The organism is Caulobacter sp. (assembly GCF_017744445.1).
GTDB lineage: Bacteria > Pseudomonadota > Alphaproteobacteria > Caulobacterales > Caulobacteraceae > Caulobacter.
On the sequence record NZ_JAGIBH010000006.1, the window covers coordinates 308,207 to 420,939 of the forward strand.

107 protein-coding genes, 1 tRNA gene, 1 pseudogene and 1 riboswitch (2 of these 110 running past the window's edge) are annotated in these 112,733 nt (G+C 67.5%); of the genes and pseudogenes, 53 read left to right on the forward strand and 56 right to left on the reverse strand.

Annotation, left to right across the window (positions count from 1 at the left end; genetic code table 11):
• The 3 genes in view from J7528_RS11315 to J7528_RS11325 are tightly spaced (at most 47 nt apart) and all read left to right on the forward strand, a layout consistent with a single transcriptional unit that may run on beyond the window.
• Positions 1-621: the final stretch of a hydroxymethylglutaryl-CoA synthase family protein gene (locus J7528_RS11315; protein ID WP_291874113.1), read on the forward strand. The gene continues 846 nt to the left of window position 1, outside the view; 621 of the gene's 1,467 nt are visible here — the last part of the coding sequence; its start codon lies beyond the left edge, outside the window; it ends in the stop codon at positions 619-621.
• Between the two features lie 11 nt (positions 622-632).
• Complete coding sequence (locus J7528_RS11320) at positions 633-1,835, forward strand: acetyl-CoA acetyltransferase (RefSeq protein WP_291874115.1); 1,203 nt, start codon at positions 633-635, stop codon at positions 1,833-1,835.
• A 47-nt stretch (positions 1,836-1,882) separates the two neighbouring features.
• Positions 1,883-3,019 carry a DUF3089 domain-containing protein gene (locus J7528_RS11325; protein WP_291874117.1) on the forward strand — a complete coding sequence of 379 codons (1,137 nt, stop codon included), beginning with the start codon at positions 1,883-1,885 and terminating at the stop codon, positions 3,017-3,019.
• On the opposite strand, the gene J7528_RS11330 is transcribed toward J7528_RS11325, so the two are convergent.
• Positions 2,996-3,364, reverse strand: coding sequence for a DUF6285 domain-containing protein (locus J7528_RS11330; protein ID WP_291874120.1), 369 nt, complete (start codon positions 3,362-3,364; stop codon positions 2,996-2,998). The genes J7528_RS11325 and J7528_RS11330 overlap by 24 nt on opposite strands.
• Entirely contained in the window at positions 3,361-4,326 is a 966-nt protein-coding gene (locus J7528_RS11335) for a phosphotransferase family protein (RefSeq protein ID WP_363269710.1), read from the reverse strand. The genes J7528_RS11330 and J7528_RS11335 overlap by 4 nt, the downstream gene beginning before the upstream one ends.
• Positions 4,327-4,432: 106 nt before the next feature.
• Here J7528_RS11335 and J7528_RS11340 point away from each other — a divergent pair, with 106 nt between their 5' ends.
• Positions 4,433-5,377, forward strand: a complete 945-nt coding sequence (locus J7528_RS11340; RefSeq protein WP_291874122.1) for a DUF808 domain-containing protein — start codon at positions 4,433-4,435, stop codon at positions 5,375-5,377.
• Here the strand turns inward: J7528_RS11340 and J7528_RS11345 are convergent.
• The 6 genes from J7528_RS11345 to tcyJ all read right to left on the reverse strand — a co-directional run bounded on the left by J7528_RS11345 (position 5,374) and on the right by tcyJ (position 10,849).
• The gene (locus J7528_RS11345; RefSeq protein ID WP_291874124.1) at positions 5,374-6,093 is read right to left on the reverse strand and encodes a class I SAM-dependent methyltransferase; all 720 of its coding nucleotides are present in this window, start codon (positions 6,091-6,093) and stop codon (positions 5,374-5,376) included. The genes J7528_RS11340 and J7528_RS11345 overlap by 4 nt on opposite strands.
• Positions 6,094-6,107: 14 nt before the next feature.
• On the reverse strand, positions 6,108-8,189 hold the full coding sequence (gene recG, locus J7528_RS11350) for an ATP-dependent DNA helicase RecG (protein WP_291874125.1): 2,082 nt from the start codon (positions 8,187-8,189) through the stop codon (positions 6,108-6,110).
• A gap of 41 nt (positions 8,190-8,230) precedes the next feature.
• Positions 8,231-8,533: a hypothetical protein gene (locus J7528_RS11355; RefSeq protein WP_291874127.1), complete on the reverse strand. Its 303-nt coding sequence runs from the start codon at positions 8,531-8,533 to the stop codon at positions 8,231-8,233.
• Positions 8,534-8,663: 130 nt separating this feature from the next.
• On the reverse strand, positions 8,664-9,404 hold the full coding sequence (locus J7528_RS11360) for an amino acid ABC transporter ATP-binding protein (protein ID WP_291874130.1): 741 nt from the start codon (positions 9,402-9,404) through the stop codon (positions 8,664-8,666).
• On the reverse strand, positions 9,401-10,060 hold the full coding sequence (gene tcyL, locus J7528_RS11365; protein ID WP_291874132.1) for a cystine ABC transporter permease: 660 nt from the start codon (positions 10,058-10,060) through the stop codon (positions 9,401-9,403). The genes J7528_RS11360 and tcyL overlap by 4 nt, the downstream gene beginning before the upstream one ends.
• 6 nt (positions 10,061-10,066) lie before the next feature.
• Complete coding sequence (tcyJ, locus tag J7528_RS11370) at positions 10,067-10,849, reverse strand: cystine ABC transporter substrate-binding protein (RefSeq protein WP_291874134.1); 783 nt, start codon at positions 10,847-10,849, stop codon at positions 10,067-10,069.
• A gap of 170 nt (positions 10,850-11,019) precedes the next feature.
• On the opposite strand from tcyJ, the gene J7528_RS11375 reads away from it, so the two are divergent.
• Positions 11,020-12,207 (forward strand): M48 family metallopeptidase, encoded by a 1,188-nt coding sequence (locus J7528_RS11375; protein WP_291874136.1) that lies wholly within the window; start codon positions 11,020-11,022, stop codon positions 12,205-12,207.
• A gap of 45 nt (positions 12,208-12,252) precedes the next feature.
• Here the strand turns inward: J7528_RS11375 and J7528_RS11380 are convergent, their stop codons facing one another.
• Positions 12,253-13,368 carry a beta-ketoacyl-ACP synthase III gene (locus J7528_RS11380; RefSeq protein WP_291874139.1) on the reverse strand — a complete coding sequence of 372 codons (1,116 nt, stop codon included), beginning with the start codon at positions 13,366-13,368 and terminating at the stop codon, positions 12,253-12,255.
• 239 nt (positions 13,369-13,607) lie between these two features.
• Between J7528_RS11380 and J7528_RS11385 the strand changes: the two genes are divergently transcribed.
• Entirely contained in the window at positions 13,608-14,141 is a 534-nt protein-coding gene (locus J7528_RS11385) for a porin family protein (RefSeq protein WP_291874142.1), read from the forward strand.
• Positions 14,142-14,195: 54 nt separating this feature from the next.
• Here the strand turns inward: J7528_RS11385 and J7528_RS11390 are convergent, their stop codons facing one another.
• The gene (locus J7528_RS11390; RefSeq protein WP_291874144.1) at positions 14,196-14,606 is read right to left on the reverse strand and encodes a DUF805 domain-containing protein; all 411 of its coding nucleotides are present in this window, start codon (positions 14,604-14,606) and stop codon (positions 14,196-14,198) included.
• Positions 14,607-14,737: 131 nt separating this feature from the next.
• Between J7528_RS11390 and J7528_RS11395 the strand changes: the two genes are divergently transcribed.
• On the forward strand, positions 14,738-15,121 hold the full coding sequence (locus J7528_RS11395) for a hypothetical protein (protein ID WP_291874147.1): 384 nt from the start codon (positions 14,738-14,740) through the stop codon (positions 15,119-15,121).
• Entirely contained in the window at positions 15,121-16,047 is a 927-nt protein-coding gene (locus J7528_RS11400) for a sterol desaturase family protein (protein WP_291874150.1), read from the forward strand. Before J7528_RS11395 ends, J7528_RS11400 begins: the two co-directional genes overlap by 1 nt.
• Here J7528_RS11400 and J7528_RS11405 read toward each other — a convergent pair.
• The 5 genes from J7528_RS11405 to J7528_RS11425 form a co-directional block, all read right to left on the reverse strand.
• A complete protein-coding gene (locus J7528_RS11405; RefSeq protein ID WP_291874153.1) occupies positions 16,023-16,442 on the reverse strand; it encodes a DUF805 domain-containing protein in 420 nt (139 codons plus the stop codon). The genes J7528_RS11400 and J7528_RS11405 overlap by 25 nt on opposite strands.
• Positions 16,443-16,576: 134 nt before the next feature.
• Positions 16,577-17,032, reverse strand: coding sequence for a hypothetical protein (locus J7528_RS11410; RefSeq protein WP_291874155.1), 456 nt, complete (start codon positions 17,030-17,032; stop codon positions 16,577-16,579).
• A 68-nt stretch (positions 17,033-17,100) separates the two neighbouring features.
• Positions 17,101-17,481 (reverse strand): hypothetical protein, encoded by a 381-nt coding sequence (locus J7528_RS11415; RefSeq protein ID WP_291874156.1) that lies wholly within the window; start codon positions 17,479-17,481, stop codon positions 17,101-17,103.
• A gap of 35 nt (positions 17,482-17,516) precedes the next feature.
• Positions 17,517-18,497 (reverse strand): NAD regulator, encoded by a 981-nt coding sequence (locus J7528_RS11420; RefSeq protein ID WP_291874158.1) that lies wholly within the window; start codon positions 18,495-18,497, stop codon positions 17,517-17,519.
• Entirely contained in the window at positions 18,494-19,138 is a 645-nt protein-coding gene (locus J7528_RS11425) for an HD family hydrolase (protein ID WP_291874161.1), read from the reverse strand. Before J7528_RS11425 ends, J7528_RS11420 begins: the two co-directional genes overlap by 4 nt.
• Before the next feature lie 105 nt (positions 19,139-19,243).
• Between J7528_RS11425 and J7528_RS11430 the strand changes: the two genes are divergently transcribed.
• Together J7528_RS11430 and J7528_RS11435 are read left to right on the forward strand one after the other, a co-directional pair.
• Positions 19,244-20,056 (forward strand): universal stress protein, encoded by an 813-nt coding sequence (locus J7528_RS11430; RefSeq protein WP_291874163.1) that lies wholly within the window; start codon positions 19,244-19,246, stop codon positions 20,054-20,056.
• Between the two features lie 33 nt (positions 20,057-20,089).
• Entirely contained in the window at positions 20,090-20,467 is a 378-nt protein-coding gene (locus J7528_RS11435; protein ID WP_291874166.1) for a hypothetical protein, read from the forward strand.
• Positions 20,468-20,473: 6 nt separating this feature from the next.
• On the opposite strand, the gene J7528_RS11440 is transcribed toward J7528_RS11435, so the two are convergent.
• The 4 genes from J7528_RS11440 to J7528_RS11455 all read right to left on the reverse strand — a co-directional run bounded on the left by J7528_RS11440 (position 20,474) and on the right by J7528_RS11455 (position 24,851).
• Positions 20,474-21,289, reverse strand: a complete 816-nt coding sequence (locus J7528_RS11440) for a hypothetical protein (RefSeq protein WP_291874168.1) — start codon at positions 21,287-21,289, stop codon at positions 20,474-20,476.
• A 98-nt stretch (positions 21,290-21,387) separates the two neighbouring features.
• Entirely contained in the window at positions 21,388-22,257 is an 870-nt protein-coding gene (locus J7528_RS11445; RefSeq protein WP_291874171.1) for a MoxR family ATPase, read from the reverse strand.
• 94 nt (positions 22,258-22,351) lie between these two features.
• On the reverse strand, positions 22,352-22,939 hold the full coding sequence (pseH, locus tag J7528_RS11450) for a UDP-4-amino-4,6-dideoxy-N-acetyl-beta-L-altrosamine N-acetyltransferase (RefSeq protein WP_291874174.1): 588 nt from the start codon (positions 22,937-22,939) through the stop codon (positions 22,352-22,354).
• 118 nt (positions 22,940-23,057) lie between these two features.
• Positions 23,058-24,851, reverse strand: a complete 1,794-nt coding sequence (locus tag J7528_RS11455) for a tetratricopeptide repeat protein (protein ID WP_291874177.1) — start codon at positions 24,849-24,851, stop codon at positions 23,058-23,060.
• A gap of 196 nt (positions 24,852-25,047) precedes the next feature.
• Between J7528_RS11455 and flbT the strand changes: the two genes are divergently transcribed.
• The 11 genes from flbT to J7528_RS11510 all read left to right on the forward strand — a co-directional run bounded on the left by flbT (position 25,048) and on the right by J7528_RS11510 (position 34,860).
• Positions 25,048-25,473 (forward strand): flagellar biosynthesis repressor FlbT, encoded by a 426-nt coding sequence (flbT, locus tag J7528_RS11460; protein WP_291874178.1) that lies wholly within the window; start codon positions 25,048-25,050, stop codon positions 25,471-25,473.
• A complete protein-coding gene (gene flaF / locus J7528_RS11465; protein ID WP_291874180.1) occupies positions 25,433-25,795 on the forward strand; it encodes a flagellar biosynthesis regulator FlaF in 363 nt (120 codons plus the stop codon). Before flbT ends, flaF begins: the two co-directional genes overlap by 41 nt.
• 248 nt (positions 25,796-26,043) lie before the next feature.
• A complete protein-coding gene (locus J7528_RS11470; protein WP_291874183.1) occupies positions 26,044-26,868 on the forward strand; it encodes a flagellin in 825 nt (274 codons plus the stop codon).
• Positions 26,869-27,144: 276 nt separating this feature from the next.
• A complete protein-coding gene (locus J7528_RS11475; protein WP_291874185.1) occupies positions 27,145-27,969 on the forward strand; it encodes a flagellin in 825 nt (274 codons plus the stop codon).
• A gap of 113 nt (positions 27,970-28,082) precedes the next feature.
• Positions 28,083-28,439 (forward strand): flagellar protein FlaG, encoded by a 357-nt coding sequence (locus J7528_RS11480; protein WP_291874188.1) that lies wholly within the window; start codon positions 28,083-28,085, stop codon positions 28,437-28,439.
• A 191-nt stretch (positions 28,440-28,630) separates the two neighbouring features.
• Positions 28,631-29,467, forward strand: coding sequence for a flagellin (locus J7528_RS11485; protein ID WP_291874189.1), 837 nt, complete (start codon positions 28,631-28,633; stop codon positions 29,465-29,467).
• Positions 29,468-29,532: 65 nt separating this feature from the next.
• Positions 29,533-30,087 (forward strand): UDP-4-amino-4,6-dideoxy-N-acetyl-beta-L-altrosamine N-acetyltransferase, encoded by a 555-nt coding sequence (gene pseH / locus J7528_RS11490; protein WP_291874192.1) that lies wholly within the window; start codon positions 29,533-29,535, stop codon positions 30,085-30,087.
• Between the two features lie 79 nt (positions 30,088-30,166).
• Positions 30,167-33,028, forward strand: coding sequence for a hypothetical protein (locus tag J7528_RS11495; RefSeq protein ID WP_291874195.1), 2,862 nt, complete (start codon positions 30,167-30,169; stop codon positions 33,026-33,028).
• Positions 33,029-33,085: 57 nt separating this feature from the next.
• A complete protein-coding gene (locus J7528_RS11500) occupies positions 33,086-33,769 on the forward strand; it encodes a hypothetical protein (protein ID WP_291874198.1) in 684 nt (227 codons plus the stop codon).
• Positions 33,770-33,789: 20 nt separating this feature from the next.
• Complete coding sequence (locus tag J7528_RS11505; protein WP_291874201.1) at positions 33,790-34,191, forward strand: hypothetical protein; 402 nt, start codon at positions 33,790-33,792, stop codon at positions 34,189-34,191.
• A gap of 159 nt (positions 34,192-34,350) precedes the next feature.
• Positions 34,351-34,860 carry a single-stranded DNA-binding protein gene (locus tag J7528_RS11510; protein ID WP_291874203.1) on the forward strand — a complete coding sequence of 170 codons (510 nt, stop codon included), beginning with the start codon at positions 34,351-34,353 and terminating at the stop codon, positions 34,858-34,860.
• A gap of 209 nt (positions 34,861-35,069) precedes the next feature.
• Here the strand turns inward: J7528_RS11510 and J7528_RS11515 are convergent, their stop codons facing one another.
• On the reverse strand, positions 35,070-35,618 hold the full coding sequence (locus tag J7528_RS11515) for a GNAT family N-acetyltransferase (protein ID WP_291874206.1): 549 nt from the start codon (positions 35,616-35,618) through the stop codon (positions 35,070-35,072).
• Between the two features lie 319 nt (positions 35,619-35,937).
• Here J7528_RS11515 and ppdK point away from each other — a divergent pair, with 319 nt between their 5' ends.
• From ppdK to J7528_RS11535, 4 genes are all read left to right on the forward strand, one after another.
• Positions 35,938-38,625, forward strand: a complete 2,688-nt coding sequence (ppdK, locus tag J7528_RS11520) for a pyruvate, phosphate dikinase (protein WP_291874208.1) — start codon at positions 35,938-35,940, stop codon at positions 38,623-38,625.
• Between the two features lie 76 nt (positions 38,626-38,701).
• Entirely contained in the window at positions 38,702-39,361 is a 660-nt protein-coding gene (locus J7528_RS11525; protein WP_291874210.1) for a class I SAM-dependent methyltransferase, read from the forward strand.
• An 88-nt stretch (positions 39,362-39,449) separates the two neighbouring features.
• Positions 39,450-39,896, forward strand: a complete 447-nt coding sequence (locus J7528_RS11530; RefSeq protein WP_291874212.1) for a heme-binding protein — start codon at positions 39,450-39,452, stop codon at positions 39,894-39,896.
• Between the two features lie 10 nt (positions 39,897-39,906).
• Positions 39,907-40,821, forward strand: coding sequence for a DUF4861 family protein (locus J7528_RS11535; protein ID WP_291874213.1), 915 nt, complete (start codon positions 39,907-39,909; stop codon positions 40,819-40,821).
• A gap of 250 nt (positions 40,822-41,071) precedes the next feature.
• Here the strand turns inward: J7528_RS11535 and wrbA are convergent, their stop codons facing one another.
• A complete protein-coding gene (gene wrbA / locus J7528_RS11540; protein WP_291874217.1) occupies positions 41,072-41,671 on the reverse strand; it encodes an NAD(P)H:quinone oxidoreductase in 600 nt (199 codons plus the stop codon).
• Between the two features lie 73 nt (positions 41,672-41,744).
• Entirely contained in the window at positions 41,745-42,449 is a 705-nt protein-coding gene (locus J7528_RS11545; RefSeq protein WP_291874218.1) for a pirin family protein, read from the reverse strand.
• Positions 42,450-42,591: 142 nt separating this feature from the next.
• Here J7528_RS11545 and J7528_RS11550 point away from each other — a divergent pair, with 142 nt between their 5' ends.
• The gene (locus J7528_RS11550) at positions 42,592-43,485 is read left to right on the forward strand and encodes a LysR family transcriptional regulator (protein ID WP_291874220.1); all 894 of its coding nucleotides are present in this window, start codon (positions 42,592-42,594) and stop codon (positions 43,483-43,485) included.
• Here the strand turns inward: J7528_RS11550 and J7528_RS11555 are convergent, their stop codons facing one another.
• From J7528_RS11555 to J7528_RS11565, 3 genes are all read right to left on the reverse strand, one after another.
• Positions 43,486-43,971, reverse strand: a complete 486-nt coding sequence (locus tag J7528_RS11555; protein ID WP_291874222.1) for a hypothetical protein — start codon at positions 43,969-43,971, stop codon at positions 43,486-43,488.
• A 62-nt stretch (positions 43,972-44,033) separates the two neighbouring features.
• Entirely contained in the window at positions 44,034-46,637 is a 2,604-nt protein-coding gene (locus J7528_RS11560) for a hypothetical protein (RefSeq protein WP_291874224.1), read from the reverse strand.
• 87 nt (positions 46,638-46,724) lie between these two features.
• The gene (locus J7528_RS11565) at positions 46,725-48,047 is read right to left on the reverse strand and encodes an Hsp70 family protein (protein WP_291874226.1); all 1,323 of its coding nucleotides are present in this window, start codon (positions 48,045-48,047) and stop codon (positions 46,725-46,727) included.
• Between the two features lie 223 nt (positions 48,048-48,270).
• Here J7528_RS11565 and J7528_RS11570 point away from each other — a divergent pair, with 223 nt between their 5' ends.
• Positions 48,271-50,109 (forward strand): methyl-accepting chemotaxis protein, encoded by a 1,839-nt coding sequence (locus tag J7528_RS11570; RefSeq protein ID WP_291874228.1) that lies wholly within the window; start codon positions 48,271-48,273, stop codon positions 50,107-50,109.
• Between the two features lie 55 nt (positions 50,110-50,164).
• Entirely contained in the window at positions 50,165-51,346 is a 1,182-nt protein-coding gene (locus tag J7528_RS11575) for an NAD(P)/FAD-dependent oxidoreductase (protein ID WP_291874230.1), read from the forward strand.
• A gap of 39 nt (positions 51,347-51,385) precedes the next feature.
• On the opposite strand, the gene J7528_RS11580 is transcribed toward J7528_RS11575, so the two are convergent.
• The 3 genes from J7528_RS11580 to J7528_RS11590 all read right to left on the reverse strand — a co-directional run bounded on the left by J7528_RS11580 (position 51,386) and on the right by J7528_RS11590 (position 55,843).
• Entirely contained in the window at positions 51,386-53,593 is a 2,208-nt protein-coding gene (locus J7528_RS11580; RefSeq protein ID WP_291874232.1) for a DEAD/DEAH box helicase, read from the reverse strand.
• A 207-nt stretch (positions 53,594-53,800) separates the two neighbouring features.
• Entirely contained in the window at positions 53,801-54,439 is a 639-nt protein-coding gene (locus J7528_RS11585; protein WP_291874234.1) for a DsbA family protein, read from the reverse strand.
• 78 nt (positions 54,440-54,517) lie between these two features.
• On the reverse strand, positions 54,518-55,843 hold the full coding sequence (locus J7528_RS11590) for a PleD family two-component system response regulator (RefSeq protein WP_291874236.1): 1,326 nt from the start codon (positions 55,841-55,843) through the stop codon (positions 54,518-54,520).
• A gap of 205 nt (positions 55,844-56,048) precedes the next feature.
• On the opposite strand from J7528_RS11590, the gene J7528_RS11595 reads away from it, so the two are divergent.
• Both J7528_RS11595 and J7528_RS11600 read left to right on the forward strand, forming a co-directional pair.
• A complete protein-coding gene (locus J7528_RS11595) occupies positions 56,049-57,176 on the forward strand; it encodes a CaiB/BaiF CoA-transferase family protein (RefSeq protein WP_291874238.1) in 1,128 nt (375 codons plus the stop codon).
• A 173-nt stretch (positions 57,177-57,349) separates the two neighbouring features.
• Positions 57,350-58,315, forward strand: coding sequence for a YihY/virulence factor BrkB family protein (locus tag J7528_RS11600; protein ID WP_291874433.1), 966 nt, complete (start codon positions 57,350-57,352; stop codon positions 58,313-58,315).
• Here the strand turns inward: J7528_RS11600 and J7528_RS11605 are convergent.
• The 4 genes from J7528_RS11605 to J7528_RS11620 form a co-directional block, all read right to left on the reverse strand.
• Entirely contained in the window at positions 58,284-58,517 is a 234-nt protein-coding gene (locus tag J7528_RS11605; RefSeq protein ID WP_291874240.1) for a sulfurtransferase TusA family protein, read from the reverse strand. The genes J7528_RS11600 and J7528_RS11605 overlap by 32 nt on opposite strands.
• Entirely contained in the window at positions 58,510-59,247 is a 738-nt protein-coding gene (locus J7528_RS11610) for a pseudouridine synthase (RefSeq protein ID WP_291874242.1), read from the reverse strand. The genes J7528_RS11605 and J7528_RS11610 overlap by 8 nt, the downstream gene beginning before the upstream one ends.
• Positions 59,247-60,161, reverse strand: a complete 915-nt coding sequence (locus J7528_RS11615) for a class I SAM-dependent methyltransferase (protein ID WP_291874245.1) — start codon at positions 60,159-60,161, stop codon at positions 59,247-59,249. Before J7528_RS11615 ends, J7528_RS11610 begins: the two co-directional genes overlap by 1 nt.
• A gap of 37 nt (positions 60,162-60,198) precedes the next feature.
• Positions 60,199-60,288: transfer RNA gene (locus J7528_RS11620), tRNA-Ser, on the reverse strand.
• A gap of 108 nt (positions 60,289-60,396) precedes the next feature.
• On the opposite strand from J7528_RS11620, the gene J7528_RS11625 reads away from it, so the two are divergent.
• From J7528_RS11625 to J7528_RS11680, 12 genes are all read left to right on the forward strand, one after another.
• Positions 60,397-61,407, forward strand: coding sequence for a septal ring lytic transglycosylase RlpA family protein (locus J7528_RS11625; protein ID WP_291874248.1), 1,011 nt, complete (start codon positions 60,397-60,399; stop codon positions 61,405-61,407).
• A gap of 32 nt (positions 61,408-61,439) precedes the next feature.
• Entirely contained in the window at positions 61,440-62,066 is a 627-nt protein-coding gene (tmk, locus tag J7528_RS11630) for a dTMP kinase (protein WP_291874251.1), read from the forward strand.
• Between the two features lie 3 nt (positions 62,067-62,069).
• Entirely contained in the window at positions 62,070-63,071 is a 1,002-nt protein-coding gene (locus J7528_RS11635) for a DNA polymerase III subunit delta' (RefSeq protein ID WP_291874252.1), read from the forward strand.
• Positions 63,068-63,856: a TatD family hydrolase gene (locus J7528_RS11640; protein WP_291874255.1), complete on the forward strand. Its 789-nt coding sequence runs from the start codon at positions 63,068-63,070 to the stop codon at positions 63,854-63,856. Before J7528_RS11635 ends, J7528_RS11640 begins: the two co-directional genes overlap by 4 nt.
• Entirely contained in the window at positions 63,853-64,656 is an 804-nt protein-coding gene (locus J7528_RS11645; protein ID WP_291874257.1) for an MBL fold metallo-hydrolase, read from the forward strand. Before J7528_RS11640 ends, J7528_RS11645 begins: the two co-directional genes overlap by 4 nt.
• Positions 64,657-64,859: 203 nt before the next feature.
• Entirely contained in the window at positions 64,860-65,066 is a 207-nt protein-coding gene (locus J7528_RS11650) for a hypothetical protein (protein ID WP_291874259.1), read from the forward strand.
• A 287-nt stretch (positions 65,067-65,353) separates the two neighbouring features.
• A complete protein-coding gene (gene kdpA / locus J7528_RS11655; RefSeq protein WP_291874261.1) occupies positions 65,354-67,066 on the forward strand; it encodes a potassium-transporting ATPase subunit KdpA in 1,713 nt (570 codons plus the stop codon).
• An 11-nt stretch (positions 67,067-67,077) separates the two neighbouring features.
• A complete protein-coding gene (kdpB, locus tag J7528_RS11660; RefSeq protein WP_291874262.1) occupies positions 67,078-69,114 on the forward strand; it encodes a potassium-transporting ATPase subunit KdpB in 2,037 nt (678 codons plus the stop codon).
• A 102-nt stretch (positions 69,115-69,216) separates the two neighbouring features.
• Positions 69,217-69,897 carry a TorF family putative porin gene (locus tag J7528_RS11665; RefSeq protein ID WP_291874264.1) on the forward strand — a complete coding sequence of 227 codons (681 nt, stop codon included), beginning with the start codon at positions 69,217-69,219 and terminating at the stop codon, positions 69,895-69,897.
• 18 nt (positions 69,898-69,915) lie between these two features.
• Positions 69,916-70,494 carry a potassium-transporting ATPase subunit KdpC gene (gene kdpC, locus J7528_RS11670; RefSeq protein ID WP_291874266.1) on the forward strand — a complete coding sequence of 193 codons (579 nt, stop codon included), beginning with the start codon at positions 69,916-69,918 and terminating at the stop codon, positions 70,492-70,494.
• Positions 70,495-73,173: a sensor histidine kinase KdpD gene (locus J7528_RS11675; RefSeq protein WP_291874268.1), complete on the forward strand. Its 2,679-nt coding sequence runs from the start codon at positions 70,495-70,497 to the stop codon at positions 73,171-73,173.
• A gap of 8 nt (positions 73,174-73,181) precedes the next feature.
• A complete protein-coding gene (locus tag J7528_RS11680; protein ID WP_291874270.1) occupies positions 73,182-73,883 on the forward strand; it encodes a winged helix-turn-helix domain-containing protein in 702 nt (233 codons plus the stop codon).
• On the opposite strand, the gene J7528_RS11685 is transcribed toward J7528_RS11680, so the two are convergent.
• A complete protein-coding gene (locus J7528_RS11685) occupies positions 73,880-74,611 on the reverse strand; it encodes an IclR family transcriptional regulator (RefSeq protein ID WP_291874272.1) in 732 nt (243 codons plus the stop codon). The two genes, J7528_RS11680 and J7528_RS11685, sit on opposite strands and share 4 nt — an antisense overlap.
• 66 nt (positions 74,612-74,677) lie before the next feature.
• A complete protein-coding gene (locus J7528_RS11690) occupies positions 74,678-77,479 on the reverse strand; it encodes a TonB-dependent receptor (RefSeq protein WP_291874274.1) in 2,802 nt (933 codons plus the stop codon).
• Between the two features lie 273 nt (positions 77,480-77,752).
• Here J7528_RS11690 and J7528_RS11695 point away from each other — a divergent pair, with 273 nt between their 5' ends.
• On the forward strand, positions 77,753-78,097 hold the full coding sequence (locus tag J7528_RS11695) for a hypothetical protein (RefSeq protein ID WP_291874277.1): 345 nt from the start codon (positions 77,753-77,755) through the stop codon (positions 78,095-78,097).
• 341 nt (positions 78,098-78,438) lie between these two features.
• Positions 78,439-79,164, forward strand: a complete 726-nt coding sequence (locus tag J7528_RS11700) for a DUF6683 family protein (protein ID WP_291874279.1) — start codon at positions 78,439-78,441, stop codon at positions 79,162-79,164.
• Here J7528_RS11700 and J7528_RS11705 read toward each other — a convergent pair.
• Complete coding sequence (locus J7528_RS11705; RefSeq protein ID WP_291874281.1) at positions 79,153-80,181, reverse strand: LacI family DNA-binding transcriptional regulator; 1,029 nt, start codon at positions 80,179-80,181, stop codon at positions 79,153-79,155. The two genes, J7528_RS11700 and J7528_RS11705, sit on opposite strands and share 12 nt — an antisense overlap.
• 130 nt (positions 80,182-80,311) lie before the next feature.
• Between J7528_RS11705 and J7528_RS11710 the strand changes: the two genes are divergently transcribed.
• On the forward strand, positions 80,312-81,046 hold the full coding sequence (locus J7528_RS11710) for an IclR family transcriptional regulator (protein ID WP_291874284.1): 735 nt from the start codon (positions 80,312-80,314) through the stop codon (positions 81,044-81,046).
• Between the two features lie 18 nt (positions 81,047-81,064).
• Here the strand turns inward: J7528_RS11710 and J7528_RS11715 are convergent, their stop codons facing one another.
• The 5 genes from J7528_RS11715 to J7528_RS11735 all read right to left on the reverse strand — a co-directional run bounded on the left by J7528_RS11715 (position 81,065) and on the right by J7528_RS11735 (position 90,482).
• Complete coding sequence (locus J7528_RS11715; RefSeq protein WP_291874286.1) at positions 81,065-82,471, reverse strand: glycoside hydrolase family 30 beta sandwich domain-containing protein; 1,407 nt, start codon at positions 82,469-82,471, stop codon at positions 81,065-81,067.
• The gene (locus J7528_RS11720; protein ID WP_291874289.1) at positions 82,468-84,756 is read right to left on the reverse strand and encodes a beta-glucosidase; all 2,289 of its coding nucleotides are present in this window, start codon (positions 84,754-84,756) and stop codon (positions 82,468-82,470) included. The genes J7528_RS11715 and J7528_RS11720 overlap by 4 nt, the downstream gene beginning before the upstream one ends.
• A gap of 23 nt (positions 84,757-84,779) precedes the next feature.
• Positions 84,780-86,315: a tryptophan halogenase family protein gene (locus J7528_RS11725; protein ID WP_291874292.1), complete on the reverse strand. Its 1,536-nt coding sequence runs from the start codon at positions 86,313-86,315 to the stop codon at positions 84,780-84,782.
• 115 nt (positions 86,316-86,430) lie between these two features.
• Complete coding sequence (locus tag J7528_RS11730; RefSeq protein WP_291874294.1) at positions 86,431-89,286, reverse strand: TonB-dependent receptor; 2,856 nt, start codon at positions 89,284-89,286, stop codon at positions 86,431-86,433.
• A 155-nt stretch (positions 89,287-89,441) separates the two neighbouring features.
• Complete coding sequence (locus tag J7528_RS11735; protein WP_291874297.1) at positions 89,442-90,482, reverse strand: LacI family DNA-binding transcriptional regulator; 1,041 nt, start codon at positions 90,480-90,482, stop codon at positions 89,442-89,444.
• A 184-nt stretch (positions 90,483-90,666) separates the two neighbouring features.
• On the opposite strand from J7528_RS11735, the gene J7528_RS11740 reads away from it, so the two are divergent.
• Both J7528_RS11740 and J7528_RS11745 read left to right on the forward strand, forming a co-directional pair.
• Positions 90,667-91,734 carry an alginate lyase family protein gene (locus J7528_RS11740; RefSeq protein WP_291874300.1) on the forward strand — a complete coding sequence of 356 codons (1,068 nt, stop codon included), beginning with the start codon at positions 90,667-90,669 and terminating at the stop codon, positions 91,732-91,734.
• Between the two features lie 54 nt (positions 91,735-91,788).
• Positions 91,789-92,361 carry a DUF2939 domain-containing protein gene (locus tag J7528_RS11745; protein ID WP_291874303.1) on the forward strand — a complete coding sequence of 191 codons (573 nt, stop codon included), beginning with the start codon at positions 91,789-91,791 and terminating at the stop codon, positions 92,359-92,361.
• On the opposite strand, the gene J7528_RS11750 is transcribed toward J7528_RS11745, so the two are convergent.
• The 10 genes from J7528_RS11750 to J7528_RS11795 are packed head-to-tail and all read right to left on the reverse strand — an operon-like array spanning position 92,358 to position 102,518.
• A complete protein-coding gene (locus J7528_RS11750) occupies positions 92,358-92,828 on the reverse strand; it encodes a protein tyrosine phosphatase (protein WP_291874305.1) in 471 nt (156 codons plus the stop codon). The genes J7528_RS11745 and J7528_RS11750 overlap by 4 nt on opposite strands.
• Complete coding sequence (cobS, locus tag J7528_RS11755; protein WP_291874307.1) at positions 92,825-93,580, reverse strand: adenosylcobinamide-GDP ribazoletransferase; 756 nt, start codon at positions 93,578-93,580, stop codon at positions 92,825-92,827. The genes J7528_RS11750 and cobS overlap by 4 nt, the downstream gene beginning before the upstream one ends.
• A gap of 2 nt (positions 93,581-93,582) precedes the next feature.
• Positions 93,583-94,611, reverse strand: a complete 1,029-nt coding sequence (gene cobT, locus J7528_RS11760) for a nicotinate-nucleotide--dimethylbenzimidazole phosphoribosyltransferase (protein WP_291874309.1) — start codon at positions 94,609-94,611, stop codon at positions 93,583-93,585.
• Positions 94,608-96,068, reverse strand: a complete 1,461-nt coding sequence (locus J7528_RS11765; RefSeq protein ID WP_291874311.1) for a cobyric acid synthase — start codon at positions 96,066-96,068, stop codon at positions 94,608-94,610. The genes cobT and J7528_RS11765 overlap by 4 nt, the downstream gene beginning before the upstream one ends.
• Positions 96,056-96,982, reverse strand: a complete 927-nt coding sequence (gene cbiB, locus J7528_RS11770) for an adenosylcobinamide-phosphate synthase CbiB (RefSeq protein ID WP_291874314.1) — start codon at positions 96,980-96,982, stop codon at positions 96,056-96,058. The genes J7528_RS11765 and cbiB overlap by 13 nt, the downstream gene beginning before the upstream one ends.
• Complete coding sequence (locus J7528_RS11775) at positions 96,972-97,745, reverse strand: ABC transporter ATP-binding protein (RefSeq protein WP_291874317.1); 774 nt, start codon at positions 97,743-97,745, stop codon at positions 96,972-96,974. The genes cbiB and J7528_RS11775 overlap by 11 nt, the downstream gene beginning before the upstream one ends.
• Positions 97,742-98,731: an iron ABC transporter permease gene (locus tag J7528_RS11780; protein ID WP_291874319.1), complete on the reverse strand. Its 990-nt coding sequence runs from the start codon at positions 98,729-98,731 to the stop codon at positions 97,742-97,744. Before J7528_RS11780 ends, J7528_RS11775 begins: the two co-directional genes overlap by 4 nt.
• On the reverse strand, positions 98,728-99,561 hold the full coding sequence (locus J7528_RS11785; RefSeq protein WP_291874322.1) for an ABC transporter substrate-binding protein: 834 nt from the start codon (positions 99,559-99,561) through the stop codon (positions 98,728-98,730). The genes J7528_RS11780 and J7528_RS11785 overlap by 4 nt, the downstream gene beginning before the upstream one ends.
• A complete protein-coding gene (locus tag J7528_RS11790) occupies positions 99,558-100,559 on the reverse strand; it encodes a threonine-phosphate decarboxylase (RefSeq protein ID WP_291874324.1) in 1,002 nt (333 codons plus the stop codon). Before J7528_RS11790 ends, J7528_RS11785 begins: the two co-directional genes overlap by 4 nt.
• 9 nt (positions 100,560-100,568) lie before the next feature.
• Positions 100,569-102,518 (reverse strand): TonB-dependent receptor, encoded by a 1,950-nt coding sequence (locus J7528_RS11795; protein WP_291874327.1) that lies wholly within the window; start codon positions 102,516-102,518, stop codon positions 100,569-100,571.
• A 133-nt stretch (positions 102,519-102,651) separates the two neighbouring features.
• Positions 102,652-102,841: riboswitch (cobalamin riboswitch) on the reverse strand.
• A 36-nt stretch (positions 102,842-102,877) separates the two neighbouring features.
• Here J7528_RS11795 and cobU point away from each other — a divergent pair.
• Genes cobU through J7528_RS11810 form a run of 3 tightly spaced genes read left to right on the forward strand, consistent with a single transcriptional unit; the run spans position 102,878 to position 104,037 of the window.
• Positions 102,878-103,396, forward strand: a complete 519-nt coding sequence (gene cobU / locus J7528_RS11800; protein WP_291874330.1) for a bifunctional adenosylcobinamide kinase/adenosylcobinamide-phosphate guanylyltransferase — start codon at positions 102,878-102,880, stop codon at positions 103,394-103,396.
• Between the two features lie 18 nt (positions 103,397-103,414).
• Entirely contained in the window at positions 103,415-103,630 is a 216-nt protein-coding gene (locus J7528_RS11805; RefSeq protein WP_291874332.1) for a DUF4287 domain-containing protein, read from the forward strand.
• Positions 103,631-103,641: 11 nt separating this feature from the next.
• The gene (locus J7528_RS11810; protein WP_291874334.1) at positions 103,642-104,037 is read left to right on the forward strand and encodes a Dabb family protein; all 396 of its coding nucleotides are present in this window, start codon (positions 103,642-103,644) and stop codon (positions 104,035-104,037) included.
• 156 nt (positions 104,038-104,193) lie between these two features.
• On the opposite strand, the pseudogene J7528_RS11815 reads toward J7528_RS11810, so the two are convergent.
• A pseudogene (locus tag J7528_RS11815) lies at positions 104,194-104,348 on the reverse strand (hypothetical protein); the annotation flags it as partial.
• Between the two features lie 345 nt (positions 104,349-104,693).
• On the opposite strand from J7528_RS11815, the gene J7528_RS11820 reads away from it, so the two are divergent.
• The 3 genes from J7528_RS11820 to J7528_RS11830 are packed head-to-tail and all read left to right on the forward strand — an operon-like array spanning position 104,694 to position 107,714.
• Positions 104,694-106,094 carry an MFS transporter gene (locus tag J7528_RS11820; RefSeq protein ID WP_291874337.1) on the forward strand — a complete coding sequence of 467 codons (1,401 nt, stop codon included), beginning with the start codon at positions 104,694-104,696 and terminating at the stop codon, positions 106,092-106,094.
• Positions 106,051-106,902 (forward strand): nucleoside triphosphate pyrophosphohydrolase, encoded by an 852-nt coding sequence (gene mazG, locus J7528_RS11825; RefSeq protein WP_291874340.1) that lies wholly within the window; start codon positions 106,051-106,053, stop codon positions 106,900-106,902. Before J7528_RS11820 ends, mazG begins: the two co-directional genes overlap by 44 nt.
• Positions 106,863-107,714 (forward strand): alpha/beta hydrolase, encoded by an 852-nt coding sequence (locus tag J7528_RS11830; RefSeq protein ID WP_291874342.1) that lies wholly within the window; start codon positions 106,863-106,865, stop codon positions 107,712-107,714. The genes mazG and J7528_RS11830 overlap by 40 nt, the downstream gene beginning before the upstream one ends.
• Here J7528_RS11830 and hflX read toward each other — a convergent pair.
• From hflX to J7528_RS11855, 5 genes are all read right to left on the reverse strand, one after another.
• Positions 107,711-109,048 (reverse strand): GTPase HflX, encoded by a 1,338-nt coding sequence (gene hflX / locus J7528_RS11835; RefSeq protein WP_291874344.1) that lies wholly within the window; start codon positions 109,046-109,048, stop codon positions 107,711-107,713. The genes J7528_RS11830 and hflX overlap by 4 nt on opposite strands.
• 12 nt (positions 109,049-109,060) lie before the next feature.
• Entirely contained in the window at positions 109,061-109,309 is a 249-nt protein-coding gene (gene hfq / locus J7528_RS11840; RefSeq protein WP_013079113.1) for an RNA chaperone Hfq, read from the reverse strand.
• Between the two features lie 158 nt (positions 109,310-109,467).
• Complete coding sequence (locus J7528_RS11845; protein WP_291874362.1) at positions 109,468-110,331, reverse strand: D-amino-acid transaminase; 864 nt, start codon at positions 110,329-110,331, stop codon at positions 109,468-109,470.
• Entirely contained in the window at positions 110,332-111,720 is a 1,389-nt protein-coding gene (ntrX, locus tag J7528_RS11850) for a nitrogen assimilation response regulator NtrX (protein ID WP_291874365.1), read from the reverse strand.
• On the reverse strand, positions 111,717-112,733 hold the end of the coding sequence (locus J7528_RS11855; RefSeq protein WP_291874367.1) for a PAS domain-containing sensor histidine kinase. The gene runs 1,242 nt beyond the window's last position; 1,017 of the gene's 2,259 nt are visible here — the last part of the coding sequence; its start codon lies beyond the right edge, outside the window; its stop codon occupies positions 111,717-111,719. The genes ntrX and J7528_RS11855 overlap by 4 nt, the downstream gene beginning before the upstream one ends.

Sequence of the window (112,733 nt, forward strand, 5' to 3'; positions counted from 1 at the left end):
CTGGTCGCTCAGTTCGGCCAGGGCGCCGAGGCCTTGGTGTTCCGTGCAACGGGCGTCGGCCGGCGTCCCGCGCGGGGCGTCACCGGCAGCTTGGCCGACCGCCAGGAAGAGACCAACTACCTGAAGTTCTTGACCTTCAACGGCCTGGTCGAGTGGGACAAGGGCATGCGGGCCGAGAAGGACAACAAGACGGCCCTGACCACCCTCTATCGCAACGAGGACATGATCCTGGGTCTGGTCGGCGGCCGCTGCCGCGAGACTGGAGTCGTGCAGTTCCCGCGTACTCGCATCTCAGTCGCGCCCAACAACCCCGCCGTCGACACCCAGGAGCCTTACCGCTTCGCCGAGCGCCGGGCCTCGGTGCTGAGCTACTCGGCCGACTACCTGACCTTCTCGATGGCCCCGCCCAACCACTACGGCATGATCGTCTTCGAGGGTGGCGGGCGGATCATGATGGACATCACCGACGTCGCGCCGGGTGACGTGGAGACCGGCCTGCCGGTGCGGATGGTGTTCCGCATCAAGGAGGTCGACGAGAAGCGCGGCTTTGTCCGCTACTTCTGGAAGGCGACGCCGGACCGGGCCGCGATCGCAAGTCAAACAGCTCAAGCCGCCGAATAAGGGAGACCGTCATGCCTCAGGGTATCCGCGACAAGGTCGCCATCCTCGGGATGGGCTGTTCGAAGTTCGGCGAGCGCTGGGACGCCGGGCCCGACGACCTGATGGTCGAGGCCTATCTGGAGGCCATGCAGGACGCCGGCATCGCGCCGACCCAGCTGGACGCGGCCTGGTTCTCCACGCACATCGACGAGATCGGCACGGGCAAGGGCGGCACGCCGTTGTCGATCGCTCTGCGCCTGCCCAACATCGCCGTGACCCGGGTCGAGAACTTTTGCGCCTCGGGCTCGGAAGCTTTCCGGGGAGCGGTCTATGCCGTAGCGGCCGGCGCGGCCGACATCGCGCTAGCTGTCGGCGTCGAGAAGCTGAAGGACACCGGCTATGGCGGCCTGGCGGTCGCCAATCCCGGCACGCTGAACCCTCAGGTCATGCCCAACGGCTCTGCGCCGGGAAACTTCGCCCAGCTGGCCAGCGCCTATCGCGCCAAGCACGGGGTCTCCAAGGACGACCTCAAACGGGCCATCGCCCATGTCTCGGTCAAGAGCCACGCCAACGGCGCCAAGAACCCCAAGGCGCATCTGCGCAAACCCATCACCGCCGAGCAGGCCCTGGCCGCGCCGATGATCGCCGAGCCGCTGGGCCTTTTTGACTGCTGCGGCGTCTCTGATGGCGCGGCGGCCGCGATCGTCACCACGCCGGAGATCGCCCGCAGCCTGGGCAAGCACGACCTCGTCACCATCAAGGCCCTGCAGCTCTCGGTCTCGAACGGCTACGAGAGCCAATACAACGGCTGGGACGGCAGCCACTTCCACACCGCCCGCATCGCCGCCGGCAAGGCCTACAAGGAGGCGGGCATCGAGCGACCGCGCGAGCAGATCTCGATGATGGAGGTCCACGACTGCTTCTCGATCACCGAGCTGGTGACGATGGAGGATCTGTTCATCTCGCCCGAGGGGCAGGGCTGGCGCGACGTGCTGGATGGCTTCTACGACGCCGACGGCGGGGTGCCGTGCCAGATCGACGGCGGCCTGAAATGCTTCGGCCACCCGATCGGCGCCTCGGGCCTGCGGATGTTGTACGAGATGTACCTGCAGCTTCAGGGGCGGGCTGGGGAGCGGCAGCTGGCCAATCCCGTCTTCGGCATGACCCACAATCTGGGCGGTGCGCCCGCCAGCAATGTCTGTTCGGTGGCGATCATCGGCCAGGAGGGCGCGTAACGGAAAATGGGCTTAAAGCCGTTCAAGGCTTGGTGTAACCCAGAGCCATGGGCGGTACGGTCAAAGGCTTCAAGCGCTGGATCTTCGGGGGGCTGGCGCTGTTCGTCGCGCTGTTCGTCGCGGCCGCCTTCATCTTCCGCTACGACATCCTCAGCAACGCCCTGGACCCCAAGGTCCCGTTCCTGACCTACCATCCGCCGCCGGCCCCGGACTACGGCAAGCGCGACTCGTGGGCGCTGCTGCCGCGCGAGGTCGCCGCGCCGGCCGACCAGCCCGTCGATGTGTTCTTCGTCCACCCGACCACCTTCGACGGCGGCCGCGACTGGAACGGCGGCATCGACCAGCCCAAGGCCCAGCGGTTCCTGTCGCGGGTGGTGCTTCCCAACTATGCCGGGCCGTTCCATCGCGTCGGGCGGGTCTTCGCGCCGCGCTACCGCCAGGCCAGCCTCTACACCTACCTGACCCTGCGCGACGACGCCCGTGAGGCGCGGCGCTTTGCCTATGGCGACGTACTGCAGGCCTTCCGCGCCTATCGGGTTCGCTACGGCCAGGACCGGCCGTTCATCATCGTCGGGGTAGAGCAGGGCGGATCCCTGGCCGCGCGCCTGCTGCGCGAGGAGATCGCCGCCAAGCCCGAGCTGCGCAGCCGCCTGGTCGCGGCCTATCTGATCGAGACCGCCGTCCCTGCCGACGAATACGCGCCCGACGCCCCGCTGCCCGCCTGTGAGCGTAAGGGCGAGACCGACTGCGTCGCCGCCTGGATCTCGGCGCCGGAAGGCGACTTCCAGCGCGTGCAGGAGCTGATGGGCCGTTCGCTGATTTGGGATCGCTCGGATCAGCTGGTGAACCTCGAAGGTCGTGCGCCGCTGTGCTTCAACCCGCTGCTGGGCGGCGTTTCGCTGGAGAAGGCCCCGGCGCGGCTGAACCTGGGCGCGACCAACGCCACGGGTCTGGAGTGGGGCGCCCGGCCGGCTTTCCTGCAACGCCAGGTCTCGGCCCGCTGCGAGAACGGCGTGCTGCGCACCAGCAAACCCAAGTCCAGCTCGCTGCGCGACAGCGGCTCGTGGGCTGATCGCCGCAAAGTCGACGCCTACAATTTGTTCTATGCCGATCTCGAAGCCGACGCATTGGCGCGGGCCACCTCGATGATCGGCAAGCCGCTAGCCGTCGAGCAGGGCCGCTAGGCCGCCATAGCCGGGTTGGTCGATGGCGATCTGGCCGATCGCCGTGGCGCGCAGATGGGCCAGCAAGGCCGGATCCTGGGGATCGATGGCGCCATCGCGCAGGGCTTCGCACAGCTCGGCATTCAGTGTCGCATAGTCGCCGGTCTCGCCCATCAGCTTGGTGAGCCGCTCGACGGCCTCCGCCTCCAGCCGCGCGCCGTGTTCGGCCTCGCGGGCCAGGGTGGCGCGGGCATTGTCGGTCACGCGGGCTAGGAAGGTCTGGCGGGCGTCGCCGGGGATGGCGTGCTCGGCCTCGAACGCGGCGATGGCTTCGGACAGTTCGGCGGCGGTCGGGTGGGAGATCATGTGGTCTCCATCAGCTTGACCAAGTCGATCTCGGTCTCGCTAGTCCGTCGGCCGATCATGGCGCGCTCGATTGAGCGATCCTGACCCGTGGCGAAGCTCTGGTACATCATCAGGCACATGACGCCCCACTTCAGTGAGCCGAGGGACTGCCAGAAGCGCACGCGGTCCAGGCTGATGCCGCCGCCATAACCGTCAAGCAGCTCGTCATAGTCGCCAAAGCCGCCGGCGGGCCTTCGCCATTCGCCAAAGCGCCAGGAGTTGACGCAGATCCAGCCCAGGTCCTCGGCCGGGTCGCCCAGATGGGCCAGCTCCCAGTCCAGCACGCCGACCAGGCCGCCTTCGGGGTGGATCATCAGATTGCCGTTCCGAAAGTCGCCATGAACCAGCACCGGCCGCTCGGGCGGTGGCGGGGCAATGGCCTCCAGCCAGCGGAAGGCGGCCTCCAGGATCGGCCGGCGGGCGTCCAGCTGGCGATAGATGGCTTCGTAGCGCTCCAGCTCGCCGCGCGCGTCGGAGATCGCCAGGTCCGGCAGGTCTTCGGTCGGCGCCGCATGGATCCGGGCCAGCACCTCGCCGCAGCGCCGCGCCAGGCCGGGTCGCACGCCGGCGAAGGTCTCGTCGCGGACGATGCGGCGGCCCAGGGTCTCTCCCTCCAGCCGGCGCATGACATAGGCTTCGCCCAGGCTGTCCTCGGGTGTGCAGACATGAACCACGCTAGGCGCCGGCGAGCCGGCGGCGGCGGCCGCGCGGATCAGGGCGGCTTCGGAAGCCAGGGGCAAGGCGGTCTCGCGCATCGCCGCGCCTTCCGGCCGGCGGCGCAGGATCAGCGGCGTCCTGTCGGTGAGGTCGAAGGCCCAGGTTTCCAGGCTGGCGCCGCCTGACAAGCGGCGGACGTTCACGGCCCCGGTCGCAGTCGGCGACAGGCGCGGAGCGAGGCGGTCCAGAGCAGCTGCGACGTCCATGGAACGAGCTTCCAGCTTTCACCTTACGTCAGGCAAGGGCCTGACGACTTTACGGCGAGCCCGGCGCGCCTTACGCACTGGGGCTCAACTCTGCTTAGGACTTCCCATGCCCTCCGGCCTTGCCGCGCTGCTCGATGACGTCGCGGCCATCACCAAGATCGCCGCCGCTTCTCTGGACGACGTGGCCGGGGCCGCCGGCAAGGCGGGGACCAAGGCCGTGGGCGTGGTGGTCGACGATGCGGCGGTGACGCCCGGCTACGCCATGGGCTTCACGCCCGATCGCGAGCTGCCGATCGTCTGGAAGATCGCGATGGGCAGCCTGCGCAACAAGCTGCTGTTCCTGCTGCCGGGCGCCCTGCTGCTCAGCGCCTTCGCGCCGTGGGCCGTGACCCCGATCCTGATGGTCGGCGGCGCCTATCTGGCCTTCGAGGCTACCGAGAAGGTGCTGGAAGCCTTCACCGCCGAATCCGAGGGCGAGGCTGTCGAGGAGCTGGCGCTGAGCGGTCCCGAGCTGGAGAAGGAAAAGGTCAATGGCGCCATCCGCACCGACCTGATCCTATCAGGCGAGATCATGGCTATCGCCTTGGCCGAGGTCGCGCATCTGAACCTCGGCATGCAGGCGGCCGCCCTGGCCATCGTCGGCATCCTGCTGACCGTCGTGGTCTATGGCGCGGTGGCGCTGATCGTGAAGATGGACGACATCGGCCTGCACATGTCGCGCCGCGAGAACAAGGGCGCCCAGGCCTTCGGTCGCGGCCTGGTCAAGGCCATGCCGATCACGATGGAAGCCCTGACCGTGATCGGCACCGCGGCCATGCTGTGGGTCGGCGGCGGCATCATCGTCCACGGCCTGGAGCACTTCCACCTGACCCCGATCCCGCACTGGGTCGAGGGCTTTTCGCACTGGGCGCACGGCGTTCCGGGCATCGGCGCGGTGACCAGCTGGCTGGCCTTCGCGCTGGGTTCGGCCGTGGTGGGTCTGGTCGTGGGCGGCGTCCTGGCGGGCCTGATGCACCTCTGGCATCACCGCAAGGGCGCGGCGGCGCACTAGGCCGGCTTGCGGCCCGCCACCAGCGTCGCGCAGCCGAAGAAGCAGCGCTTGAACTCCACCTCCAGGCCTTCGGCCCGCAGCATGTCGCCGAAGGCCGAGGCGTCGCCGAAATTGGTGCTGTAGGTCCCGATCATCGTGAAGTCCTGGGCCCCGGCCAAGAAGAGGCGCTCGACCAGCGGCAGTACGACCTTGAGGTGGAAAAGGTAGAGCGGCCGCAGGAGCCAGCCCTTGGGATCTGACGCGTCGATTAGCGAGAACACGCCGCCCGGCCGCAGGCTCTGAGCGATCAGCTCTGCCAGTTTGGCGTGCTGCTCGGCGTTGAAGGTTTTGAGGCCGAAGGTCGAGACCACGAAGTCTGCGCTCTGCGCCGGCAGGTTGCTGGCCAGGACATCGTCTTCGATGAAGGCGATCCGATGGGCGCGATGACGGTGCAGGCGCTCAAGCGCGCGCTGATGCATGCCCGATGAGATGTCGACAGCGGTGATCGAGGCCAGATCCGGAAAGCGTTGCAACAGATGCGGCCAGATCTCGCCTGTCCCGGCCATCAGGTCATAGCCGACGGGGTTTGGCGTCGTCGGTTCGGGCAGGTCCGCGACGCACTGTTTGCGCCAGCGCTCGGTGAAGCCGAAGGAGCAGATCAGGCTGAAAGCGATGTATTTGCCTGAGCAGCGGTCGAAAACGCCTTTGACGAAGGCCGGGTCATAGATGTCCGCCATTCGTCGCTCCTTGATCAGCCCGCTTCGTTCAGCGGCGAGGCCGGTTTCCAGTCGAACAGTTCTTGCAGCATGCGCAGGGCCTGGCCGCGGGGCGAGGTCAGCTGCGGATCGCGGGCCAGGATCAGGCGGGCGTCGTCGGCGGCCACGGCGATCAGGTCGCGATGCGCGACAGGATCGGCGAGGCGGTAGGCGGGGAAGCCGCTCTGCTTGAGGCCTAGCGGGTCGCCGCCGCCACGCAGTTCCAGGTCCTTCTCGGCGATTTCGAAGCCGTCGTCGCTGCGGCGCAGGATGTCGAGGCGCTGTTGGGCGACCTCCGAGAGCGGCGGGTCGTAGAGCAGGACGCAGGAGCTTTCCCGCGCGCCCCGGCCGACGCGGCCGCGCAGCTGGTGCAGCTGGGCCAGGCCGAAGCGGTCGGCGTGCTCGATCACCATGATGCTGGCGTTGGGGACGTTCACGCCCACCTCGACCACCGTGGTGGCGACCAGCAAGCTGACCTCGCCGTCGACGAAGCGCTGCATGACCGCGTCCTTCTCGGCCGGTGGCATCTGGCCGTGGACCAGGCCGACGCCGGGCAGGTGTCGGGCCAGATCGGCGGCGCGGTCCTCGGCGGCGCGCAGGTCGACCTTGTCGGACTCCGACACCAGCGGGCAGATCCAGAAGGCCTGGGCGCCGCTGGCGATGGCGCTGCGCAGGCGGTCGACGATCTCGGGCACGCGCGGCGTGGGCGCGGCGCGGGTGGCCACTGGCGTGCGGCCCGGCGGCTTCTCGTCGATGCGCGAGACGTCCAGGTCGCCAAAGACGGTCAGCTCCAAGGTGCGCGGGATCGGCGTGGCGGACATGGCCAGCAGGTGCACCCCTTCGCCCTTGTCCTGTAGTCGGCGGCGCTCGTTGACGCCGAAACGGTGCTGTTCGTCGATGATCGTCAGGGCCAGCTTGTCGTAGACGACATCGTCCTGGAACAGGGCGTGGGTGCCCACGGCGACATGATGGCGTCCATCCGCCAGGGCCAGCAGCTTGGCCGAGCGGCCAGCGCCCTTGTCGCGACCCGTCAGCAGCACCGGCGACAGGCCCAGCGCCTGCAGCGGCGCGGCGATGGTCTCGAAGTGCTGGCGGGCCAGGATCTCGGTCGGGGCCATCAGCGCCGACTGGAAGCCGGCGCTGGCCGCATCGGCTATGGCCAGCATGGCGACCACGGTCTTGCCCGAGCCGACATCGCCTTGCAGCAGTCGGCTCATGCGCTCGCCGGAGGCCATGTCGCCGCGAATCTCGGAGAGGCTGCGGATCTGGGCGCCGGTCAGCTTGAAGGGCAGGGCCTTCTCGGCCTGGTCCGACAGCGGTCCGGACGGGATGCGCGGACCCGGCGTCGAGCGCCGCGAGGCCTTGCGTTGGGCCAGGGCCAGCTGGTGGGCCAGCAACTCGTCGTAGGCCAAGCGGCGGCGAGGCCGCGCCAGGGGCGAGATGTCGGCCTCGCTGGCCGGGGCGTGCATCGCCGCCAGGGCCTCGCGCCAGCCCGGCAGTTTCTCGCGCTCGCGCCAGGCGGGATCCTGCCATTCGGGCAGCTCGGGCGCACGGGCCAGGGCCTCGAGGGCGAACTTGCGGAAGGTGCGCGAAGGCAGGCCGTGGGTGGCGGGATAGACGGTCTCGATCTCGGGGATCTCGCCGGCCCGCTCCTCGTCGACGATGTAGTCGGGGTGGGCTATCTGGAGTTCGGAAGCGTAGCCGTTGGGCCGTTCGACCTTGCCGCTGACCGCGCGGCGGGCCCCTTTGGGATGCTGGCGCTCCAGGTGCGGACCGTGCCCCTTGAACCAGATCAGCGTCAGGAAGCCCGTGCCGTCCCAGGCGCGGATCTTCCAGGGCTGGCTGGGGCGTTGCGAGGGGTAATGGGCGTCGATGGTGACGACGAAGGTCTGGACCTGGTCCTCGACGGCCTGGTCGACCGTGGTCACCGACCGCCGGATCAAGCCGGTCGGCGCGGTGAACAGCACGTCTCGCGTGATCGGCCCCGCCAGCTTTTCGAGCAGCGGCGCGACACGAGGGCCCACGCCCTTGAGCGTGGACACCGAGGTGAAGAGAGGAAAGAGAATCTCCGGGCGCATCTGACGGGACCTTAGCCGCGTCCGCGCCCGGACAGCAGACCCTAGTCCGCCTTATTCATGATCGGCTGCAGGGCGATCACGATGTCGGAATATTCGTCGGCCCGCGAGGCGCCGGACACGTTCAGGCGCGTGTACAGCCAGGTCGCGCCATGACGCGAATAAGCCTCGGACCAGCGACCCTTGGAGTCGATCAGGTTGTTGGCCTCGCCCGCGTAGATCACGGTCCCCTTGGAATCCACATAGACGTAGTTGCCGGCGATCGTGGTGTTGGGGTCACCATTCTCAGCCAGCTTGTAGCGGTAGACCGCGCCAGAGGCGCCCTTGAGTTCGATATAAGGCTTCACGCTGTCCTCGCCATAAAAGCCACCCGGCGTAGGGCTTTGGATTCAAATATTTAGAGCGCGTGTGAGCAGCGAGGCTACCTACGCATTCGCCTTACGCGCTAGCAGGAGGTGCAGCGCGCCGTGGGCCAAATTATGGCTGGAGCACACCCGACCTGGCTAGGAACCGACGGGTCCGTTCCTCGCGCGGAGCGGCGAGAAGCTGACGTGATGGTCCTTGCTCCACGATGACGCCGCCGTCCATGAAAATCGTGCGGTCGGCCACATCTCGCGCGAAATCCATCTGGTGAGTGACGATCACCAGGGTGCGTTTTTCGGCCGCCAGGTCGCGGATCACGGCCAGCACCTCGCCGACCAGTTCGGGGTCGAGGGCCGAGGTCGGCTCGTCGAACAGGATGACTTCCGGATCCATGGCGAGCGCCCGGGCGATGGCGCAGCGCTGCTGCTGGCCGCCCGACAGCGCGGCGGGATAGGCGTCGGCGCGGCCGCCAAGGCCGACCTTTTCCAGCAGAGCCAGGCCCTTGGCGCGCGCCTGGGCGGGATCGGCCTTGCGGACGACGATCGGTCCCTCGATCACGTTCTCCAGCGCCGTCTTGTGCGGGAAGAGATTGAAGTTCTGAAAGACGAAGCCGACTCTGCCGTTCAACGCCTTGGCCAGTGGGACCTTGCCGCCCGCCGTGACACCCGCGATCGTCACTTCGCCGGCATTGATGGCTTCCAGCCCGGCCAGGCAGCGCAGCAAGGTGCTCTTGCCCGAGCCGCTGGGGCCGATGATCGCCACGACCTCGCCCGGCGAAACGGTCAGGTCGACGCCGGCCAGGACAGGGGTGTCCCCATAGCTCTTCTTCAGGCCCTTGGCGTCGATCGCGCTCATCGGCGGCCCTCCGAGGCGCGGCGTTCGAGGCGCGCCTGAACGGCGGCCAGGGCGGTGGACATGACCCAGTAGATGGCCGCCGCGGCCAGATACATGGTGAAGATCTCGTAGGTCCGCGCGGTGATCAGCTGGGCCTGGCGGAACAGCTCGGGCACCTGGATCGTGGCGGCCAGGGAGGTGTCCTTGACCAGGCCGATGAAGCTGTTCGACAGCGGGGCCACGGCGGTGCGGGCGGCTTGGGGCAGGATCACGCGGCGCAGGGTCTGGCCGCGGCTCATGCCCAGCACGCTCGCGGCTTCCCACTGACCCTTGTCGACGGCGGCGATGGCGCTGCGCAGGATTTCGCAGCTATAGGCGGCGACGTTGAGCGAGAAGCCGATGCCGGCGGCGACCAGCGGCGGCATCTCCAGCCCGAATTGCGGCAGGCCATAGTAGATCAGGAACAGCTGCACCAGCAGCGGCGTGCCCCGGAAGGCAGAGACATAGACGCTGGCCGGCCAGCGCAGCAGCGGCGAGCGCGAGAGCCGCATCAGCGCCAGGCCAAAGCCCAGCACGACGCCGACGCCCATGCCGATGACGCTGAGCAGCACCGTATAGCCAGCGCCCTTGGCCAGCAGCGGCGCCGATTGGCGCAGAAGATCCAGGCCGGTCTCCATGGGAACCTAGTGCGTCACGTCCTGGCCGAACCACTGCTGCGAGATGGCGGCCAGCTTGCCGTCGGCGCGCAGGGCGTTGATGGCCTGGTCGATCACGACCTTGAGGCCCGGATCCTTCTTCATCGCCACGCCCGCGCCCTGGGCCGCGAACGGCGGGCCCGAGGCGACGAATTCCGGCGAGGTCTTGACGAAGTCGGCGGCGACCAGGCGATCGTTCAGCACGACGTCGGTGCGGCCGGCCTTCAGGTCCTGGTACTTGGTGGGATCGTCATCATAGGTGCGCACGTCGGCGGTCGGGACGTTGGCGCGAATCCACTGCTCGTAGTTGGTGCCCAGGCCGACGCCGACCTTTTTGCCGGCCAGGTCCTCGGGCTTGTCCAGGCCCGGCTTGTCCTTGAGCTTGATGATCTGGATGCCCGAGACGGTATAGGGCTCGGAGAAGTCGTACTTGGCCTGGCGGTCGGGGGTGATGGTGATCTGGTTGATCACCACGTCGACGCGGCCCGACTCCAGGGCGCCCAGCAGGCCGGCGAACGGCGCGGGGCTGAACTCGACCTTCAAGCCCATCTGGGCGGCCAAGGCCTTGGCGAAGTCGACCTCGAAACCAGTCAGCTGGCCGGCCTTGTCCTGGAAGTTGAACGGCGGATAGGTGCCTTCCAGGCCCACGCGCAAGGTCCCGGACGCCTTGATCCGGTCCCAGCCGCTGCCGGCTTCCGGCTTCTTGCCGCAGGCGGCCAGCAGGGCAAGGCCAAGACCGGCGACGACGGCGCGGCGGGCAGGGAATCGCATCGGACGACCTTCAGACGAAACAATCCTGCGCAGTTCTATACGCGCGTGCGCGGTTCGCCAGCCCTGAACGTCGCCCGGTCAGCCGGCCACGGAGCATGAGCACGATTTAAGCTGCGCGGATCGCGGACTCGGGGCTAGCTCGTCGGCGCAATCTCCGGGGGAGGAGACCCATGGCTCAATCGTTCGATCCCGCGGCCGCGACGGCTGCCTATCTGGCGCAACTGCCGCCGGAGGCCCACGCTAAGGCCCAGCACTACACGCAAGGCGGCCACTGGCTGCTGCTGTGGGGTTTCATCGTCTCGGTGCTGGTCGCCTGGATCGTCATCCGCACGGGCGTGCTGACTAGGCTTCAGAATGGCGTCGAGAAGACCAAGCCGCGGCCGTTCCTAGCCAGCCTGGTCGTGGCGTCGGTCTATGTCGGCTTCAGCTGGGCGCTGGAGCTGCCCTGGTCGGTCTACGCCAACTGGTGGCGGGAAAAGCAATACGGCCTGACCAGCCAGGCCTTTGGGGGCTGGCTGGGCCAGAACGTGATGGCGACGACGATCTCGGTCGTGTTCACGGCGCTGTTCCTGGCCCTGCTGTACCTGCTGATCCGCAAGGCCCGCCGCCTGTGGTGGCTGTGGGCGGGCGGTCTGACGGCCGGCTTCATCATCTTCGGCATGCTGATCGCGCCGATCTATATCGAGCCGCTGTTCAACAAATATACGCCCGCGCCGCCTGGGCCGGTCCGCGACGAGGTCGTGGCCATGGCCAAGCAGGTCGGCATCCCGCACGACAAGATCTTCGTCTATGACGGCTCGCGGCAGTCCAACGCCTATACCGCCAACGTCTCGGGCCTGGGCGGCTCGGCGCGGGTGGCGATGAGCGACGTGATGTTCAAGAAGGGGGCGGACATCGCCGAGGTGCGCGGTGTCGTGGGCCACGAGATGGGCCACTACGCTCACCAGCACAGCCTGTGGATCACCAGCATCTTCTCCGTGCTGGCGGTCGTGGCGTTCTTCATCGCCGACCGCGTGTTCCCGTGGTTCGCCACGGCCCTGAACGCCAAGGGCGTGACGGGCATCGCTGATCCGGCCGGCCTGCCGGTGCTGGCGGTGATCATGGCGGTGCTGGGCCTAGTCGGCGGTCCGATCACCAACACCCTGATCCGCGAGGTCGAGAGCGACGCCGATCGCTACAGCCTTGTCCATTTCAACGAGCCCGATGGCCTGGCCAAGGCCTTGGTCAAGACCATCGAGTACCGCGCCGCCACGCCGTCCAAGTTGGAGGAGGTGCTGTTCTACGACCACCCGGCCGTGAGCGTCCGCGTGCGTCGGGCCATGGACTGGAAGGCGACGCATCCCAAAGCGCCCGACTAGTCCGATCTCCCCGGCTTTCGCCGGGAAGATCGGGAGTAGGGTGTTCTACCGCTTGCGCACGAACACCGTACCCGCCGAATAGCCCGCGCCGAAGCTGCAGATCAGGCCCGTCTCGCCGGCGGCGAAGTCGTCATTGGCGGTGTGGAAAGCGATGATCGAGCCGGCCGAGCTGGTGTTGGCGTACTCGTCCAGGATGATGACGTTCTCGCCCGGCGCCGGATCGCGACCCAGCACCTTGCGGCCGATCATCTCGTTCATGTTGATGTTGGCCTGGTGGAGCCACAGGCGCTTCAGGCCGGTCGGGTCCAGGCCCAGGTCGCCGGCATGCTCGACGATCATCTCGCTGACCATCGGCACGACCTCGCGGAACACCTTGCGGCCTTCCTGGACGAACAGCTTGTCCTTGGCGCCTTCGCCTTCCGGCGCGGCGCGGTTCAGGAAGCCGAAGTTGTTGCGGATGTTGTTCGAGAACTGGGTCTTGAGGCGTGTGCCCAGGATCTCCCAGCCACCGGTCGCCTGATCGGCGTCCTCGACGATCACGGCCGTGGCCACGTCGCCGAAGATGAAGTGGCTGTCGCGGTCCTTGAAGTTCAGGTGGCCCGAGCAGATCTCGGGATTGACCATCAGCACGGCCTTGGCGCTGCCGGTCGTGACGAAGTCGGCGGCGGTCTTGATGCCGAAGGTGGCCGACGAGCATGCCACGTTCATGTCGAAGGCGAAGCCTTCGATGCCCAGAGCCTGCTGGATCTCGATGGCCATGGCCGGGTAGGGGCGCTGCATGTTCGACGCGGCGCAGATCACCGCGCCGATCTCGCTGACCGGCTTGCCCCAGCGTTCGATGGCCTGCTTGGCGGCCTCGACGGCCATCTCGGCCAGGATCGACAGCTCGTCGTTCGACCGCTCGGGGATGATCGGGCGCATCAGGTCGGGATCGATGATGCCGTCCTTGTTCATCACGAAGCGCGACTTGATGCCTGAGGCCTTCTCGATGAATTCGGGCGAGGACGGGGCCAGGGCGACCACGTCGCCGGCCGCGATGGCCTCGGCGTTGGCGGCGTTGAACCGCTCGACGAAGCTATTGAAGGCCTCGACCAGCTCGGCGTTGGAAATGCTGTGGGGCGGGGTGAACAGCCCCGTGGCGGCGATGACGGCTTGCGGCAAGACGGCGGTCCCGATGATACGCGCGGGCTTCGTGAGTCCGCGTTCTGACGCTTGTTTGAACCCGTAGATAACACGGAAGGCGGCGCCGTCATCCCCGAGGCTTTTGGGCGTGGCTTTTCGGCAACGACACGCAACGGCCTCAAACAGGGCCGTGAACCGCCCCATGCCCGCCGCGTTATCCGCCTAGCCCTAGGCTGGCTGAGGGAGCTGAAGACTACGAGTAGAATTGGAGTACAACAATGAAGACTCTCATCGCCACTACCCTGATCGCCGGTTCGGTTCTCGCGGTCCCGTTCGTTGCACAGGCTCAGAATTCGACCGAGGTCTATGGTTCGGTGAACTATGGCCAAACTCGGACCCGTGGCGCTGACACCGGCGCCATTCAAGGGCGCGTGGGCGCCAAGTTTACGCCTAATTTCGGCGTCGAGGCCGAGGTGGCCGGCGGCGTCGACGGCGACAAGACCTACACGCCCGGCGGTCCGGCCAATGTGAAGATGGAACATCAGGCCGCCGCCTATGCCGTCGGTTTCCTGCCGGTGACGCCCAATCTCGATCTGATCGGTCGCGTCGGCTACGGCACGACCAAGTTCGAGACCAAGAACCCGGCCGCCACGGGGTTCGATGGCAGTCGCGACAGCTGGAACTACGGCGTCGGCGCCGAGTACAAGTTCGACGACAAGAACGGCATCCGCGCCGACTACACCAAGTCGGAATATACCAAGAGCGATCTGAGCTCGAACACGATGTCGGTGGGCTACGTCCGCCGGTTCTAGGCTCGGCTCAACGAGCAAAAACGCGGCGCGCTCCGATCCGGGGCGCGCCGTTTTTTAATAGGCGAAGGTCGCCGGCGCCTTGGGATCGTCGCCATAGCGATTTGGGCCAGTTGAACCGGGGACCAGCGCCAAGCCATACAGGGCCAGATCAACCAGCGGCGCGAAGTGCAGCAGCGTCAGCCAGCCTGTCATGCCGATATCGTGCAGCCGGCGCGCGGTGACGGACATCAGCGCGATGGACACCCACAGCATGTAGACGCCCCCGCCCACGATCATCGCGCCGCCAGCCGGAATGGCGGTCTCATCGCCCATGTTCCCAGCGTAGCTCAGCATGCCAAAACCGCCGAAGAAGGCGACGAGGCCGATCCAGCGGGTCGCCCACGCGAAGATAGCGAACGGCCAGAACTCTTCCCGCCGAGAGCGGCCGTGGAAATCGGCGAAGTGACGCATGGAATAGAAAAACATGAGCGGCTTCTGTCTCGAAAGGCGCGGAAGCTCATGCCTACAATCTAAAGTTTTCCAAGATTTGAACGGCTTGACGGCGGCCCCGCGCCCGGCAATCTAAACGGCAATAAGTTACGGGGGATGCGTCGGTCTTGGACAAGGCGCTGTTGATTCAGTTGGGCGGCTCGATCACGGCCGTCGCTTTGCTGGTGGCGTTCGCGGCGTGGCTGGGGGTGGCGAGGGCGACCCCGCCGCTCGATGCCGAGTCGGCCCGAGCGCTACTGAGCCTGGAATTTCCCGATCACAAGCCGGACGCCGTCTGGATCGCCGCCGACGGCGCCGCTCTGATCGCCCGCGACGGCGCGCTGGCCCTGGTGCTGTACCGACGCGGCGACGGCTATGTGGCCCGCGACCTGCCGTGGAGCACGGTCGCCGCCCTGAAACCGACCAATGGCCGGCTGACCCTGCGCCTGTCCGACGCCCGTCCCGTCTTCGCCGTCAATGACGACGCCTGGCCGCCGAAAGAGCTCGCCTGATGCTGAAAGCCGCCTTCGATCCCGTCCAGCTGGCCATCCCGTTCTTCGTGCTGGCCATTATCCTGGAGATCCTGCTGGGGCGCTTTGGCAAGGCCAAGGCCAACTACGAGACGCGCGATACGGCCATGTCGCTGAGCATGGGTTTCGGCAGCACGGTCGCTGGGCTGCTGTTAGGCAGCGTGATCTTCGCCACGACGGTCTGGATCTGGAATCACCGGATCTTCACGATCCCGATGACGGCGATCTGGGCCTGGGTCGTGCTCTTCCTGCTGGAGGACCTGACCTACTACTGGTTCCACCGGCTGGCGCACGAGCGCCGGATTTGGTGGGCCAGCCATGTCAACCACCACACCTCGACCCACTACAACCTGTCGACCGCCCTGCGTCAGACCTGGACCGGCGGCGTCGCCGGCACCTGGCTGCTGTGGCTGCCGCTGACCTTCTTAGGGTTTCCGCCGGCCATGGTGGCGATCCAGAAAGGCGTCAGCCTCGTCTATCAGTTCTGGATCCACACCGAGGCCATCAAGCGCATGCCGCTCTGGTTCGAGGCGGTGTTCAACACGCCGTCGCATCACCGGGTGCACCACGCCCGCAACGCCCGCTACCTGGACGCCAACTACGCCGGCATCCTGATCATCTGGGACAAGATGTTCGGCACCTTCATCCCCGAGGTCGACGAGGAGCCTTGCAGCTATGGCACGGTCAAGAACCTGGGAAATTTCAACATCCTGCACAACGTCTTCCACGAGTGGGTCGGCATCGCCAAGGACGTCGCCGCCTCGCCGCGCCATGCCCTGGGCTACATCTTCGGCCCGCCTGGGTGGAGCCATGACGGCTCGCGCGACACCTCGCACACGCTGAAGGCCAAGTGGCGGGCGCGAGTCGAGGCGGAAAGCGGTGATCAGGCCGGCGTCGGCGCTCCGTAGCGGTTGTGGCTGGGATGGCCGTCCATCAATCCCATCTCAACGCAGCCCCAGCTCTTTAAAGCCGCAGCCGTTATGCAGAGCGCCTGACCCCACGGCTGAGCATCGTATATCGATACGCCGGCATAGCCGATAGGAAATGGCCCCAACGTCACCAGTAGAAACCAGAGGATGCCTCGGTTGCGATCATGGGCGCGGCGAATGCCGTTACAAAGCGCCGCGAAATAGGTAAGCCCGAGAACGAGCACCAAGGGATATCCATAGTATCCGGCCGCCATCATGACGAAGAACGACACGAAATACAGAACGATACACAATCCGATCAAACGCTTCTGGATGTTCCAGTAGTTGTTCCGGGGGGCGCGCCGGTTGATATCGAAATAGTCGAGTAAGTGCATCCGCGGGGCTCACCATGGTGTTCGGTGATGCTAACCGTCTTCAACTTAAGATTTTATTGGTCGCTCGTAGGTGTGGGACTCTTTCTGGTCAACGCCACCATGCTGCCGTTCTTCTCCCGGACCCCGGCGATCGACTAGCGAACCGTCAGGTCGACCGTGATCCGTCGAACGCCGCCGTCAGGCGAGGAGCCTTGCAGCACCATCCGGTCATGGCCCGTATAGCCGGCGGCGGCGGTGTAGTAGGCCTGATGGCCCGGCACCTTGCGGGTGTTGCAGGCCGAGCGTGGATTGGCGGCCGGGAAGGCGGCGTAATAGGGCTCGTCCTTGATGCTCGCCACGCCGTGGGCCGGCTGTTCCAGCACGGTCAGCGTCGCGCCGGGCTGATGCTCGGAGCAGTCGGGATCGATGGCGGTATTGGCCCAGACCCGGATCGGCGTGGCGCCGATGGCGGCCTTCTCGACACGGACCTTCTGGTAGCCCGAGGCCTTGGCGGCGGGTGACACTGTCACCTCGTAGCGCCGGGTTTGAGCGACGGCGGCTGTCGCCACGGCGACGCCCAGGCATGTCAGGATAAGGAGTTTGGATCGCACGACCAGTCTCCGACGGTGAGGACTACCGGAGGCTGCGCCGCCTTTGTTGCGGGTCTATTGCGACGCTGTCATTCGCAGACGTCCGACCACTTCTGTTCGAGGGCGTCGGTGCCATCGACCTCCTCGATCGTCAGGCCGCCCTCCGAGAAGACGTAGCGCTCCTCGCCGTCGAACGAGTCTTCCTTCTCGACGATGTCGACCCGGCCGCAGACCGACGGAACCTCGCCGTCCCAGTGCACGAAGGTCTGGCCGAAGGTCAGCTGGGCCTCGGGGAAGCGGTTCTCGATCGCGATCTTGGCGCCGGCGATCTGCAGCGGATCGTCCTTGTTGTCGGCCGTTTCCTCGCTGTCGGCGTCGCGCAGGACATAGACGCTAAGGCCCACGCCGATCCCGCCCAGCACGACGGCCGCCATGGCGCCCGCGATGATCATGATCTTCTTGCTTGCCATCTTGGGGCGAGCTTAGGGCGAACCTCGTCCCTCTATCAATCCCGCAGCAGCGGCAGTGACAGGCCGGTCGCCTGGCGGGTCGCCAGCATCTCGCGGCGGAAGCGGAACAGCTCGGCCGGGCGGCCGCCGGTCTCGGCGTCCAGGCGGCCCAGGCCCTCGACCAACTCCTCGCGCTCGACCACGCGACGGAAGTTCTGCTTGTGCAACTGCACGCCGGCGATGGCCTCGACCGTGCGCTGCAGGGTCGAGAGGGTGAACTCTTCGGGGGTCAGTTCGAACACGACGGGGCGGTACTTGATCTTGCCGCGCAGGCGCGACAGGCCGGTGGCCAGGATCCGCCGGTGATCCGAGATCATCGGCTCGCCCAGCGCCGCCGACAGGGCGGCGGGCTCGGCCGGGTCGTAGCCGTCGGCGCGGGCCCGGTCGCGGGCCGCCTCGGGCGCCAGGCCGGCCTCGTAGAGCAGTTCGTAGCGCTCCAGCACCCGTTCCTCGTTCCACGGCGCGCTGTCCAGGGCGAAGGCCAGGCGCGCGCGCGACCACTTGGCGGCGTCGTCGCCGGCCCAGCGCTTGAGGGCAGGGGCGATGGCCTCGTCCAGCAACGCGGGGCGGCCGGCCCGCCAGTCCTCCCATGGGAAGAACCGGGTCCACGGCGCCCAGGCGGTGTCGGGGGCGTCGGTGTCGATGGCCTTGGGCGTCAGGCCCAGATAGCCGACCGAGACCACGCGCGCCGCGCCGGCCCCGACCTCGGCGCGCGGGGCGTCGCGGCCCTTGTCGCCGAAGGTGTAGAGCTGCTCGACATAGCCCGGCTGGAACCGGGTCTGGGCGGTCACGAAGGCGCGCAGGCCCAGCTCGAAGGTGCGGTGCGCCTCGGGATCGAAAGGGCCGAACGGCAGGCCCGATAGCGAGGAGGCGACATCGGTGATCGCATCGTGCGGCCGCACGGTCAGCACGACGGCCTCGCCATCGCGGATCGCGACGACCACCGCCGACAGGCCGATGACGACCGAACTGGTCATTCGGTCTCGAACGCCGCGCCCGGGGCGCTCTCGAAGCCGGCCGCGCGCGACAGGACGTGGAAGCGCTGGACGTAGCGCGCCTGGGCCTCGAACGGCGGCTGCGGCGTGATCTTCAGGTCGTAGCCAGCCGGCGGCGCGCCGAAGATCGACAGCGACTCCGCGTGCTCGAAGCCCGCCAGTTGGGTGGCCTCGAAGAAAGCGCAGGCGCGATCGGCCTGCTTGATCAGCTTCTTGATCGGGGCGGGAGTCTTCACCGGCAGTCCGAAGCGGATGTGGATGGCGTCTTCCAGCCTAGCCTCGAAATCCTTGTAGCTCACCCCCAGCGCCGCCTTGAACGGGCTGATCATGTCGCCGATCACGTATTCGCTGGCGTCGTGCAGCAGGGCGGCCAGGCGCCACTTGGGCTCCAGGTCGGGCTTGATGTGCGCGGCGATCTCCTCGACCACCAGGCTGTGCTGGGCCACCGAGAAACCGTGATCGCCGACCGTCTGGCCGTTCCAGCGCGCGACGCGGGCCAGGCCGTGGGCGATGTCCTCGATCTCGATGTCCATCGGCGACGGATCGAGCAGGTCGAGCCGACGTCCGGAGAGCATTCTTTGCCACGCGCGGGGCGGTGCGCCCCTATGCAGCCCTTTGGCCACGAGATCGTTCCTTACGGTGAAGGTGGTTGACTGGCCCATGGATTGAGAAAGATCAATGTGGCCGTCGCCGTCATCTGTGGAAATGCCCTTGAAGGGAGTTCGATCATGAGTTGGGCGAGAATTATGGTTCCGCTGGCCGGAACCCCGAACGACAAGGGTGTTCTGACCTCCGCCGCGGCGCTTGCCGGGGCCTTCCAGGCCGAACTGGCCTGTGTCCACGCTCCCGCTGACATGGCCGACCTGATGCCCTGGATGGGCGAGGGGTTCATGGGCGGCGTGCAGGTCACCGCGCTGGAAAGCCTGAAGGAAGCCGCCCAGGAAGGCGCGCGGGCCTGCGGCAAGCTGGCGGCCGAGACCGGCTATTCGCGCACCCGCGTAATCAGTCTGGATTCGCCCGTTTGGGCGGGCTTGGCGATGGAAGGCCGCCTGTCCGACGTCATCGTCTTCGACGACGCCTCGGCGCGCGGGAAGGGGCCTCTGGCCGAGTCCTTCCAGCAGCTGGTCGCCGACGAGCAGCGGCCGACCCTGGTGGCCCGCCCGGGTTTCCAGGTTGACGGTGTGGCCCTGGTGGCCTGGGACGGCGGCAAGGAGGCCAGCCGCGCCATGCGTACGGCCCTGCCGCTGTTGCAGAAGGCCGGCTCGGTGATCATCGCCGGCGCCCCCGGCGCCTCGTCGCGGGCCTTCGAGCTGGACCGCCTGGTCGAGTTCCTGGCCGCGCGCGGCGTGAAAGCTACGGTGAAGACGCTGGAGGGCAACGGCGACGCCGCCGGCCTACTGCTGGGCGCGGCGAAGGACACGGGGGCGAACCTCCTGGTCGCGGGCGCGTTCGGTCATCCCAGGCTGCAGGAATTCATCTTCGGGGGCACGACCCGCACGCTGCTCAACAGCGACGGTCCTTCCCTGTTCCTGTCGCACTAACAGGCTGAAGTTTCATTAGAAGGGAGACACTGGATGTCCCTGTCCCGCATCGTGATGCGCCTTGCGCGCAATCCGGGCACCGAGTTCGCTGGCGGCGACGACCATCGCGGCTACGCCCTGACCGCCCCGCTGACCGAGGACGGCCATATCGACGAGGGCGCCTACGCCAAGGTCAAAGGCGCGTGCAGCGTGCGTCGCTTCGCGCCCGACGAGGATGCGGTGGATGGCCGCCTGAACAAGCGCGGGACGCGTTGGTTCTTCGACTATGACGACGAGGATGTCGCCGACGACGAACCGCTGCATCGCCTGGGCGAGCACCGCTTCGCCCTGGGCGAATACGTGACCGTCACCGACGAGGATGGTCGGCCGTTGACCTACAAGGTGATGCAGGTCGAACCGGTCCCGCAGTAGGGCTCGCTAGCCGCCCACGTTGTGGCGGACCAGGGCCTTCATGTCGCGGAAGATGTCGTGGTCGTCGGTGTCGCGGGTCTTGGCCTTGACGACGGCGACGGCCAGCGGGCCGCCCTTGGGACCACGGGCCTCGTAGCCGGCCAGGCGATAGCCTTTCGGGGCTTTGTCGTTCGCCAGGATCAGGGTCGAGCGGACGATGTCGCCCTTCTTCTGGGTGCGGATCTCGGCGCCATGATCGTCGGCCTTGATGGTGACGTCGCCCTCATGCTCGTCATTGGCCGAGACATTGACCGCGCCGTGCGCGTCGTCGCCGCGGATGTTGACGTTCTTGTTGACCTTCACCTCGGCCGCGCCGCCGTCGCTGTTGATGGTCAGGTGGCCGATGCGGATGTCGGCGCCGCCGTCGCTGGCGTTGATCTTCACGCCGGGCAGGTTGATGGAGGTCTGGTTCTTGCCGGACTTGCCCTTGCCCTCGACAGGCTTGGGCGAGGCGGGTGGCGTCGGCATGATCTGCTTCAGCTCGCCCTCGATCGGGGCCAGGGCCGCTTCGGCATCGCCGCCATTCAGCCGCACCAGCCGCAGGTCGACCGTGGCCTCGCCGGATTGGTAGCTGCACGACTGGCCATCGGCGGCGACGCTGATGCGCTTCAGCTCACCCTGGCGTTCGGGGCAGTCCAGCTTGTCGATGACGTGGATCGGCTCGCGGCGGCCAGGTCGGCGCTCGGATTGGCCTTGGTCGGACTGGGTGCGGTGGCAGGCGGTGAGCGCGCTCGCGCCGACGCCGATCATCAGCGCCGCGGCCAGCCATTTCGAATGACGCATGGGTATCCTTGGGGCCTTCCCTCGATGCGCGGGAAGGTGGGCGCACGCCTAGCGCGCGTCCAGTGAAATCAAGTTAACGGCCAAATCGTCGCAGGCGCTTACTGGCCCGGACGCGCCCCAGAGCCCTCGCGACGGGCCAGGAAGGCCAGGCGCTCGAACAGGTGCACGTCCTGCTCGTTCTTTAGCAGGGCGCCGTGCAGGGGCGGAATCAGCTTGGTCGGGTCCTTCTCGCGCAGAACCTGATCGTCGATGTCCTCGACCAGCAGCAGCTTCAGCCAGTCCAGCAGCTCGGACGTCGAGGGCTTCTTCTTCAGGCCCGGGACCTTGCGCATGTCGTAGAAGATGCGCAGCGCCTCGGCGACCAGCTTCTGCTTGATGCCGGGGAAGTGGACGTCGACGATGGCCTGCATCGTCGCTTCCTCGGGGAAGCGGATGTAGTGGAAGAAACAGCGGCGCAGGAAGGCGTCTGGCAGTTCCTTCTCGTTGTTCGAGGTGATTATGATGATCGGCCGAACCTTGGCCTTGATCGTCTCGTTGGTCTCGTAGACGTAGAACTCGTTGCGATCGAGCTCCTGCAGCAGGTCGTTCGGAAACTCGATGTCGGCCTTGTCGATCTCGTCGATCAGCAGCACCGGGCGCTGCTCGCTCTCGAACGCCTCCCAGAGCTTGCCCTTCTTGATGTAGTTCTTGACGTCCTTGACGCGCTCGTCGCCCAGCTGGCTGTCGCGCAGGCGGGTGACGGCGTCGTATTCGTACAGACCCTGCTGGGCCTTGGTCGTCGACTTGATGTGCCAGGTGATCAGCGGCGCGCCCATCGCCTTGGCGACTTCGTAGGCCAGCACGGTCTTGCCGGTGCCGGGCTCGCCCTTGATCAGCAGGGGACGCTCCAGGGCCACAGCGGCGTTCACCGCGACCTTCAGGTCGTCGGTCGCCACGTAGTCGGAAGTGCCTTCGAAGCGCTGGCTCATGAGTCGGATCCGGTTCGAACAGTTGTTCAAATTGAGCGGATCACACTATCGGCGCCGACGCGCTTGGCAAGCCTAACGATGGGGGAGGGCGCCTTCAGGCGGCCCGGGATGGGGCCGGCGGGATGTCGAAGCCCTTATCGCGCAGGCGCTGGGCCATGGCCTCGCGCTGCGTGGCCCAGTCGGAGGCGAGCAAGCCCAGGCCGACCACGTCGACCTCATGGCCATTCTTCATCACGTGCTCACGCAGCAGGGCCTCGCGCTTGAAGCCGTACAGCTCATGCAGGCGCCACACGCTTTCGTTGGAGATCAGCACCTCGCACCACAGCTTGTTCAGCGCCAGCTCGCCGAACACGTGCTCGATGACGGCGAACTCGACGAAAGAGCCGACGCCCAGGCCGCGAACGTTCGGGCTGGCGAGGTAGTAGGCCCAGGCGCAACGGCGATGGGTCATGTCGATGTCGGCCAGGTTGGCCAGGCCCGCCGGCTCACCGTCGGCCTCGATGATCCAGTAGCGGCGGCGTTTATCGTGGCGCACGACATCGAACCAGTGATCGTGCTCATCGGGACCGATCTTATGGTCGGAATACATGTAGGCGGCGACCTCGGCGCTGTTGCGCCAGGCCAGCAGCCGCTCGCGGTCGTCCTCGCGCACGTCGCGCAACCGCACTTCCGTTTTACGCATGCCCGTCGTCCCGCTCCGGAGCACGCAAAGCTCCGGTCAAGGTGTGCAACTAGACCGTGATCGGCGCAGAAATGCGACTGAAGCGTTTCTTGGCCGCAATAAATGCGGATAAATGCAACTATTCGGCGACGAAATCGGCCAGGGCCTCGGCCATGTTGGCCATGGCCTCTTCCCAGTGGCCGTACTGCTGCGTGACGAAACAGCGCACGCTCGGATACCAGGGGTAATAGTCGGTGCCCAGGCGGGTCCACGAGGCGGCGCCGGTCAGCATGAAGCTGGTCGTCCCGACCGCGCCGGCCAGGTTCATGGTGGCGTTCGAATAACCGACCACCAGATCAACGGCGGCGCACAGGGCCATGACGTCGTCCAGGTCCTTCTTCAGGTCGATGCCCGGCGGCTGCCAGATTTCGATGCCGAAGGTCTCCTTGGCGAAGGCGATTTCCTTCTCGCAGTCGCCGTACTGCAGGTTGACGAAGGTGACGCCGGGCGTCTTCAGCACCGGTTCCCACACCTCGAAGGCCGAGAACTGGCGGGCGCGTTCCGAGGTCAGGTTGGCGCTCTTCCACAGCATGCCGACCTTGGGCGAGGGGCCGAGTTTTTCGAGTTCGCCCTTCCAGTGGGCGACGCGTTCGGGATCGGGCGTCAGATAGGCGCGGCGGTCCGGGAACGACTCGACCGTGGGGCGCAGGCTGGGCAGGAAGTCGCCCATGGCCGCCCAGTAGTCGATCTGGCTGTAGTCGGTGATCTCCGGGAAGGTGCGCCACACGCGGCCTTCATACTGCACGGTGCGGTGCCGAGTGACCTCGATGTCGGGGTAAGAGCGCTGGAACAGCGGGATCAGGCGCGGTTCGACCCCCAGGGTCAGCTTGCCCTCAGGACCCAGCAGGGCCCGAGTGTCGGCCAGCATGTTGGCCAGCATGACCTCGTCGCCCAAGCCCTGTTCGGCGCTGAGCAGCAGGTGCTTGCCGTTCAAGTCCTGGCCGGACCAGCGCGCGCCGCCGACATAGAACAGCGGCGCGTCGGTCAGTTCGCGCGAGAAACGCGCTTCATAGGCTTTCCACCCTTCCTCCAGTCGGCCCTGGGCCAGCAGCAAGGTGGAGTAGGCGAACTCCATGATCGCGTGATCGTGCGGCGTGCCGGGGCGTTTCAGCGCCTCCAGGCAGTCGGTCAGGGCGCCCTCGACGTCGCCCATGTCGGACTTGGCGAAGGCGCGGTTGTGCAGGGCCTTGCTGTACTGAGCGTCCAGGCGCAGGGCTTCGTCAAAGAAGACGATCGAGCCGGCGGCGTCGCCGGTGTTGCAGATCACCGTGCCCAGGGTGTTCCACAGCGCGGGGCTTTCGGGGTGAGTCCCGATGGCGGCTTTCAGCACATCGATCGCCTCGCTCTCTCGATTCAGCTCTCGCAGCGCGGAGGCCAGGTTGTTGGCGGCTTCCAGGTCGTTGGGGCGGGAAAGGCGGAAGTGGCCGAAGAAGCCGGCCGCCAGTTCGGGCATGCCGATTCGCAGGGCCAGGCGACCCAGGTCCCCGGCGACCGAGCCATGGTCGGTCAGCAGGGCCAGCGCCGCCTCGTACGCGCGCAGCGAAGAGGCGTAGTCGCCCTTTTTCTCGCGCGCGATGGCCAGGACGTGCCAGGCCAGGCCCAGCCGGTCGTCGGTCGCCAACAGCTTCAAGGCCAGCTTGTCGGCCTTGTCGAACTCCTGCTGGTGCACCGCCTGGATGGCGCGGTTCAGAAGTTTGCTGTTCTCGGCATTCTTAACATCCTGGGTGGCGCGCTTGAGGCGCTCCAGGGCTTCGTTGGACGCCGAATCGCCGATGGCGGTGTTCATCTGCCCGGCGTGGATCGGCCCAGCCCCGACTACGTCGGCCTGTGCGAGGGCGCTGGCGGACATTTCGAGGGCGCGTTTACGGGACATGGAGGCAAACCTTACGCTTGGCGTTAACCATGTTTTGAGGCGCTATGCTTAATCGAGTCCTAAGCTGCGTCTCACGGTCGCAAGGGCGATCATGGGGCGGCAAGACAGCGTTAACACGTGCGCGTCTAGCTTTCCGCTCGAACCGTCGACATCGGCGGATTCCGGGCGAAGCGACGTCAACAAAGGAGCGGCCTTAGTGCCTTTGAAGCTGTCGCTGAAGCCCGGCGAGAAGTTCGTCCTCAACGGCGCCGTGGTCCAGAACGGGGATCGGCGCGGTGTTCTGGTTCTCCAGAACAAGGCCTCCGTCCTTCGCGAGAAGGACATCATGCAGCCGGACCAGGTCACGACGCCTTCGCGTCGGATCTATTTCCCGGTAATGATGATGTACCTGGAGGAGGGCAGCGCCGAGAAGTTTTATGAGGAATTCGCTACTCGCCTTAACGATTTTATGGGTGTTGTGCGTAATCCTGCGGTCCTTCAGGACTGCATCGCCATTTCGAAGCACGTGATGGCGCGTGAGTACTACAAGGCTCTGATGTTGAGCCGTAAGTTGATTGAATACGAAGACGAGAGGTTGGGGCATGTCTCTTCGGGCGTATCAGCAGGCGGCGACGCGGGCTGAGAATCCCCGTGAAATGGAGTACCGCCTGTTCGGGCAGGTGACGCGCGCCCTTATGGACGCGTCCCAGGCCCCGGTGGACGACATTGCCACGCGGATCGACGCATTGGATTGGAATCGCAAGGTCTGGTCGGCCTTGGCGACCGACTGCGCCTTGCCCGAAAACCAGCTGCCGATGCAGCTGCGCGCCAGCATCATCTCGCTGAGCCTTTGGGTCGGCCGTCACTCCAGCGCCGTGATGCGCAAGGAGGAAGAGTTCGAGCCGCTGATCGAGATCAACCGCATGATCATGCAGGGCCTGTCGGGACGCGCCGACGCCGCCTGATTCTTCGGTTTTCGCAAGACTGAACGTCTTGCCTACCAGCTCCGGAAAAACCTGCCGCCCGGCGAATGTTGCATTCGCCGGGCGGTTTCGTTTTGCCCCTGGCTGATTCAATAATTTCAATAAAACCAGTATCTTACGCGATGGCGCCGAACGCGGTTCGGTTGGCCCGCCGCTTGCGATGGTTCACGCGGGCAAAACGCCCGCCCGGCAATACGCCGGACAAATCCCACCAAAACGGTAGGTATCAAATGCTGAATTCGATCAACACGAATCCGGGCGCGATGATCGCGCTCCAAAACCTGAACTCGACCAACACGGAGCTCGCCACCACCCAGAGCCGTATCAACACCGGCAAGAAGGTCGGAAGCGCTAAGGACAACGGCGCGATCTGGTCGATGGCCAAGATGCAGACTGCGAGCGCCAGCTCGTTGAATGCCGTGAAAGACTCGCTCTCTCGCGGTCAGTCGACGATCGACGTTGCTCTCGCGGCCGGCGATACCATCACCGATCTGATCTCGAAGATGAAGGAAAAGGTTCTCGCCGCTTCCGACACTTCGCTGAACACCGCCTCGTTCAACGCCCTGAAGGCTGACTTCGTCTCGCTCCGCGACCAGATCCAAAAGGCCGCGGACAATGCGAAGTTTAACGGCGTGAGCCTCGCTGACGGCAAGACCGCTCAGCTGGCTTTCCTGGCCAATTCGGACGGTGGCACCTTCACGGTCGCCGCCCAAGATTTGAGCCTCGCAGGCCTTGGCCTGACGTCTGCCAACACGAACTTCACGACCGCCGCCGAAGCCAAGTCGCTCATCACGAACCTGACCTCGGCGTTGCAAACGGCAACGAACAAACTGTCTTCCCTGGGCACTGCCTCGACCGGTCTGGATACTCACCTGACCTTCGTGGGCAAGCTGCAGGACAGCCTGGACGCCGGCGTGGGCAACCTCGTCGATGCGGATCTGGCGAAAGAAAGCGCCAAGCTGCAGTCGCTGCAAACCAAGCAGCAACTGGGCGTGCAGGCTCTCTCGATCGCGAACCAGACGCCGCAGTCGATCCTGTCGCTGTTCAAGGGGTGAGCCCGATACGCCGGGCGGCCGTCAAAAGCCGCCCGGCGCCTCTTTCCTGCTGGGTGCGCATTATGTGCCCGGCAACAATTGCCTATGTCGAAAGCCTCCCGGCAAAAATTGCCGGGAGGCTTCGTCGTTAATGGATCTATAACGCAGTAATTTCAGTTATTTAGCCAGATTGTCGCGGCTCGGCAGAATTGGCCCGGCAATTGCTACAGACCTTTTCGAGCAAAACGCTCCCGGCAGCCAAAATGGCGTCGGATACCTTGAAAAGGATCTACTCGTATGCCGCTGAACAGCATCAATACGAACGCGGGCGCCATGATCGCCCTGCAAAACCTGAACACGACGAACAGCGAGCTTCAGGTTACCCAACAGCGCATCAACACCGGTAAGAAGGTGGGCAGCGCCAAGGACAACGGCGCCATCTGGGCCATGTCCAAGAACCAATCGGCCACGGCCTCGTCGCTGAACGCCGTCAAGGACTCGCTGCAACGCGGTCAATCCACCATCGACGTGGCGCTCGCCGCCGGTGACACCATCACCGACCTGCTCGGCAAGATGAAGGAAAAGGCCCTGGCCGCTTCCGACACCTCGCTGAACACCGCCTCGTTCAACGCCCTGAACGCCGACTTCGTCTCGCTGCGCGACCAGATCTCGAAGGCCGCCGCGAACGCCAAGTTCAACGGCATCAGCATCGCTGACGGCACCACCAACAGCCTGACCTTCCTGGCCAACACCGATGGTTCGGGCTTCACGGTCAAGGCGCAGTCCCTGACCCTGGCCGGCCTGGGTCTGGACTCCGTCGTCCCGGCCTTCACGACGGCCAGCGCGGCCAAGGCGATGATCGCTGAGATCGACACCGCCATCGGCACCGCCACCAACAAGCTGGCGACCCTGGGTACGTCTTCGACGGGCCTGGACACCCACCTGACCTTCGTCGGCAAGCTGCAAGACAGCCTGGACGCCGGCGTCGGCAACCTGGTGGACGCGGACCTGGCCAAGGAAAGCGCCAAGCTGCAGTCGCTGCAAACCAAGCAACAACTCGGCGTGCAGGCGCTGTCGATCGCGAACCAGTCGTCGTCGTCGATCCTGAGCCTGTTCCGCTAACGAACGGGAGGGGGCGGGTCCTGGTGGCCCGCCTCCATCTTTCGTCCCGCTTAGTCAGAAGCGTTTTTCCAAACCAAAGAGGAGGGGCCGACTAACGCGTCGGCAAATAGAAAATGGAACCAAAAGCCGCATTGTCGGCCATCAGAGACTTCATCGCTCCCGTTTCTCCCGCCAACGCCCCGGACCCGTCCGAGGGCGCGAACGTCGTTTCGGGGCAAGCTCAGGCGGCCGCGCCGCAACAGGTCCACGAGACCGAAAAGGCCGAGAAGGCCAAGCCGGTCGACGATGGTCCCCAGCCGGGCGACCTGCGTCTGGTGATCGAGCAGGATGATGACTCGGGCGACTACATCTACAAGACCGTCGATCGTCGTACGGGCGAAACGCTGAATCAGTATCCGCGAGAGCAGATCCTGAAGCTGCGCGAAGAGGCCCACTACGCTTCGGGCGACGTCTTCGACGGCCAGGCCTAGAAGCGCACGCGCTGAAGGCGGACTCGATCGGGAGAAGGGTGGGTGCGACCGCGGGCCGCACCGGTAAATAGATATGGTTTATGCGCGTTAACCATAATCTTACCTTCTGAACCCAACTTGGGCGGCGAGTAGATCGCTCGCCGAATCGCGCGCGGTCGCAACCAACGGCAAAAGCCAGTCGGAGGCCGCGCATGACGCTGAGCGTCAACACGAACCAGCCCGCGCTGATCGCGCTGCAGAACCTGAATCGCACCAACGATCAGATGCAGGCGACGCAAACCCGCATCAACACGGGCGAGCAGATCTCGACCGCCAAGGACAACGCGGCCATCTGGTCGATCGCCCAGGAACAGCGCGCCGACATGAGCGCGCTGGGCGCGGTCAAGATGAGCCTGGACCGCGCGACCTCGATCGCCGACGTGGCCCTGGCCGCGGGTGAGTCGGTCTCGGACCTCCTGAAGCTGATGCGCGAGAAGGTGGTGGCCGCCAAGGACACCTCGCTGACCTCGACCTCGCTGCAATCGCTGAATGCCGATTTCCAGGGCCTGCTGAAGAACCTGCAGCAGGTGATCAGCAGCGCCGTGTTCGACGGCGCCAATCTGCTGGACGGCAGCCAGGCGGCCGACATGACCTTCCTGGCCGACGCCGATGCGGCCCAGGCCATCACGCTGAGCCTGCAGAACCTGACGATGGGCGGCGGGATCAACGCCCTGGCCCCGACCGACGACATCCTGAACTCGGCCAACGCCACGTCCGTCCTGACGCGCCTCGACTCGACGATGAGCGCGATCAACCAGGCCGTCGGCAACATCGGCACCCAGTCCAAGCAGATCGACGCCCACAACAGCTTCGTCTCCAAGCTGACCGACGTGCTGGAAACCGGCGTCGGCAATCTGGTCGATGCGGATCTGGCCAAGGAAAGCGCTCGCTTGCAGGCCTTGCAGGTCAAGCAGCAGCTGGGCGCCCAGGCCCTGTCGATCGCCAACGGCGCGCCGCAGATCATCCTGTCGCTGTTCAAGGGCGGCTAAGGCTAGGTCCATGAGCGTCGCCGGGCTAAGCTTCCCTGGGGTTTGCTTGGGATTCGGCGACGCGCATGATCGAACTGCGAGACTTGCGGGACGAGGACGAGGCCGTTCTCTTTCAGTGGCGCTCCGAGCCCGAGGTCGATCGCTGGATGTCGGACGCCGACCTGCCCAGCCACGAGGCGCACGCCGCCTGGTTCCAGGCGCTGCGCACCGATCCCGACATGCGAGGCTGGATGATCACGCGTGGCGGCGTGCCGATGGGCCTGCTCACCTTGACCGGCCTCAACAGCCATCATCGCCGCGCCAGCTGGAACTGGTTCCTGGGCTCGGCCGAGGCGCGGGGCAGGGGCGTGGGCCGCGCCGCCCAGGTGCTGGGGCTGGACCGCGCCTTCGGCGAGCTGGGCCTGCACAAGGTGTTCGCCGAGGTGATGGCCGACAACGACGCGGCCCTGAAGGCCCAGTCGGCCGCCGGTTTCCGCCGCGAGGGCTATCTGCGGGGGCACGTCCTGAAGGATGGCCAGCCGCGCGACGTGGTGCTGCTGGGCATCCTGGCCGACGAGTGGCGAGAGCTGCGCGACGACGCTCGCAGGGCCTTGTCGGACGCCAACCTTATCGCCGCTTAACCCAAGGTCTTAACGAGTCGTCAGCGAACCTCTGGCACAGGTACCAGCGGGGGATTTTGAGTCCCGCACAGGATTGGCCGTGATTTCGTTCGATTCGAACATTCTGCTCAGCTACTATCAGGCCCGCGCGGGCGTGACGGGTGCTGCCGCGTCTGCGACGACGACGAGTTCCTCGAATTCCAAGGTCGTGGTGCCCAAGGCGCCGTGGCTGTCCGACGCCGCCCCGGCCAGCGAACTGGTCCGCTCGGCGCTGAACGGTCGCAAGCTGGTCGACGAAGGCGCCAACACCTCGGCGCTGAAGGGCGTCAGCCCCGACTACAAGAAGCTGTTCGCCACCTATCAGGCCCTCAACACCCTGTCGGCCCTGGCGTCCCGCGCCGGCGAGAAGGGCGTGACGGATGGCGAGATGACCAAGCTGCAGACGACCCTGACCAAGGGCCTGGGCGAGATCAGCAGCTATGTTCAAGGTCTCTCGCTGGATCAGCTGCGCCTGACGACGGGCCAGGTGATGACCAGCGACAAGTCGACCGTGGGCGTGCCCAAGGCGACCTATTCCTACACCACCGACACGCTCTACAGCGGCCAGGTCGACGACGAGGTGCCCAAGTTCCAGGGCGACGTCTCGTTCAGCGTCGCGGTGAAGAGCTTCGGCGTCACCACCAACGTGACCATGGATCTGTCCGAGATGGGCTCCAAGCCCCGGACCATGTCCAACGTCGTCAGCTACATGAACGACAAGCTGAAGACGGCCGGCTTCAACACCAGCTTCTCGGTGCAGCGGACGGCGGGCCAGGAGCGCACCGTCCAGGTCAACGGCAAGCCCGTGACCCTGCCGGCGACCGGCGACGACTTCGCCCTGAAGGTCAATGGCGACTCGGTCGAGCAACTGACCTTCAGCGCCCCGACCGCCGCGCCGGCTGTCTATGTGACGACCAAGGCCGGCAATCCCGATCCGGACAAGAATTCGCTGACCGACGACGGGGTCTATGAAACGACCCTGACCAAGTACAGCGCCGCGGGGACCAATGGCGGCGCCAACGCCGGCGCGCCCGGCGGCAAGGTCTTCACCGAGACCTTGCAGGGCACGATCAACACCGTTCGCAAGTCGGTGACCGGGGCCGACGGCTCGGTCTACATGCTGGCCGACGTCGACACGGCGGTCGATGGCAAGACCGACATCAACGGCCAGGTCATCAAGGGCGAAAGCGACGTCGCGCTGCTGAAGTACGACAGCGCCGGCCACCTCCTGTACGCCCGCACCCTGGGCGCGACCGACGAGGCCAACGGCCTGTCCCTGGCCGTCGCCGACGACGGCAGCGTCGCCGTGGCCGGCTCGGTCAGCGGCCGCCTGCAAGGCGCGGTCAACGGCCCGATCAACAACGGCGACAGCTCGACCACTACCGACAGCTTCGTCACCCGCTACGACGCCAAGGGCGACGAGCAGTGGACGGTGCGCCGCGGCGGCTTGCAGGAAGACGAAGCCACGGCGCTGGCCTTCGGCTCGGACGGCGTCCTCTATGTCGGCGGCCGGGCCAAGTCGGACCTGCCGGGCAGCACGGGCACGGACCCTAGCGGCGGCTACGACGCCTATCTGTCGGCCTTCGCCACCGACGCCCAGGGCCAGCCCAAGGCGCTGTTCACCCAGAAGTTCGGCACGGCCGAGAACGACAGCGTCTCGGACATCGTCGTCAACGGCTCGCAGGTCATCGTCGGCTCGAAAGAGAACGGCGAGGCGATGCTGCGCAGCTTCGACATCACGCCCAACGTCGTGACCGAGAACGTCACCAAGCTGGACCAGTACGGCGCTTACCAGACCGTGCCGGTGACCTACACCAAGACCGCCAACGTCACCGCCGGCGCGATCCGCGACCTGGGCACGCTGAAGGGCGGCGACCTGGTCGGGCTGAAGATCGACGGCGGCCAGCTGTATGTCGGCGGCTCCACGGCCAATGGCGGGATGTCGATCGGCGGCGCGAACTCGGCTTCGGGCGGCATGGACGCCTTTGTCGGCCGCGTCTCGCTGGACCTGTCCGACACCAGCGCCGACGCGCTGACCTACTACGGCGGGACGGGCGACGACACGGTCACCGGCTTCGACGTCAAGAACGGCACGGCCTGGGTGGTCGGCTCGGCCGGCGCCAACCTTGATGGCCAGGCGACCGTCGGCAGTAAGGACGGCTATGTCGCCCAGCTGAACGTCGGCACGGGCGCGGTCGACTGGAGCCAGCGCCTGACCGGCAAGGATGGCTATGCCACTCCGACCTCGGTCTCGGCCTCGGCGTCGGGCGCCTCCAGCCTGGACCTGTTCGGCCTGCCCAGCGGCAAGATGGACTTCACCCAGTCCGACCGCATCGTCTCGGCGACGGCGGCGCGGGCTGGGGACACCTTCCAGATCCGCACGCGCGAGCGCGGGACCCTGACCTCGATCAAGATCGAGGCCAACGACACGCTCGAGACCCTGGCCGACAAGGTCAAGAGGGCCTCGGGCTACCGCGCCAAGGTCGAGGTTGTGTCCAGCGGCAACAGCCGCGTGCTCAAGATCAGCCCGGCCTCGAACACCTCGACCATCGAGATCGTGGCCGGCAAGGGCGGCACCGACGTGCTGACTTCGCTGGGCCTGGCCGGCGGCGTGGTGCGCGCCACCAAGACCGACGATGGCAAGACCGTCTCGGCCGATGGCAGCGGCCCGATGTACGGCCTGCAGCTGCCGCCCGAGCTGGATCTGACCACCGAGGCGGGGCGCAAGAACCTCAACACGGTGATCCAGCGGGCCATGTCGCAGATCCGCACCGCCTACCGCGAGGTCTCTGACGCGGCGATGGGCGTCAAGAGCGACACGGGCACGGGCGCGGGCAAGACCGGCGGCACGGTGCCGGCCTATCTGACCGCCCAGATCTCGAACTATCAGGCCGCGTTGGATCGCCTGACGGGCGGCGGGTAACCCTTTTCCGAGGTCGCCGAGCTTGAAAGCGTCATCGACGCGTCGTAGCCAGTGGCCATGGACTTTCTGAAAGATCGACGGATCATCATCGGCGGCGGCGCGACGCTCGCGCTGCTGGCTGGTCTGGGCATCGCCGTGGCCCTGATGTCGGGCCATGACAAGAAGCCCTCCGAAGAGCCGCCGGCCTCGCGCGCGGGCCTGATCGTCGAGACCGGACGCGACGACGACGCCAAGCTGGACCCGGCGCGCCCGCTGCGCTGCTTCGTGGGCGGCAGTTTCGTCGGCGAGATCACCCTGGCCGAGTGCGCCAAGAAGAACGGTGTGGCCACCGGCGCCCTGGACGTGGGCGTCGACGAGACTGGCGCCCTGGCCGCCGCCGACCAGGCCGGCACCGTCCTGACCCCGCTGCCGCCGACGCCTACCGTCGCCGCGCCGGCCGCGACCACGCCGTCGAACCCGGCGACGCCTTCGGTTCCGAACGCTTCGGCCAACACGCCGCTGGCCGCCTGCTGGCGCTATGCCGGCAACGAGTGGCGACGCCTCCCGGGCGACATCACCCTGAACGCCTGCGCCCAGCAGCTGTTCGGCGGACGTTGCGAGAAGACCGGCGGCGCCACCTATGGCCGCTGGGGCGAGGAAACGCTGCGCCTGGTGCCGGGCCGTGTTGAGATCTCGGCGGACAATCGCAGCTTCCACACCGCCTTCGACCAGGGCCCGAACTGCTCTATCCCGAACGGCTGATTGGTTTATAAGTGTAATCCATGAGCAAGACCGTCCTCGCCGCCGCCGCCGTTCTGACCGTCGCCGCCTTCGGGCTTTCGGCCTGCGAGAAGCAGACGAAGGCGCCGTTCGAGCAGGGCGTCTGCTTCCAGGTGGCGACCAACAAGGACGGCACGCTGCGCTACAATCCGGTGGAGCGGAACGTTCCCCAGATGGAGCTGTGCGCCGCCGCGCTGGAGGGCATGCGCGTGCGCTTCGTGCGCATGGGCCAGTCCAACAGCAAGGGCATGATCGGGGCCTACCAGGGATCCTTCATCTTTATCGAGAAGGAAGGGATCTATGTCGGCCAGACCTATGAGGGCCCGCGCTTCATGTCGCTGGTCCGCACGGGCGACGGCCGCCTGGCCGTGCCGGGCGCCATTCGTCGCGAACCCGCCCAGTAAGGCTTGATGGAAGAGGGCGGGGCGCTTCGTCCGTCCACAGCCCTCTTTCCCGTCCACAAGAACGTTCCGGGAACAAAACTTGCTTCCGGGCTAACGTCTCGTTAACGTCCGCTCTCAGATTCCGGCGCAAGGGTCGCCGGGCGAGAGCAAGGTCGTACGATGGCGGGCAGCGTCAACAAGGTCATTCTGGTGGGCAATCTTGGGGCCGATCCCGAGATCCGCAGCCTGGGTTCGGGCGACCGCGTCGCCAATCTGCGCATCGCGACGTCGGAGACCTGGCGCGACCGCAACAGCGGCGAGCGCAAGGAAAAGACCGAGTGGCACCGCGTCGTGATCTTTAACGACAACCTGGTGAAGGTCGCCGAGCAGTACCTGCGCAAGGGCTCGACCGTCTACATCGAGGGCGCCATCCAGACCCGCAAGTGGACCGACAACACCGGCGTCGAAAAGTACTCGACCGAGATCGTGCTGCAGAAGTTCCGTGGCGAACTGACCATGCTGGGCGGTCGCGGCGACAGCGCCGGCGCCTCGTCGGGCGGCGGTGACGAGTATGGCGGCGGCTACGGCGGCGGTGGCGGCAACTTCGGTGGCGGCGGCGGTCAGCGCAGCCAACCCAGCGGCCCGCGCGAGAGCTTCTCGGCCGACCTGGACGACGAGATCCCGTTCTAGAAAAACGGCTATTTCACCGAATGTGCGGATCGTCACAGTCCGATCCGCGCCTCGGTCTTAGACGAAATCGGTCTGCTTCTTGTGGGAGTCGGACCGGTGGGGACAGTGGAGAGCCCGGACGGCGGCCTTGAGCCAATGACGGAGAGCCCTCCACGGGGGCGACGGCGAGCGGACCTCGGACGGTCCCTCGCCGTTTTCTTTTGTGGGCTCTAGCGGAGCAGGGCGGCCGGATCCGCCCACCGATATCGCACCGTATCGACCTCACGGCCGCCCGGCACAGTCTCTCGATACCGCGCGACCTCGGCCCCGCCCTTGCGGACATAGAAGCCCAGCGCCGCTTCGTTCGGCGCGTAGACCTCCAGATGCAACGCTGCGCCGCCATGGTCCTGGATCAGCCAGCGCGCGGTCTCAGCCAACAGAGCCGAGCCCAGACCGCCGCTCTTGCGCTCGGGCGCGACGTGCAGGTTGTCGACCAGGCAGCCGACCTGCGGATTGATCCGGAACGAGGCATAGGCGAGCGCGATGGGTTCGGCGCCGTCCATGGCCGCCAGGATCAGGTCGGTCGCCGGATCGAAAGTCTTGAACCGCGCTCGCCACGTCGCCCGCGAGACTTCGAAGAGCTCGTGATCCAGGAAGGCGTCGCCATAGAGGCCGCGATAGGCGATCTGGCGACTGCGGGTGTGCAGATCGGCGATCCTGTCCGCGTCGTTTTGGGACGTCTCCGTGGCGTGGCCGAGTCGGACGATGTGCGGATCCATGCACACATGGAAGCGTTTTGCGGTGCGAAGACAACCCGCCCCAATCGTCCGGTTCCGGCTCAAGTCGCGGGTTTGCGGCGCGGATGTCCGAAATCTGGCCAAGCCTGTCGGGCGGACAACGTTGTCATTGGAATTATTTGCCGAATTCTCATGTTAAGTCCCGGAACGCGAAGCGCCAGTGGACGCGTTCTTGGGCGAAGTGCTACTGAGACGCCCGGATATTGCACTGCGGGATCACGACATAGCAGTGCTGTTCCAGGGCGAGACGACCTCCAAAGAGAGGCGCGGCCTTCTTCACTTACTCGCAGGGTGAGAACAAATGCCGGTTGAGACGTTGACCAAGGCCCGTTGGGTGTACGCTTTCGGTGGGGGCGGCGCTGACGGCGACGCCTCGATGAAGAACCTGCTCGGGGGCAAGGGGGCCAATCTCGCGGAGATGTCGGCCCTGGGCCTGCCCGTGCCGCCGGGCTTCACGATCACCACCGAGGCCTGCGTCCACTACTATTCGAACGGCAAGCAGTACCCGGTCGAGCTGGCCGATCAGGTCAAGGCTGGCCTGGCCAAGATCGAAGAGATCACCGGCAAGAACTTCGGCGACGTGGCCAACCCGCTGCTGGTCTCGGTGCGCTCGGGCGCCCGGGCCTCGATGCCGGGCATGATGGATACGGTGCTGAACCTGGGCCTGAACGACGAGACCGTCGAGGGCCTGGCCAAGCTGTCGGGCGACCGGCGCTTTGCCTATGACAGCTATCGCCGCTTCATCCAGATGTACTCGAACGTCGTGCTCAATCTGGAGCACCATATGTTCGAGGAGATCCTGGACGACCACAAGGATCGCCTGGACGTCCATGTCGACACCGGCCTGACGGCCGACGACTGGGCCGAGGTCATCAAGGACTACAAGAACGCCGTCCGCGACCAGCTGGGCAAGCCGTTCCCGCAGGACGCCCAGGAGCAGCTGTGGGGCGCCGTCGGCGCCGTGTTCGCCAGCTGGATGAACGACCGCGCCAAGTTCTATCGCCGCATGCACGACATCCCGGAAAGCTGGGGCACGGCCGTGAACATCCAGTCGATGGTGTTCGGCAATATGGGCGACACCTCGGCGACGGGCGTGGCTTTCACCCGTAATCCGTCGAACGGCGACAACCGCCTGTACGGCGAGTTCCTGATCAACGCTCAGGGCGAAGACGTGGTGGCGGGCATCCGCACACCGCAGTCCCTGACCAAGGCCGCCCGCGAAGAGATGGGCGACGTCGCCCCCTCGATGGAAGAGGCGATGCCGGAGGTGTTCGCCCAGTTCAAGTCGGTCGTAGAGACGCTGGAGCGTCACTACCGCGACATGCAGGACATCGAGTTCACGGTCGAGCGCGGCACGCTCTACATGCTGCAGACCCGCAACGGTAAGCGCACCGCCAAGGCCGCGCTGAAGGTCGCGGTCGACATGGCCGCCGAGGGCGTGATCAGCAAGGAAGAGGCCGTCGGCCGCGTCGAACCGGCTTCGCTGGACCAACTGCTGCACCCGACCATCGACCCGACCGCCCACCGCGACGTGATCGCCGTCGGCCTGCCGGCTTCGCCCGGCGCGGCGACCGGCAAGATCGTCTTCGACAGCGACGCGGCCGAAAAGGCCGCCGCCAATGGCGAAGCCGTAATCCTGGTGCGGGAAGAAACCTCGCCGGAAGACATCCACGGCATGCACGCCGCGCGCGGCATCATCACGGCGCGCGGCGGCATGACCAGCCACGCCGCCGTCGTGGCGCGCGGCATGGGGCGTCCTTGCGTCTCGGGCGCCGGCGACGTGTCGATCTTCGCCAAGGAAGGCCTGTTCCGCGTCCGTGGGCGCGAGTTCAAGGCCGGCGAGATCATCACCATCGACGGCTCGACCGGCGAAATCCTGGCGGGCTCGCCCAAGATGATCGAGCCCGAGCTGACCGGCGACTTTGCCACCCTCATGGGCTGGGCCGACCAGGTCCGCCGCCTGAAGGTGCGGGCCAACGCCGAGACGCCGCTGGACGCCAAGACCGCCCGCCAGTTCGGCGCGGAAGGCATCGGCCTGTGCCGCACCGAGCACATGTTCTTCGACGACACCCGGATCGCCGCCGTGCGCGAGATGATCCTGGCCGACGACGAGAAGGGCCGCCGCACGGCCCTGGCCAAGATCGCCCCGTTCCAGAAGGCGGACTTCGTCGAGCTCTTCACGATCATGGAAGGCCTGCCGGTCACGATCCGCCTGCTGGATCCGCCGCTGCACGAGTTCCTGCCGCACACCGAGGAAGACGTGCAAGCCGTGGCGACCGCCACGGGCCTGGACGCCGCCAAGCTGCTGCGCCGCGCCAAGGAGCTGCACGAGACCAACCCGATGCTGGGCCACCGCGGCTGCCGCCTGGGCGTCTCGTATCCCGAGATCTACGAGATGCAGGTCCGCGCCATCCTGGAAGCCGCCTGCGAAATCGCCAAGTCGGGCAAGGCCGCTCCTGTGCCGGAAATCATGCACCCGCTGGTCGCCAAGGGCGAGGAGATGAAGTACCTGCGCGACCTGACGGACCGCGTCGCCAAGGCGGTGCTGGAAGAGCAGGGCGTCGATCTGAAATACACGGTCGGCACCATGATCGAGCTGCCCCGCGCGGCTCTGCGCGCCGCCGATCTGGCCGCCAATGCCGAGTTCTTCAGCTTCGGCACCAACGACCTGACCCAGACGACGTTCGGCATCAGCCGCGACGACGCCGGCAAGTTCCTGGGCGCCTATATCGACAAGGGCATCTTCGAAAAGGACCCCTTCGTCAGCCTCGACCAGGAAGGCGTCGGTGACCTGATCCGCCTGGCTGCCGAGCGTGGCCGCGCGGCCCGTCCGGACGTCAAGCTGGGCATCTGCGGCGAACACGGCGGCGACCCGGCCTCGATCAGCTTCTGCGAGAAGGTCGGCCTCGACTACGTGTCGTGCTCGCCTTACCGCGTGCCGATCGCCAGGCTGGCGGCGGCGCAAGCGGCTCTGGCCAACAAAGCCTAGAACTCAGAGAGGGGCCTCGGACTGGACAGTCCGGGGCCCTTTCCCTATCCGGGGTCAGGTATCTCGGGGGAACTTCATGGCCTATCTGCGCTGGCGCCGGTTCACGGAACTGATGTCCCTGGACCGTCCGTGGCTGGGCGAGCTGTTCATGCGCAAGCGGAACAAGCCGATCGTCGCCGCGCCGGTCGAGAAGTGGGACGCCGAGTACCAGGACGGCGTCTATGACCGCCTGAACCGCTCGGACCAGCGCCACCATCACCGCCTGCTGGCCGCCGTGATCGCCGACCGCTGGCCCAATCCGCGCGTGCTGGAGATCGGGGCGGGCGAGGGCGTGTTCTACGAGGCCCTGCGCGCCCATCGGCCGGCGCGTTATGTCGGTGTCGACTTCTCCAAGCCCGCCATCGATCGCGGCGAGACCCGCCTGGCGCCCGAGATCGCTATCGGCGAGGTCAAGATGCTGCTGGGCGACGGCCGCACCTTCGAGACCGACGAGACCTTCGACGTCGTGGTGTTCTCTGAATGCATCGAGCACCTGGGCGAGGTCGAAGACCTGGTCGCGCACTACGCCCCGAACCTGAAGCCCGGCGGCGCGGTCGGCCTGACCATGTGGCTGGCGCTCAAGCCCCTGCGGCTGTGGCATCGCCTGAAGGCCATGGGCGAGGTGTTGGACGAGGCGGTGATCAACACCCCGTGGGGCGGCGGCTGGCTGATCGCGCTGGTGCGGCCCAAGGGCTGATCATCTGCATTATCCAATTTTCGATTTTGGCTAGACCAATTTTCGGCGCGCGCTATATCCGGAAGCAAGACTTCTGGGAGGAAGCACGATGCTGGCGATCCTGGCCTTTGCCGCGAGTGTGGCGTCCGAACCGCTGACGCTGCCGACCGCGATCGACCTGGCCAAGGCCGCGATCGACGCCTGCGCCGCCAAGGGCGCGCATGTTTCCGCCGCCGTGGTCGACGCGAAGGGTAACCCGCTGGTCGTTCTGCGCGATGAGCAGAGCCCCAAGCCCCCGATCGCCGCGCCGCGCAAGGCCAACGCCGCCGTGGTCTTCGACCAGCCGGGCAGCGTCATGGAGCCGCGCGAGAAGAGCGACCCCGACTTCGCCGCCAAGATCAAGGCTGACCCCGACCACCTGAACCCGCACGCCGGCTCGCTGCCGCTGCATGTCGGGACGACCGTCGTCGGCGGGCTGGCGATCGCCGACACCACGCACGAAGGCGCCGATGCCTGCGCTCGCGCGGCCCTGGCCAAGTTCCCGCAATTCCACTGAGGCGTTCCCGATGATGAAGACCCTGGTCCTCGCTTCCGTCCTGGCCCTGTCGATGGGCGCTGCCAACGCGCAGGAACATGCGCCCGCCACGCCGCTGGCCAAGCCCGACGCCGAGGGCCAGAAGCCTCGCGCGGCCGTCACCCTGGCTCCGTACCGCTTCAACGACATCCTGTGGGAGAACGACCGCACCGCCCATCGGATCTACAGCCGCGACCTGGAGAAGGCCGAGCCGCCGTCCACCTCGGGCATCGACGCCTGGGGCAAGAGCGAGCGCTGGCCCTATATGGACCGCCAGCTGCGCACTGGCGACCAGCACGCCAACCACGGCGAGGGTCTGGACTTCTACGACGTCGGCACCGGCCGCGGCGCGGGCGGGCTGGGGATCTGGCAGGACAACAAGCTGTGGACCTCGCGCAACTGGGCCAATTGGAAGGTGCTCAAGAACGGGCCGGACGTCGCCTCGTTCAGCGTCGACTACGCGCCGTGGCCGGTCGATGTGGATCGCAAGGTCTGGGAGACGCGGACCTTCACCCTGCCGCTGGGCACCAACTTCACGCGGATGGTCTCGATCATCAGCTCCGACAAGCCGGGCCCGCTGGTGGTCGGCATCGGCATTTCCAAGCGCAAGCGCGCCAGCGGCAATGGCGTGTTCAGGAAGGACCTGGCGCCGGGTCGGGTGACGTTCTGGGAGCCGGCCGATCCTGAGAAAGGCTCGATGGCCATCGCCCTGATGGTGGATCCTGCCTCGGTCGTCGAGGTGCGCCAGGACTTCGACAACTACTTGGTCCTGATCAAGGTCGAGGCCGGCAAGCCGTTCGTCTACTATATGGGCGCGGCCTGGGATAAGGGCCTGGACTTCCATACGCCGGCCGAGTGGGACGCCTATGTCACGGCCCAGAAGCCGGATTTCGACCCCAAGCACTAGAGTAACCCCAATCCCGTTTCCCCGGCGAAAGCCGGGGCCCAGATCCCACCCGCTGGGGCTGACGGGATAAAGGCTGAGTTTGTGGCGTTCACCCCAGCGCTCTTCCAGCTGGGTCCCGGCATTCGCCGGGAAGATCGGGTGAGGGGGATTTGAACGAAATCCGCCCCGAGGCTGGGAGGGAAGCCTCGGGGCGGTTCGTGGCCGTCCGCCTTGGGGGAGGGCGCGGACGGTCAGCTACGGCTGTTGGGGATCAGCCGTGCAGCTTGATGGCGGTCTCGGCGACCTTGCGGCCCTGGTAGCGGGCGCCGACCAGCTCGTTCTCGCTGGGCTGACGCGAGCCGTCGCCGCCGGCGATGGTGGTGGCTCCGTAGGGGCTGCCGCCGGTGACTTCATCCAGAGTCATCTGGCCGGCGTGGCCATAGTCCATGCCGACGATCACCATGCCGAAGTGCAGCAGGTTGGTGATGATCGAGAACAGGGTCGTCTCCTGACCGCCGTGCTGGGTGGCGGTCGAGGTGAAGGCCCCGCCGACCTTGCCGTGCAGCGCGCCACGGGCCCACAGGCCGCCGGCCTGATCCAGGAACGCGGCCATCTGCGAACTCATGCGGCCAAAGCGGGTGCCCGTGCCGACGATGATGGCGTCGTAGTCGGCCAGATCCGCGATGGCGGCGACCGGCGCGTCTTGATCCAGCTTGAAGTGGGCGTTCTTGGCCACCTCCAGCGGCGCGGTTTCCGGCACGCGCTTGATGTCGACCGTCGCGCCGGCTTCGCGGGCGCCTTCGGCCACGGCCTTGGCCATGGTCTCGATATGGCCGTAGGACGAGTAGTAGAGAACCAGAACCTTGGCCATGACGGCCTCCTTGATGAATGTCGGGAAGGTCGGACGCGAGGCTAGGCTGGCCTCGCGTCCGTTTCTTGAACGCTTAGGATTGAGCTGCGTCGACGAAGACCAGCTCGGCGTCTTCCAAGGCGGTGATCGTGACCACGTCCTCGTCCTTGATGCCGGCGCCGTCGCGGGCGTCCAGCTTGACGCCGTTGACTTCGACGACCCCGACGGCCGGGACCAGGTAGCCGATGCGGTCCTTGCCCAGGGCGTAGGTGGTGCTCTCGCCGGCCTTCAGCGTGGCGCCCAGAACGCGGGCGTCGGTGCGGATCGGCAGGGCGTCGGCGTCATCGGCAAAGCCCGAAGCCAGAGTCACGAACTTGCCCGAGCGATCGCCCTTCGGGAACGGCTTGGCGCCCCACGAGGGAGCCGCGCCGAAAGTCTTGGGCTCGATCCAGATCTGGAAGATCCGGGTCGTTTCCGGCTCGAGATTGTACTCCGAGTGACGGATGCCCGTGCCCGCGCTCATCACCTGGACGTCGCCGGCCTCGGTGCGGCCCTTGTTGCCCAGGCTGTCCTGGTGGGTGATCGCGCCGTCGCGGACATAGGTGATGATCTCCATGTCGCTGTGCGGGTGCGGCGGGAAGCCGGTGTTCGGAGCGATCTCGTCGTCGTTCCAGACCCGCAGCGCGCCCCAGTTCATGTTGCTGGGATCGTAGTAGCTGGCGAACGAGAAGTGGTGCTTGGCCTTCAGCCAACCGTGGTCGGCGCCGCCAAGCTTGTCGAACGGTTTGCGGTCGATCATGGCTCTAACCTTTCTTTCCCTCTGGGCCTTGGCCCTCTGGTGCGCCGCCTCGGCGCGTCCTGTTGAGGAGAAGATAGGGGATCTGTCGGGATCTGAAATGGAAACTGTTGAAACTCATTGTTTCCAAAACTAAGCTAAGGCGATGTCCAAGCTTCCCGATCTCGAAGGCCTCGCCGTATTCGCCAAGGTGGTGGAGCTGCGCTCGTTCGCCGCCGCCGCCGATGACTTGGCCATGTCCAAGGCCACGGTCTCCAAGGCCGTCACCCGGCTGGAGGAACGGCTCGGCGCGCGGCTGTTCAACCGCACCTCGCGGCGCCTGGCCCTGACCGACGCCGGCCAGTCCCTGGTCGAGCGCGCCACCCGCGTGCTGGCCGAGGCGCAGGCGGCCGAGGAGGAGGCGTCCAACCAGTCCTCCGCCCCGCGCGGTCTGGTGCGGATGGCGGTGCCGATGTCGCTGGGTATCACCAGCTTGGCGCCGGTGCTGCCGGGCTTCTTCGAGCAGTACCCGGACGTCTCGATCGACTTGCACCTGTCTGACGCCACTATCGATCTGGTCGGCATGGGCTTCGACCTGGCTCTGCGCGTGGCCTCGTTGCCGGACAGCTCGCTGGTCGCCCGCCGCCTGCGGGCCGTGAAGCGCCATGTGGTGGCCTCGCCGGGCTACTGGGACCAGCATGGCCGCCCGAACCATCCGGCCAGCCTGGCCGAGCATCGCGGCCTGACCTATGGCCATCAGTCCGCGCCCGAGACCTGGCGCTTCCAGAGAGGCGGCGAAGAGGCCTCGGTGCGACCGAAGTCGGTGATCCGCGCCAACAACGGCGACGTGCTGGTCCCGTCGCTGGTCGCCGGCGTCGGCGTTGCGGTGCTGCCGGACTTCATCGTCGGCGCGGCCGTGGCCGATGGTCGCCTGGAGGAGATCCTGACCGACTGGGTCGCCTCGCCGATCGCCCTGCACCTGGTCATGCCGCCCGGCGGGCCCCGGCCGACGCGGGTGGAGGCCCTGGCCAACTATCTGGCCAAGGCGCTGGGGCGCTAGCTACTTCACCCGCTTGAAGGTCAGGCTCTGGTCCGGCGGGCCGGGCTGGCCGTCGACGTCTTGCTCGACCTTCAAGGTGTCGGGGTCGGCCAGCCAGACCTTCATCGACTGCTTGCGGCCGGTCTTGTTGCTGGTCACGGCGGTGACGCCGTGCGGGCCGTCGCGATGGACGCTGATCATCACGATCTGGGTGTTGACCACGGCCTTGGTCGGCGTGCCGTCCAGCGGAGCGTCGGCGAACTGGATGGCGGCCAGGCCCTCGGCGTCCTCTTCGATCAGCGTCCAGGCCAGGCTCTTGCCGTCGTCCTTGGTGACGTCGACTTCGGCGGTCAGCGGCGCGGGGCCGGTCAGGGCCTCGTTGAAGTTCGAGGCCTTGAGGTCGATCGTCCAGCGCCCAGCGGCCCCCAGGGGCGCGTTCTGAGCGAGGACTGGAGTCGCCGCCAACAGGCCGGCGGCGATCAGGAAGGGAAGGGCGGAACGGGTCATGGAGCGCCTTTCGTGCAGGCTTGCATCAGACGCCCGCAAGGCCTGGTCGTCTAGAAGATTCCCTACAGGCTCTCCACCTGGGCCGGGGTGAACGCGCCAACCTGCATCGGCGTCATGGCCGCGAGGTTCGTCGTCGACAGATAGTCCAGCTGGTTGATGGTCAGGCCGGGGATCTGGGCGGGCAGGATGTAGCCGATCTGCGTCGTGGTCAGGGCCGCGATCACCGAGGTCGACAGCGAGCCCAGCTGGGTGGCCGTCAGCCCTTGCACCTGGGTGGCGTTGAACTGGGCGAAGGCGGTCGAGGACAGGCTGCGCAGCTGGAAGGCCGAGAAGCCCTTCATGGCCGAGGGCGACAGCGAACCGATCTGCTCGGCCGCCATGGCGGCCAGATTGGTCACCGAGAACGCCACCACCTGTGACGCCGTCAGGGCCGCGACCTGAGTCGTGGTGAACTCGCCGATATCCGTGGCCGACAGCGCGCCCAGCTGGGTGGCGCTGAGGCCGGAGACCTGACTGCTGCTCAGCGCCTGGAAAGCGGTGGCGTCCATCCCGCTGATGCGGCTGGCCGAGAAGCCGCCGATCTGGGTCCCCGACAGGGCGTAGACCTGCGCGGTCGAGAACTCGGCGAAGTCGGCGTCGGTCAGCCCGCCCATCTGGGTGGCGGTCAGGCCGGCCAGTTGTGTCGCGGTCAGGGCCGAGATCTGGCTCTGGCTCAGGCTGTTGAAGTTGGTCGTCGACAGCGCGCCCATCTGCGTGGCGGTCAGGTTGGCGATCTGGCCGGTCGTGAACTTGCCGAAGTCGTACTCCGACAGGCCGTCGATCTGGGTGGTGGTGATCGCAGCCTGCTGGCTGGCGGTCAGGGCCTGGACCTGGTCGTGGTCCAGGCTGTTGAAGTTGGTGGTGCTGAGAGCCGCGAACTGCGTCGGGTTGAGGGCCGCGACCTGGGTGTGGGTGAAGCGGGCGAAGTCGGACGGCGACAGCGCGGCGATCTGGGTCGTGGTCACGCTGGCCAGCTGGGTGGCGCTGAAGCTCTGGATCCGGTCCCAGCTGATGGCGCTGAAGGCCGTATTTGAGAGGCCGGCGATCTGGCTGGGCCGCAGCTGTTGGATCTGCTCGGCCGTGAACTCGCCCATGTCGGCGTCGGTCAGGCCGCCCATCTGCGTCGTGGTCAGGGCGGCCAGCTGGGTCGCGCTCAGCGCCTGGACCAGGTCCCAACCCAGGCTGTTGAAGCTGGACGTGCTCAGCGCCGCTACCTGGGAGGTGGTCAGCGTCTTCACCTGGGTGGGCGAGAGCGACGAGAGGCCGGTCTGCGACAGGCCGCCGATCTGGCTGGGGCTGAGGCTGCTGAGCTGCGTCGAGGCCAGGCTCTGGATCTGCAGGTCGCGGAAGGCATTCAGCTGCGTCGGCGTCAGCGCCGCCAGCTGGGTGGTCTTCAGCAGCGCGATCTGCGACGTCGCCAGCTCGGCGATCTTGGTCTCGGACAGACCGCTGATCTGGGTGGTGCTGAGCGCCGCCATCTGGGTGGTGTTCAGAACCTCGATCTGCCCCTGGCGCAGGGTGTTCAGCTGGTCGCTGGTCAGCGCCGCCACCTGGCTCGCCCCGAACAGCTTCACCTGATCGGGCGTGAACAGGCCCAGGGTGGTCTCCGACAGGCTGCGGATCCGGGTGGTGTTCAGCGTGGCCACCTGAGTGGCGGTCAGCCCCTCGACCTGGAACTGGCTGAGGCTGTTCAGCAGATCGGTGGTCAGGGCGTTGATCTGGCTGGTGGCGAAGTTGCTGACCTGATCGGCCGAGAACTCGGCCAAGTCGCTCTGGCGCAGCTGGCTGAGCTGGGTGGTGTTGATCGCCGCCAGCTGGGTCTCGTTCAGGCGGCCGATCTGGAAGGCCGACAGTCCGCCAAAGCCCTCGGCGCTGAGGCCGGCCAGCTGCGCGGCGCTGAAGTTCTCGACCAGGCCATCGGCGAAAGCGGCGGTCTGGGTGGCGCTCATCGCCCCCAGGCGGGTCGCAGACAGCATGCTCAGCTTGGTGTCGAGATTGGCGATCTGGGTCGCCGACAGCGCCTGCAGCTGGGTCGTCGTCATGCCGCTGACCTGGGTGGCGTTCAGCGAGGCGATGCGCGTGCCTTCGAACGACTGGACTAGGTCGCTGGAGAGGCCGGACAGCTGCGTCGAGGTGAGAGCCTCGAACTGTTCGCGCGACAGCTCGCCCAGGTCGGTGGCGTCGAACGCGGCCAGCTGGGTGGCGGTCAGCTTGGAGGTCTGGGTTACGTTCAGGCTCGAGACCTGGACCGCGTCCAGGCCTTTGAAATGGGTGGCGTCCAGACCGCCGACCTGGGTGGCGGTCAGCACCTGCAGCCGCTCGGCGTCCAGCTTGGCCAGCTGGGTCGAGGTCAGGGCGTTCAGCTGGCTGCCGCTGAACGAGGCCAGTTGCTCGGCGTCGAAGATCAGGGTCTGGGAGAAGGCCGGGATCTGGGTGGTCTTCAGGCCCTTCACGGCCGTGTTCGACAGCGCCGAGACCTGGGTGGCGTCCATGGCGCCCACCGAGGCTTCCGACATCGCGCCCAGTTGCGTGCTGGTCAGCTGTTCGACCTTGGTGGCCGAGAGGCTCTTGACCGTCGTGACCGACAGGGCGGCGATCTGGGCGGCGGAGAGGTACGAAATCGGCACTGGATTCGTTGCCCTGCAAGGTCGCGACGCGAATCGATCGCGTTAACCATAGGGCAATGTCGCCAGCACGACCATGCGGCGAACTGGCTAGCTTGCCCGCATCGTCCAGAGATCCAGGTCCGCTTCGCGGCCGATCAGGGCCAGGCCCGAGGCGATGGACTCGAACTCACCGCCGCTTTCGATCTTCTCCGCCCCGAAGCGACGCAGGAAGATCTCGCGCACGGCTGGCACGAACGAACTGCCGCCGGTCAGGAAGACGCGGTCGACGCCGGCCTCGGTCAGGCCCGCGCGGTCCAGCGCCTCGCCGACGGCGGTCTCGATGGCGGTCAGTTCAGGGTTGATCCAGCTCTCGAATTCGCTGCGCTGGACGGTCTTTTCGATCTCGACCGAGCCGGCGTGGAAGTGGAAGGTCGCCTCCGTCTGGGCCGACAGCGCCTCTTTCAGCGCCGAGACCGACTTGTACAGGGCGTAGCCGTGGTTGCCGTCCAGCACCTCGATCAAGGCGGAGATCTTCTCAGGCTCCAGGGCCGTGCGCTCCAGGGCGCGGATGTCGCGCATGTCCTTGGAGGCGCGCAGCAGGGCCAGCTGGTCCCAGCGGGCGAAGGCGGCGTAGTAGCGCTGCGGGATCGGCAGGGCGTTGGAGAACGACTTGTATTCCGAGCCCTTGCCCAGCTCGGGCGAGACCAGCTGGTCGATGATCCGGTAGTCGAAGGCGTCGCCGGCGATGCCGACGCCCGAGCGCGACAGCGGCGTCGAGCGCAACGTGCCGTCGGCGTCGCGTTCGAACCGCACGAGCGAGAAGTCGGACGTGCCGCCGCCGAAGTCGGCGACCAGCACGGTGGCGTCCTGCTTCAGCTGTCGGGCGAAGAAGAAGGCCGCTCCGACGGGCTCGTAGGCGTAGCGGATGTCCTCGAAACCCAGGCGCTTGAAGGCCTCTTCATAGCGGGTCAGAGCCAGGGTCTCGTTGGGCGAGCTGCCAGCGAAAGTCACCGGGCGACCGACGATGATGCGCGGGGGAAGCTGGTCCAGCTGGCCGGCGGCGTGCTCCTTCAAGCGCAGCAGGAAGGCCGCCAGCAGGTCCTCGAACAGATAGCGCTTGTTCAGGATCCGCGTCTCGGTAAAGGCCTGCGAGGCGGCGAAGGTCTTGAACGACTGGATGAAGCGCGTCTCCAGCGGATCTTCCAGATAGGACTCGATGGCCCACGGGCCGGCCTCGACCACACGTTCGTTGGCCGCGCCACCGACGCCTTGCACGCTGTGGAAGCTGAGCGCCGAGCGGAAGGCGAACAGGTCGCGATTGTCGATCGAGAAGCGGACCAGGCGCGCGTTGTCGTCGCCGTGCGTCAGCGAGACGACGGTGTTGGTGGTGCCGAAGTCGACGCCAATGGTCGGCGCAAGAGGGGCCGTCATGGGATGGCTCGATATGGTCGGAACGGGGAGGGGCGTGCGTCGTAACGCCTCCCTCGGGAAGGTCAAGCGCGATGACCGGGTTAAGCGCTCATTTACGGTCGGCGGACGACTGTTCAGGCCAATTGAACCGGAGAACGACGATTCGTCTGACACCGGTGTCGCCGAAGCGCGAAAACTCGATTGGACGCAGTGTTGGGGCGTCCTGTGTATTTGGGGGAACGCTGTGAAGCTCGACGATCTGAAGGTCTCGTCCAAGGTCCTGCTGCCGGCCCTGGTGCTGGCTGTCGCCACCGTGGCCTGCGCCGGTCTGGGCGTGTGGCAGCAGAAGCGCGCCGACGCGGCGACCGAGGTGCTGGTTAAGCACCGCTCGCCGGCCGAGGTGCAGTCGGCCCGCTTCCTGCGTCGGATCAGCATGATGGGCTATGCGGCCCACCGCACGGCGACCTATGAGGGCGCCTCCGAGCAGGCCAACGCCGCCTCCCAGGAAATGGACAAGGTCTATGCCGAGGGTGTCGAGAGCCTCGACAAGATCACCGCCGCCGATCCCAAGACCGCCGACTACACCGCCGGCATGAAGGCCAAGCTGGACGCGGCCTATGCCGACGCCCGCTCGGCCGCCGACCTGGCCTTGAAGAACGACGACGCCGGCGCCGTGGCGGGCCTGACCAAGGTCGATCCGGCCATCGACGCCATGGCCAAGGAAGGCAAGGCTTGGGGCGACGTCTACAACAAGGAAACGGCGGCCATGGTCGCCAGCGCCAGCAAGTCGGCCGCCGCCGGCTCGTGGCTGACCCTGCTGTTCGGCCTGGGCGCGGCCGCCTGTGGCATGGGTTTCGCGCTCTATATCGGCTCGTACAAGATTTCGCGCCCGGTGCGCTCGCTGTCGCGCAGCATGACGGATCTCGCCGCCGGCCAGCTGGACGTCGACGTGGTCGGCGCCGGCCGCAAGGACGAGGTCGGCCTGATGGCTCGCGCCGTCCAGGTGTTTAAGGACAACGCCGTGGCCCTGCGCTCGTCGGAAGCCGAGCAGGCCCGGATCTCGGCCGCCAGCGAGAGCGAGCGGACGCGCAACGAGCAGGTCTCGTCGACCGCCGCGCGCGAACAGGCCTTCGTCATGGAACGTCTGGCCGGCGCCCTGTCGCGCCTGTCGAACGGCGACCTGACCGTGCGTATCAACGACGCCTTCCCCGCGGGCTACGAGGCTATCCGCAACGACTTCAACGGCGCCATCGTCCAGCTGGACGAGGCCATGAGCGGCATTGTCGGCGTGGTCGGGACCGTAGGCTCCAGCGCCGACGAGATCGCCGCCGCCGCCGACAACACCGCCCGCCGCAGCGAGCAGCAGGCCGCCAGCCTGGAAGAGACCGCCGCCGCCCTCGACGAGATCACCGCCACCGTCCGCCGGGCCTCGCAGGGCGCCGGCGAAGCCAGCCGCGTCGTCACCTCGACCCGTACGGACGCCGAGAAGTCCGGCGAGGTCGTGCGCGGCGCCGTGGCGGCCATGAACGGCATCGAGCAGTCCTCGGCCAAGATCGGCAACATCGTCGGCGTCATCGACGAGATCGCCTTCCAGACCAATCTGCTGGCCCTGAACGCGGGCGTGGAAGCGGCTCGCGCCGGCGAAAGCGGTAAAGGCTTCGCGGTCGTCGCCCAGGAAGTGCGGGCCCTGGCCCAGCGCTCGGCCGAGGCGGCCAAGGAGATCAAGGGCCTGATCAGCGCCTCGACGGCTCAGGTCGATGAAGGCGTGCGCCTGGTCGGCCAGACCGGCGAGGCCCTGGACGGCATCGTGCTGAAGGTCGGCGAGATCGACGCCCTGGTGTCGGAACTGGCCGGCTCGGCCCAGGAACAGGCGCGCGGCCTCAACGAGGTCAACACTGCCGTCAACCAGATGGACCAGGGCGTGCAGCAGAACGCCGCCATGGTCGAGCAGGCCACGGCTGTCAGCCATTCGCTGAAGAACGACATCGGCGGTCTCGTCCAGATGGTCGGCCGCTTCAAGGTCAGCCAGGCGGCCCAACGCCCGCAGGTCGCCTCGCGCCCGGGCTATCGTCGCGCGGGCTGATTGACTTCCTCGGCTTGCTCCGGTCGAAGAGGCCGGAGCAAGTAGCGGGAAGACCTTGGAAAACTTCGACGTCCTGGTGATCGGCGCGGGCGCGGCCGGCATGATGTGCGCCATCGAGGCCGGCAAGCGCGGGCGCTCGGTGCTGGTGATCGACCACGCCAAGGCCCCGGGCGAGAAGATCCGCATCAGCGGCGGCGGGCGGTGCAACTTCACCAACACCGGCGCGTCGATCCATAACTTCCTGTCGGCCAACTCGAAGTTCGCGCTGTCGGCCCTGCGTCGCTATCGCCCCAAGGACTTCATCGCCCTGGTCGAGCGGTACGGCATCGCCTACCACGAGAAGGCCCTGGGCCAGCTCTTCTGCAACGGCTCGGCCATGCAGATCATCACCATGCTGCTGACCGAGATGAAGGCCGCCGGCGTCCAGCTGCGGCTGGAGACCGGCGTCGAGAAGGTCGCCAAGACCGAGGCCGGCTTCGAGGTCTCGCTATCGTCCGGCAAGGTCCAGTGCGCCTCGCTGGTCGTGGCCAGCGGCGGCAAGTCGATCCCGAAGATGGGCGCGACCGGTCTGGGCTACGACATCGCCAAGCAGTTCGGGCTGAACATCATCGAGACGCGGCCGGCGCTCGTGCCGCTGACCTTCGAGGCCGGCATGCTGGCGCGCCTGACGCCGCTGTCGGGCGTGGCCCTGGATGCCGTGGTCGCCCACGGCAAGACCAAGTTCCGCGAAGGCATGCTGTTCACCCACCGAGGCCTGTCGGGCCCCTCGATCCTTCAGATCTCGTCCTACTGGCGCGAGGGCGACGAGATTCGGGTAGACATGGTGCCCGGCGTCGACGCCCTGGCGGCGCTGAAGGCGGCCCGCACCGCCACGCCGCGTCAGGCGGTGGCGACGGTGCTCTCGACCCTGGTCCCCAGGCGGGTGGCCCAGCTGATCGCCGACGAGGAAGCGCCCGGCAAGGGCAATATCGCCGACTGCTCGGACAAAGTGCTGGGCCCGCTGGCCGCCGCGGTCAACGCCTGGACCTTCAAGCCGGTCGGCTCGGAAGGCTACCGCACGGCGGAAGTGACCCTGGGCGGGGTCGACACCGATGCGCTCGACTCCCGCACCCTGGAGGTCAAGGCCGTCCCGGGCCTGTTCTTCATCGGCGAGGTGGTCGACGTCACCGGCTGGCTGGGCGGCTATAATTTCCAGTGGGCCTGGGCTTCGGGCTGGAGCGCAGGCCAGAGCGCCTAAGAAAAAAGCCCCTCCGGTGAGGGAGGGGCTCTTCGTCATCTACTTCTTCTTGAACGGCTTACCGGCCGGCTTGCCGCCGGGCTTGGCGTCGAAGCTCTTCTTGAAGGGCTTGGGACCCTTGAACGGCTTGCCCGGACCCGCGTCGTCACGCTTGCCGGCATAGGGCTTCGCGTAAGGCTTCGGGCCGGCGGCGTTGTCGGCGAAGCTCTTCTTGAAAGGCTTCTTGGGCGCGTCGCCATCCGCACGCGGGGCGCGGGGTTTGTACTCACGCGGCGCATCGGCGCCGGCCTCGTGGCGCGGCTTGAAGGCGCGCTTGGGAGCGCCCTCGGAGTCCTGCGGCGAGTACGGACGCGGCGCGTCGTTGTCGCGCGGGGCGCGGCGCGGCTTGTAGTCGGCCTTGGGCTCTTCGCCACGCGCATAGGGCTTGGCATTGCTGAATCCGTCGTCGCCGAAGCTCGGACGCGGCGTATGATCGCGCGAGCCCGGAGCGTTGGCGCGCGGCGAACGCGGACCATCGCGATCTTCACGCGGCGGGCGCGGCTTGTACTCGCGCGGACCGTCGTTGTCGCCACGCGGAGGACGCGGGGTGAATTCACGACGCGGACCGGCTTCGCGAGCGGCCGGGGCCGTGGTCGGGGTGATCGAGACGTCTTCACGCACCGTCGTCTGGACCGCCGCGCCGAACTTCACGGACGCCTCGGCCGAGATCTCGAACTTGGTGTCGTAGTCGAAGATCCGGATCGAGCCGATGTCTTTCTTGGTGATGTGACCCAGGCGGCAGATCATCGGGATCAGCCACTTGGGGTCGGCATTGCCGCGACGGCCCACGCTGATGCGGAACCATTCCGAGCCTTCCATGTCCGCGCGCGGCTCGCGCACGGGGCGCTCGCCCGGCTCACCGGTGCGCAGGCGCGGACCCGGATCGGCGCCGTGGCGCGGATCGTCATAGATGTCTTCCGGCGACGGCAGCTTGGCGCGGCGAGTGCGGATCAGCGCGGCGGCGATCTCGACCGGCGTGCGCTTGGCCAGCATGGCCTCGGCCAGGGCGATGTCCTCTTCGGTCGAGACTTCGGCGAAGATCGGATCCTCGAGCAGGCGCTCCTGGTCCTTCTCGCGGATCGAGTCGGCGCTGGGAGCGCCGCCCCAGTCGGCCTCGACGCCGGCGGCGAACAGCAGCTGCTCGGCCTTGCGGCGACGGGTATAGGGCACGACCAGGGCGCTGACGCCCTTCTTGCCGGCCCGGCCGGTGCGGCCCGAACGGTGCAGCAGGGTCGCCTTGTTGATCGGCAGTTCGGCGTGAATGACCAGGCCCAGGTCGGGCAGGTCTAGGCCGCGGGCGGCGACGTCGGTGGCGACGCAGACGCGGGCGTGGCCGTCGCGCAGGGCTTGCAGGGCGTCGGCGCGTTCACGCTGGCTCAGTTCGCCCGACAAGCCGACGACGGCGAAGCCGCGCTCGCGCAGCTTGGCGTGCAGGCTGCGGACGCTCTCGCGGGTGTTGGCGAACACCAGGGCGCCGGGGGCTTCGAAGAAGCGCAGCAGGTTGACGACGGCGTGCTCGACCTCGTTGGGGGCCACGCGCACGGCGCGATATTCGATATCGCGGTGCGGCTCGTTGCGGCCGATGGTGTCGATGCGCAGGGCGTCGTTCTGATAGCGCTTGGCCAGTTCGACGATGTCACGGGCCAGGGTGGCCGAGAACAGCAGGGTGCGGCGCTCGGGCTGCGCGGCGTCCAGGATGAATTCCAGGTCCTCGCGGAAGCCCATGTCCAGCATCTCGTCGGCCTCGTCGAGGACGGCGACTTGCAGCTTGGACAGGTCCAGGTGACCGCGCTCGATGTGGTCGCGCAGACGGCCGGGGGTGCCGACGACGATGTGGGCGCCGTAGTTCAGGGCGCGCTGTTCACGACGGGCGTCCATGCCGCCCACGCAGTTGACGACCACGGCTTTGGCTTCTGCATAGAGCCAGGTCAGCTCGCGATTGACCTGCATGGCCAGTTCGCGGGTCGGGGCGATGACCAGGCACAGCGGCTCGGCGGCGCGCTCGAAGGTCTCGGCCTCGCCCAGCAGGGTCGGGGCGGCGGCCAGGCCGAAGGCGACGGTCTTGCCCGAGCCTGTTTGAGCCGAGACCAGCAGGTCGCGATCGGCGGCGTCGGCGGCCAGAACGGCGGCCTGGACGGGGGTGGGCTCGGCGTAACCTTGAGCGGCAAGAGCCCGCTCAAGAGCGGGGTGGGAGGCGGGGAAGGGCATATGGGTCCAGTTCACATCTGCGGCCGCGCACACAAACACGCGCGGCTCGCGCCAATGACCAAATCGGGCCCCTGTTGAAGCTCTAGGCTTCCCTCGGACCGCTTATTGGTCAAATTCCAACGAAAATAGCCCCCTCCGCGACGGAAGGGGGCTCACGAGAAGTCTTATGCGCTTGTTGCAGTGCAAAAAGCAAGGGCGGAGCGAAATTTAGCTCGCCAGCGCCTGATCGATCGCCTGGACGATGCGTTCCGGCGTCTCTGCGCCGACCACGGCGACCTTGCCGGCGAAGATGGCGAACGGCACGCCGGTCACGCCGCCCTGGACGGCCATGGCGTGCTCGCGGGCCACGGCCTCCTTGTCGGCGCCTTCGGAGAGCAGTTGCAGCACCACGGTCCGCTCCATGCCCGCCGCTTCAGCGATGTCGGCCAGCACGACGGGGTCGCCGATGTCGAGGCCCTGCTCGAAATAGGCCTTGAACAAGGCTTCGACGACCTGGTCCTGGACGCGCGTCGTCAGGGCCCAGCGGATCAGGCGATGGGCGGCGTTGGTGTTGGGCGACAGGGCGATGGCCTCGAAGTCGAACTTGATGCCTTCCTCGGAGCCGCCCTCGACCAGGGCCGCGTGCACGGCCTTGAGTTTCTCGGGATCCTTGAACTTGTTGGCCATGTAGGCCTTGCGGTCGACGCCTTCCTCGGGAAGCGTCGGATCCAGCTGGTAGGGGCGCCAGATCAGCTGAGCCTCGACATCGGGGCGCAGGGCCACGGCCGACTTCAGGCGGCGCCAGCCCAGATAGCACCAGGGGCAGACCACGTCGGCGACGACGTCGACGATCAGTTGCTGGGCCACGGCGCACTCCTACGAACGATGTCCGCTACAGGACGTGTTCCATATAGGGGCTGCCGCTACGGCGCCCAAGCGTGAAGCTTAGCCGGCGTCGCGCTTGAGGGCGCTGGCGGCGGCGCGTTCCAGGGCCTTGACCGCGCCTTCGCCGCGCTGGACCTCGGCCACGCCGATGTCGAACTCGCAGACGAACGGCGGACGGTCCTCACCGGCGTCGAAGGCCGTGCAGCCGATCACGGCGGCGATCCGCTCGGCGGCGGCGCGGGCGGCGTTCTGGTTGGTCGCCGGCAGGGCCAGGGCGAAGACCTCGGTGGCCAGGCGGGCCGGGGTGTCCTCGACGCGGACCAGGCGGCCGACCATCGAGCCGATCTGCGGAATGGCGCGGTCCAGCCAGCCGTTCTGGCGAGCCCAGACGGTTTCGGGCTTGTCGGCGATGCGCAGGACGCAGATCGACAGCGGCCGGGCGCGCTCGGCGGCGGCCTTGGCCAGGCGCGCCAGGTGGGCGGCGAATAGGTCGCGGGTGAAGAGGCCGGTGGCGGCGTCCATCAAGCCCGAGCTGCGGGCCTTTTCCAGAGCGCCGCGGATGGACTCGCCGCGGCGGAAGCTGCGGGCAAGCTCCATGACTCGCATGGCGGTTTCGGTTTCGGGCGTCTCGGGCGAGGCCACGTCGGACACGCCGCGATGGAACGCCTCGGACATGGTCACATAGCTCTCGGCCTTCAGGTACAGCAGGGCCGGGATGTGGAAGAGGCGGGTGTTGCGGCGCATGCCGGCCGCGATCGACAGGGCTTCCTGCTGGCTGTCGCCGGCCCACAGGACCACCGAGTCGAAGGCCCGCTCGTGCAGATAGTCGAAGGCCGTGTAGGCGGTGAAGGCGCCGACCACCTCGGCGCCGCTGCCTTGCAGGGCGTTGGCCAGGGCCAGGAACTGCGGAGCCGGTTCGCCCACGGCCAGGATGCGGAACGGCGTCTCGGCGTTTTCCGGCAGGTCCAGGCGACGGCCGCGCTCGCCGAAGGTCTCGAGACGCAGCTCGAACTCTTCCTCGGCGATGGCGGTGCGCACCAGGCTTTCCAGGCGCAGGGCGGCCTGGGACGGATGCAGCGGCGGCGACAGGGTCAGGTCGAAGGCCTGGTTGCGATAGTCGCCGTCCGGATCGCCGATGGCGATGACGGGCAGGCGGCGCGGGGCGACGGCGGCCTTGAGGCGGCGGGCCAAGGTCTGGGTCTCGGGACCGGCGCTGGCCAGGTCGACGATGACGGCTTCGATCGGCAGATCGCCAAGCGCGGCGAGGGCGGCGTAGGGACCGCGCGCGGTGATCGTGCGCCAGCCCAGCCGGTCCAGCCCTTCGGCCAGCGGTCCGGCGCGAACGTCGTCGCGCGCCACGATCAGGATCCGGGCGTCAACCGCCAAAACAACCTCCGCCCGAAACCCCGTGTGGCCAGTCCCACAACCGACCCTGAGATTCGACGCTGCAACATAGCAGAGGCGTTGCGACGTCAAAGGTACGGAACGCCGCAGGCAGGGGATGAATCCGTAAGGGCTTGCCTGACCGAACGTCAGGGTCGTTCTAGTGGCCGAAACCGGTGTCGAAAGAGCGCCGAAAGGGAGACGCGTCATGGGCCAGGGGCCGCTTTCGGGACTGAAGATCGTCGAGTTCGCCGGCATCGGTCCGGGACCGTTCTGCGGGATGCTGCTGTCGGACCTGGGCGCGGACGTCGTGCGCATCGACCGCAAGGGCCAGGGCAGGGGCTCGCCGGCCGATGTCACGGCGCGGGGGCGGCGTTCGGTGGCGCTGGATCTGAAGCACCCCGAAGCCATCGAGACCTGCCTGAAGCTGCTGGAACAGGCCGACGGCCTGATCGAGGGCTTCCGACCAGGGGTCATGGAGCGGCTGGGACTGGGGCCGGACGCGGCGCTGGCCCGCAATCCCAAGCTGGTCTATGGCCGCATGACCGGCTGGGGCCAGACGGGCCCCTATGCCAAGGCCGCCGGCCACGACATGAACTACATCGCCATCACCGGGGCGCTGGACGCCATCGGGACCTCGGACAAGCCGGTGCCGCCGCTGAACCTGGTCGGCGACTTCGGGGGCGGGGCGCTGTACCTGGCCTTTGGTCTGCTGGCCGGGGTGATCCATGCGCGATCCACCGGCCAAGGCCAGGTGATCGACTGCGCCATGAGCGACGGCGCGGCCTCGCTGATGGCCATGTTCTACGGCTTCAAGGCCGGCGGCATGTGGAACGAGGGACGGCGGACCAACCTGCTGGATGGCGGGGCGCACTTCTACGACACCTACGAGTGCGCCGACGGCAAGTGGATCTCGATCGGCTCGATCGAGCCGCAGTTCTACCTGCTGCTGCTGGAAAAGACCGGCATCACCGACCCGCAGTTCCAGCACCAGATGAGCCGCGAGGAGTGGCCGGAGCTTCGCCAGAAGCTGGCGGCTGTGATCAAGCAGAAGAGCCGAGACGCGTGGTGCGCGATCATGGACGCCACCGACGTCTGCTTCGCGCCGGTCCTTTCCATGGACGAGGCGCCCAAGCACGCTCACAACGCCGCCCGCGAAACCTTCGTCGAGGTGGCCGGGGTGATGCAGCCGGCGCCGGCGCCGCGTTTCTCGGCCACGCCAGGCGTCATCCAGGGACCGCCGCCGAAGATCGGCGCGAACAACGACGACGCCCTGGCCGACTGGGGTTTCTCGGCCGAGGCGATCGCCGGCTTGAAGGAAAATGGCGCCCTCTGACACCTGACGACTTCGTTCAGATTGGGTTCAGGCGGCGGGTCCTAGGTTGCGGGTGTCGACCGGTCGCTGCGCCATCCGTCCCTCGATGTGGCGATCGGTTCACAGGTACATCCTGCGGAGGCGCGTCGCTTTTCCCAAGCGGCGCGTCTTTGACTCTGGGTCCCCGCATCGCCATGGTCCGCCGGATGCAAGACCCGCAGCATCATATCCGCTGGCGCGACCTCGACCTCGATCCGATCCACTGGGCCCGCGAAATCCTGCGCGTGCTGGGGCTGGCCCTGTCGCGCCTGTGGGGCCGCGACGTCATGCTGTACGTGGGCGGCGTCTCGTTCTTCGCCCTGCTGGCCGTGTTCCCGGGCCTGGCGATTCTGATCGGCCTCTACAGCTTCTTCCTGACGCCCGAGACCGCCGCGCGCCAGGCGACCAAGCTGGCCGAACTGATTCCCTCCGGCGCCCGCTCGATGTTCCAGGACGAGTTCTCGCGCCTGGCCCACGCGCCGGGCCAGACCATCTCGCTGCAGAGCGCCGTGGTGCTGATCGTCGGCGCCTATGCCGCCCATCGTGGCTTCAAGGCGCTGCTGGCGGGGCTGTCGTTCATCCACGACGAGGAAGACCAGCGCGGCTTCGTCGGGTTCAACCTGATGGCGCTGTTCGTGCTGATCGCCGCGTTCGGCCTGCTGTTCTTCATGTCGGGCATCTTCCTGACCTTGCGCCTGCTGGGCACGGCCCTGGACCTGCGGCCGCTGGCCGGCGTGTCCTGGATCCAGTCGGAATGGACCTGGGCCAGCTTCGGCATCGTGGTCGGCATGAGCCTGGTCTACCGCTACGCCATGTCGCGCGAGCCGGTCGGCTGGCGGGCCTCGATCTCCGGCGGCGTCGCGGCGGCGGCCCTGTGCGTGTTCATGTCGTGGGCCAGCGCCTTCTATGTCGAGAAGATCGTCCACCTGGGCGCGACCTATGGCTCGATCTCGGCCGTGATCATCTTCCTGATCTGGCTGTCCTGGAGCGTGAACGCGATCTTCTTCGGCGGCGCCCTGGCCACCGAGGTCGAGATCGCGCTGGACGAGCGGCCGCGCGCCCTGCTGGAAGGCCCGCGGGCGATCCCGCTTAAAGCGTCTTCCGAATACGAAAACGGATGACGCCGGCGTCCTGGTCGGTGACCTCCAGGACCTGCGCGCCGATCTGACCGGCGAAGTGCGGCACGTCGATCCGGGCCATCGGATCCGTGGCCAGCAGAACGAGCTCGGCGCCCGGCGCGGCGGCCTCATGGGCCTTGCGCAGCTTCAGGGTCGGGACCGGGCAGTGATGGCCGCGGGCGTCGACGAGGATCGGCTCAGACATCGAACACCGTCTCCGCCTCGGCGGCCGGCAGGATGCGATGCTGACCCGGCTCCAGGTCGGCAGGCAGGGTGAGCCCACCGATCCGCTCGCGGTGCAGCGTGACCACGTGATTGCCGACGGCCGCGAACATGCGGCGCACCTGATGGTAACGGCCCTCGGTGATCGTCAGCCGGGCGGTCTTGTCGTTAACGACGTCCAGCTCGGCCGGCAGCAGCGGCTTTTCCTCGCCGTCCAGCATCAGCGTCCCGGCGGCGAAGATTTCGCCCTCGGAGCCGTTGAGCGGCCGGTCCAGCGTCGCCAGATACGTCTTCGGCACATGGCGCTTGGGCGAGATCACCCGGTGCAGGAAGTCGCCGTCGTCGGTGATCAGGATCAGGCCGCTGGTCTCCTTGTCCAGGCGTCCGACCGTGGACAGGCCCGGATCCCGGATCTGCCAGCGGCGCGGCAGCAGATCGTAGATCTTCTGGCCGTCTTCCTTGTGCGAGCAGGTCACGCCCAGTGGCTTGTGCATCAGCAGCACCAGCGGCGCGGGCGGATCGATGGCGACACCCCGGATCGTCATGCGCTCGGGCAGGGTCGCGTCGACGGCGATGCGAGCTCCGGCGTCCTTAAGGACCTTGCCGTCCAGCACCACCTTGCCGGCGGCGACCAGGGCCTGGACGTCCTTGCGGCTGCCATAGCCCAGATTGGCCAGCAGCCGGTCCAGGCGGGCCATCAGCGCCTTGGCCATTACTTGCGGGCCTCGAACACCTTGTACCCACCGCCTTCGGCGACCAGGCGGACCTTGGCGAAGCTCTCGCCCAGGATCGCCTCGTACGGCAGATGGCGGTTGGCGACGATCCACAAGGTCCCGCCTTTGCGCAAGCTGGCGGCGGCCGAGCTGATGAAGGCCTGGCCCAGCGTCTTGTCCTCGCCGCCGCCCTCGTGGAACGGCGGGTTGCTGACGATGAAGTCCAGATCCTTCAGGCCGCCCAGATCATGGCGGACATCGCCCCAAACGAACTCGGCGCGCGGATCGGTGACGTTGCGCCTGGAAACCTCGACGGCCCGACGGTCCAGCTCGACCAGGGTCAGCTTGGTCACCTTGGGCGAGGCCAGGACGTTCAGCGCCAGGATGCCGATGCCCGCGCCGAAGTCGGCGCCGACGCCGGCGAACGGCGGCAGGACCTGCAGCAGGGCGTTGGTGCCAGCGTCGAGGCGGTCCCAGCTGAACACGCCGGGCTGGGTCCAGAGGCCATCGTCGCTAATCCGGCGCGGCGCGCCCGAGGCCAGGGCTTCCTTCAGGCCGGTGATCTGCGCCGGACGGACGACCAGGCAGATGCGGTTGTGACGCCGAGCGCTCTCGCCGACCTCGCAACCCAGGGCCTGGAGTTCCTTCTTCAGGCGCAGACCGCCCCGATCCTTGGGGGCGAAGGCGGTGAGCCGGCCGCCGGGCGCCAGAATTCTCAATGCTTGGGCGAGGACAAATCGTCGCTCCACCGCTCCGGCAGGCGCGCGAACGGTCACGGCGTTAAAGGATTCGTCCGCCACCGAGGCCAGATCCGTCGACCCGACGATGAACGGCGACAGCTGAACGGCGTCCGGCGCGGACGGCGCCAGGTCGTGATCGGCCTGGCCATAGAGCGCGGTGGAAGTCGCCGACATGCTTGTCCTGAAAGGGTTTTTCGGGATTTCGAAAGTGTGGCGGACAGGGTGGGATTCGAACCCACGGTAGGCTTCCACCTACGGCGGTTTTCAAGACCGCTGCCTTAAACCACTCGGCCACCTGTCCGGAGCAGGCGGCTATATCAGCGCTCCAGCTCCTTAACCAGACTTCAAAACAAACGAGTGACGATGTGGACTCGGAAGGGGTGTGGGCCCGTCTGGACACTTGAGCGGAATGAACCAGCGTATCGATCAGGCTTGGCGGACCTTGCGCACGATCGGCCTCATGGCCGTCGCGGCCCTGAGCCTGGCCGCCTGCGCCACGCCAAAGTACCAGACCGGCAAGGCCGGCTATACGGCCACGGCTCGCAACGACACCACGCGAGGTTCCGCGCCGCGCGCCGGCTCGACGGTCGGCAAGGACGGCAAGCCGCTGCGCGGCACCGAGAAGCCCTATCAGATCAACGGCATCTGGTACTATCCGAAGGCCGATCCGGACTACAACGTGGTGGGCGTCGGCTCGTGGTACGGCGACCAGTTCCATAACCGCCGCACGGCCAACGGCGAGCTGTTCGACATGAACATCCCGTCGGCGGCGCATAAGACCCTGCCGCTGCCCAGCCTGGTCGAGGTCACTAACCTCGACACCGGCCAGAAGATGATCGTGCGGGTCAACGACCGCGGGCCGTTCGTCGGCGATCGCGTCATCGATCTGTCCAAGGCCGCCGCCCAACAGCTGGGCTACTATCGCCAGGGCGTGGCCCGGGTCCGCGTGAAATATGTCGGCCCGGCGTCCAAGAGCGTCTTCGACGCGCAACGTCAGTACGCTCGTGCTTCGACCCCGCCGCCGGCGCCGGTGCGAAACGCGCCGCGCAGCTTCGACGACATCAAGGAACCGCCGCAGCGTGTGCAGGTGCTGCCGTCGCGTCCCGAGCCCGATTGGGCGCAGACCGGCGCGCCGATCATGCAGTCGGCTCCGCAGATCAATCCGCCCGATCCTATCTACGCCTCGGCCAGGTCGGCCTTCCGCGTCCAGGCCGGTTCGTTCTCCAGCCGCGAGAATGCCGAGAAGGCCGTGCGCCAGCTGGCCAGCGCCGGCCGCGCGTCGATCGACACCATCGAGCGGGCCAACGGCACGCTTTATCGCGTCACCGTGACCGCCGGCCAGGACGAGAGCTCGGCCTGGAGCCTGCGCGATCGCGTGGAGTCGCTGGGCTATCAGGGCGCGACGGTTCTTCGGCCCTAGACACAGCTTGGAAACCGGTCGAATGGAGACCGGTGACCCAGGGTTCTTTCATCAGTTTCGAAGGCGGCGAGGGGGCTGGAAAGTCCACCCAGATCCGCCGTCTGGCCGAGCGGCTGCAAGCGGCCGGCCATGACGTCGTCGTCACGCGCGAACCGGGCGGCAGCCCCGGCGCCGAATCCATCCGCGACCTCTTGGTCAACGGCTCGGCCGATCGCTGGTCGCCCGTGACCGAGACCCTCCTGATGTACGCCTCGCGCCGCGACCACGTGGAGCGAGTGATCCGTCCGGCTCTCGCTGAGGGCAAGGTCGTGCTGTGCGACCGCTTCGCCGATTCCACCCGGGCCTATCAGGGCGCGGGCGGCGATGCGCCGGCCAGCCTGATCGCCTCGCTGGAAGAGCACGTGCTGAACGGCACGGTTCCGGTGCTGACCCTGATCTTGGACCTGCCAGCCGAGATTGGCCTGCAACGCGCCGAAGCTCGCGGCGGCGCGGCGCGGTTCGAGTCCAAAGGCCTCGACTTCCACCAGCGCCTGCGCGCCGGCTATCTGGAGATCGCTCGCCAGGAGCCCGAGCGCTGCGTGGTGATCAATGCCGACGCCGAGATCGACGCCGTAACCGCCGCCATCGCCGAGGCGGTCGCCCAGCGACTGGATCTCTAGGCGATGCCCGCCCATCCCCGCGATGTCTACCAGCTGGACGGGCAGTCCGCCGCCGAGGCCGCGTTCATCGACGCCCTGGAGCGCGGCCGGCTGCATCATGCCTGGCTGCTGACCGGTCCCGAGGGCGTGGGCAAGGCGACCCTGGCCTACCGCATGGCGCGCCGCCTGCTGGGCGCGCGGCCTGAGCCGGGCCTGGGCCTCTTGGGCGCGGCGCCGTCCGATGTGGTCAGCCGCCAGGTCGCCGCCCGCTCGCATCCCGACCTGATGGTGCTGGAGCGCCTGACCGACGACGGCAAGGCGCGCAAGTCGATCCCGGTCGACGAGGCCCGCCTGCTGCCGGAGTTCTTCTCCACGACGCCGGCGATCTCGCCTTACCGCGTGGCGATCATCGACGCTGCCGACGACCTCAACGTCAACGCCGCCAACGCCGTGCTGAAGACGCTGGAGGAGCCGCCGCCGCGCGGGGTGATCCTGCTGATCAGCCATGCGCCGGGCAAGTTGCTGCCGACCATCCGCTCGCGCTGCCGCCGCCTGGCCGTGCCCGCGCCGGGCGTGCCGGCCGCCGCCGAGATGGTCGAACGCATGGCCGATGTCTCGGGCCGCGATGCCGAGCGCCTGGCTCGCATGGCCCATGGCGCGCCGGGCAAGGCGCTGCAGCTGGCCGCCGCCAAGGCCATCGAAATGGACGACGCGGCCAACGACATCCTGCGCGGTTTGCCCAAGATCGACGAGGGCGCCTTGCTGGCCATGGCCGACACCTTCCGAGGCGCGGAGGGCATGGCGCGCTTCGAGCTCCTGATGGATCGCCTGGCCGACCAGGTACGAATCTTCGCCACTCAGGTGGCCGCTGACGGCAAACAATCGCCGGGCCTGGACCGCTGGGCGGCGGCTTGGGAGCGGCTGTCCCGCGTCTTCGGCGAGGTCGAAGCGGTGAACCTGGATCGCGCCGACGCCTTCTGGAGCGTCATCTCGGACTTGCGCGCGGCGGCCAAGACGGCGATTTGAGCGGCATGCTCATCGACAGCCACGTAAATCTGCACGCGCCCCAGTTCGCCGAGGACAAGGACGCCGTCATCGCCCGCGCCCGAGAGGCCGGCATCGCCCTGATGGTCACCATCTGTGACAAGGTCAGCGCGTTCGAGGCCGTGCACGCCATCGCCATGGCCGAGCCGGATATCTGGTGCACGGTCGGCACCCACCCGCACGAGTCCAAGGAAGATCCGGACCTGACCGCCGCCCGCCTAGTCGAGCTGGCCCAGCGTCCGCGCGTCATCGGCATCGGCGAGTGCGGCCTGGACTTCCACTACGACCTGTCGCCGCGCGACGTGCAGGCCAAGGTGTTCCGCCAGCACTGCATCGCCGCGCGCGAGAGCGGCCTGCCGCTGGTGCTTCACACCCGCGAGGCCGACGAGGTCATGGGCCAGATCCTCGAGGAGGAGCACGCGGCCGGGGCCTTCAAGATCCTGATGCACTGCTACACCAGCGGCGCCGAGCTGGCCGCGCGGGCCGCGGCCCTGGGCGCCTGGTTCTCGGTCTCGGGCATCGCCACCTTCAAACAGGCCGAGGACGTGCGGGCCGTGATCCGCGACATGCCGGCCGACCGGATCATCGTCGAGACCGACTGTCCGTACCTTGCCCCGGTGCCGATGCGCGGACGCCGTAACGAGCCGTCATATCTGCCGCATATCTACGACAAGCTGGCCGAGATTCGCGGCTGGAGCCGGGCCGAAACCGAACAGCGGACCGAGGACGCCTTCTTCAACCTGTTCGACCGGATCCCCCGTCCATGACCGGACCGCTGGAGTTCACGATCCTGGGCTCCGGCTCCTCCGGCGGCGTTCCGCGCGCCGACGGCAATTGGGGTGACTGCGATCCGGCGGAGCCCAAGAACCACCGCTCGCGCTGTTCGCTGCTGGTCCGGCGGCTGGGGCAGGGGGCTCAGCACGAGACCACGGTCGTGGTCGACACCTCGCCCGACCTGCGCTTGCAGACCGCCACGGCTGGGGTGAAGCGCGTCGACGCGGCGCTGTTCACCCACGACCACGCTGACCAGGCCCACGGCATCGACGATCTGCGGCCGTTCTTCCTCAATCAGCGCCAGCGCATCCCGACATGGATGGACCAGGCTACGCACGACGGCCTGCTGACCCGTTTCGAGTACATCTTCAAGACGCGCGGCGGTTATCCGGCGATCCTGGAGCCGCGTCTGATCCCGCCGCTGGGCGAGGACTTCGCGATCGACGGTCCCAGCGGGTCGATCCCGGTCCACACCTTCGATGTCGACCACGGCGAGATACGCGCGGTCGGCTACCGCTTCGGCGGCGTGGCCTATACGCCGGACGTGCGGGCGATCCCCGACGGCAGCTGGGCGGACCTGGCCGATCTGGACGTCTGGATCGTCGACGCCCTGCGCTGGACGCCGCATCCGACCCATGCCCACGTGGAATTGGCGCTGGAATGGATCGCCAAGGCCAAGCCCCGCCGCGCCATCCTGACCAACCTGCATATCGACCTGGACTACAACGCCCTGACCACGAGGCTACCGCCCGGCGTCGAGGCGGCCTATGATGGGATGCGCTTTACGCTTTAGGTCCGCCGAGTGACGGAAAGTCGCCGGCCGATCGTCGTGACAAGGAACCAGCGAGACAGGCGAATGTTAGCCTTGATCGCAAGTTCGCCCAAGTTTGTCGAAAACTTGGCTGTACGTAACAGCGTTGAAATAAGCTTGCCCAACAACACCGTCATAGGGACGCGCTAGAGTCACTTTCCCGTGCGTCACTGACCAGACTTACCATGGCCGAAACCGTCACCGTTTCCCGAGAAGTCTTCCTGAGCCTGCGAGCGCGGCTGCCCGCCGTGACGCGCGAGCACCTGTTCGACTGCTACGCCATCAGCGAGACCACCTGGACCAAGCTGCGCGACGGCAAGCCGGTGAAGCGCTCCACGCTGGACCGCATCATGGTCAAGCTGGCCAAGCTGGACGCTCGCGTCGCAGCTTAAGCTGACGATCTTTATGCCGCCCTTATGCGGCGGCTCAGCTTCGACATAGAGCCCTTACGCCCACAAATGGTCTGTGGCCTCCGACACCAAAGGAGGCCGTTATGGCTGATCTTATCTACGGGGCGCTGGCCTTGGGCCTGTTCGCCCTGTTCGGCGCATTCGTCGCCGCGCTGAGGCGCGTGTGACCATGCTCGTGAACCTGCTGTGGGCGGCTGGGGCCATCGTGGTCGCCGGCTACATGGTCGCCGCGATGATGCGACCCGACAAGTTCTGACGGAATTCCTCAAATGAACTGGCAAGGATGGGCGGAGATCGCCCTGACCCTTAGCCTGGCGGTCGCCGTGGGCTGGCCGCTGGGCGTTTTCATGTCGCGCGTCTGGAATGGCGAGCGCACCTTCCTCGATCCGATCATGCGTCCGGTCGAGGCCCTGTTCTACACCGCCTGCGGCGTCGATCCGAAGAAGAGCCAGAGCTGGCACGCCTATGCTCTGGCGCTGCTGGCCTTCAACCTGATCGGCTTTGTCATCACCTACGCGGTGCTGCGCCTGCAGGGCGTGCTGCCGATGAACCCGCAAGGCTTTGCCGGCCTGTCGGGGCACCTGTCGTTCAACACGGCGATCAGCTTCGTCACCAACACCAACTGGCAGAGCTATGCGGGCGAGACGACCATGTCGACGCTCAGCCAGATGGTCGTGCTGACCGTGCAGAACTTCGTCTCGGCCGCCACCGGCGCGACCGTGGCCGCGGCCCTGGCGCGGGCGTTCATCGCCAATCGCGGCGAGGGCGTCGGCAACTTCTGGGCCGACCTGATCCGCACCACGCTCTACGTGCTGCTGCCGCTGTCGTTCGTCGTCGCCGTGCTGCTGGTCGCCCTGGGTATCCCGCAGACGCTGGCTGCCGGCGTCACCGCCCACACCCTGGAAGGCGCCGACCAGAAGATCTCGCTGTATGCCGTGGCTTCGCAGGAAGCCATCAAGATGCTGGGCATCAACGGCGGCGGCATCTTCAACGCCAACTCGGCCCACCCGTTCGAGAACCCCACGCCGCTGACCAACCTGATCACGGCCGTCTCGATCAACACCCTAGGCTGGGCCGCCTTCTTCGCCTTCGGCCGCATGGTCCTGGCCAAGAAGGACGTCCACGCCCTGGTCATGGCCGCCTTCGTGCTGCTGTTCGCCGGCGCGGCGGGCGTCTACGCCACCGAGACCCAACCGGCTCCGGCCCAGGTCGCGGCCAAGGTCGACACGACGGTGAACATGGAAGGCAAGGAGGTCCGCTTCGGCGCGCCCGCCACCGCCGCCTGGGTCGCCGCCACGACTGGCGCCTCGAACGGCTCGGTCAACGGCATGCATTCTAGCCTGATGCCCCTGGGCGGCGGCATCGCGATGTTTCTGATGCAGCTGGGCGAGATCCTGCCGGGCGGCATCGGCTCAGGCATCGCCATCATGGTCGTCATGGCCCTTCTGTCGGTGTTCGTCGCCGGCCTGATGGTCGGCCGCACCCCGGAGTATCTGGGCAAGAAGATCGAGGCCCGCGAGATCCAGTTCTCGATCCTGGCAGTTGTGATCATCCCGCTGTCGATGCTGGGCTTCTCGGCGCTGGCCGCCGTGCTGCCCGAGGCGCTGAAGGGCCTGATGCACTCAGGGCCGCACGGCCTGTCGGAGATCCTCTACGCCTATGTCTCGGGCACGGCCAACAACGGTTCGGCCTTCGCCGGCCTGACCGCCAACGCCCCCTGGTGGGACGTCACCCTAGCGATCGCCATGGCCTGCGGCCGTTTCCTGCCGATCGTGGCCGTCCTGGCCATCGCCGGCGCCCTGGCCGCCAAGCCCAAGCTGGCTCCGACCGCCGGCACGCTGCCGACTGACGGCGGCCTGTTCGTCGGCCTCCTGATCGGGGTGATCCTGATCCTGGGCGGCCTGCAATTCTTCCCCGCGATGGCGCTGGGACCGATCGTCGAGCACTTCCAGGTGCTCGGCGCGGTCGCGGCCCTTCGCTGAGTGGTGATCCTATGAGCGCTATAGACATCCGCGCCGGCGGTCTTTCCGGCCCCGTCCTGGCCCGCGCGGCCAAGGACAGCTTCCTCAAGCTCGATCCGCGCAAGCTGACGGGTAATCCGGTGATCTTCGCCACCTGGATCGTGGCCCTGCTGTCGACCGTCTCGGCGGTCGCGGCGGTCGCCAACCACCAGGCGGCGGGCTTCGCCATCCAGGTGTCGCTGTGGCTGTGGGCCACGGTGCTGTTCGCCAACCTCGCCGAAAGCGTCGCCGAAGGGCGCGGCAAGGCGGCGGCCGACAGCCTGCGCGCCACCCGCGTGACGACCAAGGCCAAGCTCATAATTGACCCGACGACGGGCGCCTACGTCCCGACCCCGGCCCATAAGCTGGGCGTCGGCGAGGTGATCCTGGTCGAGGCCGGCGACGTGATCCCGACCGACGGCGAGATCATCGAGGGCATGGCCAGCGTCAACGAGGCGGCCATCACCGGCGAGAGCGCGCCCGTGATCCGCGAGAGCGGCGGCGACCGCTCGGCCGTCACCGGCGGCACCACGATCGTCTCCGACTGGCTGAAGGTCCGCGTCACGGCCGAGGCCGGCAACACCTTCCTCGACCGCATGATCGCCATGGTCGAGGGCGCGGACCGCCGCAAGACGCCGAACGAGATCGCCCTGGCCGTGCTGCTGGCTGGCCTGACCCTGATCTTCCTGATCGCGGTCGTGACCCTGCTGGGTCTGGGTAAGTTCTCGGGCGTCGTGCTGGATCCGTTGGTGCTGGGCGCGCTGTTCATCACGCTTATTCCAACAACCATTGGCGGACTCCTGTCCGCAGTCGGCATCGCCGGCATGGACCGCCTGCTGAAGGTCAACGTCCTGGCGACCTCGGGCCGGGCCGTGGAAGCCGCTGGCGATGTCGACACCCTGCTGCTGGACAAGACCGGCACCATCACCTTCGGCAACCGCATGGCCATCGAAGTGATCCCAGCCCCGGGCGTGCGTCCGGAAGCGGCGATGCGCGCGGCCCTGATGGCCTCGCTGGCCGACGAGACCCCGGAAGGCCGTTCGATCATCGAACTGGCGCGTAACCAGGGCCTGACCGTCGAGCAACCTGCCGGCGCCACGGCGATCCCGTTCACCGCCCAGACCCGCCAGTCGGGCCTGGACCACGAAGGCCGCAGCTGGCGCAAGGGCGCGGTGGACGCCGTCTACCGCTCGCTGGCCCTGGAGCCCAAGGCCGTCGCGGCCGAACTGACCGGCGCCGTGGACCGTATCGCCCGTTCAGGCGGCACGCCGCTGGCCGTCAGCGAGGACGGCGTCCTGGTCGGCGTCATCCACCTGAAGGACGTGGTGAAGCCGGGCGTGAAGGAGCGCTTCGCCGACCTGCGTCGCATGGGTCTGCGCACGGTGATGATCACCGGCGACAACCCGGTGACCGCCGCCGCCATCGCTTCGGAAGCCGGCGTCGACGACTTCCTGGCGGAGGCCACGCCTGAGGACAAGCTGCGCTTGATCCGGGAAGAGCAGGGCAAGGGCCGCCTGGTGGCCATGTGCGGCGATGGCGCCAATGACGCGCCCGCGCTGGCCCAGGCCGATGTCGGGGTGGCCATGCAGACCGGCGCTCAGGCCGCTCGCGAGGCCGGCAACATGGTCGACCTGGACAGCGACCCGACCAAGGTCATTGAGATCGTCGAGGTCGGCAAGCAGATGCTGATCACCCGCGGCGCCCTGACGACCTTCTCGATCGCCAACGACGTGGCCAAGTACTTCGCCATCATCCCGGCGATGTTCGTGGTCTCGCTGCCGGCCCTGGGCGCGCTGAACGTCATGCACCTGCACAGCCCGCAGAGCGCGATCCTGTCGGCGGTGATCTTCAACGCCCTGGTGATCGTCGCCCTGATCCCGCTGGCCCTGAAGGGCGTGAAGTACCGCGCCATCGGCGCCGGCAAGCTGCTGTCGCGCAACCTGACCCTCTACGGCATCGGCGGCCTGCTGGCTCCGTTCGTGGGCATCAAGCTGATCGACATGATCGTCTCGGCCTTGGGGCTGGCCTGATGCTCCGCCCGATCGTCCGAGATTTCACATTCGGTCTGGTGGCGATCGGGCTCGTCTTCCTGGCGGCCTATTCCGCCGAACTCTTCTTCTGAAAGACCTCCAATGACTTCCCGCATTTTCGCCGTCGTCTCGGTTCTGGCTCTGTCGGCTGGCGTCGCCCAGGCCCAAGAGGGGCCGAAGCTGAGCTACAATCTCGGCGTCGCCTCGGACTACGTGTTCCGCGGCGTCTCGCAGACCCAGGAAGACCCGCAGCTGTTCGGCGGCGTCGACCTCTCCGCCGGCAAGGTCTACGCCGGGACCTGGGCCTCGAACGTCGACTTCGGCGACAAGACCGACGCCGAGATCGACCTCTATGCCGGCTATAAGCCGACCCTGGGCGCGGCCTCGCTGGACCTCGGCGTGATCTATTACGGCTATGTCGGCGCGCCGAAGGGCGCCGACTACGGCAATGTCGAGTTCAAAGCCGCTGGCTCGGTTCCGGCCGGCAAGGGCGCCCTTGGCGCAGCCGTGTTCTACAGCCCCGACAGCTTCGGCGCCGCCGACGAGGCCGTCTACTACGAGCTGAACGGCAGCTATCCGATCGCCGCGAAGTGGTCGGTTTCGGGCGCCATCGGCCGTCAGACCTATGAAGGCTCGGGCGACTATACGACCTGGAACGTCGGTGCCGCCTACGCCCTGACCGACAAGCTGTCGCTCGACCTGCGCTACCACGACACCGACGAACACGGCTTCGGCAAGGTCTACGGCGCGCGCGCCGTGGCGTCGCTGAAGGCGGTGTTCTAAATAAGGGAGCACAAAGCCATGCTTTCACATCTCCGTCCCGCTCTGGTCTCGATGGGCCTGTTCACCGCGCTGCTGGGCGTGGCCTATCCGCTGGCCGTCACCGGCGTCGCCCAGGCGGCGTTCCCGGCCCAGGCCGGCGGCAGCCTGGTCCGCGACGAGGCCGGCAAGGTCGTCGGCTCGGCCCTGATCGGCCAGGTCTTCGCCGCGCCGGAATACTTCCACGGCCGCCCGTCGGCCGCGGGCAACGGCTATGACGCTTCGGCTTCGAGTGGCTCGAACATGGGCCCGCTGAACGAGAAGCTGATCGAACGCGAGAAGACCGACGCCGTCAGCCTGCGCGCCGAGAACCCCGGCGCGGTCATCCCGGCCGACGCTGTGACCACCTCGGCCTCGGGCCTGGATCCGGACATCACGCCGGCCAACGCCCGCTTCCAGGCGCCGCGCATCGCCAAGGCGCGCGGCGTGCCTGAGAAGGCCGTGCTGGCCACGATCGACCAGCATCTCGACCAGCCGCTGCTGGGCTTCATCGGTCAGTCGCGCGTCAATGTGCTGGCGCTGAACCGGGCGCTGGACGCTCGTTTCCAGAAAGGCGGATAGTTGCCGGTCGACGAACCAAATCGTCCCGACCCAGAGGCGCTCCTGGCCGCCGCCAACAAGGCGCGCCGGGGGCGCCTCAAGGTGTTTCTGGGCATGGCCCCCGGCGTGGGCAAGACCTACGAGATGCTGCGCGCCGCGCGGCGTCGCAAGGCCGAGGGCGTCGACGTCCTGATCGGCGTGGTCGAGACCCACGGCCGGCGCGAGACCGAAAGCCTGCTGCGCGGCATGGAGGTCCTGCCGCGCAAGCCGATCGAGCATCGCGGCCGCGTCCAGATGGAGTTCGACATCGACGCGGCCCTGGCGCGCAAGCCCAAGATCCTGCTGGTCGACGAATACGCCCACTCCAACGCCATCGGCTCGCGTCACCCCAAGCGCTGGCAGGACGTCGAGGAACTGCTGGCCGCTGGCGTCGATGTCTGGACCACCCTGAACGTCCAGCACCTGGAAAGCCTGGTCGACGTCGTCCAGCGCATCACCGGCGTGCGCCAGCGGGAGACCGTGCCCGACAGCGCCCTGTCGCGCGCCGACGCCATCGAGCTGGTCGACATCACGCCCGAGGAACTGCGCGAGCGGATGGCCGCCGGCAAGGTCTATGTGCCGGAGACCGCGCGCCTGGCCTCGGAGAACTTCTTCAAGGTCGAGAACCTGACGGCTTTGCGCGAGCTGGCCCTGCGCCGGGCGGCCCAGACCGTCGACGACCAGCTGGTCGCGGCCATGCGCGAAAAGGGCGTTGAGGGGCCCTGGGCGGCGGGTGAGCGGATTCTCGTTCTGGTCAGCGGCGACGCCATGGCCGGCGCGCTGGTGCGGGCAGGGCGGCGGCTGTCGGACATGATGATGGACGCGCCGTGGATCGTCGCCCACGTCGAGCGCACCGATCGGCCGGCGGCCGGGGAGGGCAGCGCGGCGCGTCTGCGCGAGGCCTATCGCCTGGCCGAGCAGTTGGGCGGAACGACCGTGGCCCTGACCGGCGGCGACATCGTCGCGACGGTGATGGCCTATGCCCGGCGCGGCAATGTCACCCAGATCGTCATCGGCAAGTCGCTCGAGAGCCGCTGGCGCGAGATCCTCGGCCGTTCTTTAGCCGCCGCCCTGCTGCGGGAAGCGCGCGGCGTGGCGGTGCACGTCGTCACCGACGCCGCCCATGAGCGCGAGCCCAAGCCGGCGCGGCCGCTCAGCCTGGGCCCATGGCAAGGCTATGTCGTCGGCGCGCTGTTCGTGGCCGCCGCGACCCTGACCGCCTGGGGCCTGGACGTGGCCTTCGACCGCGTCGATCTGGGGATGATCTTTCTGGCCGCCGTGCTCGCGGCGGGGGTGCTGCATGGCCTGAGACCCGCCCTGGCGGCGGCGACCGTGGCCTTCTTCGTCTACAACTATCTCTTCCTGGCCCCGCGCTACAGCCTGGCGATCGGGGCGCCGACGGACTTCATCACGCTGGTGGTGTTCTGGGCGGTGGCCATGGCCTCCGGCGGCCTGGCGGGCCGGGTGCGCGACCAGGCGATGGGCTCGCAGCGCCGCGCCGCCGCTGTCGCCACCCTACTGGCCGCCAGCCGCACGCTTTCAGCGGCCACGGGCAAGGATGCTGTCGCGCGCGCCTTGGCCGAACAAGTCGCGGCGGCGGCTGGCGGTCGCTCGCTAGTTCTCCTGCCCCAAGGCGAGGAAATCGCGCCGGCCGCCGGCTCGCCCAGCCTGGAGCCGCTGGATGCTGCCCAGATGGCCGCCGCGCGCTGGGCCTGGGAGAAGGGCGAGGCGGCCGGGTTCGGCACCGGCACCCTGCCTCAGGCCCGCTGGACCTTCTGGCCGCTGGAGGGCGTGCGCGCCCGCACCGGTGTGGCCGGAATTGAGGCCGGCGCCGCGCCGCCCGGCTCGGACCTGGAGCGCTTGGTCCTGGCTCTGCTGGAGCAGGGCGCCGTGGCGTTGGAACGCTCGCAGCTTGCTTCCGAGGCGCTGGAGACCGAGACCCTGCGCCGCGCCGACCGTTTCCGCTCGGCGCTGATGAACTCGGTCAGCCACGACCTGCGTACGCCGCTGTCGACGGTGCTGGGCGCCTCGACCACGCTGCTGGACTATGGCGACAAGATGCAGAAAGCCGTGCGCCACGACCTCCTGCTCAGCATCCGCGAGGAGGCCGAGCGTCTCAGCCGCTATGTCGCCAACCTCTTGGACATGACCCGGCTGGAGGGCGGCGGCCTGAAGCTGCGCAGCGACTGGACCGACGTCCGCGATGTGCTGAACGCCGCCGCCGAGCGCGTCACCCGCCGGCTGGGCGAGCGGATGCTGGCGCGCGACTACCCGCCGACCCTGACCCTCGTCCAGGCCGATGCGAGCCTGCTCGAGCAAGTCGTTGTGAACATTCTGGAAAACGCCATCACCTACAGCGGCGACGGCAGCCGGATCGAGCTGGCGGTCTATGAGGATCGCGGCAATGTCGTGATCAGCGTCGAGGACGAGGGCAGGGGCGTTCCGCCGGCCGAGCTGGAGCGGATCTTCGACAAGTTCCGCCGCATGGAGGAGCCCAGCGACCGCCACCAGGGCGCGGGACTGGGCCTGGCCATCGCCAAGGGTTTCGTCGACGCCATGGGCGGCCGGATCGCCGCCGCCAGCCCGATCCACGACGGACGCGGCACGCGCATGCTGATCAGCCTGCCCAAGGCGATCGCCACGCCGCGTGATCTGTTATGAGCGTCTCCATGAACGCCGACCGCCAACGTATTCTCGTCATCGACGACGAACCGCAGATCCACCGGTTCCTGGGGCCGGCCCTGGACGCCGCCGGCTACGAGCCGCTGCGCGCTGACAGCGGCCAGGAGGGCCTGCGCGGCATCGCCCTGTGGTCGCCGGACGCCGTGGTGCTGGACCTCGGTCTGCCCGACATGGACGGCAAGGACGTGCTGGAAAAGGCCCGCGCCTTCTACGAGGGGCCCATCCTGATCCTGTCGGCCCGCGACCGCGAGATCGAGAAAATCGAGGCCCTGGATCGCGGGGCCAACGACTATGTCGAAAAGCCCTTCGGCGTCGGCGAGCTGCTGGCCCGCCTCCGCGCCGCCTTGCGTCAGACCGGCCGCGCTCAGGCGCCCAGTGGCCCGATCCGAGCGGGTGAAGTCGAGATCGACCTGGAGAAGCGCCGCGTCACCCGCGCCGGCGAGGCCGTGAAGCTGTCGCCGCGCGAATACGACGTCCTGACCCGCCTGGCCCTGGGCCACGGCAAGGTGCTGACCCACAAGGAGCTGCTGACGGCGGTGTGGGGCCCAGCGCACGCCCAGGACACCCAGTATCTGCGGGTCTTCATCGGCCAGCTGCGCCAGAAGCTGGAGGCCGATCCGGCCACGCCCAGGATGCTGCAGACCGAGCCCGGCATTGGCTATCGTTTCGTCGGCGACGACGAGGCTTAAGGCGTCCAGCCCAGGCGTCGGCTGACCGCGGTCGCGGCCTCGGCGACCTGGCGTCCGGCGGCATCCATCTGGTCGGCGGACATGTACTGCTGGGCGCTGGACAGGCTGAGCGCGGCGATGATCTCGCCGCTGGCGTCGCGGACGGGCGCGGCCACGCAGCAGATACGCTCGCCATCCTCGCCGATGTGGCGGGAGAAACCCTCTGCGATCAGAGTGTCCTGGCTCTCGGCCGGAAAGCTGGCGCGCCAGACGGCCGACGGGGCGTCCATCAGCAAGGCCCGCCCCAGGGCCGTGGCGTCGACGCGGTTACGGTCGCCCAGCTGGTGACGAACGGCCAGCAGGCGTCGGCTAGGCGCGCGGCCGACATAGACGATGTGCTCGCCGTCGCGGATGGCCAGGTTCGTCGCGTCGCCGGTCTCCAGACTCAGCGCGTCCAGCGACGGCTGAGCGATGGCGATCAGATCGGCGCTCTCGTGCGCCATGGCGCCCAGGGTGAGGATGCGAGGGCCGAGCTGATAGCCCTTGCGCGGGTCGTGCCGTAGCAGGCCCCGATCGACCAGCGCCGAGGCCAGGCGGTAGGCGGTGCTGCGCGTCAGGCCGAGGCGGGTGGTGATGTCGACCAGGCTGATCGGGCCGGTGCTGACGGCGTCCAGGATATCCAGCGCGCGCATCAGCGAGCGGCTGACATCCGTCCGTTCACCCAGAGGGATCGACGGTGACAGGGTCATCTGAATGATCTTGCGCGGACGGGACGCTCGCCTTCCCGGGCTGGGGAGGGCGAGCGTCCTTGACCACTAAAACTTGGCGCGCACCCCGAAGAAGAAGCGCGAACCGAAGGTCTCGTTGCCGATCCGGCGGACGGCGTTGTTGTTCTCGATCCGGACCTCGTCGGTCAGGTTCACGCCTTCCAGGAAGAAGGTGATGTGCTCATTGAGGTTGTAGCTGGCCGAGGCGTCCAGCGAGCCATAGGCCTCGTTGAACTCGGGCAGGCTGCCGCGGCCGGCGGCCGTGATCAGCCACGCATCACGCCAGTTGTACGAGGCGCGAGCGCTGAACTTCTCGTTCTCGTAGTAGAGCGAGACGTTGTAGCTCTTCCGCGACAGGCCCGGGAACGGCAGGATCTCGCCGGTCAGCAGGTTGGCGCCCTTGAAGCCCTCGTCCTTCTGGTAGGTATAGTTGGCCAGCATGCCGAAGCCGTTGAACGGCGCGGGCAGGAAGTCGAAGGCGTACTGGCCGCCGATTTCCAGGCCGTTGATGTTGACCTGGTCGGTGCCGTTGATCGGACGGGTGATGTTGTAGGTCGTGCCGTCGATCACTTCGGGCGCGGCCTGGTTGATGATGAACGACGAAATCTCCTTCCGGAAATAGGTCGCCGAGATGAAGCTGTTCTTGTTGAAATACCACTCCAGGCCCGCGTCATAGGCGGTGGCCTCGAACGGCTGCAGGTCGGGGTTGCCGCGCGAGCCGGTCAGGCCGACGACGTCGACGCTGCGGCGCAGGGCCAGCTGGCTGGGCGCCGCGCGGGCCATCACCTTGCTGGCGGCGGCGCGGCCGATCAGCGTATTGGGGATGAACTCGAAGCGCAGGTTCAGCGACGGCAGGGTCTTGGTGTAGCCGCCTTCCTGCGAGCCCTTCACGAAGTTGACGATCGGGGCGGCCGCCGTGCCGGTCTGGACGCGGTTGTAGCCGGTCGAGACGGTCTTGGTGTCGACCACCCGCACGCCCAGGGTGCCGCTGATCGGCACCGGCAGGCTGGCGAAGTCGAAGGCGGCCTGGACGTAGGCGCTCTTGGTCTTTTCCTCGACCGACCAGGTGTCGAGGAAGGTCTGGAAGCTGCCCGAACCGCCAGCCTTCTCGGCGGTGTTGGCGTTCGGGTTGACGCCGTAGACGTCGTTCTGCAGGCCAGCCGCCGCCAGGGTGGCGTTGTAGGTGGCCAGGGTGTTGTCGTTCCAGTAGCGGACGCCGCCGTCGTAACCCAGGTCGCCGGTCTTGAAGAACGGGATGCTGTTGGTCACCGAGTTGGTGTTGACGATGCCTTCGATGGTCGCGCACGAGGTGGCGACCGCGACGGCCGCGGCGCTGCTGGCGTCGCCACGGCAGTTCAGGCGGGTGGTGCGCTGGTACAGGACCTGGTCGGTCTTGAACTGACGGGCCTGCACGCCGCCCTTGATCTGGGTCAGCCACGAGTCCGTCGGCTTGTAAGTGACGTTGAACTGCTCGGCGGTCTCTTCGGAGGTGTTGTTACGCGGGTTGAACACCGCGTCCAGGCGGTTGACGCCCTGGCCCGTGGTGACGTCCAGACCCGGGAACGAGAAGTTCGGGGCGCGCTGGCTGCCGGTGTAGTCCACAACCGCGCGCGGAACACCAAAGACCGTGGCGGTCGAGTTGATCTCGTTGTTCTGGACCTCGGCGTTGGAGTAGTCGAGGCGGGCGTCGAACACCCAGTTGTCCAGCTTCCACTCGCCGCCCAGGGCCGTGGTGTACTGAGTGCGGGTCAGGTCGCCCAGGATGTTGCGATAGGCCAGGTCCATCGGGAAGGCGGCGCTGCTGGTCAGCTCGATGTGGTTGACCGTGTTGTCCGGGCCCAGCGTCGTCTTGCTGTAGTCGATCAGGCCGCCCGAGGCGCCCAGCTGCAGCAGCGTGCTGTTCACCTTCTCGGTGGCGGTGGCGTAGGTGCCGTCCAGATAGGCCTTGAAGCTGTCGTTGGGACGCCATTCCAGGATGCCGTTCAGCGCCTTCCGCTTGGTGACGCGGCGGTCGATGATCAGGCGCGGGATTTCCGGCGCCCAGTCCAGCGTGCCGTCGCCATTGACGTCGGTGCTGCGCCCAGGCGTCGCGCCCGCGCCGGTGGCCGTGGCCGCGCGGCGAATCCAGCCGGTGGTGCGGGCGTTGTTGCTGTTGAGGTGACGGTTCTCCCAGGTGCCCGACAGCAGCACGCCCAGGGTGTCGTTCAGGAAGGTCTTGGCGCCGATCAGCGCGAACTTCGGATCGTATTCCTTGGCCAGGTTCGAATAGACGCCCTGGACCGAGCCGGCGATGAAGGGCTCCTTGCTGTCGAACGGACGGCGGGTGATCACCCGCACGGTGCCGCCGATGCCGCCTTCGGCCATGTCGGCGGTCGGCGACTTGACGACATCCAGGCGCGAGACGAACTCGACGGGGATGTCGCGGAAGTCGACGGCGCGGTCGCTGCCGCCCACGGTCAGGGACAGGGCCGACGAGCCGTTGATCTCGACGCGGTTCAGGCCCGGATCGGCGCCGCGGATGCTGACGCCGCGGCCTTCGCCGTCCTGGCGGCTGATCTGCACGCCGGTCACCCGTTGCAGGGCTTCGGACAGGTTCTTGTCGGGGAAGTCGCCGATGTCCTCGGCCGAGATAGTGTCGACCACCTGCAGCGAGTTGCGCTTCACGTCCATGGCGCTACGCAGGCTGGCGCGGATGCCGGTGACGACGATTTCGTCGACGACGTCAGAAGAAGGGGCGGGGGCAGGGGCCGTCTGGGCGGCGGCTGCGCCGGCGACCGAGGACAGCAGGACAGTTGCGACCGCAAGGCGCGAGGCGCCCGACCGCCATTGCGTACGCAGAGACGTCTTCATGGTTTTCCTCTCCATTGTGCGAACCCACCGTTGCTCAGCACCCCTGAGGTCGATGGTCTCATATTTTGGTATTCTATCCCGAATATGGGGAAGATATCGTCATTTCTCTGTTCGTGTCGAGAGGGGCGTAGTGTTTCAGCGCCGAAACCCGCCCGGCGACCGGGGCTGCATGAACCATGCGGGGGCCCGTGGAACGGGGCCGCAGTTCAAATAGAAACTTCCCGGCGGACCCCTACGATGCCCAAGCTGTGCTGAGTTTTAAGGACGCCATTGATGTCGGCTGAGAACCTCGCGGAACCGAATCCGCAACGCCGTCGGCTGACGTTTTCGGCGGCGGCCCTGGCGCTGATTCCGGGGCTGCCCGCGACGGCTGCTACCGACGAGGCGGTCCGACTCACCACGATTTTCGATGCGCTGCGCGCCGAGGGGCGCGGTCGGCGATCCCAATCCGTATGTCATCTCGCAGAATGCCGGCGTCTATCGCGGCGTGCCGGAGGGCCGGTGCAAAAGCACGGATTCTATGGTCAGCTAGGTGAAGAGGGCCGCGCCGAAGAGCCCGGCGACGACCAGCCAGACGCCAAAAGCGATCGCGACCAGGGTTTTGCCGACAGCCGCTGACAAACCCCAGGCGGCATGCGGCGCATGCCAGGCATTGGCCAAGCCCGCCAGGCCTAGAACCATCGAATGACAACCTGGGACAGCGGCAGGATGAGCCTAGAGGTGCTGGTTATGCGGGTGCGCGTTGGTCGGTCACGTGATCGTTGTCGCGGGCGGCGTTTGTGGCGCACGGGCGAGCGACGGTGCGGAACTGCCCGGTGTTTTCGTGTATCTATTATTTCCGATAATATATCTTAGACGATAAACGGATCAGCATCTCCTATCGCCGTTATTCCGCCCCGTTATGTCGCTGACTTACGATCCAGCTAGGTTCGCCGCGACGCGCGTTCAGGAGAAAACCAATGGCTCGACCGACAGCGGCGCTTCTGATCGGCGCGGTCCTGATGGTCGCGGCGCCGGCGCGCTCTCAGGACATGGTCAATGTCTATCTGATGGACGGCGGCGCATTTAACAACGCGCTGAACGCCAGCACGATCGTATCGCGGACCAAGGCGCTGCTGGGCGACCAGGCCAGATGGCCAGCGGGTCGCCCGGTCAGGACGCCGCCGCGCTCCGGGCCGGCTTCCGCCAAGAGCCTGCGGTTCGTATCGACGCCAGGCGCGACCGCGATCCCGGCCATGGCGGCCGCTTATCCCGCTTCAAGAAGAACTGAGATTGCATCGGTTTTTCAACAACTTCTGGGGAAGTTCGGCGGTATCGAGCGCATGTTCGGACAACCCGATCACGACTTGCCGACCGCCCTATCGCTGTATGTCGCCACGGCTTACGAGGCCGTCACGGGCACGCAGGTGACGCCGCAGCAGGCTCGCCCGCTGATCGCCCAGATGCGCGGCCTGCTCCAGGGCGAGCCGGGCGTCGCCAGCGCGCCCGACGCCGAGAAGCAGAAGCTGTACGAACAGCTGGCTGTCATGGGGATGTTCACCTCGGTGGCGACCATGGAGCTGAAGCAGAAGCCCAACCCCGCCGCCAGCGATCGCCTGAAGGCCTCCGCACGCACAAACCTGGCTCAGCTGGGCCTGGATCCCGATCGGATCCGCTTTAGCGAGGCCGGTCTGTCAGCGCGGTGAGCTGACCGACTGGCGGTGCATCAGCGTCAGGTCGATCGGTTCCTGCGGCCAATTCAGCCGTTTGCCGTTGATCATCTCCAACAGCCGCTCGGTGGCGGCCTGGGCCATGTCGACCAGCGGACGGCGGATCGTGGTGAGAGCTGGCGTGATGATCGAGGCGATGTCGCTATCGTCGAAGCCGACGACGGACAGCTGCTCGGGAATGGCGACGCCGCGCTCGCGGGCGGTCTTCACGACGGCGGCGGCCATGATGTCGTTGCCAGCGAAGATCGCGGTCGGCGGCTGGTCGAGCGACAGCAGCGCTTCGGCCGCGACCAGACCGCTTTCGAAGCCGTAGTCGCCCTTCTGGAGATATGCCTCGGGCATGGCGCCGCCGATGCCTTCCAGGAAGCCGGCCTTGCGCTCCTGGGCCGAGCGGAAATGCGGCGGTCCCTCGATCATGGCGATGCGCTGGTGGCCCAGCGCCTTGAGATGCTGGCCAAGCGCCCTACTGGCGCCCCGCTCGTTGCTGACCAGCATGCAGGGATATTCCGGCACCGAGACCGAGGCGATGCCGACCGACGGCACGCCCAGGCGTGTCAGGCGCTCCGGGATGGCGGCGATCTCGGAGGCCGGCGGCAGGACGATCAGTCCGTCCACCCGCGAGCGCCGCACGAAGGTCTCGACGTCGGCCGCGACATCGGGATTGTCGAACCGCACCGGACGTACGACCAGTTCGTAGCCGTGCGAGGAACAGGCCTCGACGATGCCCCGCTGCAAAGGGCCAATGACGTGGGCGTTGGGGTCGTCCTGGACCATGGCGATCAGGAACGAGCGGCCCGAAGCCAGCGCTCGGGCCCGCGTGCTGGGCGCGTAGCCCAGGCGCGCGATAGTCTCGAGCACCCGCTTGCGGGTCTCGTCGCCGACATTGGGTGACTCGTTGAGCACGCGGGAGACGGTGCGGATCGACACCTCCGCGGCCATGGCCACGTCGTCGATCGTCACGGACAAGGCCGCGCCAAAGTCCCCTACCCCCACGCGAGTCTCCCTGTTCCCATCATGTGGATATAACGCGATTTGTCTGGGCACCATCGTTAGCAGATAGTGTGCCAGCGCTGGCAAATTTGATGCTACCTACAGGCCCGATCATCCGCGGAAACGCCTCGCCATGCTCGTGAGCAGTGAAACCAAGACCGAGAAGGTCAGCCAGACCCTGATGCGCGCCCTGGACATCCTGGATGCGGCGCGCGGTGGGCCGGTGGCGCTGACCGAGTTGGAACGCAAGCTGGGCCTGACCCGCAGCACGGCGCACCGCCTGGCCTCGGCCCTGGTTGACCGCCGCCTGCTGACCCACGATCCGCGCAAGGGTTATCGCCTGGGCCCGAAGCTGATGGACCTGGGCTTCCAGGCCCAGGAAGCGACCAGCCTGGCGGTCGTCTCCCAGCCGTTCCTGGATGGCCTGGCCCAGCAGATGGACGACGCCACCAACCTGGGGATCCGCGACGGCGACGACGTCGTCTATATCGCCCGCTCGCCCAGCCGCCGGCGTGTGGCCGTGCGCCACCAGGTCGGCGACCGCAATCGCATCGCCAACACGGCCCTGGGCCGCGCCCTGATGCTGGATGCGTCGGAAGACGCCTGGTCGGCCTATTTCCCGGATGAGGATCAGCAGACGGCGCAAGGCCAGGGTCTGGGCCGCCACTTCGACGAGGCTGGCGACTGCATCCGCTGCGTCGCTGCCCCGATCCGCGACGCCAGCGGCGCCATCGTCGCGGCCATGAGCCTGTCCAGCATCCCGCAATATATGGACGAAGAGCGGATGGAGCAGGCCAGCCAGGGCGTCATCGCCGCCGCCGACGCCATCAGCCGCCGCCTGGGCTGGGGCTGGGGCTGGGAGACCTGAGGCCTCCCAGCTTGAAGCCTACCAGGTGAAGGTGCCGGCCGCGCGGGCCGGCAGGGTCGCCTTGAAGGTCTGCTTGCCCTCGGCGATCACGAAGTCGGCCGGCTTCGTACCGACGTTCAGCACGATCAGCACTCGGCCGCCGTCCTTGTTCTGGAAGGCCACGCTGCGCAGGTCGCCGACCTTGGCCGGCGAGCCGATGCGCGTCGCGCCCGGCTTCACGAAGCGGCTGGCGTGACCGAAGGCGTAGTACTCCTGCGTCCGGGTGATCGCGCCGGTCTGGCTGTCGATCGTCACGAACGGCCGGCAGTCCTTGCAGCCGCCGGCGTGCGGGCCGAACTGCTCGTCCAGCGCCAGGTTCCACATCAGCACGCCGCGCGAGCCGCCGCGGACCGAGCCGATGATCAGGTTCTCGACCATCCACGCGAAGCTGTCGTCGAACTTCGGCGCCCACTCCCCGCCCGAACATTCGGTCAGGAAGACTTCCTTGTCCGGGTTGGCGTCGGTCACGGGCTGCTGGGCCGAGACGTCACCGGCGTAGCAGTGCCAGGCCACGCCCGCCATGAAGGCGCGGGCCTTGGGATCGGCCAGCACGGTCGTCGGCTGCTGCGGCTGGTCCCAGTTGTGGTCCCAGTCGAGCACCTTGGTGGTGATCTTGGCGCGCTTGAACGCCGGGGCCAGGTTCTCGCCAAAGAACTTGGCGCGGTCCTTGGCGTTCCAGCGCATGCCCGGATAGCTGTCGGGCTCGAAATCCGGCTCGTTCTGGATGCTCAGATAGTCGGTCGGCACGCCGACCTTCTTGGCTTCCTGGATGTAGCGGGCGAAGAAGTCAGCATAGACCGGATAGGCCTCGGCCTTCAGCTGCCCCTGGACCAGCGAGCCGTTGGTCTTCATCCAGGCTGGCGCGCTCCACGGCGAGGCCATGACCTTGAGCTCGGGATTGATCTTCAGCGCCGCGCGGACGGTCGGGAAAACGAATTCCTGCGGGCGCTTCAGCGAGAAGTGCTCGAGCTTGGGATCCCCTGCCCCACCCGGCGCATCATCCAGGCTGTAGTGGTCCAGCGAGAAGTCGGACGCGCCGATGGTGATGCGGGTGAAGCTGAAGCCCAGGCCGCTCTCCCCTCGCCCGTACAGCTCCTTCAAGAGCCTGTCGCGCTGGGCCGGGTTCAGCTTGTTCTGGATCAGCCAGGCCGAGGCGTCGGTGATCGCGCCGCCGAAGCCGACCATGGTCTGGTGGCGCTCCTTGGCGTCGACGGCGATGACTGGCAGGCCGGCGACGGCGCTGGCCGCCACCGCGCCCGAAGGCGTCTGAGCGGCCAGCAGCTGGCTTTTGTCGCCCGTCGTCACCCAGCTCTGCAGCTTGGGCGCGGCGACCGCCGGGGCCGCCGCGACAAGCGCGGCGGTGGCGAAGAGGACGGAGCGGATCACGGCTTGCGCGTCCAGGCCTTGAGGCTGGCCTTGCCGGTCAGGGCCATGTCGCCGGCGTGGCTGCCGACGTACAGCGGATAGGACCCGGCCGGGATCGTCCAGCCCGGCTTGGCGACGTCGTAGTCGGCCAGCAGGCGCGGCTCGACGGTCAGGGTCACGCGCTTGGTCTCGCCGGGGGCCAGATCGACCTTCTCGAAGCCCGCCAGGCGGACCATCGACTTGCGCTTGCCGGCCGTGACGTAGAGCTGCGGCGTGTCGGCGCCGGCGACCTTGCCGGTGTTGGTGACGTCGAAGCTGACCTTCAGCCCCGCTGCATCCTCGACCTTGAGGTTCTTGTAGCCGAACGACGTGTAGGACAGGCCATAGCCGAACGGATACAGCGGCTGGCGCTTCTCCTGGGCGTACCAGCGGTAGCCGACGGCGGCGCCTTCCGGATACTGCACGGCAAAGCCTTTGATGGGACCAGCCTTCTGGCCGGCGCGGCGGGCGTCGTCGATGGCGGCCTGTTCCTCGAAGCCCGGAGCGCTGGCGCGCGGCGCCTGGTCGGCCGACTTCGGGAAGGTCATGGCCAGACGGCCCGACGGGTTCACGTCGCCGAACAGCAGACGGGCGATGGCCTGGCCGCCGCGCTGGCCGGGATACCAGGCCTGCAGCACCGCGCCGACGCGGTTCAGCCACGGCATGGTCACCGGACCGCCGGTCTCGAGCACCACGATCGCGTTCTTGTTCGCCGCGGCGACCGCGTCGATCAGGGCGTCCTGGTTCTCGGGCAGGACGATCGAGGGCGCGTCCTGGGCTTCGGTCTGCCAGTGCCAGGCGAAGACGATGGCGACGTCGGCGTCCTTGGCGGCGGCAGCAGCGGCGGCGGGATCCTTGCCGTCGATATAGACCACCTCAGCGCCCGGCGCGGCGGCCTTGATCGCTTCCAGCGGCGACGACGCATGCCAGGTCACGCGGACGAACGAGGCGGCCTCGCCGCCGTTCAGCGGGATCTCGACCGGCGCGCCGCCGACCGAGCGCACCTGCGACGAGCCGCCGCCGGAGATAACGCCGACATCGGCATGGGCGCCGATCAGCACGATCTTCTTGGCGGTCTTGGCCAGGGGCAGCAGGTTGGCGTTGTTCTTCAGCAGCACCGAGCCGCGCTCGGCCACCGCCTGGGCGACCTTGGCATGGGCGTCATAGTCGATCGGCTGGGCGGTCGTCGGGGTCGGATTGTCCATCAGGCCCGAGGTGATCACCCCGTGCAGAATGCGGCGGACCATGTCGTCCACGCGCGCCTGGCTGACCTCGCCCTTGGTGATCGCGGCCTTCAGGTCGTCGCCGAAGAAGATCTGGGTGTCCAGCTCCTGGCCCGACTGCTGGTCCAGGCCCGCCAGCGCCGCCTTGACCGTGCTGTGCACCGCGCCCCAGTCGGACATGACAAAGCCCGGATAGTTCCAGTCGCGCTTGAGCACCTTGTTCAGCAGGAAGTCGTTCTGGCACGCCCAGTCGCCATTGACCTTGTTGTAGGCGCACATGACCGAGGCGGGATTGCTCTTCTCGATGGCGATCTGGAAGGCCAGCAGGTCACTTTCGCGCAGGTCCGCCTCGCCGATCTGGGCGTCCATCACGTGGCGGCCGGTCTCCTGGGCGTTCAGGGCGAAGTGCTTGATCGTCGAGACGATGTGGTTGGACTGCACGCCCTTGATCTGCTCGCCGGCCATCTCGCCCGCCAGCAGAGGGTCCTCGCCCAGATATTCGAAGTTACGGCCCGCCCACGGGTCGCGGGTAAGGTTGACGCCGCCGGCCAGCAGGACGTTGAAAGTCTTGGCGCGGGCTTCCGAGCCGATCATCGCGCCGCCGGCATAGGCCAGCTTCGGCTCGAAGGTCGAGGCCAGGGCCAAGCCCGACGGCAGGGCCGTGGCGACGTCGCCCTTGCGCTGCTCGACCTGGTTGGCCACGCCCAGGCTGGCGTCGCTTTCACGCAGGGTCGGGATCTTCAGGCGCGGCACGCCCGGCACGTAGCCGGCCGACGGGATCATGTCGGCCGGCGCCGGCTTGGTGTTCGGCGGGAACAGGCCGTGCAGGTAGGTGATCTTCTCGTCCAGCGTCATCTGCTTGACCAGGGCGTCGGCGCGGGCCCAGGCCGGGTCGTTGGCGCGCGGAGCCAGCGGGGCGCTGTCCTTGGTCGGCATGGTCTGGGCCAACGCGCCCGAGACCGGAGTCAGGGCGAGCAACGCCACGGCGGCAGTGGTCCGGCACAGGATCCGCAAGGCGGATGAAGGCTGGGCGGCGGTCGTCATGGCGTTACTCCGTATGAACAGGTCTAAGGGGTTGGAACGAGAGGCGGCATGGCCGCGAGCGGTGGGGCCTGGCACGTCTTGGCCACGAACTCGGCGTGGCTGGGCATCACGTTCAGGCACTTGCCGATGACCGTCTGGATGTTGCCGAGGTGCTTGGCGATGGCCTCGTCCGAATGGACGCGGACCAGCGGGTCGTAGCTGCGCGGGATCACGCCCTGGCCCAGGAACACCTGGATCCAGCTCTCCTCGGTGAAGAGCTCGTCGTCCTCGCGGAACACCCGGCCGTTGGCGGCGAACAGGTCCATCTTCCGCTGCAAGGTCGCGGGGACCTCCATGTCGCGGCAGTAGCGCCAGAACGGCGTGTCGTCGCGGGCGGTGGCCTTGTAGTGCAGGATGATGAAGTCGCGGATGCGCTCGTATTCGAAGTCGCTCTGGCGATTGAACTCGTCGATATTAGCCTGGTCGAAGCCGCCGTCGGGCAGCAGGCGAACCATGCGGATCACGGCTGACTGGATCAGGTGCAGGCTGGTCGACTCCAGCGGCTCCATGAAGCCGCTGGCCAGGCCGACCGAGATGCAGTTCTTGTTCCAGATCTTCTTGCGTTTGCCGGTCGTGAAGCGCAGCCGCATCGGGTTGGCGCGCTGGGCGCCGTCCAAGTTGGCCAGCAGGACGCGCTCGGCCTCGTCGTCGTCGATGTACTTGGACGAATAGACGTGGCCGTTGCCGGTGCGGTGCTGCAGCGGGATGCGCCATTGCCAGCCGGCGTCATGGGCGGTCGAGCGGGTATAGGGCGTGAAGTGCTCCGAACGCTCGGACGGCACGGCGATGGCCCGGTCGGCGGGCAGCCAGTGGGTCCAGTCGTCGTAGCCGGTCTTCAGGGCCTGCTCGATGATCAGGCCCCGGAAGCCCGAGCAGTCGATGAAGAAGTCGGCGGCGATCACGGCGCCGTCGTCCATGGTCACCGACTGGACGAAGCCGTCCTCGGGCCGCAGCGTCACATCGACGATCTTGCCCTCGCGCCGCTGGACGCCGCGCGCCTGGGCGTAGGTCGACAGGTGCTTGGCGTAGAGGCCGGCGTCGAAGTGGAAGGCGTGGGCGATGTGGCCGATCGGCGAGTCCGACATGTCGGCCCGGGCGCGCATGAACTTGTCGCCCAGCGCCATGGCGTTGTTGATCGACAGGTCGTTGAAGTCGCCGGCCTGCCCCAGCTCGCGCATGCGCAGCCAGTACTGGTGGACGCGCAGCCAGCCCAGGTCCTGGCCCAGCACGCCGAAGCCATGCAGGTAGCTCTCGCCCTTGCGATACCAGTTACGGAATTCGATGCCGAGCTTGAAGGAGCCCTGCGTCTTGCGCAGGAAGTCGTCCTCGTCGATGCCCAGCAGTTCGTTGAATTTCTTGATGGCGGGGATGGTCGCCTCCCCTACCCCGACCGTGCCGATCTGCTCGGACTCGATCAGGACGATCTCGTAGAGACCCTGGAACAGGCGCGCGCACAGCGCCGCCGTCATCCAGCCTGCGGATCCGCCGCCGGCGATCAGTATTTTCTTGAGCGGTTGCAACCACCCGCCTCCCGTTGATCAAAGGTCGGGGCCGCACTGGGCGGCCCCGCCTCCGTTGGTTCTTGCCTGGCGAGCCTTAGCCGCGGGGGAGCGCGGCCAGGCTCAGCCTCTCTGCTTAGAACCGATAGTTCACGCCGAACAGGATCTGCCGGCCGTACTTCTCGTAGGTTTCCGGCAACGAGGCGCCGTTGCTGGTCTTGGTGCCGCCGCCGTCCAGACCCAGGCGCGTGCGGTACGGCGAGTCAGTCAGGTTGTTGACCTGCAGCAGGAAGCCCAGGTTCTGCAGCGGACCGTCCTCGAAGGTGTAGCCGATCTGGGCGTCGACCTGCTTGTCGGCCAGGATCTCGGTGTAGCCGCGCGTGGCGAACAGCTGCACCACCTCGCCCTTGAAGGCCGAGCGGTAGCGCTGGCTGATCCGCGCCTGGAAGCCGCCGCGCTCGTAGTAGCCCGTGATGTTGTACACGCGCTTCGACAGGCCCGGGATCCGGACGGGGTCGGCGGCGGTCGTCGGGTTCAGGTTCGACTTGGTCAGCGACAGGCTGCCCTGCACGCCCAGGCCCTTCAGCAGGCTGACGACCTCGCCGAAGTCGAGCGCGCCGCTGAACTCCAGCCCCTTCAGATTGCCGCCGTTGCCGTTGGCGGGCAGCGTAATCTGGCCGGTCGGGTTGATGTTGGTGCCGGCCGGGATGCTGGCGCCCACCGGGATCGGGATGCCGGTGAAGTCGAACGTGCCGGTCTGCGAGTAGATGTAGGTGTCGAGCTTCTTGTAGAAGCCGGCCACCGACAGATAGGTCGCGGGGCTGACGTACCACTCATAGGCCAGGTCGGCGGCCTTGGCTTCCCACGGACGCAGGTGCGGGTTGCCGCCCGAGGCCGACCACGGGTTGACCGTCGTGCCTGGACCGCAGGGTTGGCTGGAGCAGACCAGCGCGTTGAAGCCCGGCGTGACGTTGGCGCGCATCTCGTCCATGCGCGGACGGGCCATGGTCTTGGACACGGCCGCGCGGATGCGGTGGCCGCCGCCCAGGTCGTAGATCAGGTTCAGGCTGGGCAGGACGTCGGTGTAGCTGTCCTTGGCGTTGATCTTGGTCGGCACGATCGGCTGGCCGGCCGTGGTGCCGTTGATCACCACGCCGCTGGACGACTGCTCCTGCTTGACCACCTGGACGCCGACATTGCCGCGCAGGTCGCCGACCGAGAAGTTGGCGCGACCGAAGAAGGTGGTGACCTCTTCGCTGATGTCCCAGTTCTTGTCGTAGTAGTTGGCGTCCAGGATCGGCGCCCAGTTGTAGTACTTCTGCCAGACGTCGCCGATCTTGACGCTCAGTACGCCGCCGAAGCCGGCGAAGCCCAGCTTGGTCGGATCGACCAGGTCGGCCGCCTCGACATAGACCTGCTGGCGACCGTTCTTCAGGAACAGGTCGTTGTCCGAGACGGTCTTGCCCTTCTCGCGCTTGGTGTAGTTCACGCCGCCCGACAGCTGGGTGATGAAGCCGTCCATCTCGTGCTCGAGGTGAATGTCCACCGCCGTGACGTCTTCCTTGACGTGCGGGAAGCGGATCGAGCCGTCGTGGCCCCAGCCACCCCAGGGGGCGCGGTCGCCCAGGGTGACGCGGCTGGCGTCGTCGTAGCTCAGGCCTTCCTGGTACTGTGAGAAGCCGCCGTCGTCGGCGACGTGGAAGCGGATGCCGTCATAGGTGCGGCCCACGTCCGGCGTGCCCGGGGTGACGCCGCCGACGCCGCGGCCATAGCCCGCATACGTCTCCATGATCTGTTCCTTCCGCTTGTTGGACGAATAGGACAGGTCGGCGACCAGCTTGGTCTTCTCGCTGATCTGGAACTCGTTGTTCCAGCCGGCCGAGAACAGCTGGTCCATGCGGGTGTTGTAGTCGTTGCGCAGCTGCAGGACGGCATTCTGGATGACGCCGTCGGTGGCGAACTTCGAGCCGCCCAGGTCCTCGGTCTTCACGTCCGAGAAGGTGACGCCGTCGGCGAACGGGTTCGAGAACCACTGGCCGCCGCGCGTGACCTCCTTCTGCTTGAAGGTCGAGTAGTACATGTCCAGCGTCGAGTGGAACCGGTCGTTGGGCTCGTACTCGAGGATGCCGATCCAGGCGTCGCGCTTGTTGTTGCGCGAGGTGGCGAACACTTCCTGGCCGTTCAGCATCAGAGCGCCGTCGGCGCTGTCCGGGCTGGTGGCCGTGGCCGGGAAGGCCTCGTAGCCATAGGCCTTGTAGTGCTTCACCTGCGAGGGCGAATCCAGGTGGGCGTAGCCCAGGGCGACGCCGATCGTGCCGTCGGCGAACTGGTTGATGTAGCTGGCGCTGAAGCGGCCGCCGGTGTTCTTGGAGTCGTCGTTCAGCTTGTGGCCCGACGTCTTCTCGCCGCGCAGGTTCACGGCCAGGGCGCGCTTGCCGTAGGCCAGCGGGCGCACGGTGCGCAGATCCGCGGTGCCCGACAGGCCCATGCCCGAGACCTGGGCGTCCGGCGTCTTGTAGATCACGACGCTGGACAGCAGTTCCGACGGATACTGGTCGAACTCGACGGCCCGGTTGTCGCCCGAGCTGGCCTGCTGGCGGCCGTTCAGCAGCGTGGTGGTGAAGTCCGGCGCCAGGCCGCGGATCGAGATGACCTGGGCGCGGCCGTTCACGCGCTGCGCCGCCAGACCCGGCAGGCGGGCGATCGACTCGGCGATCGACACGTCCGGCAGCTTGCCGATGTCTTCGGCCGAGACGGCTTCGACGATCGAGGTCTGGTTCTTCTTGATGTTGATCGAGTTCTGGATGGCGGCGCGGATGCCGGTCACCACGATGGCGTCGACGGTGTCATCGCCCTGCGCGGGAGCCGTTTGGGCCCAGGCCGAGCCGCCGAGCGCCAGCGTGATCGCGGCGGCGGAGGCTGTGCCAAAAAACGCATGGAATGGGAATTTCTGGACGGTCGGACGCGCGCCGCGCGGAATGCGGTTTCGCATAAGCTCTCCCCTCTGAGACCCGCCCCTGCGCGGACGAGTTATCGTTCTTGTTGTACGGCGCAACCTTGGCCGTGGAAGCGCTTCCATGGAAGCGCTTCCAATTGCCGGCAACGCGACAACGTTGTCAAGGCGGAAACAAACTCAGTTCGGAGAGCCTAGGCCAGACCTGTCGTCTGACGGGACACGACCGCGTGTTCCAATTGCTGGAAGATCGGTTCCGGGGTCGAATTCACCCCATTCAGGCGGGAAACCAGCAATTCCACCGCACGCTGCCCCAGCACCTTCACGGGTTGGTTCACGGTCGTCAAAGGCGGCCAGACGATGGCGGCGACGGGGGCGTCGTCGAAGCCGGTGATCGACAGGTCGCCAGGAATGTTGAGGCCCCGCGCGTGGGCGGCCGACAGCACGCCGGCGGCCATGTCGTCATTGGCGCAGACCAGCGCCGTGGGCTTCAGCGGATGGTCCAGCAGCTGCGGCGCCAGGTGGGTGCCGGAGCGGAAGGTGAAGTCGCCGCGCAGCACCACGCAGTCGCGCTCGCCCAGTCCCTGCTCTTCCAGCGCGCGCCAGAAGCCCTTCAGGCGACGATCGGCCGACAAGTGCCCCTCCAGGCCGGCGATGAAGCCGAATCGGCGGTGGCCCAGGCGCAGCAGTTCGCGCGTGAGGTCGTAACCGCCAGCCTCATCGTCGACGCCCACGCCGTCGGTCGTCCCCCTGCCCGGCCCGCCCGGCGAGACGGTGACGACCTTGCAGCCTTGCGCCAGCACGGCCTCGATCAGCCCGACATCGTCGCTATAGGGCGGCGACAGGATCAGGCCCTCGCAGCGCTGAGTGGTGATCAGGTCCAGAACCCGCTTGCGGTAGTCGGGGGTCTGGTCGGGCACGTTCTGCACCAGCACCTGGTAGCCCAGCGCCAGGCAGGCCCGCAGCGCGCCCAGTTCCAGGGCGGACTCGTAGTACGAGTTCGGATCGTTCTCAGGGTCCGAGGCGAAAACGAAGGCCAGGAGGCGGCTGGCCCCGCCCGCCAGACTGCGCGCCTGCGGATTGACCTTGTAGTCCAGCTGCTCGACCGCCTGCATGACGCGGGCGCGAACCTCGTCACGGACATTGGGGCCGCCGTTGAGCACCCGAGACACCGTCACGCGCGCTACGCCCGATACGCGGGCGACGTCGTCGATGGTCGGTCTCTTGCTCGTCAAAACGCACTCCCCACAACGGCCGGAAGATGATCAGGAAAACCGCGCAAGACAAGCGATGTCCCATCAGGTCGGACCAGTTCGTCATATTGGCATGACCAATAATTGACAAGCTTGCATATTGGCCAGATATCTCGCTGCAACACTCGCCGCGTAAGGCGGGTGACAAGCTTATGGGGAGATCGCCTTGAAGACCGCCTGGTTCGCCGCCTGCGCCCTGATCACCGTCGCGCCCGCGGCCCACGCCGCCGACTACGCCCTGCTGGGGCCGTCCTTCGGCAAGGGCGCCGTCGCTCCCGCCCTATCCGAACAGATCATTTCGCGCGCGACGGCCAATCTTGAACGCCCGCCCGGCGCCATTCCCCACGCCCACACCGAAGGCACCCTGCCCGGCAAGGGCATCCGCGAGATCAGCATCAAGGCCCGCGAGGACCAGCCGATCGTGCTGAACTTCGCCATCGCCTACCGCCTGACCGGCGACCGCAAGTTCCTGGACGCCACCGCCCGCTATCTCGAGAACTGGGCCGACATCTACCAGATCTCGTTCAACCCGATCGACGAGACGGGTTTCGACACCCTGCTGATGGCCACCGACCTGACGGAGAGCGACCTCCCCGCCCCCATCCGCGCCAAGGTCGACGCCTTCTGGCGCAAGATGGCCGTCGGCTATCTGGACGCCATGGACGCGGGCCCGAAGAACGCCGAGACCAACTGGCAGAGCCATCGCATCAAGCTGGCGACCATGGCCGCCTTCCAGACCGGCGACGTCAAGGTCATCGACCGCGCCCGCAAGGCCTATCAGAAGCAGGTCGGCGTCAATCTCTACGCCGACGGCTCGACCTTCGACTTCCATGAGCGCGACGCCCTGCACTACGTCACCTACAACCTCGATCCGCTGCTGATGGCCGTGCTTTCGGCCAAGGCGCATGGCCAGGACTGGTACAGCTGGAAAAGCCCTGCCGGTTCCAGCCTGCCCCACTCGCTGGACTGGCTGACCGCCTTCGCCACTGGCCAGAAGGTCCACATCGAGTTCGCCAACTCCAAGATCCAGTTCGACCGCGACCGGGCCGGCGCGGGCCAGAAAGAGTACGCGCCCCATCCGTGGGACGTGGGCAACGGCGTTTCGACCTACACCCTGGCCAGCCTGGCCGATCCCAAGTTCCTGGCCCTGCGCGACGAGCTGGTGACGAAGACCGGCCGCCGCCCGCCGGTCTGGGCCGAGATCCTGCGCGCCTCGCAACCCCTTGCCCGCTAACGGTCAGGTTGACCGAGCCTCCCCCGTCTGTCCCAATCGGCGGGGGAGAACTCGATGACTCGCAACAACCGTATCCTGATCGGCGCCGGCGGCGTTGTAGCCGTGCTGCTGATCGCGCTGTATTTCGCTTCGCCGATCCTGGCGCTGCACAGTCTGACCGCCGCGGCCAAGGCCGGCGACAAGGTCGCTCTGGAGCAGAAGGTCGACTTCCCCGCCGTGCGCGAGAGCCTGAAGGCTCAGCTCAAGACGGCCATGACCCGCAAGTTCGAGGAAGACCCCGAACTGCGCGACAACCCCTTCGCCGCTTTCGGCCAGCTGCTGATGGCCAGCGTCGTCGATAAGGCCGTCGACTCCTTCGCCACGCCCGACGCCATCGCCAATATGGTGGCCACCAACGAGCCGCCCAAGGCCGTCTCGAACGCGCCCGGCGGTCCGGTGCTGGAGCCGGCCAAGCCGAAAGCCAAGTCCGAAACCAAGGTCGACTACGGTTATGAGGGCCTGGACCATTTCCGCGTCCGTTACGCCGATGTGAAGGACGGCGAGCAGCTGGACCTGGTGCTGAAACGTCACGGCATTTTCGGCTGGAAACTGGTGCGGATCGAGTTGCCGGGCCTGACCAAGAGCTAGAGCCGCCAGTCGATCGCGGTCCCTTCGAAGGCGTACACGCCGCGCCCGATACTGGCGATCGCGCGGCTCATGGCGCCGTCGCGCTGCAGGATCGCATCGGCCAGGGCGACCATCAGCGGGTTCGGCGTCGCCTCCGGGCACAGCGACCGCAGCTGGGCTGCCAGGGCTTGCTCATCTCCGCCATGCGCGCAGGCCAGGATGTAGGCCGCCGCCGTCGAGCGGCTGACGCCAGCAAAGCAGTGGATCAGCAGCGTCGGCGTTCCGGCCAGGCTCAAGATGGTCTCGATCATCGCCGCCGAGGGCGCGACCAGGCCTTCACGGTCTTCGGCGATATCGTTGAAACGCAACAGGGTTCGAGGCCGCGCCACGACCGGCGCCCGCGCATCCGGCGAGATCAGCGACAGCGCATGATCGGCCTCCCCAGCCAGACGCTCGACCGCCGAGATCGGACCGACCAGCAGCCTCACAGCAGCGCCGCCGCGCCCAACAGGAACCCGACCTCGAACAGCTGCTCGACTGCGCCCAGCACGTCGCCGGTATGGCCGCCGATCAGCCGCCGGGCCAGCAGCGCCATGGCGATGGCCAACGCCGCGCCGCCCGCGAGACCCAGCAGCGCAGCGCTGGGCGGCAACAGCACCAACGGCCAGGCGGCGATCAGCAGGGCGACCAGAACCTCGCTGGTCCGAACGCCTTGCGGCACAGGCTTCCACTTGCCGGCCTCGCCGCTAGGGGCATAGGGCGTGACCCGCATGACCACTACGGCGGCGGCGCGACCCAGGCCATGGGCGACAAACAGCAAGGTCGCGGCCATGGCGGTTGAGGCCAGCACGGCGGCCTTCAGGAGCAACACCAGCACCAGGGCGCAGACGCCGTAGGTCCCGATACGACTGTCCTTCATGATCTCCAGCCGTCGCGCGGGGGTCTGGCCGCCGCCCAGGCCGTCGGCGGTGTCCGCCAGACCGTCCTCGTGGAAAGCGCCGGTGACCAGGAGCCCGACCGTGATCGCCAGCACGGCGGCCACGCCGCTTCCCCAGGCGCGTTCGCCCAACAACAGCACCAGAGCGCTGACCGCCCCGACGCCCTGCCCCACCAGGGGGAAATAGCGCGCCGAACGGGTGATCCATTCGGGCTCGAAGGTCTTCAGCGCCGGCGTCGGCACGCGGGTCAGGAACTGGATCGCGCAGACCAGCAGCCGAACCTGATGCCGCGCCCAGCCCATGGTCAGATCCGCCCGTTAAGCACGTCGTCCAGGCTGGCGACGTCGCTCAGCAGCCGCGAGGCGGCGCGCACGATCGGCAGGGCCAGCAGCGCGCCGGTGCCCTCGCCCAGGCGCAGGCCCAGGTCCAGCAGCGGCTCGACCTCCAGGGCCTCTAGCATGCGGCGATGCCCCTGCTCCGCGGAGCGATGGCAGAAGATGCAGTAGTCCCGCGCGGCCGGCTCCAGCCGGATCGCCGCCAGCGCCGCCGCCGAGCCGATGAAGCCGTCGACCAAGACCGGAACCTTCGCCGAAGCCGCGCCGAGGATCGCGCCGGCCATCATGACGATCTCCAGTCCGCCAAACTGGGCAAGCACTTGGGCCGGATCGGTCGCGTCCGAGCGCGCGGCGGCCCGCTCCAGCACCGCCAGCTTGCGCGCCAGGCCCTCATCGTCATGACCCGCCCCGCGACCTACACACTCAGCCAACGGCGCCGGCGCCAGGCGGTGCATGATCAGGGCGGCCGAGGCGGTATTGCCGATGCCCATCTCGCCGAGTGCGAGGATCTCGAAACCTTCCTCGACAGCCTCACGGGCGATCCGCGCGCCGCGCTCCAGGGCGTCGGCAACATCGGCTTCGGTCAAGGCGGCCTCGACGGCGGCGTTGCGTGTGCCGCGTCGGACTTTCTCGGCCAGCAACGCCTGATGCGCTGGCAACTCGGCGTCGACCCCGGCGTCTACCACACGCAGCGCCGCCCCGATCGCCGTCGCGAAGGCGTTGGCGCTGGCCTTGCCCGACAGGAAGGTGGCGACCATCGCCTGGGTGACGGCCGACGGATACGGCGACACGCCCTCCGCCGTCAGGCCGTGATCACCGGCGAACACCAGCAGCAGCGCCTTGTCGAAGGTTGGCGGCGTCTCGGCGATCAGGCCGAGCTGAACGGCCAGGTCCTCGACCCGTCCAAGCGCCCCCAGCGGCTTGGCCTTGCCGTCGATCGTCGCGCGCAGAGCGGCCGCGCGGGTCTTGTCGACGGGTGTGACGGTTGGAAGGGTCATCGGGAAAACTCCAGGCCAGCCAGGGCCGCGAGGGCGGGAACGTCGAAGCTCTGCTCGAGCATGGCGGCGATCTCGTCGAGGGCCTGGTCGACGCGGATGGCCTGGTCGAGACCGTCGGACGCCGCGCCCAATTCGGCCAGGAGCGCCGTCCGCGCCTCGGCGCGGTCGAACAGACCGTGGACGTAGCAGCCCTGCACCCGGCCGTCGGCGGAGACAGCGCCGTCGGTGACCCCATCGTCAAAGGTCAACATCGGCGAAACCGCGCCGGTCGTGCGGCCGACATGCATCTCGTAGCCTACGAAACGCGCGCCGCCAGCCAGCCGACCTGTGACCGGCCGCAGGGTCTTGTCGCCGGTCATCACGGTCTCGACGTCCAGCAGGCCAAGCCCCTCTGCGCTTTCCGGCGCGCCTTCAATGCCGTCGGGGTCCGAAACGCGCCGGCCCAGCATCTGGTAGCCGCCACAGACGCCCAGCACGCGACCGCCCCGACGGACGTGCGCGGCCAGGTCGATGTCCCAGCCTTGGGCGTGCAGGAAGGCCAGGTCCGCCAGCGTCGCCTTGGTCCCAGGCAGGATGACCAAGTCGGCGTCGCCCGGCAGGGCCGTGCCGGGGGGCACAAAAGCGAACTCCACCTCCGGCTCTGAGCGCAGCGCGTCGAACTCGTCGAAATTGGCGATCCGCGACAGCATCGGCACGACGATCCGCACCTTGCGGCCGTCGGCGGCGATGGCGCGGTCCAGCACAACGGCGTCCTCGGCCGGCAGGCGTCGCGCGGCCGCCAGCCAGGGCGCCATCCCTAGGTCCGGCCAGCCCGTGCGACGAACGATCTCGGCGCGGCCGTCCTGGAACAGGCTGGGATCGCCCCGGAACTTGTTGATCAGGAAGCCCCGGATCATGGCGCGATCTTCGTTGTTCAGCACCGCATGGGCGCCGACCAGGGCGGCGATGACGTGGCCGCGATCGATGTCGCCGACCAGCACGACCGGGACATCGGCTGCGATCGCGAAGCCCATGTTCGCGATGTCATTGGCGCGCAGATTGATCTCGGCGGGGCTGCCGGCGCCTTCGACGATCACGAGGTCGCTTTCGGCCTCCAGCTTGCGGAAGCTCTCGATCACCGTGCCCAGCAGCGCGGCCTTGCGCTCCTGATAGCCGCGCGCCTTCCAGGTCCCGGCCATCTGGCCGCGCACCACCAGCTGGGCGCCGACATCGCTCTGGGGCTTGAGCAGCACCGGGTTCATGTCGACGGTCGGGGCCACGCGGCAGGCGATGGCCTGCAGGGCCTGGGCGCGGCCGATCTCGCCGCCATCGGCGGTGACGGCGGCGTTGTTGGACATGTTCTGGGGCTTGAACGGGCGGACCGTCAGGCCGCGATTGGCGAACAGGCGGCACAGGCCCGCGACCAGCACCGACTTTCCGACGTCGGAGCCGCAGCCCTGGATCATCAATGCGGCCATGCGACTCCTCCTGCCGCCAGCATCAACCAGAGGATCGCGCAGGCGACCAGATAGACCCTGAGCGCGCGCGGCACATCAGCGGCCTCGGGCGCCCGGCCCTCGCCCAGCACCGGACGCTTCGACAGCATCCCGTCGTACCAGGCAGGCCCGCCCAGACGGACGCCCAGCGCACCAGCCATGGCCGCCTCGGGCCAGCCGGCGTTGGGCGAAGCGTGCTTGCCGGCGTCGCGCAGCATCACCTTCCAGCCGCCCAGACCAGCGCTGGCGACCAGCACCCCGGCCAAGCGCGCCGGGACCAGGTTCAGCAGATCGTCGCATCGCGCCGAGGCCCAGCCAAACGACCGCCAGCGCGGCTCGCGGTGGCCGATCATGCTGTCGGCGGTGTTGACGGCCTTGTAGACGAACAGCCCCGGCAGCCCCCCGACCACGAACCAGAGCAGCGGCGCGACGACGCCGTCGCAGAAGCTCTCGGCCAAGCTCTCGATGGCGGCGGCGGCGATGTCGCTTTCGTCCAGGCGGGCGACATCGCGGCCGACGATCATGCCGACGGCGGCGCGGGCGGCATTGAGGTCACCGGCGGCCAGCGGCTTGGCCACGACCTGGACGTGGTCCCACAGATTGCGCTGGGCCAAGCCCAGCCAGCCGACGGCGATCACGGACCACGGACCGCCGTAGCGGGTAATCAGCAGGCCCGCGCCGGCGCTAATCGCGACGATGGCCAGCAGGGTCACGACGCCCAGCAGCCGCCGCAGCGGCTCGCCGAACGAGCCCTGGTTCAGCATCCGCTCCAGATGTCCGATAACCGCGCCGACCCAGACCACGGGATGCGGAAAGCGCCGATGCAGGGCGTCGGGGTAGCCGACGACGGCCTCCACACCGGCCGCCGCGAGCACGATCCAGGGACTAGCCGGCACGACCCAGCACTTCGATCAGCGGCCCGGTTTCGCCCGCGTGGCGACGAACGATGACGCCATAGACTTTGGACAGCAGCTCGGGCGTCAAGGCGGCTTCGGGGGCGGCGTCGGCGACCAGCTGTCCCTCGTCCAGCACCAGCACCCGGTCGGCGAAGCGCGCGGCCAGGTTCAGGTCGTGCAGGGTGACGATCACGCCCTTGCCCTGGTCGTGGGCCAGGCGGCGGAACAGCGACAGCGCGTCCAGGGCGTGACCGGGATCCAGGCCGGTCAGCGGCTCGTCGGCCAGCAGCCAGTCGGTCTGGCCGGCCAGGCCTCTGGCGATCAGGGCGCGGGCGCGCTCGCCTCCGGACATCCGGGTCACGGCGCGATCGGCGAAGGCTTCCAGATGCGCGTCGGCGATGGCGGCCTCGATCGCCGCCTGGTCCTCGCCGCTGGCCCCGAAAGCGCCCAGGTGCGGGGTGCGACCCAGACCGATGAAGGTGCGGACGTCGACGTCCCAGGCGATCTCGGGTGTCTGGGCCAGGAAGGCGATCCGCCGTGCGCGCTGGCGGCCGTTCATGGTCGTGACGGACGCGCCGTCCAGCAGGGCAGCGCCGCGCTCGGGCCTTAGCAGCCCCGCGAGACAGGCCAGCAGGGTCGACTTGCCCGCGCCGTTGGGACCGACGATGGCGATGACGCCGCCTTGCTGGAACTCAGCGGAGATCCCGCTCAGGACCTGGCGGTCGCCGAACCGGACGGCGATGTCTTGCGCTTGCAGGCTCATGCCAGCCTCCGTCTCATCGAGATCAGCATGGCCAGGAAGAACGGCCCGCCCAGGGCGGCCATGGCGACGCTGAGCTTCACCTCGCTGGCCGCTGGGGTCATACGCACGAGGATGTCGGCCGCCAGGGTCAGGACCGCGCCGCCCACGAACGACGGCAGCAGCACGGCGCTGGGTTTGGAGCCCAGCAGCGGCCGCAGCAGGTGTGGGGTGATCAGGCCGATGAAGCTGATGACACCAGTCACCGCGACGCTCGAGCCGACCGCGATGGCCACGCCGATGGCCATCAGCAAGCGCGTGCGCGAGAGGTCCACGCCCAACGACTTGGCGCCCTGCTCGCCCAGGGTCAGGGCGTCCAGCGAGCGGCCCAGGACCAGCAATAGCAGGCTGCCCAGGATGACACCCGGCGCGGCCAGCTTGACCTCCTCGACGCTGCGATCGGCCAGCGAGCCCATCAGCCAGTTGACGATCTCGTTCACCGCCCACGGGTTGGGGGCGAGGTTCAAGGCCAGGGCGATCATGGCGCCGCAGACCGTCTGGATCACGAAGCCGGCCAGCAGGAAGGTGACGATGCTGGAGCTGACCCCGGATAGGCCCAGCAGGATGGCGACGCCGATCCCGGCCCCGACCATGGCCGCCAGCGGCAGGATCCAGGTCGCCTCGCCGGCCGCGCCCAGATAGAGCGTCAGCACCGCGCCCAGCGCCGCCGAGGTTGAGACCCCCAGCGCGGCCGGATCGGCCAGCGGGTTGCGGGTGTAGCCTTGCAGCGCCGCGCCCGAGAGGCCCAAGGCCCCGCCGACCAGGATGGCCAGGATGGTGCGCGGGAGCCGCAGGCCAAAGACGATGGCCCAGCGCGGGTCCTCGCCGTGCGAGAGCCAGGCGCTCCAGGGCGTCCAGACGCGTCCGGCGCACAGGCTGGCGACGAACAGCACGGCCAGCAGCGCCAGCAGAACGCCGCAGACTAACCAGGGGGATCGGGGCTTGGTCATGCGCCCTCCTTCAGCGCCTGGGCACGGGCCCGGGCCATGGCGGCGGCGGTCTCGATCAGCACCGGACCGCCGCAGTACAGAAGCTTCTCAGGGATCCGCACCTGCCGCATGCGGTGCGAGACGGCCTTGAGCGCCGGATGGGTCATGACCCGGTCGGCCCAGCTGCGCGCGCCGGGCGCGGGCTCGCCGACCAGCAGCACCTGCGGCGGATCGGCCAGCAGACGCTCCAGCGCGACATTGCCCCAGGTCTTCAGGCCAAAGCGCCGGGCGACATTGTCGAAGCCGGCATGCTCCATCATTTCGTCGACCAGGGTGCCGGGCCCGGCCGCGAAGCCGTTGGGCTGGTAGATCAGGGCGCTGAGGCGTCGTGCGCCCGGCGCCGGCGTGGCGGCCGCGATCGCGGCGTCGATCCGGCCGACCAGCGCCTCGCCGCGGTCGGCATGGCCGATCAGCCGCGCCAGCTTGCGGACTTGGCCCCGGCTTTCGTCGATCGACTTGGGCACCTTGAAGCGCTGCACCGGCACGTCCAGGCGTTTCAAGGCATTGCGGGTCGCCAGGGCCGAGTGCTGGCTGGCCAGGACCAGATCAGGCCGCAGGGCGATGACCTCCTCGGCGCTCTCCCAGGTATAGGGCAAGGTCTTGGCCTGGGCCGCGACGGTCGAGCCGTGCGCCTCGCGGGCATAGTGGCTGAGGGCCGCGATCTGCCGGCGGTCGGCCAGGTGGACCAGCATGGCGTCCAGGCAGCTGTTCAGCGATACGATCCGCTTCGGAGGCGGCGCCGAGCCCGCCGTCAGCGCCAGAGCGCCGGCCACGATCTCACGCCGGTTCATGCCTGAAGCGCCTTCTGGAAGCGGTTGAAATCCTTGATGGAAGGCAGGCCGAAACGAAGTCGGTCTGGACGATCCGCGAACGGTCGCGTCAGTACGCCCTGCTCGCACAGCCGGTTGAACACCGTATGCGCGTCCGGGACCTCGACCCAGCGGAAGAGATCGCAGCCGCCAACTGTCGTGAAGCCGGCCTGCGCCAGAGCCGCATCGACCTTGGCCGCCTGTTCGGAAAGCCAGATCCGCGTCGTCTTGCGCCAGACCTCGTCGGCATAGGCGCCCTGCCCCAACGCGATCGCGTCGGCGCTGACCGGCCAGTCGCCGAGCAGCAGGCGAAATTCTCTTGAGAAGATCTTGTTTCCAATCAGGAAACCCAGCCGAACACCGGGCAGTCCATAGAACTTGCCGAACGAACGCAGGGTGATCAGGCGGTCGATCTCCAGGTCGGCGACGCTGAGCGCGGGCGCGACTTCGGCGAAGGACTCGTCGACCACGGTCCAGCGGCCCTGGTCAGAGCGTTCGGCGGCGAGAGCGGCCAGGATCTCACGATCGATCCGGCGGCCATCAGGATTGTTCGGATTGACCAGCACCAGCACGTCGGCATGGAGCGTGCGTGGGTCGTCCAGCGAGACCAGCCGGTTCGGCGTCCACGACGCCCAGGCCTCGGCATGGCCGCCATAGATCGGGTCCAGCAGCGCCACCGCCCCGCCCCCGATCAGGCCGGGCAGCAGCCGCAGAGCCGCCTCGGCGCCGGAGACGGCCGCCACGCGTCCGGAGTCGTTGACGCCGAACGCGCGAGCCGCCACGGCCTCCAGCTCGGCCAGGCCTTGCGGATCCGGCAACCGCCGCAGGTCGTCGTCGCAAGCGCGAGGCCCCGACCACGGATGCGGATTGATGCCGGTCGACAGGTCCAGCCAGGGGCAGGGCGCGTGCGGGTGGGCGGCCGTCGCCTCGCGGAGACGGCCGCCGTGCCGAAAGGCGCCGAGGGCTGAAATCGACGCCACCCGGCAGCCCTAGAAGCGCGCGCGCAGGCCGACGAACGCCCCGCGACCCGGCGTCCCGTAGTTCAGGATGGTCTGGTAGTCCTTGTCGAAGGCGTTCTCGACGCGACCGAAGACCTCGTAGGTGTCATTGATCGTGTAGGCCGCCCGGAAGTCGACCAGGGTGTAGCCCTTCACGACCTGGGTGTTGGTGTCGTTGTTGAAGGTCTTGCCCACGTAACGCGCCGCTACCGTGGTGGTCAGGCCCACCGGCCAGCGGTAGCCGACCGACAGGTTGCCCATGTTCTTGGGGCGACGGGTCAGCTGCTTGCCCTTGGTGGTCCCGGAGTTCGATTCCGCGTCGGTGTAGGTGTAGTTGGCCGTCACGGTCAGGCCGTCGACGGGCTTGACTTCACCAATCAGTTCAACGCCTTGCGCCTTGGTCTTCTGGACGTTGTTGTAGTAGCCGAAGCGCGCCTGGCCATTGACCGCGCACAGCGGATCGGGCGCACCGGTGCACGAGAAGAAGCGGATCTCGTTGTCGGCTTCACGCTGGAACCAGGTGGCCGAGGCGCGGGCCTTGCCGCCGAAGAAGCGCTGCTCGATCCCGGCGTCCCAGCTGTCGAACTCTTCGGGCGACAGGGTCAGGTTGCCGTATTCGCTGTACAGCTCGTACAGGCCCGGGGCGCGGAAGCCCTGGCCGAAGCTGGCGCGCAGGACGGTATTGCCCTGGTTCAGCGCCCAGGCGGCCGAGGCCTGACCCAGGGTGTGCGAACCATAGGTGTCGTGGTCCTCGTAGCGGACGCCGGCGGTCAGGGTCAGGCCCTGGACGACCTCGGCCTGCAGCTGGCCATAGACGCTGTCGACGCCGACGCGCCCGGTGCGGAACGGCGGGTTGGCGGCCGTGGCCGACGGCGAGCGCGTGCGCATGCGCGACTTCTCGTGCTCGGCGCCGAAGGTGGCCGTCACCGCGTCCGAGAAGGCGAACACGCCCTGGTACTCGATGCGCTTGTTCTTGCCGGCGGCGTCGAAGGTCAGCGGCACGGCCGGGCGGGCCGGGTTGATGTTCTCGCGGTCGGTGTCGGTGTAGGCGTAGCCCAGGCGGTTGTTCCAGCGGCCGTCCAGCAGGGCGAAGTTCAGGCCGCTATAGACGACCAGTTCCTCGGTGCGGGCGTATTCGGGACTGTCGCCGTTGAAGGCGTCGAAGTCGTTCTTGCCCTTCGAATAGACCGAGCGGACCTCGGCCGAGACGTTTTCGCTGAACCGATAGCGCAGGCGACCCGACAGGCCCTTGTTCAGATAGCCGTCGGTCTCCTTGCCGGTCTTCCAGGCCGAGACGCCGTCGGTCGAGTAGTAGCCGCCCGCCAAGCGCCAGACGAGCTTGTCGCTCGCGCCGCCGATGCCGGCGCGCAGGTAGCCGGTCTGACGGGCGCCGCCCTCGACGTCGACCGACGTCTGGAACGGCGTGGTCGGGTCAGCGGTGACGATGTTGACCACGCCGCCGATGGCCTGGCTGCCCCACAGGGTGGACTGGGCGCCGCGCAGGACTTCGATGCGCGAGATGTCGCCGACCAGCAGGTTGCCGCTGTTGAAGCCCCCTTGCGTCGAGGACGGATCGTTGAGCTTGACGCCGTCGATCAGCACCACGGTGTGCTGGCTCTCGGCGCCGCGGATGTTCAGGCTGGTGCTCGTGCCCGGACCGCCGTTGCGGGTGAAGCTGACGCCCGGTTGCTGGGCCAGGAGTTCGGTGACCGAGATCGCCTGGCTGGCCTCGATGGCGCCTTGCGTCAGGACGGTGACCGACGCGCCGATCTTCTCGATCGGGGTGGCGGTGCGGGTGGCGGTGACGACCAGTTCGGCGACGCCGTTGGCGCCGGTGGCGCCCGCGACGTCGGCTTCGGGAGCCTTCTGGTCTTCGGCCGATGCGGCGCCGGCGATCAGGATGCTGGCGAGAGCGGTTGAGCTGAGAAACGCTCGGATCATTTTTATCTTCCCCTGTTGAAACGACCCACGCGCCAGCCAACGCACTCGCGAACACGCGTACGCTGGACCGCCGCGCGATCCTTTGACTGTCGTTTCTCGGGAGATCCCGTTCGTTCGGCGCACCCCGGCCGAGCGATGAACGACCGCGCCGGGCAGGTCTCCTGGCTCGCGGGTCGTCGCTCTTGGCGTCGCCTTCCCAGGCCTTGGGGACCCAGTGGCATGTGACGCTAGAACTCGCCGCTTACAGTTGCGGGGGCAGCCGAGGTCTTGAACCTCGTTCCCTTTTAATCCTCTTTCGAGGAGCCTGACGCGCGGCCAGCCCTATATGTTGCGCCGCAAACGGTCAATGTGGAGCTCTTATGACATCGACCCTGGTGCTGGGCGGGGCCCGTTCCGGCAAGAGCGCGTTCGCCCAGAAAGCGGCTGAAAGCGTTGCTTTGGACGGGCGTGCGGTGATGATCGCCACCGGCCAGGCATTCGACGACGAGATGACCCAGCGCATCGCTCGCCACCAGGCCGACCGGGGCGAATCGTGGACCACGCTCGAGGCGCCGCTGGCGTTGCCGGAAGCGATCGCCGCCCTGCCCGCCGACGCCGTGGCCGTGGTCGATTGTCTGACCCTGTGGCTGTCGAACCTGATGCTGGCCGAACGCGACATCGAGGCGGCGGCCAGCGAGCTGGTCGCGGCCGTGGCCGCCTGCCCTGCCCGGCTCTGGCTGGTCAGCAACGAGGTGGGCCTGGGCATCGTGCCCGAGACGCCGCTGGGTCGCCGCTTCCGCGACGAGGCCGGACGGCTACATCAGAGGTTGGCCCAGGTCGCCGACACGGTTTACTTCGTGGCGGTCGGATTGCCGCTGCGGATGAAACCGCAGGGCTGACACCAGGAGGAAGCGCCAGTGACCGACCAGCCGATCAAGGGCCCCGCGTCCTACTTCCCCTCCATCGAGAAGAAGTACGGCCAGTCCATTTCCGCCTGGAAGGAGAAGGTCCGCGCGCGCTATCCCGCCAAACACATGGAGCTGGTGGCCATGCTCAAGGACGAGCACCAGATGGGTCACGGCCACGCCAACGCCATCGTCGCCCACACCCTGGCCGAAGACGGCCTGAAATAGGAGGATCTCGCATGTCGTCCTTCGATCGCCGCACCGTGCTGTCGGGCGCCCTCGCCGCTGGCGTGGGAGCCTCCGCGGCAGCCGCCGAAACCCCTATCGCCCCGATGATCCACCACGTCTTTTTCTGGCTGAAGAATCCGGGCTCGAAGCCCGACCGCGACGCCCTGATCGCGGGCCTGAACACCCTGCGCGGCATCGAAGTGATCCAACAGCTGCACATCGGGGTACCGGCCTCGACCGAGAAGCGCGACGTCGTCGACAACAGCTACGACGTCTCCGAGCTGATGTTTTTCAAGAGCGTCGCCGACCAGAAGCTCTACCAGGACCACCCGCTGCATCTGAAGTTCGTGAAGGACTGCTCGCACCTGTGGGCGAAGGTTGTCGTCTACGATTCCATCGCGCTCTAGCGAGCGTGGGAAGGAATAGACCCCTCTCTCTAAGAGAGAGGGGGCTTTATGGGGATTGGCGAGGCTGTGTCCTCGGAATTCACGAAGTCGATCTCAGCAAAATCAACGCCTTGTCGATATTACGCAGCCCTGAATGATCCGCACTCAGATCTGCTGGACAATGATGCCACCTCGTCGCGAGGAAAGGGCGCGTGGCCAGCGACCGAACGTGGCGGCGGGGTGTGGTCGAGCGGTGAAGGTCCGAGGGGGATACTCGGACGGTCCGGGGACCTGGTTCGCTGCCAGGCCCGCCCGCCGTCGGCGTGATTGGGGGAAAGGGCTCGTCCCTCTCTGATCCCCGGGCTTTTCCGGAAACGGAAGCGTCCGGATCCCGGTAAGGCCTGAATAGGGCCACCTTCCCGGGACGCTGGCGAGCAACGACCGCGCGGAGCGTCGGGCTTCGTCGAAACGGTATTTCACTTCCTTGCTCCGGACGCTGTCCGGCGCTCCGCATCCCTTTCCATCCCTTCAGCGGCCTGCCGCGTGAAGCGGCGAAGCCGTGCGACTGCACGAAGAGGCTGGCGCTCCGCGACCAATACCCCCACACTCATTCAAACGGCCGTTCAGCGGCCCGGCGTCCGAGCGCGATCAACAGCGCGGGGAGATGGAGTAACGGCATGACCAACCGACTTTCGTCCGGGTCGATGGCCAGGTTCGCGGCGCCCGCCGTGCCGATCGCGGCGATGGGCCTGCCGCTCGTGGTGTACCTGCCCGAATACTACATCAACTCCCTGGGCCTCCCCATGGCGACGGTGGGCGCGGCCTTCCTGATCGTCAAATTGCTGGACATGCTGCTGGATCCCGTCCTGGGCGGCATGATGGATCGCACCCGCACCAAGTGGGGCCGCTTCCGCCCCTGGCTCGCCGCCGGGACGCCGGTGATCGCCATCGGCACCTTCGCCCTGTTCATGGCCCAGCCCGGCGTCGGGCCGATCTATCTATGGTTCTGGCTGAGCGTCCTCTATGTCGGCTATTCGATGGTGGTGCTGTCGCAGACCGCCTGGGGCGCGGTGCTGTCCAGCGACTATCAGCAGCGCTCGCGCGTCTATGGCTGGTGGCAGGGCGCCAATGTGGTCGGCATGATCCTGGTGCTGTGCCTGCCGCCGATCGTCACCGGCGTGTTCAAGGGCGATCACCTGGATAGCATCAGCGCCATGGGCTGGTTCATCGTCCTCTTGGCGCCGCTCACCGTCCTGCTGGCCGTCACCACCGTGAAAGAACCCGCCCCGCCGCCGCGCCATGGCGACACCGGGCTGAAGCAGTATCTGAAGCTGCTGGGACGTCCGTCTGTGCAGCGCCTGCTGATGGCCGACCTGCTGATGGGCCTGGCGCCGGGCATCACCGGTACGCTGTTCCTGTTCTTCTTCGAGCGCATGAAGGGCTTCGACAAGACCCAGGCCGGTGTCCTGCTGCTGATCTATTTCATCGCCGCCCTGGCTGGCGCGCCGCTGTGGCCGGCCCTGGCCAAGCGGATCGGCAAGCACCGGTCGCTGCTGGTCGCTTCCCTGCTCTATGCGGCCGTGCAGCTGGCCGTTGTCGTCACCCCGGCCGGCGATGTCGTCATCGGCATGGTGGTGCTGGTCCTGGCCGGCCTGCCCTACTCGGCCGCGCCGCTGCTGGTGCGCGCCATGATGGCCGACATCGGCGACGAGGAGCGGCTGGAGAGCGGCGTCGACAAGACCGGTCTGCTGTATGCGATCGTCACCGGCACCATCAAGCTGGGCTACGCCCTGGCCGTCGGGGTGTTCATCATCCTGGGCGCGTTGGGCTTCGATCCGAAGGTCTCGACGCCCACGGGTGATGCGGCCCTAATCGGACTCTACGCTTTTGCGCCAGCGTTCCTGGGACTGGTGGTCGCGGCGATCATGTTGCGCTATCCGCTGGATGCGGACCGTCTCGCCGAGATCCAGCGCCAGCTCGCGGCGCGGGATGCGGCGCAGGGGGACGCCAAGCCCGCAGCCGAGCCGGAACCGCATGTCCTCCCCGATCAAGTCCCCGCCCCCCGCCCCGCCGAGTGAAGTCTCTCAAAGTGAAGAGGGGCACCCGATCTCCCGCCTCGTGGAGATCATGGCCAAGCTGCGCGATCCGAACGGCGGCTGCCCCTGGGACCTGGAGCAGACCTTCGCGACGATCGCGCCCTACACGGTCGAGGAGGCCTACGAGGTCGCCGACGCCATCGAGCGCAACGATCTGCCGGAGCTGAAGGAGGAGCTGGGCGACCTGCTGCTGCAGGTGGTCTTCCACTCGCGGATGGCCGAGGAGCAAGGCGCGTTCGACCTCAAGGACGTCGCCGCGGCCATCAATGACAAGATGATCCGCCGGCATCCGCATGTGTTCGGCGATCATGCCTACGACGATCTGTCGGCCCAGGTCGCCGGCTGGGAGCAGCTGAAGGCCGAGGAGCGCAAGGCGAAAGCCAAGACCGGCGTGCTGGACGACGTGCCGGCCGGTCTGCCCGCCCTGACCCGCGCCGTGAAGCTGACCAAGCGCGCCGCACGCGTCGGCTTCGACTGGCCCTCGGCCCGCGAGGTGCTGGACAAACTGCGCGAGGAGACCGCCGAGATCGAGGTCGAGATCGAGGCCGGCGACATGGCCAAGGCTCGCGAGGAGCTGGGCGACATCCTGTTCGTCTGCGCCAACCTGGCCCGCAAGCTGGACGTCGACCCCGAAGACGCCCTGCGCGCCACCAACGCCAAGTTCACCCGCCGCTTCGCCTTCGTCGAGGCGGGTCTGGCCGAGCGTGGCAAGACGCCTGACCAGTCCGACCTCGAGGAGATGGACGCCCTATGGAACGACGCCAAGGCGGCCGAGAAGGCCAAGGACTGACGCTTCGGGCGCTGGCCGCTCTCACGACCGCCTGCATCGCCCTGAGCGGCGGCGCGGCCTTTGCCGGCTGCGATGGGCTGGTCGATGTCGGCGGCTACAGCCTGTGGGCCAAGACGCAAGGGTCAGGCCCGGTCACCGTCGCCTTTGAGGCTGGCGGCGGCGCGACGTCAGCGGCCTGGTCGGAGGTCGAGCCACAGGTCCGAGCGCTGGGCGTCACCACCCTGCTCTACGACCGCTCGGGCCTGGGGCAGAGCCAGCTGGCGCCGACGCCCTATTCGATCGAGCAGGAGACCAAGGCCCTGGCGGCCGTGCTGGACCGATGCGGCGTCCAGGGGGCGCGCATCCTGGTCGGCCACTCCTATGGCGGCTACATCGTCGAGCGGCTGGCGGCGCGGGATGCCAAGGTGAAGGGCCTGGTGCTGGTCGACGCCAACCTGCCCCGCCTGATCGATGCGGCTTGGGCCGCTCGGATCCAGGCCCGCTATCGGCCGCAGTACGGCGAGCTGAAAGCCAAGGCGCCGAACCTGGCCAAGGCCCTTATCCCGATGATGGAGGCCTATGCCGACACCGCCGGCGCCATGCGGGACGTGGCCCTGCCCGCCGCGCTGCCGGTCGTCGACATCGTCGCCGAACGCTCCTGGAACGAGACGCCCGCCGAGGGCGAGGCGATGCGGGCGGCGCACAAGGCGTTCGTCGCGCAATCGCCCAACCGCCGCTCGGTGCTCGCGACCGGCAGCGGCCACAACGTGATGCAGGATCGCCCCGACGTGGTGGTCGAGGCGATCAAGAACGCATTGCTTGAGACGGACTAGTGGGCTTCGCCCACGACCGCGCCGGGGTATTGGCGCTCGAAGCGACCCAGGGCCTGACTGTCCAGGCGCGTGACGATCGTGACCTCGCCGTCCGGACCGTCGTAGCGGCTGAGCACCCGGCCATTGCGGTAGATCCAGGCGATGGCTTGGCCGTCTTGGGCCTGCAGCTGAATCTCGACCGGCGGGCTGTCGTCGATCAGGCCGCTGATCCGGCGCAGCAGGGCTTCGCAGCCCTCGCCGGTGACGGCCGAGACCGCCGAAGCGTCCTTGCGACGGGCATGGCCTTCGACGACCTCGCGATCGTCCTCGGGCAGCAGGTCGATCTTGTTCCAGACCTCGACGACGGTCTTGCCCTCGTCGAACGTCACGCCCAGCTCGCCCAGCACCGTCTCGACGTCACGGGCCTGGGCCTCGCTGTCGGGGTTGGCCACGTCGCGGACGTGTAGCACGACGTCGGCCTCCTGCACCTCCTCGAGGGTGGCGCGGAAGGCCTCGACCAGCTCGTGCGGCAGGTCGGAGATAAAGCCGACGGTGTCGGACATGATCGCCGGCCGCCCGTCGGGCAGCTTCACGGTGCGAAGCGTGGGGTCCAGGGTCGCGAACAGCATGTCCTTGGCCAGGACCTCCGCCTCGGTCAGGCGGTTGAACAGCGTGGACTTGCCGGCGTTGGTGTAGCCGACCAGGGCGACGGTCGGGTACGGGACCTTCTTGCGGGCGCTGCGATGCAGGGTCCGCGTGCGGCGCACCTCATCCAGCTCCTTCTTGAGCTTGATGATGTTGTCGCGGATCAGGCGGCGATCGAGTTCGATCTGGGTTTCGCCGGGGCCGCCGGTCGAACCAGTGCCGCCCCGCTGGCGTTCCAGGTGGGTCCAGGTGCGGACGAGGCGCGAGCGCTCGTATTCAAGCCGGGCCAGCTCGACCTGCAGGCGGCCTTCACGCGTGCGGGCCCGGCGGGCGAAGATCTCGAGGATCAGGCCGGTGCGGTCCACGACCTTCACCTTCAGCGCCTTCTCGAGATTGCGCTGCTGGATGGGCGTGAGCTGGTCGTCGAAGACGGCGACGTCGATGTGCTCGACCTCGCAGATCGCCGCGAACTCCTCGACCTTGCCCTTGCCGAACAAGGTCGCAGGCGTCACCGCGCGCAGCGGCGCGATCATCGTCTCGACGACTTCGAGATCAAGCGCGATGGCGAGGCCGACGGCTTCCTCGAGCCGGGCATTGGGATCCCGGGCCTCGAGGGCCGCCTGGCCGCGCAGCTGCCGCGCCGGATGGATGACAAGCGCCTTCAGGATCGGCGCGGCGTGGTCAATCGACCGGGAAGTAGACTTGGACAAATGTCTCTAAATTCAGTCGTCGGAATCGGCGCTGGGCTCGTAGAGCTGCACAGGCTGAGCCGGCATGATGGTGGAGATGGCGTGCTTGTAGACCAGTTGCGACTGGCCATCGCGACGCAGGAGGACGCAGAAGTTGTCGAACCAGCTGACCACGCCTTGCAGCTTGACGCCATTGACGAGGAAGATGGTGAGCGGCGTCTTCGACTTGCGCACGCTGTTCAGGAAGGTGTCCTGAAGGTTCTGTTTCTTTTCGGCGGACATATCGGGGGTTCCCCTCTCATTGTTCTCGGAGGGCAACACGCCCCCCACACAAACAAGACCATGCTAGATGATTTTTCGCCGAAAGCGACAAGCCCTCAGTGAAAATTTCCAACTGGTCGCGCTACCGCAAGCCGCCCCTGTCGAATATTGCTCCGACTTCAGACGGCTTTTTGACGCGCCCGCTCAATATAGAGACGCCGTAGCCGCGTCGCCACCTCGCCCGGCTTTCCATCGCCCAGTTTGACACCGTCGACTTGTACGATCGGCGTCAAAAGCGAGCCGGCGCCGGTGATGAAGGCCTCCTTGGCGCCTTGCGCCTCGGCGATCGTGAAGGGCTTCTCGCTGATCGGCAGGCCGCTCTCGCGGATGACGTCCAGCAGGGTCGAGCGGGTCACGCCGCGCAGGATGTTGGCGTTGGTGTCCCGCGTGCGCAGCACCCCTTCCCCATCGACGATCCAGGCGTTGGACGAGGCGCCTTCGGTGACCAGGCCCATGTCGTCGACGAACCAGGCCTCGATGGCGCCGCGCTCGCGGGCCGCCTGCTTGGCCAGGGCGTTGGGCAGCAGGCCGATCGACTTGATATCGCAACGGCCCCAGCGGTTCTCGGGAACCGAGATCACCGAGGCGCCGGTGGCGGCTTTCTTGTCGGCGGCGGCGCGATCGACCGATTTGGCGGTGATCACGACCGCCGGCAGGACAGCCGGGTTCGGGAAGGCGTGATCGCGCTTGGCGACGCCGCGGGTGACCTGCAGGTAGCACAGGCCCTCCTTGACCTTGTTGCGGCGCACGGCTTCCCGCAACACCAGCAGCAGCGAAGCCTCGCTCATCGGATGGGCGATGCGCAGTTCGTCCAGGCTGCGCCACAGGCGGGCGAAGTGGCCCTCGGCGTCAGCCAGCTTGCCGTCAAACACGGCCCACACCTCGTAGACGCCGTCGGCCAGCTGATAGCCGCGATCCTCGATGTGCACGGCGGCCTCGCCGTGACGCACGAAGCGGCCGTTCACATAGGCGAAACGCGACATCTACTCTTCCTCTTCCGCCCGGGCGCCAGCCACGCCCAGGGACTTGAGCTTCCTGTGAAGCGCCGAGCGCTCCATGCCGATGAAGTTGGCCGTGCGCGAGATGTTGCCGCCGAACCGCAGGATCTGGGCGTTCAGATATTCGCGCTCAAACAGCTCGCGAGCCTCGCGCAGCGGCAAGGCGATGATCCGCTCGGCCCCGATGGCGCCGGCATTGCCGGCGCTGGGCTGATCCGAGCCCGACAGCATCTCGGCCGTGATCAGGTCGCCCGGTTCGCCCGAGGCCAGGATCAGCATGCGTTCGACGTTGTTGCGCAGCTGGCGGACATTGCCCGGCCAGGTCTGGACTTGCAGCGTCGCCAAAGCGTCCTCGCCCAGACGGCGGCGTTGCAGGCCAGTGGCCTCGCTGATCCGCTCGACGAAGAAGTTGATCAGCTCGGGGATGTCCTCGCGGCGCTCGGCCAGGCCCGGCACGCGGACCGGGACCACGTTCAGGCGGTGGAACAGGTCTTCGCGGAAGCGCCCGCCGGCGATCTCGTCGCGCAGATCGCGGGAGCTGGACGAGATGACCCGCACGTCGACCTGCACGTCGCTGTCGCCGCCCACGCGGCGGAAGCGCTGTTCGACCAGCACCCGCAGGATGCGCCCTTGAGTCTCGCGCGGCATGTCGGCGACTTCGTCGAGATAGAGCGTGCCGCCGTGGGCGCGTTCGAACACGCCAATCTTGCGCGGACGACCGCCCTCGCCTTCTTCGCCGAACAGTTCGACGTCCAGGCGCTCGGGGGCCATGCCGGCGGCGCTGACCGCGACGAACTCCTGCTTGGTGCGAGTGCTGGCGCCGTGGATCAGGCGCGCCACCAGCTCCTTACCCGAGCCGGGCGGACCCGAGACCAGCACGCGGCTGTTGGCCGGCGCGACCTTCAGGATCAGCTGGCGCAAAGCCTGGGCCGGGGCCGACTTGCCGATCAGGCTGTCGGGGGCCAGCGTCTGGGCGCGCAGCCGGCGGTTCTCGCGACGCAGCCCCGCCGCCTCCAGCGCTCGCTCGACGATCAGCAGCAGCCGGTCGGACTTGAAGGGCTTCTCCAGGAACTCGTAAGCGCCGCGCTTGATGGCGCTGACGGCGGTTTCGATGTTGCCGTGACCCGAGATCATGATCACCGGCAGGTCGGCGTCCAACTGCTTGACCATGTCCAGCAGCTCAAGGCCGTCCATGCCCCCGCCCTGCATCCAGATATCCAGGACCAGCAAGGCCGGCTTGCGCGCCCGGATGGCGGCCAGGGCCTGGTCGGAATCGGCGGCCGTGCGGACCGCGTAGCCTTCATCCTCCAGGATGCCGGCCACCAGCTCGCGGATGTCGGCTTCGTCATCCACCACAAGAACATCGGCGCTCATATCATCTCCTCAACGCCACTTTGGTCCGCGCTATTGGGGACCGCGGCGTGCAGTCTCGCGGTCGTCGGAAACTTCAGGATCACGCGGGCTCCGGGGAGCGCGCGTGCGTCGATCAGGGCCAGGCTGCCGCCATGGTCCTCCATGATCCGCTTGACGATGGCCAGGCCAAGGCCCGTGCCCTTCTCGCGGGTGGTCACATAGGGTTCGGTTAGGCGATCGCGGTCCTTGGCCGGCAGGCCCACGCCATTGTCCTCGATCGTCACGCACAGGTCGTCGGGGTCCGAGGTCAGGATCGCGGTGATCCGGCCCGGCAGCTCGGGCTCCAACGCCCGCCGACCGCCGACCGCCTCACCGGCGTTCTTCAGGATGTTGGTCAGAGCCTGGCCGATCATGCGCTGGTCGCAGGTGATCCAGACATCGCCCTCGCCCGGCTCTTCCATCTTCACCTCGATCTCGGCGTCCTGGAAGCGCTGGGCGAAGACCGCCTGACGCAGCATCTCGGTCAGGTTGGCCGGCTCGAAGCGCGGCGCCGGCATCCGGGCGAAGGCCGAGAACTCGTCGACCATCCGACCGATGTCGCCGACCTGGCGGATGATCGTGTCGGTGCAGCGGTCGAAGGTCTCCAAGTCGCTGGCGATCTCCTTGCGGTACTTGCGGCGCAGGCGTTCGGCCGATAGCTGGATCGGGGTCAGCGGGTTCTTGATCTCGTGAGCGATGCGGCGCGCCACGTCCTTCCAGGCGGCATTGCGCTGGGCGGCCATCAGGCGCGTGATGTCATCGAAGGTGAGCACCAGGCCCTCGGCCACGTGACCGGCGGCGCGGACCCGCAGGCGGCGGGTCTCGCCTTCGCGCATGATGTCGACCTCGACATCGGTGTCTGGGCGGCTCTCCTGGAGGGCTTCCATCACCGTCTCGAACTCGGGCGCCAGCTCGACCAGATCGACGCCCAGAGCGTCGTCAGGCAGGCCCAGCAGCGTCACAGCACGGCGGTTCACGGCCGAGACCTTGCCGCG

What these genes read in the sequence shown, in the direction of transcription:
- J7528_RS11320 (WP_291874115.1), top strand. Translation starts at nt 633, where the DNA reads ATGCCTCAGGGTATCCGCGACAAGGTCGCCATCCTCGGGATGGGCTGT.
- J7528_RS11325 (WP_291874117.1), top strand. Translation starts at nt 1,883, where the DNA reads ATGGGCGGTACGGTCAAAGGCTTCAAGCGCTGGATCTTCGGGGGGCTG.
- J7528_RS11330 (WP_291874120.1), bottom strand. Translation starts at nt 3,364, where the DNA reads ATGATCTCCCACCCGACCGCCGCCGAACTGTCCGAAGCCATCGCCGCG.
- J7528_RS11335 (WP_363269710.1), bottom strand. Translation starts at nt 4,326, where the DNA reads ATGGACGTCGCAGCTGCTCTGGACCGCCTCGCTCCGCGCCTGTCGCCG.
- J7528_RS11340 (WP_291874122.1), top strand. Translation starts at nt 4,433, where the DNA reads ATGCCCTCCGGCCTTGCCGCGCTGCTCGATGACGTCGCGGCCATCACC.
- J7528_RS11345 (WP_291874124.1), bottom strand. Translation starts at nt 6,093, where the DNA reads ATGGCGGACATCTATGACCCGGCCTTCGTCAAAGGCGTTTTCGACCGC.
- recG (WP_291874125.1), bottom strand. Translation starts at nt 8,189, where the DNA reads ATGCGCCCGGAGATTCTCTTTCCTCTCTTCACCTCGGTGTCCACGCTC.
- J7528_RS11360 (WP_291874130.1), bottom strand. Translation starts at nt 9,404, where the DNA reads ATGAGCGCGATCGACGCCAAGGGCCTGAAGAAGAGCTATGGGGACACC.
- tcyL (WP_291874132.1), bottom strand. Translation starts at nt 10,060, where the DNA reads ATGGAGACCGGCCTGGATCTTCTGCGCCAATCGGCGCCGCTGCTGGCC.
- tcyJ (WP_291874134.1), bottom strand. Translation starts at nt 10,849, where the DNA reads ATGCGATTCCCTGCCCGCCGCGCCGTCGTCGCCGGTCTTGGCCTTGCC.
- J7528_RS11375 (WP_291874136.1), top strand. Translation starts at nt 11,020, where the DNA reads ATGGCTCAATCGTTCGATCCCGCGGCCGCGACGGCTGCCTATCTGGCG.
- J7528_RS11385 (WP_291874142.1), top strand. Translation starts at nt 13,608, where the DNA reads ATGAAGACTCTCATCGCCACTACCCTGATCGCCGGTTCGGTTCTCGCG.
- J7528_RS11390 (WP_291874144.1), bottom strand. Translation starts at nt 14,606, where the DNA reads ATGTTTTTCTATTCCATGCGTCACTTCGCCGATTTCCACGGCCGCTCT.
- J7528_RS11400 (WP_291874150.1), top strand. Translation starts at nt 15,121, where the DNA reads ATGCTGAAAGCCGCCTTCGATCCCGTCCAGCTGGCCATCCCGTTCTTC.
- J7528_RS11405 (WP_291874153.1), bottom strand. Translation starts at nt 16,442, where the DNA reads ATGCACTTACTCGACTATTTCGATATCAACCGGCGCGCCCCCCGGAAC.
- J7528_RS11415 (WP_291874156.1), bottom strand. Translation starts at nt 17,481, where the DNA reads ATGGCAAGCAAGAAGATCATGATCATCGCGGGCGCCATGGCGGCCGTC.
- J7528_RS11420 (WP_291874158.1), bottom strand. Translation starts at nt 18,497, where the DNA reads ATGACCAGTTCGGTCGTCATCGGCCTGTCGGCGGTGGTCGTCGCGATC.
- J7528_RS11430 (WP_291874163.1), top strand. Translation starts at nt 19,244, where the DNA reads ATGAGTTGGGCGAGAATTATGGTTCCGCTGGCCGGAACCCCGAACGAC.
- J7528_RS11435 (WP_291874166.1), top strand. Translation starts at nt 20,090, where the DNA reads ATGTCCCTGTCCCGCATCGTGATGCGCCTTGCGCGCAATCCGGGCACC.
- J7528_RS11440 (WP_291874168.1), bottom strand. Translation starts at nt 21,289, where the DNA reads ATGCGTCATTCGAAATGGCTGGCCGCGGCGCTGATGATCGGCGTCGGC.
- J7528_RS11445 (WP_291874171.1), bottom strand. Translation starts at nt 22,257, where the DNA reads ATGAGCCAGCGCTTCGAAGGCACTTCCGACTACGTGGCGACCGACGAC.
- pseH (WP_291874174.1), bottom strand. Translation starts at nt 22,939, where the DNA reads ATGCGTAAAACGGAAGTGCGGTTGCGCGACGTGCGCGAGGACGACCGC.
- J7528_RS11455 (WP_291874177.1), bottom strand. Translation starts at nt 24,851, where the DNA reads ATGTCCCGTAAACGCGCCCTCGAAATGTCCGCCAGCGCCCTCGCACAG.
- flaF (WP_291874180.1), top strand. Translation starts at nt 25,433, where the DNA reads ATGTCTCTTCGGGCGTATCAGCAGGCGGCGACGCGGGCTGAGAATCCC.
- J7528_RS11470 (WP_291874183.1), top strand. Translation starts at nt 26,044, where the DNA reads ATGCTGAATTCGATCAACACGAATCCGGGCGCGATGATCGCGCTCCAA.
- J7528_RS11475 (WP_291874185.1), top strand. Translation starts at nt 27,145, where the DNA reads ATGCCGCTGAACAGCATCAATACGAACGCGGGCGCCATGATCGCCCTG.
- J7528_RS11480 (WP_291874188.1), top strand. Translation starts at nt 28,083, where the DNA reads ATGGAACCAAAAGCCGCATTGTCGGCCATCAGAGACTTCATCGCTCCC.
- J7528_RS11485 (WP_291874189.1), top strand. Translation starts at nt 28,631, where the DNA reads ATGACGCTGAGCGTCAACACGAACCAGCCCGCGCTGATCGCGCTGCAG.
- pseH (WP_291874192.1), top strand. Translation starts at nt 29,533, where the DNA reads ATGATCGAACTGCGAGACTTGCGGGACGAGGACGAGGCCGTTCTCTTT.
- J7528_RS11500 (WP_291874198.1), top strand. Translation starts at nt 33,086, where the DNA reads ATGGACTTTCTGAAAGATCGACGGATCATCATCGGCGGCGGCGCGACG.
- J7528_RS11505 (WP_291874201.1), top strand. Translation starts at nt 33,790, where the DNA reads ATGAGCAAGACCGTCCTCGCCGCCGCCGCCGTTCTGACCGTCGCCGCC.
- J7528_RS11510 (WP_291874203.1), top strand. Translation starts at nt 34,351, where the DNA reads ATGGCGGGCAGCGTCAACAAGGTCATTCTGGTGGGCAATCTTGGGGCC.
- J7528_RS11515 (WP_291874206.1), bottom strand. Translation starts at nt 35,618, where the DNA reads ATGGATCCGCACATCGTCCGACTCGGCCACGCCACGGAGACGTCCCAA.
- ppdK (WP_291874208.1), top strand. Translation starts at nt 35,938, where the DNA reads ATGCCGGTTGAGACGTTGACCAAGGCCCGTTGGGTGTACGCTTTCGGT.
- J7528_RS11525 (WP_291874210.1), top strand. Translation starts at nt 38,702, where the DNA reads ATGGCCTATCTGCGCTGGCGCCGGTTCACGGAACTGATGTCCCTGGAC.
- J7528_RS11530 (WP_291874212.1), top strand. Translation starts at nt 39,450, where the DNA reads ATGCTGGCGATCCTGGCCTTTGCCGCGAGTGTGGCGTCCGAACCGCTG.
- J7528_RS11535 (WP_291874213.1), top strand. Translation starts at nt 39,907, where the DNA reads ATGATGAAGACCCTGGTCCTCGCTTCCGTCCTGGCCCTGTCGATGGGC.
- wrbA (WP_291874217.1), bottom strand. Translation starts at nt 41,671, where the DNA reads ATGGCCAAGGTTCTGGTTCTCTACTACTCGTCCTACGGCCATATCGAG.
- J7528_RS11545 (WP_291874218.1), bottom strand. Translation starts at nt 42,449, where the DNA reads ATGATCGACCGCAAACCGTTCGACAAGCTTGGCGGCGCCGACCACGGT.
- J7528_RS11550 (WP_291874220.1), top strand. Translation starts at nt 42,592, where the DNA reads ATGTCCAAGCTTCCCGATCTCGAAGGCCTCGCCGTATTCGCCAAGGTG.
- J7528_RS11555 (WP_291874222.1), bottom strand. Translation starts at nt 43,971, where the DNA reads ATGACCCGTTCCGCCCTTCCCTTCCTGATCGCCGCCGGCCTGTTGGCG.
- J7528_RS11565 (WP_291874226.1), bottom strand. Translation starts at nt 48,047, where the DNA reads ATGACGGCCCCTCTTGCGCCGACCATTGGCGTCGACTTCGGCACCACC.
- J7528_RS11580 (WP_291874232.1), bottom strand. Translation starts at nt 53,593, where the DNA reads ATGCCCTTCCCCGCCTCCCACCCCGCTCTTGAGCGGGCTCTTGCCGCT.
- J7528_RS11595 (WP_291874238.1), top strand. Translation starts at nt 56,049, where the DNA reads ATGGGCCAGGGGCCGCTTTCGGGACTGAAGATCGTCGAGTTCGCCGGC.
- J7528_RS11600 (WP_291874433.1), top strand. Translation starts at nt 57,350, where the DNA reads ATGGTCCGCCGGATGCAAGACCCGCAGCATCATATCCGCTGGCGCGAC.
- J7528_RS11605 (WP_291874240.1), bottom strand. Translation starts at nt 58,517, where the DNA reads ATGTCTGAGCCGATCCTCGTCGACGCCCGCGGCCATCACTGCCCGGTC.
- J7528_RS11610 (WP_291874242.1), bottom strand. Translation starts at nt 59,247, where the DNA reads ATGGCCAAGGCGCTGATGGCCCGCCTGGACCGGCTGCTGGCCAATCTG.
- J7528_RS11615 (WP_291874245.1), bottom strand. Translation starts at nt 60,161, where the DNA reads ATGTCGGCGACTTCCACCGCGCTCTATGGCCAGGCCGATCACGACCTG.
- J7528_RS11625 (WP_291874248.1), top strand. Translation starts at nt 60,397, where the DNA reads ATGAACCAGCGTATCGATCAGGCTTGGCGGACCTTGCGCACGATCGGC.
- J7528_RS11635 (WP_291874252.1), top strand. Translation starts at nt 62,070, where the DNA reads ATGCCCGCCCATCCCCGCGATGTCTACCAGCTGGACGGGCAGTCCGCC.
- J7528_RS11645 (WP_291874257.1), top strand. Translation starts at nt 63,853, where the DNA reads ATGACCGGACCGCTGGAGTTCACGATCCTGGGCTCCGGCTCCTCCGGC.
- J7528_RS11650 (WP_291874259.1), top strand. Translation starts at nt 64,860, where the DNA reads ATGGCCGAAACCGTCACCGTTTCCCGAGAAGTCTTCCTGAGCCTGCGA.
- kdpA (WP_291874261.1), top strand. Translation starts at nt 65,354, where the DNA reads ATGAACTGGCAAGGATGGGCGGAGATCGCCCTGACCCTTAGCCTGGCG.
- kdpB (WP_291874262.1), top strand. Translation starts at nt 67,078, where the DNA reads ATGAGCGCTATAGACATCCGCGCCGGCGGTCTTTCCGGCCCCGTCCTG.
- J7528_RS11665 (WP_291874264.1), top strand. Translation starts at nt 69,217, where the DNA reads ATGACTTCCCGCATTTTCGCCGTCGTCTCGGTTCTGGCTCTGTCGGCT.
- kdpC (WP_291874266.1), top strand. Translation starts at nt 69,916, where the DNA reads ATGCTTTCACATCTCCGTCCCGCTCTGGTCTCGATGGGCCTGTTCACC.
- J7528_RS11680 (WP_291874270.1), top strand. Translation starts at nt 73,182, where the DNA reads ATGAACGCCGACCGCCAACGTATTCTCGTCATCGACGACGAACCGCAG.
- J7528_RS11685 (WP_291874272.1), bottom strand. Translation starts at nt 74,611, where the DNA reads ATGACCCTGTCACCGTCGATCCCTCTGGGTGAACGGACGGATGTCAGC.
- J7528_RS11690 (WP_291874274.1), bottom strand. Translation starts at nt 77,479, where the DNA reads ATGAAGACGTCTCTGCGTACGCAATGGCGGTCGGGCGCCTCGCGCCTT.
- J7528_RS11695 (WP_291874277.1), top strand. Translation starts at nt 77,753, where the DNA reads ATGTCGGCTGAGAACCTCGCGGAACCGAATCCGCAACGCCGTCGGCTG.
- J7528_RS11700 (WP_291874279.1), top strand. Translation starts at nt 78,439, where the DNA reads ATGGCTCGACCGACAGCGGCGCTTCTGATCGGCGCGGTCCTGATGGTC.
- J7528_RS11710 (WP_291874284.1), top strand. Translation starts at nt 80,312, where the DNA reads ATGCTCGTGAGCAGTGAAACCAAGACCGAGAAGGTCAGCCAGACCCTG.
- J7528_RS11720 (WP_291874289.1), bottom strand. Translation starts at nt 84,756, where the DNA reads ATGACGACCGCCGCCCAGCCTTCATCCGCCTTGCGGATCCTGTGCCGG.
- J7528_RS11730 (WP_291874294.1), bottom strand. Translation starts at nt 89,286, where the DNA reads ATGCGAAACCGCATTCCGCGCGGCGCGCGTCCGACCGTCCAGAAATTC.
- J7528_RS11745 (WP_291874303.1), top strand. Translation starts at nt 91,789, where the DNA reads ATGACTCGCAACAACCGTATCCTGATCGGCGCCGGCGGCGTTGTAGCC.
- cobS (WP_291874307.1), bottom strand. Translation starts at nt 93,580, where the DNA reads ATGGGCTGGGCGCGGCATCAGGTTCGGCTGCTGGTCTGCGCGATCCAG.
- cobT (WP_291874309.1), bottom strand. Translation starts at nt 94,611, where the DNA reads ATGACCCTTCCAACCGTCACACCCGTCGACAAGACCCGCGCGGCCGCT.
- J7528_RS11765 (WP_291874311.1), bottom strand. Translation starts at nt 96,068, where the DNA reads ATGGCCGCATTGATGATCCAGGGCTGCGGCTCCGACGTCGGAAAGTCG.
- J7528_RS11775 (WP_291874317.1), bottom strand. Translation starts at nt 97,745, where the DNA reads ATGAGCCTGCAAGCGCAAGACATCGCCGTCCGGTTCGGCGACCGCCAG.
- J7528_RS11780 (WP_291874319.1), bottom strand. Translation starts at nt 98,731, where the DNA reads ATGACCAAGCCCCGATCCCCCTGGTTAGTCTGCGGCGTTCTGCTGGCG.
- J7528_RS11785 (WP_291874322.1), bottom strand. Translation starts at nt 99,561, where the DNA reads ATGAACCGGCGTGAGATCGTGGCCGGCGCTCTGGCGCTGACGGCGGGC.
- J7528_RS11795 (WP_291874327.1), bottom strand. Translation starts at nt 102,518, where the DNA reads ATGATCCGAGCGTTTCTCAGCTCAACCGCTCTCGCCAGCATCCTGATC.
- cobU (WP_291874330.1), top strand. Translation starts at nt 102,878, where the DNA reads ATGACATCGACCCTGGTGCTGGGCGGGGCCCGTTCCGGCAAGAGCGCG.
- J7528_RS11810 (WP_291874334.1), top strand. Translation starts at nt 103,642, where the DNA reads ATGTCGTCCTTCGATCGCCGCACCGTGCTGTCGGGCGCCCTCGCCGCT.
- J7528_RS11820 (WP_291874337.1), top strand. Translation starts at nt 104,694, where the DNA reads ATGACCAACCGACTTTCGTCCGGGTCGATGGCCAGGTTCGCGGCGCCC.
- mazG (WP_291874340.1), top strand. Translation starts at nt 106,051, where the DNA reads ATGTCCTCCCCGATCAAGTCCCCGCCCCCCGCCCCGCCGAGTGAAGTC.
- J7528_RS11830 (WP_291874342.1), top strand. Translation starts at nt 106,863, where the DNA reads ATGGAACGACGCCAAGGCGGCCGAGAAGGCCAAGGACTGACGCTTCGG.
- hfq (WP_013079113.1), bottom strand. Translation starts at nt 109,309, where the DNA reads ATGTCCGCCGAAAAGAAACAGAACCTTCAGGACACCTTCCTGAACAGC.
- J7528_RS11845 (WP_291874362.1), bottom strand. Translation starts at nt 110,331, where the DNA reads ATGTCGCGTTTCGCCTATGTGAACGGCCGCTTCGTGCGTCACGGCGAG.
- ntrX (WP_291874365.1), bottom strand. Translation starts at nt 111,720, where the DNA reads ATGAGCGCCGATGTTCTTGTGGTGGATGACGAAGCCGACATCCGCGAG.